Here is a 100,868-nt window from a genome sequence, read left to right on the forward strand (position 1 = left end):
CCGGGGCGGCGGGAGTGCCCGGCTCGGGCGCCCGGGGGCGGCGGGAGTGCCCGGCTCGGGTGCCGGGGGGCGGGGGCGGGGGGCGGCGGTGCCAGGCTCAAGGGCCGGGGCGGCGGGAGTGCCCGGCTCAGAGCCCGGGGTGGCGAGGGTCTGCGTCCCCTCGCGCCGGGGCGCGGGCGACTCCCGTCGTGGGGTGGGCGGCGGGCAACGGGCGATTGTGGCGCCCGATGGGCGACGTTCGAGTCTGGCGTCGTGGCTCAGGCAGCGCGCTTCCCCGGGGCAGTGGGCAGGCACCGGGCTTCACCAGGACCGTGGGCGGGCGCCAGGCGAGTCCGACGCCATGGCGTGGGCGGCGGGCGAGGCTGCCGCGATGAACCGCATCGCGCTTCCCCAGGTCTGTGAGGCGGGCGCCACGCACCCCCGTCAGGGCCACTCGCAGGCGCGGGATACCCATGCACAAGCCCCGCAACGATCTCCGCTTCAGAGCGGCCCGCGGGCCAGCGCCGCCGCTCCGCCCCGGATGTGCTCAGCGATCGCCGCGGTGACGGCCGTTCGGGGACTCGCCGTTGCGACTGTGACCGTTCACGGTGCGACGTTCGTCCGAGCCCTGGTTCCCCAGCCGCTTCACTAGGGCCGCCGCGCTCGAGGTGCCTGCCTGGTGCTCCGCCAGCGCGCGGGCGAGCAGGTCGGCGAGTCCGGCGTCCTCGGGGAGGTCGTCGTCCGGGAGCGGTGATCCGTTGTACTCGCTGCGGAAAGGCTCCCCGAGCCCGTCGTCCTCGAAGGCCGGGGTGCTCGTGAAGTGCGTCGAGGTGGAGGCCATGTCGTCGCCGAAGTCCTCGAACGGTTCCAGCGACGGCGGCAGCTTCAACCTCGGCAGCCACGGGTCGTTGACCACGACGGAGCGGTCCTCGACCTCCGGCTCCGCCGAAACCGGTGCCCCGGCATCGTCGGCGGAAGATCCGCGAGTCGAGTCTTCAGAAGCCTCAAGACGCGGCTCGTCCGGACGCTCGTGTCCCTCGTCCTCGGCGGCACCGTGACCGGAGTCCTCGGCCGTCCCGTGGCGCGGACGGTCGCTTGCACCGTGACGCGCGCTGCCCGAGGACTCTTCCTGAACATCCGGGGCGCCGGCGTGGCGAGCGTTCCCGTCCGTCGTGGATTTCCGCCCGTTCACGCCGAGCGCGACGTCCAGCTTGCTCTCCTGGGAGTCGTCTTCCCGTGCGGCCTCGGCAAGCTTCGACGCGGACGCAGATTCGTCGTCCTCGTTCGCCGCCCGTCGACGGCCGCCTCCGGACCCCGCGGAGATGCCGAGCCGGTCCAGTACCGACCGGGCGGCGACCGAACCGTGCTCGGCGTCGTGCCGGGTCGTCGCCTTGCGCTGCTCGTCGTCCACGACCTGGGCCGAAGCCGGTTCGGGCTCCTCGCGGAAGTCGGCGTCCGCGGCAGCCGTGGGCCGGTCGTCGGCGACGTCCTGTGCCGCACGGCTTTCCGATTCACGGTCGAGCACGAGCGACACCCGTGGCGTCGCGGGCTCGTCGGCAGGTGGCGGCGCGAGTGGCAGATCAGGAACGTCCGCCGAGTCGGCCGGGACCGGGGCGAGCCTGATCTCGGGGCGAGCGGCACGGCGCGCTTTGTCGTCCTCGGAACGGCTTTCGTCCGCCCGGCGGCGCTTCGGCAGCGCCTGCGTGCCACCCGCGGACTCGGTCACTGGCCGCGGTTCACCGATGCCAGCAGGATCAACACCGGCCAGCCGCTCAGCCGACGCTCCCTCAGCCGCCCGACGGCGCCCGCCCGTCGACTCGACGTCCACGCGCCGCTCTCCCGGAGCTCCCGTCGCGGCGCGCCGCCCGCTCTTCGGCTCAGCGTCCAGCTGTCGTTCTCCGACCGCGCCCGTGGCGGCCCGCCTGCCGGTGCCGCTCGACGAGAGCTCCTCGGCACGCCGCTTCCCGCCCGCTTCGGGCGCACGTGTGTCGCTTTCACTGCCGGCCGGAGTCAGATGCCGGGTCTCCGCCTGCTTTTCGTGCACCGGAGCGACGATGCGCGGGATGATCACCGTGTGCTCGGCGGCATCGGGCTCAGGTCGCGTATGCCCGCCCTGCCGCCGACCCTGGTCGACGGCAGGATGAGCCACGACCTGCCCGTTCCGCCCGGCCCCGCCGTGCTCCACGTTCCGCCCCGTCCCGGCATTCTCCGCGTTCCGCCCCGGCGCGGCGTGCTCCGCGTCGGCGACCGCGTGCATGTCCACGGTGGGGCGCGTGTCGACGTCGCTTCCGGAGATCACGCGCAGCACGTCGTCGAGGTCCAGGGTCGCGTGCCCGCCGTTGCCGAACTCGCCGGCGAGCATCCCCATCGCCTGCCGCCGGGCACGCGCGTGCACGTGTTCGGCCGCCCGGCTGTGGTGCAGGCACTCGATCGCCTCGGACGCACGGCCCAGCCGTTCTTCGACGTGCGCCAGCTCCGCCCACAGCCGTGCGGTCAGCGCGGGCAGCCCGTGCCGGTCGGTGCTGTGCACGGCGTCGCGCAGCATGACGGCCGCCGCCTCCACCGAGCCCGCCGGCAGCAGCACGCGGGTCGCCACCGCCATCCGGAGCCAGCCCAGCGGCGCGACAGAGGCCGCCCGCTCGGGTTCCACGAGCACCGATTCCGCGATCTCGGCGGCGTTTTCCGTGTCACCACGGTCGAGCAGCGAGCAAACCAGTTGCAGGATCAACCGCACCCGCACGACACCGCCGTCGCAGCCCGGATCTTCGAGCTGCTCGAGCAACCCGAGCCCGGTGCGCGCCGCGTCGGCGGCCCCCATGATGTCCGCGTGCCGCCGCCGGTGCGCCGACATCGCGACGCGAACCAGCGCGCGGGCCAGCAACCGGTCGTCGCCGTCCAGGTCGTCGTCCGCGCCACAGAGCCGATCCGCCTCGGCGAGCGTCCGGTCCAGCTCGGGCTTGCGCCCGAACTGCGACAGGCAGCCGACCAACTGGCACAAAGCCGCCGCTTTGCTGACGCCGCCGACCTCCGCCATGTCCAGCACGGGTCGCAGCGCGGCCAGCCCGGTCAGGGGGACGCCGACGCTGCGAGCACAGAGCGCCAAGTCCGTGCGCAGGCCCGCGGCGAGCGCCGCCTCACCGGCGTCCTCCGCTGCCCGGAGCACGGCGACCGCGCGTCCGACGGTCCCGGCCCGCCAGCCGAGCCGCACCCTCGCCGACACGACGGAGCTTTCGGCTCGCACCCACAGCTCGTCCGATCCAGCGGTTTCGGCGAGCGACGCGGCTCGCTCGCCGAACACCACGGTCAGCTCCGGGGCTCGCAGACCGAGAACAGCAGCCTGCCGCAGCAGGTTCTCGATCGCTGGGTGCTCACCCGTACCGGCCGTGGTCCACCCCGCTGTCGCGGGCGGGCTGGATCGGATGTGCTTGATGGCTACCAATGGGGACTCCGCTTCAGTTCCGGCTCAAGCGTGCTCGCGGGCGCGCGTCAGTCGCGCGTCAACTTGCGGTGAGTCACCCGGTGGGGCCGGGCCGCCTCCGCTCCCATGCGGTCGATCTTGTTCTTCTCGTAGCCCTCGAAGTTGCCCTCGAACCAGAACCACTTCGCCGGGTTCGTGTCGTCGCCCTCCCAGGCCAGGATGTGCGTGGCCACGCGGTCCAGGAACCACCGGTCGTGCGAGATCACCACGGCGCAGCCCGGGAACTGCTCGAGCGCGTTCTCCAGCGAGCCCAGGGTCTCGACGTCCAGGTCGTTCGTCGGCTCGTCCAGCAGGATCAGGTTCCCGCCCTGCTTGAGGGTGAGCGCGAGGTTCAGCCGGTTGCGCTCACCACCGGAGAGCACCCCCGCCGGCTTCTGCTGGTCCGGCCCCTTGAACCCGAAGGCGGAGACGTACGCCCGCGACGGCATCTCGGTCTGCCCGACGTTGATGTAGTCGAGCCCGTCGGACACGACCTCCCACACCGTGCGGTCCGGGTCGATCCCGGCCCTGTTCTGGTCCACATAGGACAGCTTGACCGTCTCGCCGATCCTGACCTCGCCCGAATCCGGCTTCTCCAGCCCGACGATGGTCTTGAACAGTGTCGTCTTGCCGACACCGTTCGGGCCGATGACACCGACGATCCCGTTGCGCGGCAACGTGAACGACAGGTCGTCGATCAACAGCCGGTCGTCGAAGCCCTTGTGCAGGTGCTCGACCTCGACCACCACACTGCCCAGCCGGGGCCCCGGCGGGATCTGGATCTCTTCGAAGTCGAGCTTCCGGGTGCGCTCGGCCTCGGCGGCCATCTCCTCGTAGCGGTCCAGACGGGCGCGGGACTTGGTCTGACGCGCCTTCGCGTTGGAGCGAACCCACTCGAGCTCGGTCTTGAGCCGCTTGGCGAGCTTCGCGTCCTTCTTGCCCTGCACCTCCAATCGTTCCCGCTTCTTTTCCAGGTAGGTCGAGTAGTTGCCCTCATAGCCCACGACCCGGCCGCGGTCGAGTTCCATGATCCACTCGGCGACGTTGTCCAGGAAGTACCGGTCGTGGGTGACCGCCAGTACCGCTCCCGGGTACGTCGAGAGGAACTGCTCCAGCCACAGCACGCTCTCGGCGTCCAGGTGGTTGGTGGGCTCGTCGAGCAGCAGCAGGTCGGGCTTGGACAGCAACAGCTTGCACAGCGCGACCCGGCGCCGCTCACCACCGGACAGGTGCGTGACCGGCTCGTCCGGCGGCGGGCAACGCAGCGCGTCCATCGCCTGCTCGAGCTGCGAGTCCAGTTCCCAGGCGTCGGCGTGGTCGAGTTCTTCCTGGAGCCGGCCCATCTCCTCCATCAGCTCGTCGCTGTAGTCGGTGGCCATCTGCTCGGCGATCTCGTTGAAGCGGTCGAGCTTCACTTTGATGTCGCCGAGGCCCTCCTCGACGTTGCCGCGCACCGTCTTGTCCTCGTTCAGCGGCGGCTCCTGCAGGAGGATGCCGACCGAGGCGCCGGGCTGGAGGAAGGCCTCCCCGTTGCTCGGCTGATCGAGTCCGGCCATGATCTTCAGCACGGTGGACTTGCCGGCACCGTTCGGACCCACGACGCCGATCTTGGCGCCCGGGTAGAACGCGGTGCTGACGTCGTCGAGGATGACCTTGTCCCCGACGGTCTTGCGCACCTTTTTCATGGTGTAGATGAACTCGGCCATGACGTCGATCGTAGAGCCGCGCGTTACCCGGCCGAACGGCGGTCACCATCCAGCGACCCAGCGTCACCCCCCGTTCACGGCACGAACACTTCTCGTCGCGGTGCGCTGACCACCACCGCTCCAGCACGCGGAAGCGATCCCGCCGCCGTGCCCGCATCGCTCCACTCGCCGCCGCCCAGGTCCGATACGGGCTGCCCGTTCAGCTCCACTGCAGCGCCGGACGGTCACCCCTCAACCTCAAGTACAGAGCGAGACTCCCGAGGACGGGCCACCCCCGGACCGTCACGACATCCCCACACACACTCCTGCATCTCGTCCCCCCTGCCGTGTCCCGGTTTTCCTGCCGTGACACCAGCCTGCCCGGGCGAGCGAGCGGTGAAAAGACCCAGTTGACGAAGCTGTGGACAACTGGGGGTATGTGGACAACTCGCGGCTCAGCCGCGCGGTTCGCCCTGATCCGCGAGCTGCTTCAGCATCGCGTTGTACGCCGCGAGATCCGCGTCGCCGGTTTGGTCGGCGCGCCGGTCCTTGCGCTTGGCTTCCCGCTCGTCCGCCCGCGCCCACTGGACCAGCAGCGCGATGAGCACAAGCAGCACCGGCAGCTCACCCGACGCCCACGCGATCCCCCCGCCGAGCCGCTGGTCCGCGAGCAGGTCCGACACCCACGGCAGGTTCAGCTGCCGGTAGAACGTCTCGCCGATCACCGTCTGCTTGGACATCAGGATCACGCCGAAGAACGCGTGGAACGGCATCGCGGCGAACATCATGCCCAACCGCCCGAGGTGCGGCAGGCGCCGCGGCGACGGGTCCACACCGATCACCGGCCAGTAGAAGACGTAACCCGACAGCAGGAAATGGGCATTCATCAGAAGGTGTGCCCAGTGGTAGTCGAGCGCGTTGTCGAACAGACCGGAGAAATACAGAACGTAGAACGAGCCGACGAAAAGCAGGAGCGCCGCAACCGGATGAGTGAGCACGCGTGCCACCGGGGAGTGGACGAACGCCAGCAGCCACTCCCGTGGCCCGGGCGGAGCGTCCTTCCCCGCCGCCGGCAGTGCGCGCAGCGCGAGCGTCACCGGTCCGCCGAGCACGAACAGCACCGGCGCCACCATGGACAGCAGCATGTGCACGCCCATGTGGGTGCTGAACATCGCCGGCGAGTACCGCCCCAGCCCGGAGGACGTGGCGAGCAGCAGCACCGCGCACCCGGCCACCCAGGCCACCGTGCGACCGACCGGCCACTCGTCACCTCGGCGGCGCAGCCTGCGCACCCCGGCGAGGTAGAGCCCCGCGAGCACGAGCGCGGCCGTGCCGTAGACCAGGTCGAAGCGCCAGTCGAACAGCAGGCGCAGCACCGTCGGAGCGCCCGGCAGGTCGTAACCGATGAGCACTTCCGTTGTCGAAGGCTGCGTCACGGCGTCCGCGGGTGGTGGCGTGCGGGCGAGGGCGGTCGCGATGCCGATCGTGACGAACATGATCAGCAGCTCCACGGCGGCCAGCCGCAGCAGCTGCGCGCCACCCTGGCCGTCCACCAGCGCCTTGACCCCGCGGCTGCGCTGCTGCTGGCCGAACACGCCGAGCACGAGCAGCGCCACGATCTTCGCCAGCACCAGCAGGCCGTAGTCGCTGGTGAACAGGTCGGCGAACGAGATCCGGACCAGCGCGTTGATCACGCCGGAAAGCGCCATCACGATCCAGCAGACCAGCGCCAGCTTCGAGAACCGCGTCGCGGCGAGCTTGAGGTGCTCGCCGCGGCGCCAGCCGAGGGCGAGCACCGCGAACAACCCGCCGACCCACAGCGACGCGGCGATGAGGTGGTAGAGGAGGCTGTTGGTCGCCATGTCGTGCGAACCACCGCTGGCGGAGTGACCTGTCAGCGCGACCGGCACGAGTCCGGCGACGGAGACGAAGAACAGCACCGCGGTCCAGCCCCACGACAGCACGATGCGGCAGCCCACCGCGAGCACGAGCGCGATCGCCGCGGTGAACAACCACGCCTTGGGCTGCTCGATCGCGTCGATGAGGTCGACGAGCACCACGGGCGAGAAGATCTCCGTCACGGGCTTGCCCGCGCCGTCCGCCGCGGTGAAGAAGACGGACGCCATCGCAGACGCGAACCACACCCAGGCCGAGACCTCCGCCGTCCTCAACCCCGCGTAGCCGTCACGGGCGACCGTGCCCGATGGCTGGGGAGGCACGAGGAACGCGGCCAGCAGCAGCGAGCCGACGCACACCACGGACGCGGCGTCGGCGATCACCCGCACGACCGCGATGCCGTAGTGCGTCACGACCCCCGGATCGGGCAGGCCCGCGATGACGTAGGTGGCACCGCCGGTGACCGCGATGAGTGCGACCGCGAGGACCGCCGCGAGGATCACGCTCACCGCGAGCAGCGGCACCACGCTCACCTTGCGACGGGAGGGGGCTTCAGACTCCACGCTACGAGGGTAGGCCCGGCTCAGGACGTGACGCCCGCCGCGGTGAGTTCACGGTGACGTGCGCGACCTGCGCCGACGGCGGCGGGAGCGATGAGCGCGGCGAGCAGTCCGACCACGACGAACGAAACGGACAGCGAGGTCACCTGCGCGAGCCCTCCGACAACCGGCGGCCCGGCGAGGAAGCCGCTGTAGGCGATCGTGGTGACGAAGGCGATCTCGCGTTCGCCGCCGCTGTCGTCGTCCCGCTTGCCGGCGGCACCGGCGAGGCTGAGCGCGATCGGGAAGGAAGCGGCCAGCCCGGCGCCCGCGAGCCCGAAGCCGGCGAACGCGAGCCAGGCCACCGGCACGACGGCGGCGACGACGAGCCCGCAGCCGGCGAGGAGCGCGCCGACGGCGAGCGTGCGGGTCGGCCCGAACCTGTTCTGCACCCACGCACCGCCGAGCCTGGTGAGGGCCATGGTGAGGGAGAACCCGGCGAACGCGAGCGCGGCGGCCGCCTGGTCGAGGTGCTGCACTGTGACCAGCAGCAACGCCGACCAGTCCGAACTCGCGCCTTCCGCGAGCGCCGAGCACAGGGCTATCGCCGCGAGCAGCCACAGCACCGGGCGCCGGATGGGGGCGACACGGGTGGCGGCGTGGGGGTGCTCTGTCCGCGGCGCGGCCTTCGGCAGCCCTCGCAGGACGAGCAGGAGCGCGACCAGCACGACGACGGCGGCCACCAGGAAATGGCGCAGCGGGGACCAGTGGTGCGCCGCCGCGAGGCCGGCCGCCGCCGAAGCGAGGAGACCGCCGAAGCTGAAGCCCGCGTGGAAGACCGGCATGATCGCGCGCCCCACCCGGCGCTCGACGCCGACCGCGCCGATGTTCATCGACACGTCGAGCGCGCCGACGGAGACGCCGACACCGAACATGACGAAGCCGAGCGCGAGCACCGAGTCAGCGGCTCCGACGAACGGCAGGACCACGCACGAGAGGAGTGTCGAGGCGACGATCGCTGCCCTGGCGCCGAAGCGTTCGACGAGCCTGCCCGACATCGAGGCGGCGAACACCATCCCGATGCTCGACCCGAGCAGCGCCAGCCCGAGCGAGCCCGGCGCGGCGTGCAGCCGTTCGGCCAGCGCGGGCACCCTGGGCGCCCAGGAACCGTAGACCGCCCCGTTGAGCCCGAACACGACGAAGACCGCGACCCGGTCGCCCACCATGTGACACCTCCTTACCCCACAGTGACTTAAGCGCTTCAGAAAGTCCAGCGCTTTATACTGTCCCGATGACAGGCCGGCGACGCCCCACGCTGGACGACGTCGCGGACGCCGTCGGTGTCTCCCGGGCGACCGTGTCCAACGCCTACAACCGCCCGGACCAGCTTTCCGCGCACTTGCGCGAGGAAGTGCTGCGTGCCGCGAAGCGCCTCGGCTACGCCGGACCGAACCCGATCGCGCGCAGCCTGGCGACCAACCGCACGGGCGCCATCGCCTTCATGCTGGACGCCGGACTTTCCGCGGCCTTCTCCGATCCGGCGCTGTCGATCACGCTGGACGCGCTCGCCGCGACCGTTGACCCCGAGGGGCACGCACTGCTCCTGCTGCCCGGTGGCGACGACGGCGGGCCACGGGCGGACCGCGTGCTCGCCGCGCAGGCGGACCTGGCTGTCGCCTACTCCCTCGCCGACGGCGCGCCCGCACTCCGCGCGGTGAAGCAGCGCGGTCTGCCACTGGTCGTGATCGACCAGCCTTTCGTCCCCGGCGCCGCCCGCGTGAGCACGGACGACCGGGGTGGAGCGGCCGCGGCCGCCCGCCACCTGTTGGAACTAGGGCATCGTCGGTTCGGAATCCTTTCGGCGCAATGTCTTTCCGCCCCGAGAGGCGGTCCGCTGAGCGCCTCGGAAGCGGCGCGTTCGCGGTTCCGCGACAACCGGGAGCGGCTGGGCGGTTATCTCGACACCTTGGCCGAAGCCGGGATTTCTCCGGACTCGGTGCCGATCTGGGAGGCGTCCGGTCTTTCGCGGCAGGACGCGAAAGCGGGTGCACTCGGTTTGCTGGGCCTCGCCGAGCCGCCGACGGCGCTGCTGTGCATGTCGGACGAACTGGCGATGGCGGCGATGACGGCGGCTCGGGAGCGGGGGCTTTCGGTGCCGGCCGATCTGTCCATTGTGGGCTTTGACGACACACCCGCCGCGCAGTGGGCGGAGCCGTCGCTGACCACGGTACACCAGGATCTGGTCGGCAAGGGAAGACTTGCCGGAGAACTCGCCCTGCACCTGCTCGCGGGGAACCGGCCACCGAAACCGACCACTTTGGACGTCAAGCTCGTCGTCCGCGGTTCGACCGCACGCGTGCGATAGCAGAGCGACGGCACGCGTGCCACGGATTTCGGCGAACTGTGGACAACCATGACCCGATCGAGCGAGCGAATTCTACTTATCCACAGAAGTGGAATTGCCTGCTGACAATCCCCTCGTGATGCGCCATTCTGAAGTGCATCAGCGGCACGAAGCCGCACACCATTTCCAGGGGGAGTCTGAAACATGAAACTGCGTGCACATCTGTCGGGCGCTCTGGTGTTCGCCGCGCTCAGCCTGCTCTGCGGAGCCGGAGCCGCGCAGGCGGATCCCGGCAAGCCAGGAAACGCTTGCGAGGCAGGAGAATTCTGCGCCTGGACGGGCGAGTCGTACACCGACGCCGGGCAGCGGCTCGACCTGCGCACGGCGAATCCCGGGGAATGCCTGCTCCTGCCAGGCGGGATCGAGGCGCGCTCGTTCATCAACCAGCTGGACCGTGACGTGACGGTCTACCAGGACGCGAAGTGCAGCACGGAAGGCGATTTCACCACCTATCCGGGCAAGGGCACCTTCGTGCCTCGAGCGCCGTTCGTGGTCCGGGCGATACAGATCTGGGACATGGTTTAGCCCATCGATGTGGCGGCCGGCCGCGCTCCTGGGGACGTCGAGTCCGTGGCCGCGCCGTCCGGGGCCTTGCCTGCGGGCGGCCCCACCCCGCGGGTGCACCCTTCCGCCCCGATACCGGTGCACCCGCGGGTCTCCTCCGGCGGCTTTTTCAGGGGGTGCCGCCGGAGGAGACCTTCCCCCACTGCGGCAGAAAGGAGAGCTTCACGGGTGTTGTAGGCGTCTAGGGGTGCCTCCTCTTGGAGACCCTGTGATCACTTTGTCAACGGCACTCGTCCGCGCTGCTGGGCGAGCACGGCCTCCCGTTCAAGTGCGATGTCCCGCAGAAGGGCGGTGTCCTGGTAGAACGAACGCTTCTTGGTGATCTTGCCGTCGACGACGTCGACCAGTTCGAGGACGGTCATCGTCCAGGGGGTTCCGTGGACGTCGGTGCCACTGTTGGTGGCCACCACCACGACACGGGTCGGACCTTCGGCGATCAGCTCGTCGATGCTGATCGCTCCGACGTCCAGTCCGGTCAGCTCGTGCATCCGCTCGCGGGCCGGTCCGATGGCTGCTCCCTTGTGGACACCGCTGTCGGGGTGACCCCAGTTGAGTTCGACTTCGTGCTCGTCGCTCAGCTCCTTGATGGTGGCGAAGTCCGGGCCACCGGACGCGCGGAGGACGGCCTCGTAAAAGCGGCGGACCACGTCCTTGTTCAGCTCGGCCTGAGTGGGACGTTCTCTCGACATGACAGGGATTCCTTTTCTGTGCAGGCAACAACGTTCGGTCAAGTAGGCAGGAGGTGGTGAGTCGAGGAGGTCCTGTCAGGAGGCAGGTTCGCCGAACCAGCGGTGCGCCGCACGCGTGAGGGCTTCGGGGTCGGGGGTGTGGTCACCGGTCCAGGCGACAACACCGTCGGGCCGGATCAGCAGGGCGCCGAACCTGAGGTCGTTGCTCACCGGTCCTGCCGCGTAGCGCAAGCCCTTCCAAGCCGTGGTCGTGTCGCGGAGGCGGTGGTCGTTGGTGAAGTCGAGCACGACGCCCTGTCCGTCCCGCAGCAGGTCGCCGAGGCGGGTGTCGTCGCGGAACCGGAAATCCGGTGCGGTACGCCCCACCAGCGGGTCGTCACTGCCCAGGTCGTAGCGATGGGAAAGTCCGGAGGTGTTGCGGAAGACGTGCGTTGTGCCGTCGCGGGTGCCGAGGACGTCGTGGATCAATCGCCGCAAGGCCGGCGCGTTGGGGCCCGGGTTCATCGTGGCCACCTGGGCGCGTGACCAGTCCAGGACCGCCGCGCCGACGGGGTGCCGCTCGGCCGTGTAGGTGTCGAGCAAGCCCTCGGGCGCGGTCGCGTGCACAGTCGCAGCGAGCTTCCAGCCGAGGTTCATGGCGTCACCGATGCCGAGGTTGAGCCCCTGGCCACCGAGCGGCGAGTGGATGTGGGCCGCATCGCCAGCGAGCAGGACGCGGCCGTTGCGGTAGCTCGTGGTCTGCATCGCGCGATCGGTGAAGCTGGAGGCGAGGTGGAGCTCGCTGATCGTCACATCGGTACCGGAAACCCGGCGAAGAACAGTTTGGAGGTGTTCACGCGTCAGCGGCTGCGAGCGGTCGAAGGCGCCCCCGTCGAAGTCCATCATGCCCACGTGGCCTTCGAAGGGCGTCCGCAGGTACATGCCTGTGGGCGTCAGGTTGAAGCCCAGCTTCAACTGCTGCGGATCATCGAAGGTGACGCGCGCGGTGTAGCCCGTGAACAGCGGCTCGGTGCCGACGAAGTCGAAGCCGGCGAGCCGGCGCACGGAGCTGCGTCCGCCGTCACATCCCACGAGCCAGCGCGCTTCGTAGTCACGCCCGCCGGCCTGAACGGTGACCGTGTCGTCGTCCTGGGTCATGGCTTCGACGGGAGCACCTCGCAGGATCTGCGCGCCGAGGTTGGCCGCGCGCTCCTCCAGCACCGTGCTCACCGCGTCGAGGCTGGTCATGATGCCTTCCATCGCGGGCCCGGGCAGCCGGTACTCGACAGCGGAGGGGGCGATGTTGGCGGGGTTGAGGCGCATTCCGGCGAAGTGGCTCACGTCCCGCGGAGCGGGTGGCTCGTCCGCGTCGGACGAAGTGCCGACCTGCTCCTTGTCGGCGCCGGATGCCTTCAGCAACGCGTCCAGCATTCCCCGGCGGTAGAACGCCTCGACGGACCCGGCGTTCAGACCCCGCAAACCCAACGGCAGCGCCTTGAACGGCGAAGTCGCCTCTTGATCCCGCTCCACCACCAGCACCGAGCAATCCGCCAGCGCGAGTTCGCCGGCCAGGAACAGGCCCACGGGACCCGCCCCCACGATGACGACGTCGAACATCTTCCAACCGCCTTTCAGGCAGGGGCCCCGTTAGTGCCAGGGCGCTTCAAATCAAGACCTCGGTCGCGAGATCGTGAGGAGGTTTGGTGCATCGCTCCAAGTTGGAACAGTACTCCAACTTGGAGCATCGTTCCAATTCTGGCAGGATGCAGGCATGGCCACACAGCTACGTCAGTCCCAGCGGCGCAGGCAGGTACTGTCCCGCGAGCGCATCGTCGCCGCGGCCATCGAGCTGCTGGACGCGGCCGGGGAGGGCGCGCTGACGGTCCGGGCGCTGAGCGAGCGCCTCGCCACCGGTTCCGGCGCGATCTACCACCACGTCGGCAACATGAACGAGCTGCTCCAGGTCGCGATCGACCGCGTCATCGCCGACGCCTTGGCCGCGCTGCCCGCCGATGGCTCCGGGGCTACGCGCACGCCAGAAGAGGAGATTCGCGCGGTTGCTCTCGGCCTGTTCGACGCGGTCACCAAGCACCCCTGGCTCGCCGCCCAGCTCGCCGTGCAGCTCACGCGCAGCCCTTGGGGGCCGGTCACGGTAAGGGTTTTCGAGAGCATCGGCCGGCCAGTGCGTTCGCTCGGCGTGCCGCAACCCGACTGGTTCGCCGCGACGTCGGCGCTGGTCCACTACATCCTCGGTGCCACGACCCAGAACGCCCAGACCCCGCACGACGGCGAGACGCCGCGAAACGAAGTCGATCGTGCCGAGTTCCTCGCTGCCGCGTCCAAGGCATGGCAGGACCTCGATCCCGATGACTACCCGTTCGTCACGGCCATCGCCGAGCAGATGCGCAACCACGACGACCGTCGGCAGTTCCTCACCGGCATCGGCTTGGTCCTGAGGGGCATCACTACTTCGTATTCATCGGCAGAAGCGCGCGGTACGGGACGAACCATCTGACGTGGCGGCGATCCGCAGGATCCCGCCAGCGAGGGCTCGTATGCGCCGAGATGGCAGCCGCGGCTCAGCGCGGCTCGCCCGAAGGTCAGCGGTGGCCGGTCGGCGGAGGCGTGGCGCGAGCCGCGCGCAGGTCGGCGGTGGCTCATCGCGACCCGTGCGAGGTCGGTGGGGGCTCATCGCGACCCGCGCGGAAGCCAGCGGCCATCGCAGCGCCCCGCGCGGAAGCCAGTGGCCACTGCAGCGCCCCACGCGGAAGCCAGTGGCCACTGCAGCGCCCGCACGGAAATCAGCGGCCGCCCGCACGGGTCCAGGCGGAGATCAGCGTCCGCTCGGCGCGACCCACGCTGAGGTCTGCGGCCGCCCGCAGCGAGCCGCGCGAAGGCCCGCACAGGCGGCAAACCCCAACCCCGCTACCCCGCAACCCCCCAACCCCACTACCCCGCCGGATTCTCCCGGAGGTGCCGGAGTTCGTCATCCGCCAATGCCTTTGTCGGTTTCCTCAGCACCGCCCGGATCCGGGCCGGGTCGGCCTTTGGCGTTCGGTCCGCGGTGAGCAGGCCGTTGCGTTCCTGCTCCGTGTCGGTAAGCTGCGTGTAGCAAAAACCCGCCAGCGCGGGGGAATCGAGCACAGCGCTCACCAGATCGTCGAGCTTGTGGACGAGGTCTTCGCCGTCGGCGACCGTTGAATAGCCGAACCAGTTCTCACCTTCAGCGTAGGTCAGGCCACCGAACTCGGTCAGCATGACGGGACGGTCCGGATCGGGCTCGCCGAGGACGAGCCTGCGTGCGCCGGGGCGTCCGGCCCGAAGGCTCTCCGACACTGTCGCCTTGTCTCCGTAACGACTACGCAGGGAGGAACCCGTGGGCACGTAGTCGTGCACCCCGTACACATCGGCCTCCGGGCATTCCCAGCCGTCGTTGCCGATGACGGGGCGGCTCGGATCGACGGCCTTCGTCAGGTGGTACAGCGAACGCGCGAAATGCTCCTGGGACGGCGACGACGCGATGTCCGGCACTCCCCAGCTCTCGTTGATCGGCACCCACGTCACGATGCACGGGTGGCTGCGGTCCCTCCTCAGGATCTCCAGCCATTCCCGCGTCAGCCGCTCGACGGCGGTGGGCCCGAACTCGTACGCGTTCGCCGTTTCACCCCAGACGAGCAATCCCAGCCGATCGCACCAGTAGAGGAACCGCGGGTCCTCGACCTTCTGGTGCACCCGCACGCCGTTGAAGCCGAGTTCCTTCACCAACTCGACTTCCCTGCGGAGCGCCTTCGCGTCCGGAGCGGTCAGATGGGACTGCGGCCAGTACCCCTGTTCGAGCACCATGCGCGGGTAGTACGGCAGGTGGTTGAGCAGAAACCGGCCATCGGCGGTACCCACGTCGCGCAGGCCGAGGTAGCTCGCGACCTCGTCCACCTGCCCGTCCCCGGACTCCACCGTCACGGTCGCGTCGACGAGCGCCGGGTGCTCGGGCGACCACAGCAGACGGTTGCGGTCCTGCCCGTGACGCAGCGCGGGAATCGCGATGTCGAACCGGAAAGCGCTGTCCTCGACCCGGACGGACTGGTCCGCCAGCACCTCGTCGTCGTGCCTGAGGACGACCCGCACAGTGGCCGCCGGGCCGGAAAGTTCGCCTTCACACGTGACCGAGGCCCGCAGGAGGTCCGGCGTCCAGTGCAGCTCACGCAGGTGCACTTCCGGCACCACCTCCGCCCACACGGGCTGCCAGATGCCGGTCGTGCGGTGGTACCAGATGTCGTGCGGCTCGGCGCGCCAGTCCTGCTTTCCGCGCGGCTGCGCCACATCCGCGGGCCGGTCCTCCGCGCGGACCACAATGGACTGTGCTCCAGCGCCGAGAACTCCCGTGATGTCAAAGGAAAACGGGGTCTGTCCACCCTCGTGCGTACCGACCAGCGCGCCGTTGACCCACACGGACGCGCGGTAGTCGACAGCACCGAAGTGCAGCAGCAACCGCTGCCCGGGCGCCGGCCGAGGAGCCTCGAACTCGCGCCGGTACCAGACCACGGCGTGCGGTTCGGGCTCGTGCACCCCGGACAGCTCCGACTCCGGCGGGTACGGCACGACGATCGTGCGGTCGAACGCGTCCGCGCCGTGCTGCCAGCCTTCGGCGAGGCCACGGTCACCGTCATCGAACGCGAAACCCCACGGGCCGCAGAGGGTGATCCAGTCCTGCCGGACCAGTTGCGGGCGGGGGCAGACTTCTTCGGGCTCGGCGTCGATCACGCTCGGCACCCTACAACCGGAGAAGCCCGCGCGACTCGTTGACGCCGCAGTGGCGCGCTGCTATCTTGGGCGCGTGACTGCCGGGTCGGCGACAAGCCGCGAGCGGACAGGTTTCCCGGCCGCTCCGTGATCCTCCGGCGGGCCAGGGGCCCGCCGCCCTCCTTCGCGTTCCTCGATGTTTCTTCGGGACAGCGGAAGGAGGTGAAAGATGTCCCAGTCCACGACGTGGCACGAGTTCGTCGCGAACAGCAGTGAAGGCGGAGCCGTCGAAGCGACCGTGACCAAGGTGCTGCCTTTCGGCGCGCTCCTCGAGGTCGCACCAGGCGTGCACGGCCTGCTGCCGTCCGACGAGTGGCCCGCGGAGCCGGCACCCGGTTCGACCGTGCGGGTCCGGGTGGCCGAGATCGACGTCCTGCGGCGCAGGATGAGGTTCGCCGCCGCCTGATCGGTGCCCGAGGGTGTGGGGGCAGGTTGAGGCTGCCCCCACACCCGCCGAGTCTAGCTACGGACAGGTCAGCTGACGTCGGCGACGACGCAGGTGATGTTGTCCGGACCGCCGCCGGCGTTGGCCAGCTCGACGAGCTTCTGCACCGTGGCGTCCGGGTCGGTGACCGTGGTCAGCGTTTCCGCGATCAGCTCCGGCGGGACGACGTCGGACAGCCCGTCCGAACAGATGAGATACCGGTCGCCGGGCTGGGCCTCGACCACGAACACGTCCGGGTCCGCCTGGCCGCCGCTCTGCAGCGCCCGCGTCAGCACCGAACGGCTCGGGTGGGTCATGGCCGCCTCCGGCGTGATCCGGCCCTGGTCGACCAGCTCCTGCACCACCGTGTGGTCGCGGGTGATCTGCTCCAGTTCACCGCTCCGCAGCCGGTAGGCCCGCGAATCACCGACGTGCGCGACCACGAACTCCTTGCCGCGCCACAGCAGGGCGGTCAACGTGGTGCCCATGCCCTGCAGCGCCGGGTCCTCCTCCGCCAGCGCCGTCAGCCGCCGCACAGCGTCGGTCACCGTCTCCTCGAGTGCCTCGGCCGGGTCCGCGTCCTCCTCGGCGAGCCGCCCGTCCAGGTCGGTGACCGCCGCGATCGCCGCCGAGCTGGCGACCTCACCGGCGACGTGCCCGCCCATCCCGTCGGCGACCGCGAGCAGCCGCGAGCTGGTGAAGACCGAGTCCTCGTTCGCATCCCGCCGCTGGCCGACATCGGTCGCGACGGCATACCGGAGCGTCAGTGACCCACTGGGTTCCATAGGTGAAGTAAAGCAGTGGGCGTTCGGCGAATACGGCCCACCTACGCGTTGTTCCTCTCCCGTTGTCACGTCGTCGCCACCCCTCCCGGCTCTCCGGCGAGACATTATCGACCCGGGCGACGGCCGTCACGGCACTGGACGGACGTACGCGTAGGCACGGTCGGTCACCTCGAAACCGACACGCTGGTAGACGCCCAAGGCGTTGTGGGCGTTGCTCTCGTCGACCCCCAGCGTCGCGCGCTCGTAACCCTGCTCCCGGGCGACGGTGACCGTGTGCGTCAGCAGAGCCGTCGCGATGCCGCGTCCACGCAGCTCGCCGCGCGTCCCGACGTACGACACCAGCAGCTCGCGGACACCCGTCGCCGCGGCGTCGGACTCGTAGAACGCCGACAACACGAACGCCGCGACCTCGCCATGTTCACCCAGAAGCAGGAACGACGTCTCCGGCCGGAACGCCGGACTGCCCGTCACGCGGTGCCGGAACAGCTCCGGCGAGTACGCCGTCATGCCCCAGTGCCCGGCGAAGGTGTCGTTCAGCGCATCCCTGATCGCCTCGTCGTGTTCCGGCGCGTAGCCCGCCAGGCGCAGCTCCCCGGGCAGCGGACGCGGGACGGGCTGCTCCCCCAGGTCCATCCGCATGGTCGCGAACGAACGCAGCCTGGCGAACCCGTTCGCTTCCAGCAGCCGGGCGTACCACCGTTGGTTCTCGTGAGCACGCCCGTGCAGCTCCAGGTCCGCGTCGGGGAACGTCTGCGCGTGCAGCTGAGGACCGGTGCGCAGCAGCCAGCCGACCAGCCGCTCCCCCAGCCCGGACTCGCGGTGGTCCGGGTGCAGCTGCAGTTCGACGCGCATCCGGTGCTCCGGGTTCGCCTCCACCCGTGGCACGGCCATCGCGTACCCGAGCAGCCGCTCCCCGCTCCACACGGAGGTGCTCCCATCCCGCAGCCGCACGTTGGGGGCGGTCAGCTCCTCGCGCACGTCCTCGACGCTGTGGTGCTCGTGCGTCGGCTCGACCGCCTCCGCCGCCCGCAGCAGCCCGGCCACCGGTTCCGCGTCACCGGCCGTCAACGGCCGCCAAATCTCGTCCACCGGACGAGCCTATGGGGAGCCGGACACCCGTCCCATCGATTTTCCGGCAACCGTTAACCTGCTGGTCGTGCTCGTGCTGCTGCCCCCTTCCGAAACCAAGGCCCCCGGTGGGGACGGACCGCCGCTGCAGCTCGACGAACTGTCCTACCCCGAGCTGAACCCGGTCCGCCGCAAGCTCGCCGACGCCCTCGTCGACCTCGCGGCCGACGTCCCGGCGAGCCTCGACGCCCTCGGGCTTTCGCCGCGGCAGGAGGACGAGGTCGCGCGCAACGCCGCCCTGTGGTCGTCGCCGACGCTTCCCGCGCTGGAGCGCTACACCGGCGTGCTCTACGACGCGCTGGACATCGGCGGGTTCACCAAGGCGCAGCTCGCCAAGGCACAGCGCCGCCTCGCCGTCGCGTCCGCGCTCTTCGGCATCGCGCGCGGCGACGACCGGATCCCCGCCTACCGCCTCTCCGGCGGCACGTCGCTGCCCTCGCTCGGTGCCCTGCGCACGCTTTGGCGTCCAGCGCTGGAACCCGTGCTGGCCGGTCTGGACGAACTGGTCGTCGACCTCCGCTCCGGCGCTTACGCCGCGCTCGCGCGCATCCCCGGCGCGGTGAGCGTGCGCGTGATGACGTCGAGCGGCAAGACGATCAGCCACTTCAACAAGGCCTACAAGGGCAGGCTCGCGGCCGCGCTCGCGAAGGCTCCCCGTGAACCATCCACTGTGGAGGGTCTGCTGCGCGTGGCGGCCAAGGCCGGGTTCGACGTGCGGCGAACCGGGGAGCACGAGCTCGACCTCGTCATCGAGCCCTGAACCGGTCCGGCGCGTACGGCGCCAGGTCGAGCGCGGGTTCCTCGCCCAGGGCCAGTGACGCGACGAGCGCACCCGCGAACGGCGCCAGTGTCAGGCCGCCCGCGCCGAACCCCGTCGCCACCAGGACGTCCGGCGTCCCGGGAAGCGTGCCGAGCAGCGGCAGCCCGTCCTCCGACGCCGGGCGGAAGCCCACGCGCGTCTCCAGCAGGGTCGCGTCCGCGAGGCCCGGCGCGACGGCGAGCGCGTTGTCCAGCACCTCACGCTGCCCTGCCGCCGTCACGCGGTAGTCGAAGCCCGAACCGGTTTCGCGCGTCGCACCGGCGACCACCCGCGAACCGGGGAACGCCAGCAGGTAGTGGCTCGACACCGGCAGCACGACCGGCCACGGCCCCGTCTCCACGCCGGGCAGCTCGAAGTGGCTGATCTGCCCACGCTGCGGCTCCACACCCAGCCGCACGCCGAGCGGGGCGACGAGCTCACCGCTCCACGCGCCCGCCGCGACCACCACCTTGTCCGCCGCCAGCGGCTCGCCGTCCACGAGCACCGCGCCCTCGGACGACAGCTCCGCCTGTCCCGACACGCTGGACGCGCCACGCCGGGCGGCCGCCGCGAGCAGCGCCTCCCGCAGGCGACGGCCGTCGACCCGGCCACCGCCCTCCACGTGCACCGCGCCGAGGTCCGGGGCGAGCGCCGGGAACAGCTCCCGCGCCTGCCCGGGGTCCAGCCGCCGCACCGCGCCCGCCTCCGGTACCGCCGCCGCTCGCCGGCTCACCCGCTCGAAGGCCTCGGACAGCTCACCCTCGTCGGCCGACACCACCATGGCGCCGACCACCTCGAACGACGAGCCCGCCTCGCCGTCCTCGGCCAGCTCCGCCACCAGCGTGCGGTAGTACACGGCCGCCGCCGACGCCGCGCGGAAGTGCTCCTCCTCCGCCCGCGACGTCCACGGGCTCACGATGCCCGCTCCGGCCGCCGTCGCGACCCCCGTCCGCGCCGCGTCCACGACGACGACCTCCGCGCCCCGGCGCGCCAGCTGGTACGCGGTGCTCGCGCCCGCGATCCCCGATCCGATGACCACTACCCGCATGGTCACGAGTCTGCCGGTAATTCGGTTGCCCCCGCACCCGCGCCCGGCCAGAATCCGAGGCTCCGACGGAAGGAAGGAGGCACACGATGGCTGTCCCCGTGCTGAACCGTGCCCTTTTCCGTCCGCCCCGCGGCTGACCGCAGCCGGTGGGGCACCTTCCCGAGGAGAACCCACCGATGGCCAACCGTCGCCGTTTCGACGACGAAACCCCGTACGCCCGCCGCGGCCGCCTCACCGAGCACGAACGTGCCCGCCTGGCCGCACTGCGCGAGGACGCCTACGAACCCGAGATACCCGGTGACCGCTACTCGACGTGGGACACCGGTGAACGCGGCCCGCGGCCGTACCCGGACTGGCTGGTGACCGAGCTGGCCGCCGTCGACACCGAGCTGGGTGTGCTCAAGGCGGGCAAGGAGGCCGACGTCCACCTGCTGCGCCGCGGTCTGCCCGACGGTTCCCGCGCGTGCCTGCTCGCCGCGAAGCGGTACCGCTCGAACGAGCACCGGCAGTTCCACCGTGACGCGAGTTACCTCGAAGGGCGCCGGATGCGCCGGTCACGCGAGACCCGCGCGATGGCCAACCGGACGTCCTTCGGCCGCAACCTGATCGCCGAGCAGTGGGCGGTCGCCGAGTTCGGGTACCTGTGTCGCTTGTGGACGGTCGGGCTCCCGGTGCCGTACCCGGTGCAGCGCAACGGGACGGAACTGCTGCTGGAGTTCCTCGGCGAAGAGGACGGTACCGCCGCGCCACGCCTCGAACAGCTGCGCCCGGACCCGGACGAGCTGGAGTCACTGTGGTTCCAGGCGCGCCGGGCGCTCGAACTGCTCGCCGGCGAGGGGCTCGCGCACGGCGACCTCTCGCCGTACAACGTCCTGGTGCACCGCGGCAGGCTCGTGCTCATCGACCTGCCGCAGGTGGTGGACCTGTTCGCCAACCCCGCGGGCCCCGAGTTCCTGGCGCGCGACGCGGCGAACCTGGCCCGCTGGTTCACCGCCCGCGGCCTGGACGTCGACGTGCCTTCGCTCACTTCGGAGCTGTCCGAACGGGCCGGGCTCCGGTGATCGCGGATGTTCGGGTAGACTCATCACAGACCGCAACCGGCGGCGTGGACAAGTGTTGTTCTTCGCGGCCAAGCCGACTGACACGGCTCGCGGTAATCCACCCACCAACGGCGCACGGAATGCGCCGGGTCCGTCCTTGTGAACGCCCAGGACAACACTGCGCCCTGCGCCAAGCGGGCAGTTGGGCCTCCTTGCGACGTGCCACGTCCGAGAGGCAGTTAGTGAGCATCACCCTCGAGTCCACTTCGGTGACCTCGTTCGAAGATTTCAACCTTCCGCAGCCGCTGCTGACGGCGCTGCGCGACCAGGGCATCGACGCCCCCTTCCCGATCCAGTCGGCCACCCTGCCCGACGCGCTCGCCGGGCGTGACGTGCTGGGCCGCGCCCAGACCGGTTCCGGCAAGACGCTGGCCTTCGGCCTGGCGCTGCTGGGCAGGCTGGGCGGCGGCAAGGCCCGTCCGAAGCGGCCGCGCGCCCTCGTGCTCGTGCCGACCCGTGAGCTGGCGATGCAGGTCGCCGACTCGCTCAGCCCGCTCGCCAAGGCGATGGGCCTGTGGTGCCGCGTCGCCGTCGGCGGCATGGCCTTCACCCGCCAGGCCGACGTCCTCAACCGGGGCGTGGACCTGCTGATCGCCACCCCCGGCCGGCTGTCCGACCACGTCCGCCAGGGCACCTGCGTGCTCTCCGACGTGAACTTCGTCGCCCTCGACGAGGCCGACCAGATGGCCGACATGGGCTTCCTGCCGCAGGTCCGCGAGATCCTGGACCTGACCCCGCCCGGCGGCCAGCGCCTGCTGTTCTCGGCCACCCTCGACGGTGACGTGAAGAAGCTGGTGGACCGCTACCTGACCGACCCGGTCGAGCACTCGGTCGCGCCCGCCACGGCGAGCGTGGACACGATGGACCACTACGTGTTCCAGGTGACCCACCAGGACAAGCAGGCCATCGTGACCGAGATCGGCGCCCGCGAGGGCCGCACGATCATGTTCGTGCGCACCAAGCACCACGTCGACCGGCTCGCCGAGCGGCTGCGTGCGAAGGGTGTGGCGGCCGGTGCACTGCACGGCGGCAAGACGCAGGGCCAGCGCAACCGCGTGCTGTCGGACTTCAAGGACGGCCACACCCCGGTGCTGGTCGCCACCGACGTCGCCGCGCGCGGCATCCACGTCGACGACGTCAGCCTCGTGCTGCACGTCGACCCGGCGGCCGACCACAAGGACTACCTGCACCGGGCGGGCCGCACGGCCCGTGCGGGCGCCTCGGGCACCGTGGTCACGCTGGTCACGCACGACCAGCGCCGCACCGTGCGCCGCATGACGGAGAAGGCCGGCGTGCGCGCCCAGTCCGCCACCGTGCGGCCGGGTGACGCCGATCTCGCCCGCATCACCGGGGCCCGCGAGCCGAGCGGTGAGCCGGTCGTCGAGCGCCGCCGTGAGCCGCAGCCGCGGCGCGCCGGCGGTCCCCGTGGTGACCGGCAGGGCCGGGCCCGCGGCTTCGGCAGCGGCCACCGCCAGGGCGGCTACCGCGAAGGCGGCGCTCGTCCGCCGCGGCGTGACGGCCGCGGTCCCTCGCGACGCGCGCGGGACTGATCGCAGCAGTTCAGGGAGGCCATCGTCCGTTGTGACGGTGGCCTCCACTGCGTTCCGGGTCCGGCCTGAGAGACTGCCGGGGTGGATGCAGCGCAGAAGCCCGCGGCCGTGCCGCCCGAGCAGGTTTTCGACTGGCTGGACGCGGAAGCCGAACGCAGGGCGGACGCCGGGCTGACCCGCAGGCTGCGGCCCCGGCCCGCGACGAGCACGGAACTGGACCTCGCCGGCAACGACTACCTCGGCCTGGCGCGGGACAAGCGCGTCGCCGGTGCCGCTGCCGCCGCCGCACTGCGGTGGGGTGCCGGTTCGACGGGTTCCCGGCTGGTGACGGGCTCGACGGAGCTGCACGCCGAGCTGGAGCACGAGCTGGCGCGGTTCTGCGGGTTCCAGGCCGCGCTGGTGTTCTCGTCGGGCTTCACCGCGAACCTGGGCGCCGTGACAGCGCTTTCCGGCAAGGACTCGGCCATCGTGACCGACAAGTACATCCACGCGTCGCTCATCGAGGGCTGCCGCCTGTCCCGTGCGGGCATCGCCGCGATCGGCCACAACGACGTCGCCGCGATCAAGCACGCGCTGGCGACACGCCGGACACAGCGCGCCCTCGTGGTGACGGACTCGGTGTTCTCGGTGGACGGTGATCTCGCGCCGCTGCCCGAGTTGTCCGCCGCGTGCCGGGAGCACGGCGCGGCGCTGCTCGTGGACGACGCGCACGGCTTCGGCGTGCTCGGCGACGGCGGCCGTGGCGCGGTGCACGCCGCCGGGCTCGCCGGCGAGCCGGACGTCGTGATGACGGTGACGCTGTCGAAGTCCCTCGGCGCTCAGGGCGGCGCTGTGCTCGGGTCCCGGCGGGTCATCCGGCACCTCGTCGAGACCTCGCGCAGCTTCATCTTCGACACCGGCCTCGCACCGGCCAGCGCCGCCGCCGCGCTGGCCGCGCTGGGCGTGCTCAAGTCCGAACCGGAGCTGCCGGGGAAGGTGCTGGCCAACGCGACGCGGCTGGCGGAGCAGCTGACCGACGCGGGTTTCCGCGTCAGCAGGCCGGATGCGGCCGTCGTCTCGGTGCAGGCGCCGTCGCCGGAGGACGCGGTGACGTGGGCGGCCCGCTGCGCCGAGAACGGCGTGCGGGTCGGCTGCTTCCGGCCGCCCTCGGTGCCCGACGGGATCTCCCGGCTGCGGCTGACCGCCCGCGCCGACCTCAGCGAGTCCGATGTGGACACCGCGGTGAAGGTGGTCAGCGCGTCCGCGCCGCCACGCGCCGCCACATCGTGATGTGCATGATGCCGTCCTCGTCGAACTCGTCGCCCTCGGGCACGTAGCCGAACTTCGCGTAGAAACCCTGCGCGTAGGTCTGCGCGTCGAGGACGCTGTCGGCGTCACCGACGATCTCGAGCGCTTCGGTCATCAGCCGGGCGGCGAGCCCCTGCCCGCGGGCGTGGCGAGCGGTCACGACCCGGCCGATCCGGTAGTGGCCGGGTTCGGTCAGCACGCGCAGGTAGGACGAGATGCCCCGGTCGTCGGTCAGCCACAGGTGCCGGGTGTCCGGCAGCAGGTCACGGCCGTCGATGTCGAGGTAGGGGCAGTCCTGCTCGACGACGAACACGTCGGCGCGCAGGTGGAGGATGTCGTACAGCTGGCTCGGGGTCAGCTCGGTTCCGGCGACGTTCACCGGTCCTTGCTACCAGAGCAGGGATCGCTGCTGGGACTGCGCCCTGATGTCGTCGGCGTAGGTGCTCACGCGCGTGTACACACCGGGCTTGCCGGGCTTCGCGCAGCCGTCACCCCAGGACACGATGCCGATGAGGGTGTCCCCGACCACGAGCGGGCCGCCGGAGTCACCCTGGCAGGCGTCGATCCCGCCGTCCGGGTAGCCGGCGCACACCATGCTGGTGGAGTTGTAGTTGCCGTAGCTGGACGAGCAGCTGGCGTCACTGATCACGGGGACGACCGCGCTGCGCAGCGAGGTCGCGCGGGCGCCGCCGTCGGCGGTGCGGCCCCAGCCGAGGACCGTGGCGTTGGTGCCCTCCGCGTACAGCGACGAGTCGGACTTCTTGGGCAGCGAGGCCGGGCGGTAGGACACCTGGCGGTCGAGGTTCAGCACCGCCACGTCGTCCCCCTTGCCGGGGTCGCTGAAGTTCGGGTCCTTCCAGACCCGCCGGACGTTCGCGACCACGCCGTCGGTGCCCGTCTTCTGCTGCCGGCCGATGACCACGCGCAGGTCGGACTGCGACACGGCGGCCGCGCAGTGCGCCGCGGTGACCACGGCGGACGACGTCACGAGCGTGCCGCCGCAGAACTGGTTGCCGTTCGCGTCGGTGAGGAACACCGCGTACGGGTAGTCACGGACGGACGCCTCACCGCCGCCCACGATCCGCGGCTGGGCCTCCGGGACGGACCCGCTGGTGGCGGCGATGGCCGCGACGGGCAGCGAGGTGGCCAGGGCAGCGGCCGCCGCGAGCAGGAAGCGGACCTTGCGGTTGCGGCGGGCGTGCTTAGCCATGGGTGTGCCCTTCTCTCCCCCGGAATTCAGCCACGTGATGTCACGCGCCGCGTTCGACGGACTCCAGCGCGTAAGAGTGCACAGGCCACCCTAGTGGACATCGACCTCCCATGGTGTCACTTGATCGGGTGGTCTCGTCCGTCTGTCAAGCTGGCAGACGTGCGCATGTCCCGTCTCGCCGCGCTGACGGCCCTCCTCGGGCTGGTCGCGTGCGGCACGCCGGAACAGCAACCGCCTCCCGTCCCGGCACCCGCCACCAGCACCACCACGAGCGCCCCAGCCGCGCCGACGTGGGTCGTCGGCGCGCACCCGTTGCCGCTGCGCCCCGACGGCTACGGCCGCATCGAACCGACCCCGCCCGTCCTGCGGGACCGCAGCCTGCCCACCCGGGACCTCCTGCCGCCACCCGCCGATGGCCGCTACGCCTCGACCGTCGCACCGGTGCCCGCCGACGTCCTCGCCGGCAGCACGTGGCAGCCCGCGTGCCCGGTCAAGGCGAGCGACCTGCGGTACCTGACGATGTCGTTCTGGGGTTTCGACGGCCGGGCGCACACCGGCGAGATGCTGGTGAACGCCTCGGTCGCGGAGGACGTGACACGGGTGTTCGGGCAGCTGTACGCCGCGAAGTTCCCCATCGAGGAGATGCGGGTCACCGCTCCCGCCGAACTCGACGCCCCGCCGACCGGCGACGGGAACAACACGAGCGCGTTCGTATGCCGTCCCGTGCGCGGGCAGCAGAACTGGTCGGCGCACGCGTACGGGCTGGCGATCGACCTGAACCCGTTCTGCAACCCCTACACCAAGGACGACCTGGTGCTGCCCGAACTCGCCTCGGCGTACCTGGACCGGTCGTGGCGGCGGCCCGGCATGGTGGAAGCGGGAGACGCCACGGTGCGGGACTTCGCGGCGATCGGGTGGAGCTGGGGCGGGGCGTGGCACAGCCCGACCGACCGCATGCACTTCACCGCGACCGGCGGCTGAGGGAACAACTCCCGCGAAAATCGGGTTCTCGCAGGGAGAACCCCACACGGCGAAGGAAGACACAGTGCCCCACTACGACCTGGTGATCGTCGGTACCGGCTCCGGGAACTCGATACTGGACCCGCGCTTCGCCGACTGGAAGACGGCGATCGTCGAAAAGGGCGTGTTCGGCGGCACGTGCCTCAACGTGGGCTGCATCCCGACGAAGATGTTCGTGCACACCGCCGACCTCGCCGCGACGCCGTCGATCAGCGGCCGGTTCGGGGTGGACGAGGAGCTGCTGAACGTCCGGTGGCGTGACGTGCGCGACCGCATCTTCGGGCGCATCGACCCGATCGCCGAGGGCGGCCGCGAGTACCGCACCAGCCACGCCGACAACGCGAACGTGACGGTGTATGAGGGCGAAGGCCGCTTCACGGGGCACAAGGAGCTGACCGTCTCGCTGCCCGACCGGACCGAGACGATCACCGCGGACCGCTTCGTGCTCGCCGCGGGCGGCCGTCCGGTCGTCCCGGACATCGAAGGTCTGGACCAGGTGCCGTACCACACCTCGGACTCGATCATGCGGCTCGACGAGCTGCCCCGGCGGCTCGTGATCGTCGGCAGCGGGTTCGTCGCCGCGGAGTTCGCGCACGTGTTCTCGTCGTTCGGCGTCGAGGTCACGGTGATCGCGCGGTCCGGCGCCCTGCTGCGCAGCGAGGACGAGGACATCAGCGCCCGGTACACGGAGCTGGCCGCGCAGCGCTACGACGTCCGCCTCAACCGGAAGGTGCTGCGGGCGCGGCGGACCGAGACCGGCCTCGCGCTGGACCTCGCCGAGGGGGAGACCGTCGAAGCCGACCAGCTGCTCATCGCCGTGGGGCGCCGGCCGAACTCGGACCTGCTCGACGTCGCCGCCACCGGGGTGACCACTTTGGACAGTGGGCACGTCAAGGTGGACTCCTATCAGCAGACCTCGGTCGAGGGCATCTACGCGCTCGGTGACCTGTCGTCGCCGTACGAGCTGAAGCACGTCGCGAACCACGAAGCCCGTGTCGTGCAGCACAACCTGCTGCACCCGGACGAGCGCATCCAGGCCGACCACCGGTTCGTGCCGCACGCCGTGTTCGGCTCGCCGCAGATCGCGTCCGTCGGGGTCACCGAACAGCAGGCGCGCCAACGGGGTCTCAAGTACACGACGTCCAAACAGGACTACGCCGCGATCGCTTACGGCTGGGCGATGGAGGACACCACCGGCTTCGCGAAGCTGCTGGCCGACCCGGAAACCGGGCAGCTGCTGGGCGCGCACATCATCGGCCCGCAGGCGCCCACGGTGATCCAGCCGCTGGTCCAGGCGATGAGCTTCGGCCTCGACGCGCACACCATGGCGCGCGGCCAGTACTGGATCCACCCGGCGATGCCGGAGCTGGTCGAGAACGCGCTGCTGAACCTAAACGTACCTGGGGCGTCCCGCTAGGAACCCGAACACCATCTGCACGGCGACCAGGACCAGCAACATCAGGAACGGCACGGTCCAGGCACCGGTCAGGTCGTGCAGCAGGCCGAACAGGAACGGCACGAGCGCGGCCAGCAGGTACCCGAAGCCCTGCGCCATGCCCGACAACCGCGCGGTGTCCCCGCCGGTGCGGGCCCGCAGGGCGATCGTGGTGAGCGCGAGCGAGAACACGCTCATGCCCAGCCCGATGAGCACCGCCCACAGCACCGGCGCCGCCGCGGGCGCGACCATCACGCCGACCACCCCGGCGAAGCCGAACGCCGCCAGCCCGACGATCCACCAGCTCTGGCTGCCGCCGCGGCCGGCCAGCGGCGGCACGACGAGGCTCACCGGCAGCCCGATGATGGAGATCAGCCCGAGCAGCAGGCCCGCGTCGCCGCGGCTGACGCCCGCGTCGATGAACACCTCCGGCAGCCAGCCCATCACGACGTAGGCCAGGCACGCCTGCAGCCCGAAGAACAGGGTGACGATCCAGGCGAGCGGGCTGCGCAACAGCGACCGCCCGGTGCTCTGAGGCGAACCCGCACCCGTCGGCGCACCCGGTCGCGACCGGACCGACACCAGCCACACGACCAGCGCCAGCCCCGACAACACCGCCCAGCTCGCCAGGCCGGGGCGCCAGCCACCGAAGGCGCCGTCGAGCTGCGGCGTCACCGCCGACCCCAGCGCACCTCCCGCCTGCAGCGCACCGGTGTACAGCCCGGTGATCAACCCGATCCGCGTGGTGAAGGACTCCTTGACCACGACGGGGATCAGCACGTTGGCCAGCGCGATACCGGCGGTCGCGACGAGGGTGCCGCCGAGCACGACGAGCTGTCCGTCCAGCACCCTGATGACGAGCCCGGCGGTCAGCAAGGCCAGGGCGGCCGCGACGGCACCGCCGATCCCGATCTTCTTGGCGACCCACGGCGCGGTCGAACCGGCGAGGGCGAAACACAGGCCCGGCATGGTGGTCAGCGCGCCCGCCCAGGTGGAGGTCGCGCCGAGCGTCTCGCGCATCTCGTCGAGCACCGAACCGGCCGCGGTGACCGCGGGCCGCAGGTTCAGGGCGGCGAGGACGACGGCGAAGCCCAGCAGGCCGCCGCCGACGAGGACACGCGAAGTTTGTTTCACCGGTGTTTCAACCACGCCCGCTACTATCGCAGACGTCGGATGATTGGGTGAAGGGACATTTGTTGTGCCATTAGCCACCACGCGCCGCACCGGGCTCGTCGACCAGGTGATCGGTCAGCTGCGCGAAGCCATCAGCCAGGGCGAATGGGCCGTGGGCCAGCGGATCCCGACCGAGGGGGCGCTGGCGGAGACGCTGGGTGTGGGCCGCAACACCGTGCGGGAAGCGGTGCGCGCGCTCGCACACAGCGGTCTGCTGGAGGTCCGGCAGGGCGACGGCACCTACGTGCGCGCGACGAGCGAGGTGTCCGGCGCGATCCGGCGGCTGTGCGGCTCGGAGCTGCGGGAGGTGCTGCAGGTGCGGCGCGGCCTGGAGGTCGAGGGCGCACGGCTGGCGGCGACCGAGCGCACGGAGGAGGACCTGGCGCGGCTGCGTGAGCTGCTCGACGAGCGGGACCGGGCGCAGCACGAACGCTCACTGGCGGATTTCGTCCGCGCCGACACGGAGTTCCACCTCACGGTCGTCCGATGTGGACGGAACGAGCTGCTGACCGAGCTGTACCGCGGGCTGACGGAGGCGATCACGGCGAGCGTGGCCGCGACGTCGGAGGACCACCTCACCGAACACGTGCCGATCGGGCACCACGGCCTGCTGGAGGCGATCGCCGACCGCGACCCCGCGCGTGCGGTGGCCGAGGCCGGCGGCTTCCTGGACCAGCTGCTGCTCAGGGAAGGGTCAGGATCTCCGAACCCGTCGGCGTGACGAGGATCGTGTGCTCGAACTGGGCGGTCCAGCTCTTGTCCTTCGTCGTGACCGTCCAGTCGTCGTCCCAGATGTCGTAGTCGATCGAGCCGAGCGTGATCATCGGCTCGATCGTGAACGTCATGCCCTCCACGATCTCCGTGGTGACGGACGGGTCCTCGTAGTGCAGGACGGTCGGGAACGTGTGGAAGCCGGGGCCGACGCCGTGGCCGGTGAAGTCGCGGACCACGCCGTAGCCGAAGCGCTTGGCGTAGGACTCGATGACGCGGCCGATGACGTTGAGCTGACGGCCGGGCCGCACCGCCTTGATCGCGCGCATCGTCGCCTCGTGCGTGCGCTCGACCAGCAGCCGCGCCTCCTCCGACACGTCGCCGGCGAGGAACGTGGCGTTGGTGTCGCCGTGCACGCCACCGATGTACGCGGTCACGTCGATGTTGCAGATGTCACCGTCCTCGATGACCGTCGAGTCCGGGATGCCGTGGCAGATCACCTCGTTCAGCGAGGTGCAGCACGACTTCGGGAAGTGCCGGTAGCCCAGCGTCGACGGGTACGCCTTGTGGTCCAGGAGGAACTCGTGCACGACCTTGTCAACGTCGTCGGTGGTGTTGCCCGGTTTGACGGCTTTGCCGCCCTCCTCCAGCGCCTGCGCGGCGATGCGGCACGCGACGCGCATCGCCTCGATCTGCTCCGGTGTGCGCACCCCGTTGCCGGTGTCCCGCTTCGGCGCCGGCTTGTCCACGTACTCGGGACGGGGAATGCTGGCCGGAACGGGACGACGTGGCGTCTGCACGCCGGGCTTCAGTGGAGCACGCAAGGACATGCGTCCAGCCTACGACTCAGAACAGAACCGTGGCGTAGCGGCCGACCTGGTGGAACCCGACGCGCCGGTACGCGGCCAGCGCGGGGCTGTTGAAGGAGTTCACGTAGAGGCTCGCCGTGCGGCCCATCCCGTGCACGAGCCGGTTCACCACCGCCGCCGTGCCCGCCGTGCCGAGGCCCTGTCCGCGCCGGTCGGGGTGCACCCACACACCCTGGATCTGCCCGACGCTGCGGGACAACGCCCCGATTTCGGCCTTGAACACGACTTCGCGCCCCTCGAAGCGGGCGAACGCGCGGCCGCCCGCGATCAGCTCGGCCACGCGGGCGCGGTAGCTGGCACCGCCGTCACCGGCACGCGGGTCGACGCCGACCTCCTCGATGAACATGGAGATCGCGGCGGGCAGGTACCGGTCCAGCTCGTCCGGCCGCACGGGCCGCACGAGCGGGTCCGCGGTGATGGCCGGCGGGCCGTCCATCGCCATCAACGGCTGGTCCGGCCGGATCTCGCGGGCCGGTCCCCACTCGGGGGCCAGCTCGTCCCACAGTGCCAGCACCTGTTCGGCCGGGCCGACGAGCGAGGAGCAGATGCGCTGCCTGCGCAGGGCCCGGTCGGCGAAGGAGCGCATCGCGGAAGCGTTGCCGCGCAAGGGGATCAGGTTCGGACCGGAGAAGCAGAGACCCGGCAGGCGGCTGGAGCGGGTGCCCCGGTAGTCGGCGGCCCACAGCTCGCCGCCGAGCCGCCAGGGGTCCAGACCGGCAACCTCGACCCGGGCGCTGACCATGCAGCTGGCCACCGGATCGGCATCCAGGACGGCACGCACCGCCGGGTAGTCCCGATCACCGAGCAGCCGTGCACCGGCAAGCCGCAACACGTGGTCCAGATTGCCAGATGAACCCCGGTTACGGGAAACCGAGGGCGTGATCAGAACCGCGCCGTGTCGAGGACGACGTCGAAGGGGGCACCGATCGTGATCGGCTCGCCGAACGGGACCCGGTGGAACCGGCTGTAGACGCCCTTGACCGGGTGGCTGAACAGGGAGACCGCCGGGCCGTCTTCGTCGAGCGGGTCGATGAGCAGGTACAGCGGGATCGGGCCGTGGGCGTAGGCCCACTTCTTCTTGGAGCGGTCGTGCCGGGCCGTGCTCCTGGACGTGATCTCGACGGCCAGCAGCACGTGCTCCGCCGGCACCGGGTCCGAGCCGTGCGGGATCGCCTCGCGGGGCGCTACGCAGAAGTCGGGCACGTAGATGCCCCCGATCTGCCTGATGCCCACGCCCTGCGTCTGGAAGATCCCGCACCCTTCCGGCCGCTTGGCGATCAAAGCCTCATGGACCAGGTCGGCGATGAGGTTGTGGGTTCCCCCAGGTGGCGGCGTCATGTGGATCCCCTCGACGGTCAGCTCCGGCCGCCATCCCTCGGGGACCTCCAGCTCCCGCCAGGTGTCCAGCAGGTAGTCCCAGCTCAGCGCGGAATCCACGACTGCGGTGCTCATGACCCACCCCGTTCCTGCGCTCGGCTCCTACCAGGATAGCGGCTCAAGGCGCCGGAAACGCCTCAACGGAACCACGCTAAACCGCCCGCGACCAGGCCCTGGCCGCGGTCCGCCACCCCACTCCGCGTCAGCCGACGCTGACGACCGGCGAGCCCTCGCCCTGCTCCCCCGCCTCCTCGGCGATGCGCATCGCCTCTTCGATCAGGGTCTCGACGATCTGGTGCTCCGGCACGGTCTTGATGACCTCGCCCTTGACGAAGATCTGGCCCTTGCCGTTGCCGCTCGCCACGCCGAGGTCGGCCTCGCGCGCCTCACCGGGACCGTTCACGACGCAGCCCATCACCGCGACCCGCAGCGGCACCTCCATGCCCTCGAGCCCGGCGGTGACCTCCTCGGCCAGCTTGTACACGTCGACCTGGGCACGCCCGCACGACGGGCATGACACGATCTCCAGCTTCCGCGGCCGCAGGTTCAGCGACTGCAGGATCTGCGTGCCGACCTTGACCTCCTCGACCGGCGGCGCCGACAGGGACACGCGGATCGTGTCCCCGATGCCCTGCCGCAGCAGCGCACCGAACGCCACGGCCGACTTGATCGTGCCCTGGAACGCCGGGCCCGCCTCGGTCACGCCGAGGTGCAGCGGGTAGTCGCACTGCTCGGCGAGGATCTCGTACGCCCGCACCATGACCACGGGGTCGTTGTGCTTGACCGAGATCTTGATGTCGTGGAAGTCGTGCTCGGCGAACAGCGAGGCCTCCCACAGCGCCGACTCCGCGAGCGCCTCCGGCGTGGCCTTGCCGTACTTCTTGAGCAGCCGCGGGTCGAGCGAGCCCGCGTTGACCCCGATGCGGATCGGCGTGCCGTGGTCCTTCGCGGCCTGCGCGATCTCCTTGACCTTGTCGTCGAACTTCTTGATGTTGCCCGGGTTGACGCGGACCGCCGCGCACCCGGCCTCGATCGCGGCGAACACGTACTTCGGCTGGAAGTGGATGTCGGCGATCACCGGGATCTGCGACTTCTTCGCGATGGCGGGCAGCGCGGCGGCGTCATCCGCCGACGGGCACGCGACGCGCACGATGTCGCAGCCCGCGGCGGTCAGCTCCGCGATCTGCTGCAGCGTCGCGTTGACGTCCGCCGTCAACGTGGTGGTCATCGACTGGACGGAGATCGGGTAGTCGCTGCCGACCCCGACGGAGCCGACCATCAGCTGCCGGGTGGGCCGGCGCTCGGCGAGAACGGGGGGCGGGAGGGCAGGCATGCCAAGCGCGACGCTCATCGAATCCTCTACGGCTGCGAAGGAATGCGTACGCGACCAGCCTACCTACTGCAGACGGATGGGGTTGACGATGTCAGCCGTCACGGTGAGCAACGTTACCGCTCCGCCGATGAACACCAGGACCATCGTGATCGCGGACAACTTTGTGTAGTCCACCGGGCCTCCGGCGGCCTTCCCTGCCAACTTCCGGACCCAGTCCCTGACCCGTTCGTACCAAGTGACCGCGATGTGTCCACCGTCGAGCGGCAGCAGCGGCAGCAGGTTGAAGACGCCGACGAAGAAGTTCAGGCTCGCCAGCAACAGCAGGAACAACGGCCACAGGCCCTGCTCGACGGCCTCACCACCGATCCGGCTCGCGCCGACGACGCTCACCGGCGTGTTCGGGTCGCGCTCGCCGCCGAAGATCGAGTGCACGACGGCGGGGATCCGCTCGGGGAACTCCAGCAGCCGGCCCCAGGTCTGGACGAACATGTCCGCGGTGAACGAACCGGCACCGGCGAACCCGGTGACCGGGTTGTAGGTGAAGTTGTTGGCGAAGGTCACCCCGAGCGAGCCGACCTTGACGATCTTCTCGGTGCCCTGCGCGTCCTGGACGGGGCGGTCGACCTGCACCACGTCGATCGTCAGCGGGACCGTCCTGCCGTCCCGCTCGACCTCGAACGTCGCGGGCCCGGACAGCTGCTGGATCGCGGCGGTCACGTCGATGTAGGTGGGGGTGCTCTTGCCGTTGACGGCGCGCACCACGTCGCCGGGCAGCAGGCCGCCCTGCTTGGCGGGCGCGGGGTCGCCGGGCTGGCAGTTCGGGTGCGCGAACTCCTCGTCGGTCTGCGCGTTGCGCACGCACTCCGAGACCGTGGAGATCTGCGGTTTCCCGGTCGCGTTCGGCAGGCCCATCGTGACGGCCATCAGGTAGAGCACGACGAACCCGAGGATGAAGTGCGTCACGGAGCCCGCGGCGAGCACCACGGTCCGCTTCCAGGTCTTGAACCGCCACATCGCGCGCGGCGCCTCGTCCGGGGTGACCTCGTCGAGCGCGGTCATGCCCGCGATGTCGCAGAACCCGCCGAGCGGGATCCACTTCAGGCCGTACTCGGTCTCGCCGCGGCGGAACGAGAACACCTTGGGCCCGAACCCGATGAAGTAGCGCCGGACCTTCATCCCGAAGGCCTTCGCGGTGACCATGTGCCCCGCCTCGTGCAGCGCGACCGACACGCAGATGCCCAGCGCGAACAGCACGACTCCGAAAATGTAGGCGAGCACGCCCTACTTCCTCCCGGTCGAGTTCAGCTCGGCGGCGCGCGTGCGCGCCCACCGCTCCGCGGCGAATACGTCCTCCAGGTCGCGCGGTTCCCGGCGCCACTCGTCCGCCTCCCGAACCACCCTCTCCACAGTGTCCACGATGGACGTGAAGCGGGCGTCTTGCGCCAGGAAGGCTTCCACCATGACCTCGTTCGCGGCGTTGAAGACCGCCGGGAGGCAGCCGCCGACGGTGCCGGCGTGCCGCGCCAGCTCGACGGCGGGGAACGCGGTGGTGTCCAGCGGCTCGAAGGTCCAGGCGGTGGCCTCGTCCCAGCGGCAGGCGCGGGCGGCGTCCGCGACGCGGTTCGGCCAGTTCAGCGCCAGTGCGATCGGCAGGCGCATGTCGGGCGGGCTGGCCTGGGCGAGCGTCGAGCCGTCGACGAAGGTGACCATCGAGTGCACGATCGACTGCGGGTGTACGACCACGTCGATCCGGTCGCACGGCACGTCGAACAGCAGGCTCGCCTCGATCAGCTCCAGCCCCTTGTTGACCAGGGTCGCCGAGTTGATGGTGATGAGCCTCCCCATGGACCAGGTGGGGTGGGCCAGCGCGTCGGCGACCGTGACGTCCGCCATCTGCTCGCGCGTGCGGCCGCGGAAGGGGCCACCGGAGGCGGTGAGCACGAGCCGGTCCACCTCCTCGGCCCGGCCGCCACGCAGGGCCTGCGCCATCGCGGAGTGCTCGGAGTCGACGGGGACGAGCTGCCCCGGCTTCGCGGCCTTCAGCACGAGCGGGCCGCCCGCGATGAGCGACTCCTTGTTGGCCAGCGCCAGCGTCGCTCCGGTTTCGAGCGCGCGCAGGGTCGGCGCCAGCCCCTGGGACCCCGGCAGCCCGTTGAGCACGATGTCCACCGGTACGGCGCCGATCAGCTCGACGACGGCGTCGGCGCCCGCGAAGATCCTCGGCAGCTTGAACTCGCCGCGGGAGTAGCCGCGTTTCTGCGCCTCGGCGTACAGCGCGAGCTGCAGGTCCTCGGCGGCGGTGGCCTTGGTGATGGCCACGGCGTCGACCTCGTGGGCGAGCGCCTGCGCCGCGAGCGCCGCCGGGTCGGAGCCGCCCGCGGCGATGCCGGCGACGCGGAAGAGGTCGGGGTTGCGGCCGGTGACGTCGAGGGCCTGGGTGCCGATCGAACCGGTCGAACCGAGCACGAGGACTGAGCGGGTCGTGTTCATCACGCCCATTGTCGCGAACCGCCCGGCGCGCGTCTCGAGCGCATGTGGGATTATCACTGTCGCAGGTGAACGCAGGCGTTGAGGAGTTGATCGTGGCTACCAAGGCGGTCGTCAAGCGGCAGCAGTCCGAGGTCAAGAAGGTGGACCCGCGGGACGAGCCGTCGGCCGAGTGGGGCTGGCACGGCGGCTTCCCCAAGGGCTCGCGCATCGCGGGCTGGCTCAGCGCCGCGATCCTGCTGATCATGATCTACAACAACCACGAGAACAACACGGAGAACGTGTGGCTCGTGGGCATCGCGGCGGGCATCGTCATCGCCCTGCTGATCGACCTGAAGAAGCGCCGTACCGCCTGGCGCCGGTAGGCACGCCGTGCCGGGGCCGGACAAGCCGCCGGAACGGCCTGGCGAGCAGCCGCCGTTCCCCCGCAGGCGCAAGCCCCGAGGGCGCGCCTGACCAGTACCCGCACGAGTCGCCCACGCCCTATCCCGGCGAAGGACCGCGGATCGAGGGGCTGCCGGAGCCGCCGGAGCGCTGAGGGAAGCGCTTCCACGCGAAGTTCCCGTGCCAGGTCGAGCCCCCGGTGCTCCAGTCGACGAGCGCCTCGCCGACCTTGGCCCGGGAAACGGTCAGCGTCTGGAAGTGCTCGCCCGGAGTTCCCGCGCGGTACTCCAGCTGGTAGGTGCCCTCAGGGCGCAGCCACACCTGCATGTACTCGTCGGCCTCACGATCGAGGATCAGGTGGCCGCCCCGTGGCAGCGATTCGAGCACCGCGAGGATGTTGCTCGCCGACGGTCCGCGCACGACCGTTCCCCGTGACGTCCGCAGCACCAGCAACGAAAAGCACCTCCAGCGGGATCAGTCCGCGTTCTTCCAGTACGCGGAGAAAGTGCCCGCCACACCGTAGTGGTCGCCGAGCTCCAGCTGCTTCCAGAAGTCCGGGCGCTCGTCGAGTTTCGGATCCCCACCTGCGAAGGGTTTTTCCTCGCGCTTGCGGCGACTTCGAGCCAACGGGCGAGGTTTTTGTTCTCGCACGAACACCGCGGCGAGCGCGATCGCCTTCGCAAAGGTCATGCTCGCGCCCGAAGCGGTCTTCGGCCCTTCGTGCAAGAGCCAATCCGCCGCTCCACAGATTCGCAAGAAATCGTCATCGGCACATGATGAAGCCCAATCAGCGATGGGCTCCTCCCCGTACTCGACGAGGGAGACGGCAATCAATCGCCTCGTAGTGGACAACACAACCCGCTCCTCGCGATCAGCGAACCCCTCCGGACCGTACCGCCGTGCTGACAGCTGGCACAGTGGCGCCATGAGTTATGACCTCGCGGTCTGGGAGGGCGCGCGCACCGAAAGCGACGTCGAGGCCGACGCCACCTTCCACCTGCTGTACCAGCGGTACGTGGAGAGCAGCGTGGCGAGCCCGGTCTCGGCGGGTATCCGGGAGTTCGTCGCCGCCATGCTGGAACGCTGGCCGGACCTGACCGAGCAGAACGTCGAAACCTGCCCATGGGTGACGAGCTCCTTCGCGGACAACGCGAACGGTCCGTTCTGCTACTTCGGGATCAACTGGACCGTGGCGCCCGAAGTGTCGGCCGAAGCCGCCGAGATCGCCGCGGCGTCCGGCCTGGTGTGCTTCGACCCCCAAACCCGAAGCCTGCGGTGATGAGTTCGTCAGCTCTGGGCGAACCAGTCGCCGATCCACTTCCACTCGAACCTGTCCCGCCAGGACCAGTCGCCTTTGCTCCAGCCGAAGAGCGCGTCCACGACATCGGCGGGCGCGGCCAGGTGGGTCTGGTAGTGCTCCTGCGGGCTGCCCGCCCGGTACTCCAGCTGGTAGTCGTCCTCCGCCTGGCGCATGACCTGGATGTAGTGCACGTTCGGGCCGGTGTCCCCATCCGCAGGTTCGACGATCAGGTGCTTCCCCACCTCGAGGCGATCAACCAGCATCTCGACGATCAGACGGCCCGGATCGCTGATCGTGAGCCCACGAGCAGTGCGGAGCACGACCTCGACACCATCCACCAACCCTCCAACGGGCACGATACTGAAGTCGAAGAGACCGTATCACGGCGTGATCCTCACCTCTTCGACATCAATTATCTGAAATCCCGAAGCCTGACCGAAGCCTTCGGCAACATTTCTGCCCTGCGTTCATCGAACGTAGATTCGAACCCGCATATCCCGACCGCGGACGTAAATCGGCTTTCGGACGACCGTGAACCCATCAGCGGCCAGCTTGTCCCAGGCAGCAATTTCCGCGTCGGCCCCGACGCGCGCACCGGTTGTTCCCGCCCACCTGCTATCGGAGGGGGATACCGGAAACACAGCGGTGCGCCGGGACACGTTCCAAACCCACCGCTGTTGTGTCTCAAGCCCTCTTCGCCGATCGGAACGTTGACAGGCCCCGCTCCGGTCAGCCCTCCGCGGCGAGCTGCCCGCAGGCGGCCGCGATCTCCTGGCCTCGCGTGTCCCGCACCGTGCACGCCACTCCCCCGGCGTTGACGCGCCGCACGAACTCGCGTTCCACCGGCTTCGGCGACGCGTCCCACTTCGATCCCGGCGTGGGGTTCAGCGGGATGACGTTGACGTGCACCAGCTGCCCGAGGTGCTTGCGCAGCCGCTTCGCCAGCAGGTCCGCGCGCCACGGCTGGTCATTGATGTCCCGGATCAGCGCGTACTCGATCGACACGCGCCGCCCCGAGGTGTCGGCGTAGTACCGCGCCGCCTCCAGCACCTCGTCCACCGACCAGCGGTTGTTGACCGGCACCAGCGTGTCGCGCAGCTCGTCGTCCGGCGTGTGCAGCGACACCGCCAGCCTGACCTGCATCTTCTCGTCCGCGAGCTTGCGGATCGCCGGCGCGAGCCCGACCGTCGAGACCGTCACCGACCGCTGCGAAATCCCCAGCCCCGAGGGCGCGGGCTCGGTGATCCGGCGGACCGCCGCGACCACGCGCTTGTAGTTCGCCAGCGGCTCGCCCATGCCCATGAACACGATGTTCGACAGCCGCCCCGGACCGCCGGGCATCAGCCCGTCCCGCATCACGGCGGCCGCCGACCGCACCTGGTCGACGATCTCCGCGGTCGACAGGTTGCGGTCGAGCCCACCCTGCCCGGTCGCGCAGAACGGGCACGCCATCCCGCACCCCGCCTGGCTGGAGATGCACAGCGTGGCGCGGTCGGGGTAGCGCATGAGCACGCTCTCCAGCAGGGTGCCGTCGTGCGCGCGCCACAGCGTCTTGCGGGTCGCGCCGCCGTCGGCCTCCAGCGCCCTGACCTCGGTGAGCAACGGCGGCATCAGCTCGGTGACCAGGCGCTCGCGCGAGGCGGCCGGGATGTCGGTCATCGCCTCGGGGTCCACGGTCAGCCGCGAGAAGTAGTGGTTCGACAGCTGCTTGGCGCGGAACGGCTTCTCACCGAGCTCCGCGACGGCTTCGGCGCGCTCGGCCACGGAGAGGTCGGCGAGGTGGCGCGGCGGCAGGCCGCGCTTGGGCGCTTCGAAGACCAGGGGAAGGGCAGTCATAACCGTTCCAGTGTGCCACGACCAGGGCGGTTGCGTTCCGACTGTTTCCGATATATCGTGAGCATGTCGGAACACAACGAAAGGAGGCCGACATGAGAAACCGTCCACCCTTCCCCCCTGGTCGAGAAGCACGAGGCGCGTTCGGGCCCTGGTCCCGCGGCGGCTTCGGCGAGTTCCCCCCTGGCTGGGGCCCCGGCGGCCCGCACCGTGGACGCGGACGCGGTCACGGTGGTCCGCACCAGCGCGGCGGTCGTCGCGGCCGGCGTGGTGACGTCCGCGCGGCGATCCTGGCCCTGCTCGCGGAGCAGCCGCGGCACGGTTACGAGATCATCAGCGAGATCGGCGAACGCAGTGGCGGCTTCTGGCGCCCGAGCCCCGGCTCGGTGTACCCGACGCTGCAGCTGCTGGCCGACGAAGGCCTGGTGGTCAGCCGTGACGAAGGCGGCAAGAAGTTGTTCGAGCTGACCGACGAGGGCCGCGCCGCCGCCGAGCGGCTCGACAGCAGCCCGCCGTGGGAGCAGATCGCGCACGACGTCGACCCGGTCGAGATCGACCTGCGCAAGGCCGGCGCGACGCTGGCCGCGGCGGCGATCCAGGTGTCACAGGCCGGCACGCCGGAGCAGAAGAAGCGCGCTGTGACCGTCCTCAACGAGGCGCGGCGTGCGCTCTACGGCATCCTCGGCGAGATCGACGAGGAAGACGCCGAGTGACCAGGCAGCACGAGGCCGGTGGGCTTTTCGCGGACATGCACGCGATAGCCCACCGGCACCGTGTACCCGTCGTCGTTCCCGTTGTGGCGTAACACATCCCCGATCGCGCGCTGGGCGACCGCGGGGCTGAACTCGATCTTGAGCACCGCTTCCAGCTCCGCGCGGCTTTCGAAGCGCCACCGCGTCGCCACGCGGTGACACCGGAAACCGTTGCGCTCGAAGAAATCCTCCACGGCCCGCGGGTCGTAGTGCGGCAGGTCCTCCCGCATCCAGCGCCCGTAAGGTTCGGCCGCCGCGTCCAGGTCCACGATCGCCAGCACCCCGCCCGGCCGCAGAACCCGGTCGGTTTCCCGCAAACCGGGCTCGCAGCCGGGCCCGAAGAAGTACGCCGTCCGCGCGTGCACGACGTCGACGCTCGCGTCCGGCAACGGAACGCGTTGCGCGGAACCGGTCAGGACGCGGACGTTGCCGGATCCGGAAACTCTCCGTCGCGCCTTGTGCACCAACGGTTCATGCGGCTCGACGCCGATCACCGATCGTGCCGTCCCGGCGAACTTCGGCAGGTGAAAACCGTCCCCACACCCGAGATCGAGGACATCCCTGCCCGCCCAAGGGGATTCGCGGTCGAGGACACGCCAGATCTCGCCGTCGACGTCCTGCGCGCGGTTCTCCAGCTCGTACGTGTCGGGGTAGTACCAGATGTTCGGGCTGGGCACGACACCGCCGTCGCGGGAGAGCGCTTTCAGCCCGCGCCGGGCGGCTTGCCACATAATCGCAGGATACGGGATCGAACGACGAAAAATTCTTGCGACAGCCGTAGACTCGAAGCCTCCCCGGGACAGGAGGCACCCCATGGCACTCGGCCCGCTGCCCACCCAGGCGATACTCCCCTCGGGTATCCCCTGCTGGGTGGAACTGGCGACCCTGGACGAGGGCATCGCGCAGCAGTTCTACAACGGACTCTTCGGCTGGACCTTCCACCTCAGCCGCGACCCCGCCGCTCCCAGCGGCCGCTACCTCATCGCCGCGCTCGGCAACCGCGACGTGGCGGGCATCTACCTCGGCGGCGCCAGGCAACCGAGCCTGTGGACCATCAACATCTCCGTGCAGAGCACCGCGAACGCGGCGGAATGGACGCAGCACCTCGGCGGCACGGTCACCCTCGGGCCGGTCGCGATCCCGGGCCGGGGCAGCATCGTGCACGTGGTGGACCCGTCCGGCGCGCCGACGGTGTTCTGGCAGCCGTCGGCGGCGTGGGACTTCCTGACCGGAGTGCCGAACACCTTCGTCAGCGCCGACCTGAACACGCACAACGGCGAAGCCGCGGACGGGTTCTTCTGCCGCTTGTTCAACTACAACGCCCGCCAGATCGGCGACGACCGCGGGATCGACTACTCGGAATGGCTGATCGACCAGCAGCCCGTGCTCTACCGGTACGTCATGGGGCCCGAGTACCCCCCGGAGACGCTGCCGCACTGGATGGTGTACTTCGAGGTCGATCCCGCTCGCGGCACGGACGCCACGGCGGGGCACGCGATCATGCTGGGCGGGCGCGTGGTCGTCGAACCGTACGACACGCCGTGGGGCCGGATCGCCGTGCTCGCCGACCCGTGCGGCGCGGTGTTCTCGGTGATCGACCGCAGCCTGGTCCTGGTCGACGAATCAGGCCGCGCCGAGGTGGACGACCCGTACGACGATTAGCCCACAAAGGCCGTCAACAGCACCCACGAAACCACGGCCGACGGGAGCAGCGAGTCGAGCCGGTCCATCAGCCCGCCGTGCCCCGGCAGCATCGTGCCCATGTCCTTGATCCCCAGGTCGCGCTTGATGAGCGACTCGACGAGGTCCCCGAGCGTCGCGGTGAGCACGATCGCGGCGCCGAACAGCACGCCCTGCCACACGTGCCCGTCCAGCAGGAAGTGCACCGACAGCGCACCGCCGACGATGCCCGCGACGAGTGAGCCGGTGAAGCCCTCCCACGTCTTCTTCGGGCTGATCGTCGGCGCCATCGGGTGCTTGCCCTTCAACACCCCGGCCGCGTAACCACCGGTGTCGGAGGCGACCACGCCGATCATGAACGTCAGCACGCGGCCCACCCCGTCCGCGGGCGGCACGAGCATCGCCGCGAACGACGCGAACATCGGCAGGTAGGCCGCCGCGAACACCGAGGTCGCGATGTCGCGCAGGTAGCCGTCCGCGCCGCCGGGCAACCGCCACAGCAGGCAGGCGAGCACGGTGAGCGCGAACGCGATCACCGCACCCTTCAGCCCGAACGGCCAGGTCAGCCACACCATCGCCTGGCCGCCGACCAGCAGCGGGACCAGCGCGAGCCGGATACCGGCCGCCCGGCGCACGGCCTGGGCGAACTCGATCGTGCCGACCGCGACGGCGACCGCGATGATCCCGATGAACAGGTACCGCACGGTGAGCAGCGAGACGAGGATCGCCGCCCCCAGCACCAGCCCGACCGCGATCGCCGCGGGCAGGTTGCGCCCCGCCCGCGACGCCTTCTTGGCCGGCGGGGCGGGTTCCCCCGGCTCGGGAGAAGGTGTCGGCACCTTCTCCTGTTCTTCGCTCACCTGGGCCATCAGACCTCGAGTAGCTCGGCTTCCTTGTGTTTGACGAGTTCGTCGATCTGCGAGACGTAGCTGTCCGTGAGGTTCTGCAGCTCCTTCTCCGCACGGGCGACGTCGTCCTCGCCGGCTTCGCCGTCCTTGGCGATGCGGTCGAGCTCCTCCTTGGCCTTGCGGCGCACGCCGCGGATGTGGACCTTGGCGTCCTCACCCTTGGACTTGGCCATCTTCACCATCTCGCGGCGACGCTCCTCGGTCAGCTGCGGGATGACGATCCGGATGATCTGGCCGTCGTTGCTCGGGTTCACCCCGAGGTCGGACTCCCGGATGGCCTTCTCGATCGCGTTGAGCTGGCTCTGGTCGTAGGGCTTCACGATCGCCATCCGCGCCTCGGGGATGTTCACGCTCGCCACCTGGTTCAGCGGCATCGTGGAACCGTAGGCCTCGACCACCACGCGGGAGAACATCGACGGGTTGGCCCGGCCGGTGCGCACCGACGACAGATCCTCCTTCGCGAAGGACACCGCTTTTTCCATCTTCTCCTCGGCATCGAGGAGGGTCTCGTCGATCACGGCTACTCCCGTTGTCTTCTCTGTTGTCTCCGCCAGGTCCCAGCAGTACTGGTCGGTCAGCCCGCGGCGGGGGTGCTGACCAGTGTCCCGATCCTCTCACCACGCACCGCGCGCGCGATGTTCCCCTCCGTGAGGAGGTTGAACACGATGATCGGCATGTTGTTGTCCATGCAGAGGCTGAACGCGGTCGCGTCGGCGACCTTCAGCCCGCGCTCCAGCACCTCGCGGTGCGTGATCTCCTCGAACATCTTCGCGCCCGGGTCGGTCTTCGGGTCCGCGGTGAACACGCCGTCGACCGCCTTGGCCATCAGCACCGCCTCGCACCCGATCTCGAGCGCACGCTGGGCCGCGGCCGTGTCGGTGGAGAAGTACGGCATGCCGACACCGGCGGCGAAGATGACCACACGGCCCTTCTCCAGGTGCCGCTCCGCGCGCCGGGGGATGTAGGGCTCGGCCACCTGGCCCATCGTGATGGCGCTCTGCACGCGCGTCGGCACGCCTTCCTTCTCCAGGAAGTCCTGCAGCGCGAGGCAGTTCATCACGGTGCCGAGCATGGCCATGTAGTCGGCGCGGTCGCGGTCCATGCCGCGCTGCGACAGTTCCGCGCCGCGGAAGTAGTTGCCACCGCCGATGACGACGGCCATCTGCACCCCGGTGCGCACGACGGCGGCGATCTGCACGGCCACCGAGTGCACCACGTCCGGGTCGACGCCCAGCGATCCGCCGCCAAGCATCTCACCACCGAGTTTCAGCAGTACCCGCCGATAGCCCTGATCGGCTCGTTGCTCCGTCATGCCCGCCCTCACCTCCGTGGGTACCGCTCTGCCTTCAGTGCTCGTTCGGCATCGTGCCCCGTCCCCGAGATCACCGGGAGACGGGGCACGATACGCGTCAGCCTGCAGGCCCTTACTGCTGGCCCACCTCGAACCGGGCGAACCGGGTGACCGTCACGCCGGCGGCGTCGAGCAGCTGCTTCACGGTCTTCTTGTTGTCGGTCACCGACGGCTGCTCCAGCAGCACGGTGTCCTTGTAGAAGGCGTTGACCTTGCCCTCGATGATCTTCGGCAGCGCCTGCTCCGGCTTGCCCTCGGCCCGCGCGGTCTCCTCGGCGATGCGGCGCTCGTTCTCGACGATCTCGGCGGGCACCTCCTCGCGGGTCAGGTACTTCGGCTTGAGCGCGGCGATCTGCAGCGCCGCACCGCGGGCCGCCTCGGCGCTGTCACCGGTGTACTCGACCAGCACGCCGACGGCGGGCGGGAGGCCCGCGCCACGGCGGTGCAGGTAGGTCTCGACGGTGCCGTCGAACGCGACGACCCGGCGCAGGACGAGCTTCTCGCCGATCTTGGCGGCCAGCTCCTGCACGGCGTCGTTGACGGTCTTGCCGCCCTCGATCTCCGCCGCGGCCAGCTTCTCGACGTCGTCGGTGCGCACGGTCTTCGCCGTCGCCACGATCTTCTCGGCCAGCTGCTGGAACTGCTCGTTCTTCGCGACGAAGTCCGTCTCGGAGTTGAGCTCGATCAGCACGCCGCCGTCACCGGCGACCAGGCCCTCGGCGGTCGCGCGCTCGGCGCGCTTGCCGACGTCCTTGGCACCCTTGATGCGGAGGTACTCGACGGCCTTGTCGAAGTCGCCGCCGCTCTCCTCGAGGGCCTTCTTGCAGTCCATCATGCCGGAGCCGGTGAGCTCGCGGAGACGCTTCACGTCCGCCGCGGTGTAGTTCGCCATCGTGTTTCCTTCGGAGGTTCTCGGTCCCGTCCGGCCGCCGGCGAGCGGCCGGACGGGGAAGCGTGGGTCAGGAAGAGGTGGTCTGCTCGGCGGGCTGCTGCTGCTCGCCGCCCTCGTTACCGGCCAGCAGCTCCTTCTCCCACTCGGCCAGCGGCTCGTCGGAGGCCACACCGGGCTCCGGCTTGTCCTGGCCCTCCGGCGCCGAGCCGTTGCGGCCCGAGCGGGCCAGCAGACCGGCGGCGGCCGCCTCGGCCACGACCTTGGTCAGCAGCGCGGCCGACCGGATCGCGTCGTCGTTGCCCGGGATCGGGTAGTCCACCTCGTCGGGGTCGCAGTTGGTGTCGAGCACCGCGACCACGGGGATGTTGAGCTTGCGCGCCTCGCCGACGGCGATGTGCTCCTTCTTGGTGTCCACGATCCACACGGCGGAGGGAACCTTCGCCATGTCGCGGATACCGCCGAGGGTCTTCTCCAGCTTGTCCTTCTCGCGGGTCAGCGTCAGGATCTCGCGCTTGGTCAGGCCCTGGAAGCCGCCGGTCTGCTCCTGCGCCTCGAGCTCCTTGAGGCGCTGCAGCCGCTTGTGCACGGTCTGGAAGTTGGTGAGCATGCCGCCGAGCCAGCGCTGGTTCACGTAGGGCATGCCCACGCGCTGCGCCTCGCTGGCGATCGCTTCCTGCGCCTGCTTCTTCGTGCCGACGAACATGATGGTGCCGCCGTGCGCGACGGTTTCCTTGATGAACTCGAAGGCACGGTCGATGTAGGTCAGCGTCTGCTGCAGGTCGATGATGTAGATGCCGTTGCGCTCGGTGAGGATGTAGCGCTTCATCTTCGGGTTCCAGCGCCGCGTCTGGTGCCCGAAGTGCACACCGGAGTCGAGCAGCTGCTTCATGGTGACGACGGCCATGGCCGGATTCGCACCTCTTCTTGTCCTGGCGGGCCGCTTTCCGGCGGGCCCGCGTTCGGTTGTCGCCACCGGCCGGGTGGCCGGGAGCCCTGGTGCCGTGCCGGTGCCCGGACCCCGTGTTCCCACGGGGACCGCCCGGGCGCCACGCGCCCCGCCTGCTCATCGAAAGAAGTCGGGACATGCACGTGCACGCGAAGTCGGCCCATCGCAGGACAGGCCGCGCAAACAGTGTACGCCCAGGCGGACGCGGGGCCACCGCGGGCAAGGCGAAGGCGGCAACCTGTCCACATCACCCTCGGTTATCCACAGAATCACATTCTGTTCCCCATTTCCCCGCCGCCCCGGCCACCCTGGACCCATGCCCGCCATATCGCCCGTGACACCGCTGCTCCTGCTCCTGGCAGGGCTGCTGGTGGTGCCTGCCGCGTGGGCAGCGGCGGGTGATCAGCCGGGGGCTCGGCAGGCGGCGGTCGCGGATCAGCAGGTCCCGAACGACGTTCCCCGCATGCGGGAGGTCGGCCAAGAGCCGAGGTTCTCGTGGCCCCTCTCGCCGACACCGGAGGTGACCAGACCGTTCCAGCAACCGCAGACGGAGTACGGCCCAGGCCACCGAGGCGTCGACCTCGCGGCGACGCCAGGCCAGCCGGTGCTCGCGGCCGGTCCAGGCGTCGTGGTCTTCGCGGGCCAGGTCGCAGCCCAAGGCGTGGTCTCCATCGACCACGACGGCGGCCTCCGCACGACGTACGAACCCGTGGTGCCGACCGTGCCCGCCGGTACTCAGGTCCACACAGGGCAGGAGATCGGCGTGGTGGTGCCCGGTCACCCCGGGTGCCCGGTCGCCGCGTGCCTGCACTGGGGCGTCCGGCGCGGTGAGGAGTACCTGAACCCGCTGGCCCTCATCCAGACCAAGTCCGCCATCCGCCTGAAGCCCTGGGAACCGCCTTAGCGCGATTCCGGCTGGCGTCCAGGTTTTGCGCGCCTGCGCGCCGCAGGAGCAGCGATCCCTGCGGCACCTGCGACTGAGGTCACCCGGCTGCGATCACCCAGGCTGCAGCCACTGGAGTCCGCGGTCACTTGAGGGCCGCAGGCATTCGGGGTCGCAAGCACCTCCGGACCACAGGCACTGGAACCCGCAGGCAGCCAGACCAGAGGCACCCTCGAGCTGCGGCACTCCGCGCTGCAGGCCCCTCCGAGCTGCAGGCACTCCAGACCGCAGGCTCTCGGGGGCTGAGACCAGCCACGCCTCCAGTCACCCAGGCCGCAGTCATCCCGGTCCGCAGACGACCGAGTTCGCCAACACGGAGTGCTGAAGTCACCGGGACTGCGATCACCGAAACTGCGGTCACCGGGGCCGCGCCAACCCGCCCGCAGCCCACGGCAGGAGCCCCACGCGGTCAACGGCCACCAGCTCCGTTCCCGCTGGCGGCGAGCTGGGCTCGAGTGCGGGGAGGGCTCGTCAGACGCCGGCTTGCTCGGTCAGGCGGGCACGCAACCGGAGGACCGCGCGGGTGTGCAGCTGGCTGACCCGCGATTCGGTCACGCCGAGGACCTTGCCGATCTCGGCCAGGGTCAGGCTCTCGAAGTAGTAGAGGCTGACCACGATCCGGTCGCGTTCGGTGAGTTGGGCGATGGCTTCCGCGAGCTGGCGTCGGTTGTCGCGGTCGACCAGGACCGCGACGGGGTCGACGGCGTCCTCGTCCTGCAGGGTGTCGACGAGGGAGCCGCTGTCCTTGCCCGCGGCGATGAGGTCCTCGAGCGCGACGACGCTCGTCAGCCGCAGCTGTCCGTACAGGTCGCGCAGCTCGTCGAGTCCGATGCCGAGTTCCTCGGCCAGCTCGGTGTCGGTCGGCGTGCGGTGCAGGCGCGCGCCGAGGCGTTCGAGGGCGCGCTCGGCCTCCCGGAGCCGACTGCGCACGACACGGGGTACCCAATCCTGAGAACGGAGGTCGTCGAGGATCGCACCACGGATCCGCTGCATCGCGTAGGTCTCGAACCGCCAGCCGCGGTCGGGATCGAACTTCTCGATCGCGTCGATCAGCCCGAAGATCCCTGACTGCACGAGGTCACCGACGTCGACGTGTGTGGGCAGCCCGGTACCCACTCGCCCGGCGACGTACTTGACCAGCGGGGCGTAATGCAGCACGAGCCGCTCACGCAGCCGCTGGTTCGGCCGCTCCCGGAACTCGCGCCACAGGGCGTTGATAGCGGCGTCGACCTCGTTCGGCGCGTCACCGTTGGTGCCCCCGCCACGGGAAGCGGGCTGCTGTCCGCTTGCGCCGTTGCCGGTGTGGGCATGGCCTTCACCGTTGACGCGAGCCTCGCCGGAACCATTGACAAAAGCCTCGCCGGAACGATCGGCGACTGTGGAGGATCCGTGCCCTGCGACGGGATTCGCGTCAGGTTGCCCGACGGTCTCGGGCGCCGTCGGGGCAGTGGCAGGCGGGTCCGCGCGAGGAGTTGCAAGCTCCGCCGACTTCGCCGAGGCATCACTGGCGGCCTTCGCCAGGGCATCAGCGGCGCCTTCCGAGGCACCACAGGCAACCTCCGCTGAGGCATCGCCGGCGCCTTCCGAGGCAACATCGGCGGCGTGCGCCGGGGCACGATCGGCAGCCTTCGCCGAGGCGCCACCGGCGCCTGTCGAGGCATCATCGGCGGCGTTCGTCGAGGTACCACCGGCGCCTTCCGAGGCAACATCAGCGGCGTGCGCCGAGGCGTCGCCGCCGCCTTTCGAGGCGCCACCGGCCGCGTTCGCCGAATCGTCACCCGCTGCCTTCGCCGGGGCCTTGCCGATGGCTTTTGCCGGGGTGTCACCGGTGGCTGGAGTCAGCTGCTCGCGCTCCTTGGCGGCGTCGGCCGACCGAGTTGCAGGGGCTGCCGCCGCGGGTACGCCGAGGTCGCCGTTCGGGTGGGTGTCCGAACGGTCTGCGTCGGTGAGTCGCAGGTCGGCGGTCATGTGGCGGCCGCCCTCGGCAACGGGCTCAGTTCGGTCTCCGGGCTCAGGTCTGGTCGGGGTTGGTGAAGACTCCCCCGCCGCCCCGTCCTCAGCGCGTTCCGGGGTCATCGCGCGCGAGGGTGGGCACGGTCGTGGATCGCCTTCAGCCGCTCGACTGTCACGTGAGTGTAGAGCTGCGTCGTGGCAAGCGTAGCGTGACCGAGCAGTTCCTGAACGCTGCGGAGATCGGCGCCACCTTCCAGCAAGTGCGTCGCCGCGGTGTGCCGCAGCCCGTGCGGCCCCATATCCGCAGCACCAGGCACAGATCCGACCGCATCGTGCACTACCCGCCGCACAGCCCGCGGGTCCAGCCGACCCCCTCGAACACCCAGGAACAACGCGGCAGGATCGGCCTTCGACGCGGCCGCGGCCATCGCCGGGCGCCCGGTCTCCAACCAGGACCGCAAGGCACGCTCCGCCGGCACCCCGAACGGCACCACGCGTTCCTTGCTCCCCTTGCCCAGGACCCGCACGACGCGACCGCCGAAGTCCACGTCGTCGACGTCGAGTCCACAAAGCTCCGAAACCCGAACGCCCGTCGCGTAAAGGAGTTCGAGGACGGCGCGGTCACGCAAGCCCTGCGGATCCAGTTCCGCCGCGCCGGACTCGGCGCTTTGCAGCACCTCGCCGGCCTCGTCTGGGCGCAGTACCGCGGGCAAAGTCCGATGCGTTCGCGGTGATACCAGGCGAGCACCCGGGTCCCCCTCGATCGCTCCCTGCCGACGCGCCCAGGCCGTGAATGTGCGCGCCGCCGCCGAGCGTCGAGCCAATGTCGTACGGCTCGCACCGTCACCGCGCTGATGAGCCAGCCACGCCCGGAGCACTGCCACGTCGAGTCCGTCCAACGCGCGCCGTTCGTCGTCGGCGCCGTGGTCCCGGTGCAGAAACCCGAGCAGGGACACCACATCACCCACGTACGCCCGCACCGTGTGCTCCGAGAGCCCGCGTTCCAGGCTCAGGTGCCGCTCGTACTCGGTGATCAGCTCCCGTGCTGCCGACGGCAACGCCGCACGGATCGCGTGCAGGTCGACGCGTGCCGCTTCCCTGTCCTTGGCGGTCACGACAGCCCACATCCGTCCGGCCGCTCGAGCCGCTCTGCCGGTCGCAGTTCACCGAGAGCGGGCGTGCGCATGGCGTACACGCGTTCGTCCCTTGTCCACTCCGGAAAAGACGGCGACATAGGTACTCACGCTCGGTGAAATCACCGCTCTGGTCAAGCATCGCCACACCGCGTTACCGGTCTATCGCGTCACCTCCTTCCTTCGACTCGGAACACCTGTTCCATTCACGCACCCTCGCTGATCTCCCGCGGCCGGCGGTGCTGCCGCCACCCGCTCTCGTGGCGCTCGGCGAGGCCTTCCATCTCCAGGGCCGGCAGCATGGCGCGAACTCGTTGCAGCGGAACCCCGGACTCGGCCGCGATCTCGTCGGCGGACTTCCCCTCCCGCCGTTCAAGGGCGTCGTGCACGCGGAGGGCTTCTTTGCCCAGCCCGTCGGTCGGACGTCTGGGCCTGAGGCGTTCCGGGATGTGGGTGCCGAGCCTGCCCACGATCTCGATCACGTCCTCGACGGAGCCGACCAGCGTGGCGTCGGAATTGCGGATGAGGTCGTGGCATCCCATGGATGTGGCCGAACCGATCGGGCCCGGTACCGCCATCACGATCTTGCCTAGAATCCCCGCGGTGTTCGCCGTGTTGCGCGCCCCGCTGCGCCGGCCTGCTTCGACCACCACGGTGCCCTCACTCAGCGCCGCGATGAGCCGGTTGCGAACGAGGAAACGGTGCCGCGCCGGCGGGGTGCCCGGCGGGTACTCGCTGACCACGAGACCGCCGCGTTCGGCGATCATGTTCAGCAAGGTCACATGCCCGGCCGGGTAGCCGGCGTCAAGCGCGCAGCCCAGCAGCGCGACTGTCGTTCCTCTCGCGGCGAGGGCACCGCGATGTGCGGCGCCGTCGATGCCGAGCGCCGCGCCTGAGAAGATCGCGATGTCTCGCTGGACCAGGCCGTAGGCGAACTCTCCCGCGACGCTCTCGCCGTAGCCGCTCGACGCACGAGCGCCCACGATCGCCACCGCTCCCTCAGTGGCATCACCCAGGTGCGCTTCGCCGCGCGCCCACAGGGCGAGCGGTGGGACCGCGCTCGGGATGCCCCGCTGGCCGGCGATGTCGAGGCACAGGAGGGACCAGGCAGGCCACTCGTCGTCCTCCGGGATGATCAGGCGCGCCCCGGTTTTGCCTGCGGCTTCCAGGTCGGCCTCGGCTCGGTCCCGGTCACGGCGTGCGATGGTCTCGTCGATCACGTCCTGGGGGCAGTCCCCTTTGCGCACCGCTTCGGCCGCATCGACCGGCCCTACCCTGGCCACGAAGGCGGCCAGAGCCTTGGCGGGAGGCTCGGCGACTCGCGCCAAGTAGGCCCGGGCGAGACGCACGTCATCCAGCGACATGCCGGGACCTGCCCTTCGTGTCGCTCGTGGCCGTTTCGGTCTTCATGCCGCACCCCGGTCTCGGAACTCGAGGGCGGCGGCAACGTGGTCCGCGGTGGGTTGCTCGTCCTTGGCCAAGTCGGCGAGAGTCCACGAGAGCCGGAGGCAACGATCGGCACCCCGCGCGGTGAGGAAGCCTCTGTCGAGCGCACGGTCGAGCAGCGCGGTGGTCTCGCTCGGTAAGGCGAACTCCCGGCGCAGCACCGAACCAGGCACCTCCGCATTGGTGCGCCAGCCGTGCGACGACCAGCGTTTCGCGGCGCGTGCACGGGCCGACAGGACGCGTTCGCGGACCACGGCTGTGGGCTCGGGCTCGTCGGAGTGCGTGTTCATCGCGGTGATGGGCCGCATCCGCACATGCAGGTCGACGCGGTCGAGCAGCGGCCCCGAGAGCCGGTTGAGGTAGCGGCGCCGCGCTGCCGGAGTGCAGGTGCAGTCCGTCTCGCGGGGCGGAGCGCACGGACACGGGTTGGTGGCGAGGACGAGCTGGAACCGGGCGGGGTAGCGGACGGAACCCTTCGAGCGGGAGATCCGCACCTCTCCGTCTTCCAGCGCGGTGCGCAGGGATTCCAGCGCCGGTGCCGCGAATTCGCAAGCTTCGTCGAGCAGGAGCACTCCGCGGTGGGCCTGGCTGATCAACCCGGGCGCGGCGAGCCCGCTGCCCCCTCCCACCAAGGCCGCGACGGACACGCTGTGGTGTGGCGCGACGAACGGTGGCGTCTTGACCAGGGGCGAGGTGCGCGACAGGGAACCGTGCACGGAGTGCACTGCCGTCACTTCGAGCGCCTCGTCCACGGACAGGGGCGGCAACAGGCCCGGCAATCGCTTCGCGAGCATCGTCTTGCCGATCCCCGGCGGGCCCTTGAAGAGGAGGTGGTGACCACCCGCCGCGGCGACCTCCAACGCCCAGCGGCCTTCCGGCTGCCCCAGGACGTCCGCCAGGTCGAGCACCGGCTGGGTTTCCGTCTCGACGGGTGCCTCCGGCTCGACCAGCGTGCCCTCGCCCTGGAGCCAGGCGATCACGTCGGCGAGACGGACGGCACCCAGGACCTCCACACCCTCGACGAGCGCCGCCTCGAACAGTGAGTGCGCCGGAACCACAGCCCGTTTCACCCCTGCCCGCCGGGCGGCGAGCAGCCCTGGCAGGACGCCCCGGACTTCGCGCACCCGCCCGTCGAGGGAGAGCTCGCCGAGCAGGACTGTGCCGGGAAGGCGGGTGGCGGGCACCTTGCCGGACGCGGCGAGAACGGCGACGGCGATCGCGAGGTCGTAGCCGGAGCCGAGTTTGGGCAGGTTGGCCGGGGACAGGCCGAGGGTGAGCTTCTCCCCGGGCCACTGCTGGCCGGAGTTGCGGACGGCGGAGCGCACCCTGTCCTTCGCCTCGCGGAGCCCCGCGTCCGGCAGGCCGACGAGCTTGGTCATGGGCAGGCCGCCGCCGAGATCGGCCTCGACCTCGATGACCCGGCCGTCGATACCGAGCACGGCGACCGACCAGGAGTGTCCGATGGGCATCAGAACGCTCCGGGGAAGTGTTCGAGCCGCAGCTCACCGCCGGGCGACACGAGCACGCCGATCACGTCGAACCGGATCGGGCACCAGCCCACGCTGACCGTGCGGAGCCACTGGCCGGTGATGCGCCGGATGCGGGCGATCTTGTCGTCGGTCACCGCCTCGGCCGGGTCACCGAAGTTCTGCCCCGCCCTCGTCTTCACCTCGCACACGACGAGGATCCGGCCATTGGTGGCCACGATGTCCAGCTCGCCTTCGCGGCAACGCCAATTCCTCGACAGCACCACGAAACCGAGTTTCTGCAGGTGCTGCGCGGCCAGGTCCTCCCCCTTGCGGCCGAGGTCGAGATGGGGCGCGGTTCCTTGCCCTGCCACAGCGCTCATCAGTACTTCCCCCAGAGATCGTTCTTCGCGTTGCCGAAAACGCTGCCAGGTTCGGCAAGCGGGCACCAGAACGAATCGGGGTACCTGTGGATAACCCACCCCTTGTGGATAACTCGGGGCGGGCGGCGGGGCGGGGAGCGGGTGGGTGGGGCGGCGGTGGGTGGTGGATTGGAGGGGCGCAGGGCGGGGAGAGGCAGGGCCGGGAGGAGGTGGGTTATTGGGCAGGAGGCGTTGGATTACTCGCCGGGAGGCGGTGGGCTAGGGGGTGCGGGCCGGAGGCAGTGGGCCAGGGGGCGCAGGCCGGAGGCGGGTGGGGGCGCGGCGTAGCGAGTGTTGGAGGGCGGGCGGCGGCGCTGCGGCGCCCGGTCGGGCGGGGGCGCCGGTGGAGCGGGAAGGGGCAGGGCAGGACGGCGGGCAGGGACACCGGGGCGGGAACGGGACGGGACCGAGCACAGCCGCAGCAGGCGAGCGGGCCGCCACAGGGGCGCTGAGCGAGGGCTGAAGCTGCGCCGGTGGAGCGAGAAGGGCGGATTGAGGACCGAATTGGCGGCGGTAGGGCGGGAAGAGGCCGAGCAGCGGCAGGGCGGGAAGGGATTGACCGCGGCGGTAGAGCCAAGAGGGCGGGAGCATGGACGCAGGCGGGAGGGGTAGAGCAAGAGGGCAGCGTCAGGGGCTGTCGGGGCAGCGCTCCCCAGAGCCGAGCCGGGACGGGAGGCTGGAGCCAGGACGCAGCGGCTCGGGCGGAAATCAGCCCGAGAACGGGCCGTCTTCGGGGAGGCGTAGGTCTGGCTTCTCCAGCTCCTCCACGTTGACGTCCTTGAAGGTGATCACGCGGACGTTCTTCACGAACCTGGCCGGCCGGTACATGTCCCACACCCAGGCGTCGGACATGCGCACCTCGAAGTAGACCTCACCCCCACCGTCGCGGACCTGGACGTCCACGGCGTTCGCCAGGTAGAACCGCCGCTCGGTCTCCACCACGTACGAGAACTGGCTGACGATGTCGCGGTACTCCCGGTACAGCGACAACTCCATCTCGGTCTCGTACTTCTCGAGATCCTCTGCGCTCATGGAATCCGCGCCCCTCCTCGCGAGCTAAACCGACAATCCGGCGGCGGAACCCTCATTCTGACTCACGTCGCCGTCCAGGGCACGCACCGGCGCCTCCCGCTGCCCCAGCGCCGCCGCCGTCAGCATCACCTTGTGCGGTGGCCGCCTCCCGTGCGCGGCCGCCGCCATCGCCACGTTGGTGTACGACCACCGATGTACCGCACTCGGCCCGTGTTCGGCGAGCGCCGCGCCGTGCTCGGTCGTCGTGTAACCCTTGTGCACGTCGAAGCCGTACACCGGGTGCTCGCCGTGCAGGTCCGCCATGATGCGGTCCCTCGTCACCTTCGCCAGCACCGACGCCGCCGCCACGCACGCGACCGCCCGGTCCCCCTTCACCACCGCCAGGCTCGGCGCGGGCAGCCCCGGCACCTTGAACCCGTCGGTCAGCACGTAACCCGGGCACGTCCGCAGCCCGGCGACCGCCCGCCGCATGCCCTCGATGTTCATCACGTGGATGCCGAGGCGGTCCACCTCCGCCGCCGGAATCACCACGATGGAGTAGTCCAGCGCGCGCTTCAGCACCCGTTCGTACACCCGCTCACGCGCCAGCGCGGTGAGCAGCTTCGAGTCCGTCAGCTCCTCCAGCCGCGCCGCGTCACCCGGCTTGAGCACACAGGCCGCCACCACCAGCGGGCCGGCGCAGGCACCACGCCCCGCCTCGTCGACCCCGGCGACCGGCCCCAGACCACGCCGGTCGAGTGCGGACAACAGGCCCCACGGGGTCTCCCCGCGGACCACCGCCCGGGGAGGCTTCACCGGGGCCGCGAGCGCCGAAGAGCTACCCACTGGCTACCGCTTTCGCTTGACCGCCCTGCGCACACCGGCACCGACCCTGCGGCTCAACGCGACCGCCGGCCACGCCCCGACCGCGCCCACCGCGAGCGGCACACCCTGCTGCCAGCTCGCGGCACTCAGGCTCAGCGCCGCCGGCTGCGCGTTCTCCTGCGGGTTCGTGTCGCTCACGCCACCCCAGCGGCTCGGCGGCAGCACGATGATCCGCGCCTTGCCGATGATGTTCTCCACCGGCACGACACCGTTGAGCCCACCGCCGCCCTGGCAGCGCGAGTCACACGAGTCGTTGCGGTTGTCCCCCATCACCCAGACGTCACCCTGCGGCACCTTGACCGGCGGGAACTCGTCCTGGCGCGGGTTGTCCGGATCCACCCAGTGGATGTACGGCTCGTTCAGCGCCTTGCCGTCGACCACGACGCGGTTCTGCGCGTCGCAGCACTGCACGGTCTGCCCGCCGGTGGCGATGATCCGCTTCACGAAGTCACGCTCGTCCGGCGGGGCGAGCCCGAACACCGAACCGATGTCCTGGAAGAACCGCACGACCGGGTTGTCCGACCGCTGGGTCGGCACGTCGTTCTCCAGCCACGGCGCCGGGCCCTTGAACACCACGACGTCACCAGGACCGGGGTCGGTGAAGTCGTAGGTGATCTTGTCGACCAGCACCTTGTCGCCGTAGCAGCCCGTGCACCCGTGCAGCGTGGATTCCATCGAAGCCGACGGAATCGTGTAGACGCGCGCGAAGAATTGCTGGAAAACGAAGGCCAGCACGAGCGCGACCACGATCAGGATCGGCAGTTCGACCCAGAACGACCGCTGTTTCTTGGCCTTGCGGTTACGGCGCTTCCGATTTGCGCGCGTTTCCGCGTTTTCGCCGTTTTCGGCACGTTCCGGTTCGTCCTCGGCAGCACTCGAGGGCACAGGCTCAACCACGTCGCCAGGCTACTAGGACCCCGATCAGGAGGCAGTGGGGGCTTCGCGCCGCTCCTTGATCTTGGCCGCCTTGCCGCGCAGCTCGCGCAGGTAGTACAGCTTGGCGCGCCGCACGTCACCGCGCTTGAAGACCTCGATCTTGGCGATGTTCGGCGAGTGCACCGGGAAGGTGCGCTCCACGCCGACGCCGAACGAAACCTTGCGCACGGTGAAGGTCTCGCGGATGCCACCACCCTGCCGGCGGATGACCACGCCCTGGAAGATCTGGTTGCGCTCGCGGTTTCCCTCGATGACGCGAACGTGCACCTTCAGCGTGTCACCCGGGCGGAAGTTCGGAATGTCGGAACGCAGCGACTGAGCGTCCAGGGCGTCCAGGGTGTTCATCGGGATTCCGTCCTCGTCCTTCGTCAGTTCTCCGTGTTTCCGGGCGCGCACCTGCTCGGCAGCGATCGACCCGGGGGCTCATGGGGCACACCGGGAAACGGCGTGCCAAACGTCAAGTATTCCAGACGCCGCCGCGACCGGGTCACCCGGCCTGCCGCTGCTCCCCGCGCACGCGGTCGAGCACGGCGAGGTCGCGCGCATCAAGGCTACCTTCCGGCAGCCGGTCGAGGAGATCGGGCCGCCGCCGCGCCGTCCGCTCCAGCGCCTGGTCGCGCCGCCAGCGGTCGATCAGCGCGTGGTTGCCCGAGCGCAGCACCTCCGGCACCGCCAGGTCGCGCCACACCTCGGGGCGCGTGTAGCTGGGGCCTTCGAGCAGGCCGTCGGAGAACGAGTCCTGCTCGGCCGACACCGGGTTGCCCAGCACGCCGGGCAGCAGCCGGACCGCCGCCTCGACCATCACCAGCACCGCGGCCTCGCCGCCGACCAGCACGTAGTCGCCGATCGACACCTCGTCCACCGGCATGCGGCGCGCCGCGTCGTCGATCACGCGCTGGTCGATGCCCTCGTAGCGGCCGCAGGCGAACACCAGGTGCTCCTCCCGCGCGTACGCGTGGGCCATCTCCTGCGTGAACGGGCGGCCGGCGGGGGTGGGCACGACGAGGCGCGTGGCCTCGCCGCACACCTCGTCCAGCGCGTCGCCCCAGACCTGGGGCTTCATGACCATGCCGGGACCGCCGCCGTACGGCGCGTCGTCCACGGCGCGGTGCACGTCGTGCGTCCAGTTCCGCAGGTCGTGCACGCCGATCTCGATGAGGCCGCGCTCGATGGCGCGGCCCAGCAACGCCGCCCGCAGCGGGTCCAGGTACTCGGGGAAGATCGTGATGACGTCGATCCGCATGGCGGTCCCCACTCAGTCGGTGTCGTCGAGCAGGCCCTCGGGCGGGTCGAGCACGACCCGGCCCCCGGCCACGTCGACGACGGGCACGATCTCCCGCACGAAAGGCACCAGCACCGTCCGGCCCTCGCGGTCCAGCGACAGCAGCTCGCCGCCGGGCGCGTGCACGATCTCCCGCACCGCGCCGACGACCGTGCCGTCCGCAAGCTCGGCTCGCAGCCCTTCGAGCTCGTGGTCGTAGAACTCGTCGGGGTCGTCCGTGGGCGGCAGGTCGGCGGTGTCGGCGAGCAGCAGCACGCCGCGCACGGCGTCGGCCTCCTCGCGGGACCGGATCTGCTCGAACGTCACCAGCAGCCGCCCGCTGTGGGGGCGGGCGGCCGCGATGGTGAGCTCACGGGTGCGGCCGTCGCGGTGCCGCGCGGTCAGCACGGCACCCGCGGCGAACCGCTCCTCGGGCGAATCGGTGCGCACGTCCACGGCGAGTTCGCCGCGGACCCCGTGCGACTTCGCGACCCGCCCGACCACGACCTCCACGGCCGCGCGGTCAGCGATCGGTGTCGACGACGTCCACGCGGACGCCGCGGCCACCGATGCCGCCCATCACCGTGCGCAGCGCGGTCGCGGTGCGGCCACCCCGGCCGATGACCTTGCCCAGGTCGTCGGGGTGGACATGCACCTCGAGCGTGCGGCCGCGCCGGGTGGTGATCAGTTCGACCCGGACGTCGTCCGGGTTGTCGACGATCCCGCGCACCAGGTGTTCGAGGGAGTCGGCGAGGAAGCTCACGCCTCTTCCTTGCCCGCCTCGTCGTCGGCCTTCTTCGGGGCCTTCTTCTTCGGCGTGGTCGCGTCGGTCGACGGCTCCTCGCCGGCGGCCGCGAGCGCGGCGTTGAACAGCTCCTGCTTCGACGGCTTCGGCTCACGCACCTTCAGCGTGCCCTCGGCACCCGGCAGGCCCTTGAACTTCTGCCAGTCACCGGTGATCTCGAGGATGCGCTGCACCGGCTCGGTCGGCTGCGCGCCGACACCCAGCCAGTACTGGGCGCGCTCGGAGTCGACCTCGATGAAGCTCGGCTCCTCCTTCGGGTGGTACTTGCCGATCGTCTCGATGGCCTTGCCATCCCGGCGGGTGCGCGCGTCGGCGACGATGATGCGGTAGTACGGCGCACGGATCTTGCCGAGGCGCTGCAGCTTGATCTTGACGGCCACGGGTGTGGGTACTCCTTGGTGTTCTCGGTGCTCGCTGGTGCCGGGTCACGATCCGAGTGGGGAAACGGACACGAATACCCGAAGCTTTGGGGTCGCCACGGCACGGTGAGAGGGACCGGCCGGAGCGGGCAAGCGTCAATTCTGCCAGACGCCTCCCGGCCGGTGCACTAGAGGGTCGGCACGCCCAGTGTGGTGAGCAGGAGGGCCAGCGCCGGGAGGAAGTTGTTCATCTGGTGCGCCACGATCGCGGCGGGCAGCCTGCCGGTGAACAGCCTGGCCAGGCCGATCGGGACCGCGATCACCAGCAGCAGCGTCGTGCGCAGCGGTTCGAGGTGGCTCACGGCGAACACCGCCGTGGACAGCAGGAAGGCCGCGAGCCTGCCCCACTTCTCCGCACCCCACTGCAGCCGCTCGACCGCGCCCCACAGCAGGCCGCGGTAGATGACCTCCTCGCAGATGGGGCCGAGCAGCCAGAGGTAGCAGAACATGATGATCGCCGAGGTCACCGACATCGGCTGGTCCTCGACCAGCGCGGTGATCGCGGACGTGGCGTTGTGCTCGCCCACGGCCCTGGTCCAGACGAACGCGCTGACGGTGGTCAGCACCAGGCCGAGCACCCCGAGCTTGAGGCCGAGCCGGACGTCGGCCCAGCGCCAGTCCAGCCGCAGGTCGAGGCGCGGCCCGTTGCCCCGCCAGACGGTGAACAGCACCGCGACGAGCGCCGCGAGGACGGTCGGGGTGATCGTGCCGATCAGGACGTCACGCGGCGGCGTCGGCCGTCCCGGCGGGGCCGGGCCGAGCAGCACGCTGACGAACGCGGCCGAGGCGAGCAGCACCGCCTCGACGACGAGGAAGGCCCCGAACCCCCAGCGGTGCTTCGGCGCCGGCGGGGTTTCCGGCAGGTCGACGGAGTCCAGCGGTTCGTCCGGTTGCGTCGCCGTCACCCGTTTCCTCCGTCCCGTCCGTCCGAACCACCTGCCGAGCCTAGTCCCCATCGCCATACCGGTCAGGAGCCCGTGAACAGCAGCAACGCCGGAGGCAGGTTGTTGACCGCGTGGGCGACCAGGCTCGCCCCCACCCGGCCGGTGCGCAGCCGCGCCCAGCCGATCGCGACCCCCTGCGCGACGAGCGCGACGGTGCGCGTCGGCTCGCCGTGCAGGTACGCGAAGACCAGCGCGGTCAGCACCAGCACCACCCACGGCGGGAGGCCGTGCCGGTCCAGCGCTCGCCAGAGCGCGCCCCTGACCAGCAGTTCCTCCGCCAGTGGAGTCGCGACCACGACCACGAGCGCCGCCAGCGCGAGCCAGAGCGTGGCGTCGCCGTCGCTCCGCGCGAGGTCCGAGAGCGGGCCGTCGGACACCCGGTCGGTGCCGTACAGCCCGAGCAGCAGGAGGTTGAGCAGGTAGCCGATGCCGACCGCCGCCGCGCCGCACGCGAGGCCGACCTTGACGTCCCGCGGGGTGGGCACGAGGCCGAAGCTCTCGCCGTGCCGGCGGGCGGCGAGCACCGGGGGCAGGCCGAGCAGCACCGTCGGCAGGAACGCCAGCAGGAGCACGGGACCCACGTCCAGCAGCTCCAGCGGGTCCGCCGTGGGCCGTCCCGAGCGCAGCGCGGTGATACCGAGCGTGACCAGGTAGTACAGGCCGAGGCCGGTGAAGAACGCCGGGAAACCCCAGTGGGCTCGGGTGCGGCTGCGCTGGTTCACCCCGGTGCCCCCTTCCACGGCGCCCAGGCTAGGTGGCGCCCCGCGACCAATCGAACCCGGGGCGTGAGCGATCGTCAACGCGGGGAGAACTCGCCTCTTTCCACCGGGGACCTCCCGCACGCGATGGTGGACGGGTTCACCCAAGGGAGGGCCGCCATGCCACTGGACATCGTCACCTGGGCAGAAAGCCTCATCGCCGAGGAGCACACGGAGCTGACCATCGGCCACGACGGCCGCCCCACGCGCATCCACGGCGCGCCCGACGCCAGCGGGCAGGCGCTCGTGACCAACGGTGCGGTCGGCGCGGACCTGCTGCGCCTGCCCGGCGGGTCCGGTTTCGTGCCGCACACCCACCCCGGGCACCACGTGCTCGTGGTGGTGGCGGGCATCGGCACGATCACCTACGCGGGGCGGATCCACGAAACCCGCGCGGGACAGGTGTACCTGGTGGAAGGCGCGGTGCCGCACGCCGTCGGGGCGATCACCGACCACGTGATCCTCGCGGTCGGCTCCCCGCACAAGCAGATCGACGCCGAGGACCGGATGGCGCCCGTGCCGTACGAGGAGGTCATCTCGCTCGACGGCGAGATGACGTGCCTGCTGTGCGCGGTCACCACGACGGCGCCGGAGCGGCCGCATTCGCTCGGGTGCCCGCACTGCCCCTGCCCGGAGTGCGTCGGCCGCTCCCCGGCCGACTCCTCACCGCGCAGCGGCGTCCTCGCCTGACAGGCGCACCGTGACCGTGACGCGGTTCTTCTCGTCGGCCCGGGCGGTCGCGTGGCCGGTGCGCTGGATCCCGTCCAGTTCGAGCGAGATCGGGCCGCCCTCGCCGGTGAAGTTGCGCCACCACTTCTTGCGCTCCGGCAGCTGCACGCTGATCGTCACGACGTCACCGGTCCGCCGGTACGCCACCGGGGTGCTGAAGGTGCCGCCCGAGCGGCGGCCGGTGTACGTGATCACCGTGAAACGCCTGTTCATCAGGTTGCCCCAGCGGGGCGAGGAACGCAGCCGCAGGACACCTGTGTTGACGCAGCTGACGAAACGGGCCGGGACCGGCTTCTGGTATCGCACGGGCCGAAGGTAACTCCCGCGGCCGGATCCTGATCGGAAATGAGAAGGATCGGCGACCGGCCTTACCGGATGAGGGCTCCGCGCAGGACGATGTGGCGGGGATGGCGCAGGACGGACAGGTCCTCGCGCGGGTCGCGGTCGTAGACGAGGAGATCGGCGGGGGCGCCCTCGGTCAGCGACGGGTGGCCCAGCCACTCCCGCGCCGCCCACGACGCCGCGGCGAGCGCCTCCGTGCTTGACATGCCCGCCCGCCACAGGGCTTCGATCTCGTCGACGAGACGCCCGTGCTTGACCATGCCACCGGCGTCGCTGCCTGCGTAGACGGGAACGCCCGCCGACAGCGCGGCCGCGACCATGTCGCCCACTCCCGCGTGCAGCGCACGCATGTGTGCCGCGTACACCGGGTACTTGCCCGCCTTGTCCGCGATACCGGGGAAGTTCTCGATGTTGATCAGCGTCGGCACGAGCGCGGTGCCCCGGCGGGCCATCTCGGCCAGCAGGTCCGGGGTGAGGCCGGTGCCGTGCTCCAGACAGTCGATCCCGGCGGCGAGCAGACCGGGCAACGCGTCCTCGCCGAAGACGTGGGCCGTGACGCGGGCACCCGCCTCGTGCGCGACCTTGACCGCCTCGGCGAGGACGTCGTCGGGCCACAGCGGGGCGAGGTCACCGGCGGAGCGGTCGATCCAGTCCCCCACCAGCTTGACCCAGCCATCACCGTCAGCGGCCTGTGCCGCCACCGCTGAGGGCAGGTCGTCCGGCGAGGCCAGTTCCAGACCGAGGCCGGGGATGTAGCGCTTGGGCAGCGCGAGGTGCTTGCCCGCGCGGATGATGCGGGGCAGGTCGGCACGCTGCTGCAGGGGCCGGGTGTCGATGGGCTGCCCGCAGTCCCGGATCAGCAGCGTGCCGGCGTCCCTGTCCACGACGGCGTTCGCGATCGCTTCGTCCACAGTGGCCGGTCCGTGCACGCCGATCGCCGGGTGGCAGTGCGCGTCGACCAGACCCGGCACGAGGAAACCGCCGGACACCAGGGTCGGCGCGTCGGCCACCGGCTCGAACCTCAGCCTGCCGTCGTTGATCCAGACGTCCCGCTCCTCGTCGGAGGGCAGGACGACACCCCGGAGGTGCATTACTTGTTCTTCGGCAGCTTGAACTTCGACGGGTCGAACCCCGGCACGTCGTTCATGCCGCCACCGAGCTGGGACAGGTCCGGCATCCCGCCGCCACCGGGCGGCAGCATCGGCATGCCGCCGGGGAACCCGCCCCGCACCTTGGGCTGCGTCGGGCCCTTGCCCTTGCCCTTCTTGCCCTTCTTGTTCTTGCGCTTGGTGGCACTGCCGCCGCCGAAGCCGAACCGGCCAGCCATCTGCTGCATCATCTTGCGGGCATCGAAGAACCGGTTGACCAGGTCGTTGACCTCGCGCACCGTCACGCCCGAACCGACCGCGATGCGCTGCCGCCGCGAGCCGTTGATGATCTTCGGGTCGGCGCGCTCCGCCGGGGTCATGCCGCGGATGATCGCCTGCACCCGGTCCAGCTGCTTGTCGTCGACCTGCGCCAGCTGCTCCTTCATCTGGCCGGCGCCCGGCAGCATGCCGAGCAGGTTGCCGATCGGGCCCATCTTGCGGACCGCGAGCATCTGCTCCAGGAAGTCCTCCAGCGTCAGCTGGCCGGTGCCCAGCTTCGCCGCCGCCTTCTCCGCCTGCTCCTGGTCGAAGGCCTGCTCGGCCTGCTCGATCAGGGTGAGCAGGTCACCCATGCCCAGGATGCGGCTGGCCATCCGGTCCGGGTGGAAGGTGTCGAAGTCCTCGAGCTTCTCCCCGTTGGAGGCGAACAGGATCGGCTGGCCGGTGACCTGCCGGACGGACAGCGCCGCACCACCACGCGCGTCACCGTCGAGCTTGGTGAGGACCACGCCGGTGAACCCGACGCCGTCGCGGAACGCCTCGGCGGTGGTGACCGCGTCCTGACCGATCATCGCGTCGACGACGAACAGCGTCTCGTCGGGCTCGACCGCGTCACGGATGTCGGCGGCCTGCCGCATCAGCTCCTCGTCGACACCGAGGCGGCCCGCGGTGTCGACGATGACGACGTCGTGCTGCGCGTGTTTGGCCTCGGCGACACCGCGGCGCGCGACGTCGACCGGGTCACCGACGCCGTTGCCCGGCTCGGGCGCGAAGGTCGGCACGCCGGCCCGCTCACCGACCACCTGGAGCTGGGTGACCGCGTTCGGGCGCTGGAGGTCACACGCGACGAGCAGCGGCGCGTGCCCCTGCTTCTTCAGCCACAGGGCGAGCTTGCCCGCGAGCGTCGTCTTACCGGAACCCTGCAGACCGGCGAGCATGATCACCGTCGGCGGGTTCTTGGCGAGGTTGAGCCGCCGCGTCTCGCCGCCGAGGATCGCGATGAGCTCCTCGTTGACGATCTTGACGACCTGCTGGGCCGGGTTGAGCGCGCCCGAGACCTCGGCGCCCTTCGCGCGCTGTTTGACCTGCGCGATGAACTCCCGTACCACGGGCAGCGCGACGTCGGCCTCCAGCAGCGCGATGCGGATCTCGCGCGCGGTGGCGTCGATGTCGGCGTCGGTCAGCCTCCCCTTGCCCCGCAGGTTCTGCAGGGCGGAGGTGAGCCGGTCGGAGAGGGTGTCGAACACGGGTGTGCACGCTCCAGCTGGTCGTGGTTGCTCCGCGACCAGGGTAGCCGCCCGCCGGGCCCGACCTGCGGGTGCCGCGAACCGTCACCAGGTCGATAAGACGCATATGCGTAGTTATCCACGTGAGCTCTTGGCTGGGTTGGGCAAACGGTTTGCCGCGATTAATACGCTCATGTGTATGACTTCACTCGCCGAGGATGCGGAACACCGCGTCCCGCTGCACCGGATCGTCGCCCTGTTCCGGCCCTACCGGTGGGCGATGGCCGGGCTGCTGGGGCTGATCGCGGTGCAGGCCGCGCTGGGGGTGGCCGCACCGTTCTTCCTGCGCGAGATCCTCGACACGGCGCTCCCCCACCGCGACACCGTCCTGCTCACGCTGCTCGCGGCCGGGATGATCGCCTCGTCCGTGGGCAGCGGCGCGATGAGCGTGACGACCACCGGCGTCGCGAACACCATCGGCCAGCGGGTGATGAACGACCTGCGGGTCGGCGTCTACGAGCACCTCCAGCGCATGTCGCTGGCCTTCTACACCCGCACGCGCACCGGCGAGGTGCTGTCGCGGGTCTTCAACGACATCGGCGGCGTGGACAACGTCGTCAACACGACCGCGGCGACCATCGCCCAGAACGGGATCACGACGCTCGCGATCGCCATCGCGCTGCTGGTGATGAACTGGCAGCTGGCGCTGCTCGGACTGGTCGCGGTGCCGGTGTTCCTGCTGTTCACGCTGCGGCTGGGCACCAAGCGCCGAGCACTGGCCCGCGGGCGGCAGACCCGGCTCGCGCGGTTGACCACGATGGTCGAGGAGTCGCTGTCGGTCGCCGGGGTGCTCCTGGCGAAGACCATGGGCGGCGAGCGGGAGCTGCGCGAGCGGTTCGCCAGGGAGTCGGCGGAGATCTCGCGGCTGGAACGGGAGTCGGCGCTGGCGGGGCGCTGGCAGCTGGCGTCACGGCGGATCTGCCTGACGTGCGTGCCGGCGATCGTCTACTGGATCACCGGGATGGCACTGGCACACGGCGCGAGCCCGGCCTCGCTCGGCACGGTCGTGGCGTTCACCAGCATGCTCAACCGGCTGGTCGCCCCGGCGAGCGCGCTGCAGTCGGTGGGGCAGAACGTGTCGGCCGCGACCGCGTTGTTCGGCCGGATCTTCGAGGTGCTGGACCTGCCCGCCGAGATCGCGGACCGGCCGGGTGCCGGGGAGCTGACCGTCCGGGAGGGCGCGGTGAGCCTGCGCGGGGTCTCGTTCCGGTACGGGGACGACTGGACCCTGCGGGACATCGACCTGGAGATCCCCGCCGGCTCGACCACGGCGCTCGTGGGCGCGACGGGCTCGGGCAAGACGACGCTGGCGTACCTGGTGGCGCGCCTGTACGAGCCGAGCGAGGGCTCGGTGCTGATCGACGGCGTCGACGTCCGGGACGTGACACTGGCCTCGCTGGCCGGGGCGGTCGGGCTGGTCTCGCAGGAGACCTACCTGTTCCACGCGAGCGTGCGGGACAACCTGCGGTTCGCGAAACCGGACGCGACCGACGAGGAGATCGAACGGGCCGCCCGCGCGGCGCACATCCACGACACGCTCGCGGCGCTGCCCGACGGGTACGACACGGTGGTGGGCCAGCGCGGCTACCGGTTCTCCGGTGGGGAGAAGCAGCGGATGGCGATCGCGCGGATCCTGTTGCGCAACCCGCCCATCCTCGTCCTCGACGAGGCCACGAGCGCGCTGGACAACCGCACCGAACGGGCGGTGCAGGCGGAGCTGGACCGCCTGGCGGCGCAGCGCACGACGATCGCCATCGCCCACCGGCTGTCCACAGTGGAGCACGCGGACCAGATCGTGGTGCTCGACCGCGGGCGGATCGTGGAACGGGGCAAGCACGCGGAACTGCTGGCACTGGGTGGGCGCTACGCCCGATTGGTCCGGGGTTCCTCGTAGGGTGTGTGCATGGCGGATCCGGACCCCGACCTCGCCCGCGTCGTGCGGGAGGGGGTCGGCAGGCTGAACTGGCGGATGCGCGCCGAACGGGATCGCAGTGGGCAGAGCACGCTGGTGCTCGCCGTGCTCAGCCGGCTGCACCGGGCGGGCACGCAGACGCCCAAGGAGGTGTCGGACGGGGAGAAGATCCAGCCGCAGTCGCTCACGCGCGTGCTGGCGGCGATGGAGCGTGACGGGCTCGTGTCGCGGCGGCCCGACCCGGCGGACCGGCGGCGGTCGCTGCTGGACATCACCGAGCAGGGGCTGACGGCGTTGCGGAACTACAGCGAAGAGCGCGAACGGTGGCTCGCCGCGGCGATGGCGGAGACGCTGACGGAGACGGAGCGGGAACTGCTCCGCCTGGCGGCGAAGGTGATGATGCGGCTCGCGGACAGTTGACGGTGGGGACGGCGGTCCGGGGTTGCTGACCGGCGACGGGTGAAGGCTGCGGTGGGCCCGGAGCCCGGCGGCGGCGAGCCGAAGCCCCTGCCAGGCGGTGGTCGGGAACGAGACGGCACGAAGCCACGGCCCGGACCACCGCCCGAAAAACTCCCGGAAATACTCATGCGGGTGGCTCGCCCCCTCGCCGAGCCACCCGCATGGTCGCGTCGAAAGCGGGTCGGCTTCCGCTCGCCGGACCCCCAGTAACCTGGCGAGATGGCCTTCGCCGTCTCCGACGCGATGGCCTTAGCCTGCCCGGTCCCGGGGTGCGCCCGGCAGCGTGAAGACCCCCAAGTAGCGCTGCGTAGATCTACTCAGGTTTCCCGCGGCTTCGTTCGCACGCGCAGGGGTGACGCGGCACGAGAACCCCCGTGACGCGACTTCTCCAGAATTTTTTTCAGCGCTTCGACTTCGGCGCGGAGCGGGCCTTCGACGCCGCCTTCTTGGCGCCCTCCTTGGCCTCCGCCGCCTTCTTCGCCGCGGCCTTCGCCCTGCGAACGGCCGGCGACGTGGCCTGGTCGGTGTCCGTGCGCTCCTGCGCCGTCTCCTGCAACGCGTCCAGCAGCGCCTCGACACCCGCGTCCTGGATCGCCGCCGTCGGGCGCAGCACCTCGCGGTCCTCGACCTTCGCCTGGATCAGCTCCTGCAGCGCGGCCGAATACCTGTCCGCGTAGCGCGCCGGTTCGAAATTGCCGGACAGGTTCTCGATGATGTTGGCCGCGGCCCGCACCTGTGCGGTGTGGATGTCCATGTCCTCGTGCAGGAACGGGAAATCCGGGGCCCGCACCTCGTCCGGCCAGTGCAGCGTGTCGAGCATCAGCACCTGCCCGCGCACCCGCAGCGCGCCCAGCGTTTCCTTCTGCCGCAACGCCACCCGCACGAGCGCGAGCCGGTCGGCCTGCTGCAGCGCCTCGCTCAGCAGCACGTACGGCTTGGTGCCGGCCACCTCGGGCTCGAGGTAGTAGCTCTTCAGGAAGTACAGCGGATCCAGCTGGCCCGGCGGGACGAACCCGCAGATCTCGATCGAATGCGCCGTGGGCAACGGCAGGTCGGCCAGCTCGTCCTCGGACAGCACGACGACGTCACCGCCCGGCAGCACGTAGCCCCGGCCGACCTCCTCCTGCGGGATCTCGGCGCCGTCCACCTCGCACACGCGCTTGAGGCGGATGCGTCCGCCGTCCACCGCGTGCAACTGGTGCAGCCCGGTGCTGTGGTCCTCGGTGGCGCTGTAGGCCTTCACCGGGATCGCCGAGCTGCCGAAGCCGATGGTGCCTTTCCACACGGTCCGCATTCGAACAGCGTAGCGAACACCAGCTCGCAATTCTTGCTACAAACGGGTGTTCGGCCCGGCGAATTCGGCCGCGAGCTGGGCGAACGGCTGGCTCTCCGCCAACGCGTCCGCCGAATAGCCGAACGCGCCCGCCGCCGCCTGGAGCACCTGCGACAACGCGCCGACCTCCGGTGAGGGCGCCGCCGCGAGCACGCCCGAGCGCCCGTCCTCGACCCGCTCCGCGAGCCGGGCCAGCGCGCTCGACAGCAGCCGCTGCCCGTTCACCAGATCGCTGATCACCGTGGCCAGTTCACCCAGCTCCACCTCGTCGGCGTTGTCGAGTTCGGCGGCGCAGGCGCGGAGGTGGGAAGCGGCCACGGTGGACGGCAGGACCGTCGGCTCGATCTCCGGCATGGCGGTCATCCTGCCATCGCGATCACCGAACGCACGTGCGACACCCCGGCCGCTCCCCGAATCCGTCAGGACGCCGCCGCCAGCACCGCCCGCTCGACCCGCCGCCGCCACGTCTGGTCCAGCGGCGCACCCCTCGGCGCGACGGCGAACGAGTCCACCACCGCCCCGCCGAGCGTCGCGACCTTCGCCCAGCGCACCTCCGCGTCGCACGCCTGCAACGCGGCCGCGACCCGGTGCAGCAGGCCGATCCGGTCCTGCGCCCGCAGTTCCAGCACGACCGTGCTGGCACCGGAGGTCTCGTCGTCGAACCACAGCACCTTCGGCTTCGCCACGATCCGCACCGGCGACGAGTAGTCCCGCTCCTTCGCGGCCAGCTTCTGCTCCAGCGCGAGCCCGCCCGACACCGCCCGCGAGAACTGCTCCCGCAGCAACGCCGGATCCGGCAGCGAACCGAACTTCGGCGACGCCGTGAAGATCCCCGCGCGGCCGTTGCCGGAGGTGCGCAGCACCGCCGTGTGCACCTCCAGCGAGTGCAGCGCGAGCACCCCGGCGGCCGGCGCGAGCAGCTCGACGCGTTCGGGCACGGCGAGCACGACCTTCGCCAGGTTGCCCTCCGAGCTGATCGACACCTCCCCGCGACCGGTGCGCACGGCAGTGGCGACGAGCTCCCGCTGCTCGGCGTCGAGCGGCTCCGGCGGCGCGAAACCCTTGCCCTGCACCACGTGCCGGCAGCGGTTCACCAGGTTCGCGACCAGTCCCGCCTTCCAGTCGGTCCACACGCCCGGCCCGGTGGCCCGCGAGTCGGCCTCCGTGAGCGCGTGCAGCAGCTCCAGCAGGACGACGTCGTTGTCCAGCGTCTTGGCGACCCGCGCTACCGTGCCCGGCTCCTCGATGTCCCGCCGGGTGGCGGTGTGCGCCAGCAGCAGGTGGTGCCGCACCATCGCCGACACCGTCGAGGCGTCGGGCTCGGACAGGCCGATCCGCCGGGCCACCTGCGCCGAGATCGCCGCACCCAGCTCCGAGTGGTCGGCCTCGCGGCCCTTGCCGATGTCGTGCAGCAGGGCACCGAGCAGCAGCAGGTCCGGCCGCGACACCGTGGTGGTCAGCTTCGCCGCCTCCACGCACGTCTGTACGAGGTGCCGGTCCACGGTCCACGCGTGCACCGGCTCGCGCGGCGGCAGGTCACGCACCGCGCCCCACTCCGGGAACAACCGCGCCCACAGCCCCGTGCGGTCCAGCGCCTCGACCGCGTCGACGAGCCCTTCGCCCGCGCCGAGCAGCTCGGTGAGGGCGTCACGGGCGTCGGGCGGCCACGGGGTGCGCAGTTCCGGGGCGGAGTCGGCGAGCGTGCGCAGCGTGCCGTGCGCGATCGGCGCTCCGGTCCGCGCCGAGGCGGCCGCGACCCGCAGCAGCAGGCCGGGATCCTTGGCGGGCACGGCGTCGCGGGCCAGCGACACCTCGCTGCCGTGCAGCACCACGCCCTCGTCGAGCGGGGTGCGGTTGGGGCGCCGCCCGAACCTGCCCTTCGGCTGGTCCACAGTGGACCGAAGGGCGACCTCGACGGCGTAGCCGACCGTGCGGCCGGCACCGGCGAGCTTGCGGGCGAGCGTGAAGCGGTCACCGAAACCGAGTTCGGCGGCCACCAGCTCGGCGTCCACCGCGCCAAGGACGTCCCGGTCGCGCCGGAGTTCACGCCGCATCTCGGTGCGCACGTCGAGCAGCAGCTCCTTCGCCGCGCGCAGCTCCTCGCCGGGGCGGTCGGTCAGCTGGGCCGCGGCGAGCGCGTCCAGCACGCCGAGGTCCCGCAGCCCGCCCTTGCCGTACTTGAGGTCCGGCTCGGCGGACTGGGCGATCTCCCCGCTGCGCTGCCAGCGTTTGCGGGTCGACTCCGCCAGGTCCGGCAGGCGTTTGCGGGCCGTGCGGCGCCACTGGTCGCGCGCCGCGGTGATGAGCCGGTCCGCGAGCTGCTCGTCACCGGCGAGGTGGCGGGCGTCGAGCAGGCCCATCGCGGTCCGCAGGTCCTCCGACGCCACCTGCAGCGCTTCGGCCGGGGTGCGCACGGAGTGGTCGAGGCCGATGCGCGCGTCCCACAGCGGGTACCACAGCGCGTCGGCGATTTCGGCGACACCGGGGTTCTGGTTGTGCACCAGCACCAGGTCGAGGTCGGAGAACGGCACCAGTTCGCGCCGTCCGAGGCCGCCGACGGCGACCAGCGCGACACCGGGTTCAGCGGTGTCGACGCCGGCCGCCGCCGCGGCCTTGCTGAGCCAGAACTCGTACAGGTCCACCAGCGCGGCCCGCAGTGCGGCGGCGCCGAGCCGGCCGTGGCGACCTTCCAGCAGCCGGTTCGCGGCCTGCGCGAGTTCCCCCCCGAGAACCATCCGCGCCTACAGCGCGTCCGTGCCGCGCTCGCCGGTGCGAACCCGGACCACGGTCTCGACCGGCGTCACCCACACCTTGCCGTCACCGATCTTGCCGGTGTGCGCGGCGTTGACGATCGCCTCGATGACCTTCTCCACGTTCGCGTCGTCCGTGACGACCTCGACGCGGAGCTTGGCCACGAAGTCCACGGCGTACTCGGCGCCGCGGTAGACCTCGGTGTGGCCCTTCTGCCTGCCGTAGCCCTGGACCTCGCTGACGGTCATGCCCAGCGCGCCCAGCTGCTCCAGCGCGGCCCTGATGTCGTCGAGCGTGAACGGCTTGACGATGGCGGTGATCAGCTTCATGCCTTGCTCCCTTCCAGTGCCGCGCCGTCCTTGGCCGAGGCGACCGCCGCCGGGGTGGCACCGCTGTGGCCACCGAGGACGGACCCGCCGAAGTCGTAGGCGCTCTCCGCGTGCTGCGCCTCGTCGATACCGCTGACCTCGTCCTCCGTGCTGACGCGGAAGCCGCCCGCGGCCTTGATGAGGAAGCCGAGGATGAGCGTGATCACGAACGAGTAGACCATCACCGTGACGGCCGCGGCCGCCTGCTTGCCCAGCAGCCCGAGGCCACCGCCGTAGAACAGGCCGTCCGCGCCGAGCGAGTTGACCTTGGTGGTGCCGAAGAAGCCGATCAGCAGGGTGCCGACGAGACCGCCGACCAGGTGCACGCCCACGACGTCGAGCGAGTCGTCGAAGCCGAGCTTGTACTTCAGGCTGATCGCCAGCGCGCACAGGGCACCGGCGATGACCCCGATCGCGATCGCGCCGAGCGGGGTGACGAAACCACACGCCGGGGTGATCGCGACGAGACCGGCGACGGCACCGGACGCGGCACCCAGCGTGGTCGGCTTGCCGAAGCGGAGCTGCTCGACGAGCAGCCAGCCCAGTACCGCGGCCGCGGTGGCGACGGTGGTGTTGGTGAAGGCGACGCCGGCGAGGTCACCGGCGGACAGGGCCGAGCCCGCGTTGAAGCCGTACCAGCCGAACCACAGCAACGCGGCGCCCAGGAGGACGAACGGCACGTTGTGCGGGCGTCCGGTGTCCTTCGGCCAGCCCTTGCGCTTGCCCAGCACGATCGCGAGCGCGAGACCCGCGGCACCGGCGTTGATGTGCACCGCCGTCCCGCCCGCGAAGTCGAGCGCCTTGAGCTTGTTGGCGATCCAGCCACCGGCCGAGTCGGGGCCGATGAAGCCGTCGAACGAGAACACCCAGTGCGCGACCGGGAAGTAGACGATCGTCACCCACAGGACCACGAACAGGGCCCAGCCCCAGAACTTGGCGCGGTCGGCGATCGCACCGGAGATCAGCGCGGGGGTGATGATCGCGAACATCAGCTGGAACATGGCGAACGCGAGCACCGGCAGCGCGTCGGCGCCCGGCCACGCGACCGCGGGGCTCGTGCTGGTGGCCGCCGTGGCGAACCCGGCGAGCTGGCCCCACGTGTCCGCGAAACCGGCGTGGTGGAAGTTGCCGATCAGGCCGCTGAACGCGTCGGTCGAGAACGTCTCCCCGAACCCGTAGAGGACCCACAGCACGGACACGATCGCCAAGCAGATGAAGTTCATCATGAGCATGTTCAGGACGCTCTTCACGCGAACCATGCCGCCATAGAAGAACGCCAGCCCTGGTGTCATGAGCATGACCAGCGCGGCGCTGGCCAACACCCATGCGGTGTCTCCTGCGTTCAGCACATCTTCCTCCCGGCTCGAGATATTGCCCGGGAGTTTTGAATTCGGGTGTTTCACCGGACCGCATCGGACGTTTCACCGACGTGAACTGTCCGGGCGCGAGTGTTACGACCAGGTTTCCCGCCGCCGAGGTCGTGGTGTCCATTCACGAAACGTCGTCGTCAGATACCGTGCGTGACGGGCGGCGGGCGCGTGCTGAGATGGAGCAATGACGCTTCCGGCTCCCGTCGTCGCCGCGCTGCGGTGCTCGGTGTGCGGCGATCCCGTCGAGCTGACCGGCCGCGCCCTGCGCTGCGCCCGTGCGCACGCCTTCGACCTGGCGAAACAGGGGTACGTGAACCTCCTGCACGCGAAGGTCCCGTCGGGCACGGCCGACACCGCGGAGATGGTCGCGGCGCGGGTCGAGTTCCTCGGCGCGGGGCACTACGCCGGGCTCGCGGACGCGCTGGCGCGCCGCGCGGCGGAGCTGCGGCCGGAACTCGTGGTGGACGCGGGCGCGGGCACCGGTTACCACCTCGCGCGGGTGCTGGACGAGGTCTCCGGGGCACACGGGCTGGCCCTGGACGTGTCCGCGCTCGCGTTGCGGCGCGCGGCACGGGCGCACGAGCGCATCGGCGCCGCGGTGTGGAACCTGTGGGAGCCGTGGCCGGTCGCGAGCGGTTCGGCGGAGCTGGTGCTGAACGTGTTCGCACCCCGCAACGGGGCGGAGTTCGCCCGCGTGCTGCGGCCCGGCGGGCGCCTGCTCGTGGTGTCGCCGCAGCCGGCGCACCTGCGGGAGCTGGCGTCGGTGGCAGACCTGCTGGAGGTGGACGGGCGCAAGGAGGAGCGGCTCGACGCGGCGCTGGCCGGGCACTTCGCACCGGTGTCCCGCACCGAGCACACCGAGCGGCTCACACTGTCCCCTGTGGACGTCCGGCGCGCGGTGCTGATGGGCCCCAACGCCCACCACCCCGAACGGCTGACGCGGCTCGGCGACGTGACCGAGCCGCTCGACGTGACCGCGTCCTTCCTGCTGTCCGAATACCGGCGGCTGCCGTGATCGCCGTCCCGGCGGCACGCATCGAAGACCGGGCGTGGCTGCGCGCGCAGATCGGCCTCGCCGCCCGGCGCTACGGCTGCGCGGCGCCGGACGTGCTCGGCACGATCTGGTGGTACTCGGCGTCGTCCGTGCTGGTCGCCCCGACGCTGGAAACGCTGGCGAGGGCCGAACCGCTCCTCGACCCGGCGCTCGACGCGCTCAGCCTGGACCTGCTCGAAGACGGCAGCCTCGTCGCCGCGCACTCCGCACGGCGGCTCACCGGTGACGTCGCGACGGCGTTCGCCGGGATGATCGAGTCCGTCGTCGCGGCACTCGCCGACGTGACCGGCGCCCGCGCCCCGGCACTGCGCGCGATCGCGACGGACTCGATCGCCAACCGTCTACTGTGGAACGGCGCGCCCGCGCTCGCGGAACCGCTCGCCACCGCCATCGGCCTGCCGAAGCCGCGTTACACCGACGTGGACGGCACGACGGTCGTCCGGCGCGCGTCGTGCTGCCTCATCTACCTCGCCACCCGGCAGGACAAGTGCCTGAGCTGCCCGCGGCAGACCCCCGCCGAGCGCGAGCGGCGCCTGCGGTCAGCCTTCGCCCAGCGCGGACAGTGACGCGAACTCCTCGTCGGTCAACTCCACGTCCGCGGCGCCGACGTTCTCCTCCAGGTGCGCCACCGAACGCGTGCCCGGGATCGGCAGCATGACCGGGGACCGCCGCAGCAGCCACGCCAGCGCCAGCTGCGCGGGCGTCGCGTCGTGCTCCTTGGCCGCCTGCTCCAGCACACCGCCGGGCTGGGCGAGCTGACCGGTCGCGATCGGGAACCACGGGATGAAGGCGATGCCCTCGGCCTCCCCGTGCTCCAGCACGGCCTCGTTGTGCCGGTCCGCCAGGTTGAACAGGTTCTGCACGCTGACGATCTCGACCACCTCGCGCGCCTGTTCCAGCTGGTCGACGTTCACCTCGGACAGTCCGATGTGCCGGATCTTGCCCTCGTCCCGCAGCAGTTTGAGCTCACCGACCTGGTCCGCCAGCGGGACCTCGGGGTCGACGCGGTGCAGCTGGAACAGGTCGATGCGGTCCCGCCCGAGCCGGCGCAGGCTCATTTCGAGCTGCTGCCGCAGGTACGCCGGGCGGCCGCACGGCACCCACTCGTCGGGACCGGTCCGCAGCAGCCCCGCCTTGGTGGCGATGACCAGGTCGTCCGGGTACGGGTACAGCGCCTCCCGGATCAGCTCCTCGGCCACCGACGGCCCGTAGGAATCGGCCGTGTCGATGAGGTTCACGCCGAGTTCGACGGCCCGGTGCAGCACGGCGACGGCGCCTTCGGAGTCCGCCGGCGGGCCCCAGACGCCGGGGCCGGTGAGCTGCATCGCGCCGTAGCCGAGCCGGTGCACGGGCAGGTCGCCGCCGAGCGGGAAAGTGCCTCCTGGAGCGGACTGGAAGTTCGTCATGGCAGGGCAACTACCCACTTCCAACGGCCGGGAACCTTGGCCTGCCGGGGAAATCCTGGGTAACGTCCCAGGGGTGAGTGAGCGCAGCTGGGGTTTCCGCACCCGTGCCCTGCACGCCGGGGGCACCCCCGACCCGGCGACGGGGGCCAGGGCGGTCCCGATCTACCAGACGACGAGCTTCGTGTTCGAAGACGCGGCCGACGCGGCCAACCTGTTCGCGTTGCAGAAGTACGGCAACATCTACAGCCGCATCGGCAACCCGACGGTGGCCGCCTTCGAGGAGCGGCTCGCGAGCCTGGAAGGCGGTATCGGCGGGGTCGCGACGAGCAGCGGGCAGGCGGCCGAGTTCCTCACGTTCGCCGCGCTCGCCGAGGCCGGGGACCACATCGTGTCGGCCAGCGGGCTCTACGGCGGCACGGTCACCCAGCTCGACGGCACGCTGCGCCGGTTCGGCGTGGACACGACGTTCGTACCGGGGGACGACCTCGACGCGTACGCGGCGGCGATCACCGACCGCACGAAACTGATCTACACCGAGGTCATCGGCAACCCGAGCGGCGGCATAGCGGACATTTCCGGCCTGGCCGACCTCGCGCACGCCCACGGCATCCCGCTGGTGGTCGACGCCACACTCGCGACGCCGTACCTGTGCCGGCCGATCGAGTACGGGGCGGACATCGTGCTGCACTCGGCGACGAAGTTCCTCGGCGGGCACGGCACCACGCTCGGCGGCGTCGTCGTCGAGTCGGGGAAGTTCGACTGGGGCAACGGCAAGTTCCCGCGGATGACGGAGGTCGTGCCCTCCTACGGCGGCCTGAAGTACTGGGAGAACTTCGGCGAGTACGCGTTCTGCACGCGGCTGCGCGCCGAGCAGCTGCGTGACATCGGCGCGGTGCTCTCGCCGCATTCGGCGTTCCTGCTGCTGCAGGGCGTGGAGACGCTGCCGCAGCGGATGGACGCGCACGTGCGCAACGCGCAGGCGGTGGCGGAGTTCCTGGCCGCCGACGAGCGCGTGGCGTGGGTGAGCTACGCGGGCCTGCCCGACCACCCGCACCACGAGCGCGCGAAGAAGTACCTGCCGCTCGGGCCGGGCGCGGTGTTCTCGTTCGGCGTCAAGGGCGGCCGGGCGGCGGGCGAGAAGTTCGTCGAGTCGGTGGAGCTGCTGTCCCACCTGGCGAACGTCGGCGACGCCCGCACGCTGGTGATCCACCCGGCGTCGACGACGCACCAGCAGTTGTCCGACGAGCAGCTGGAGGCCGGTGGCGTGGGGCCGGACCTGATCCGCCTGTCGATCGGTCTGGAGGACGTCGAGGACATCTGCTGGGACATCGACCAGGCTTTGGCTGCGGCGGTGAAGGCATGAGGACTGCTTGCAGGTCCGAATCATCGAACACCATGCTGGCAAAGGACACTGCCGCGGCTTGCCGCGTCCGACGGGAGGCCGCATGAGTCTGGAGACGAGTGTTCCGGCCGGGGCGGTGCGGTCGGAGGGTGCGGTGTCGTGGACGGCGCCGACCGCGCGGGAACGGCAGGCGATCCTGCGCCGGACGAAGTCGGTGACGATCATCGGCGCGTCGGACAACCCGGCGCGGCCGAGCTTCTTCGTCGCGACGTACCTGCTGTCGTCCAGCCGGTACCGGGTGAACTTCGTCAACCCGCGGCTGAAGACGCTGCTCGGGCAGCCGGTGTACGCGTCGCTGGCGGACGTGCCGGACGTGGACCTGGTGAGCGTGTTCCGCAAGCACTCCGACCTGCCGGACGTCGCGGAAGAGGTGATCAAGGCCGGGGCGCGCACGTTGTGGCTGCAGCTGGGCCTGTGGCACGAGCCGGTGGCCGGACGCGCCACCGAGGCCGGACTGGACGTGGTGATGAACCGGTGCGTGAAGATCGAGCACGCGCGGTTCGCCGGTGGCCTGCACCTCGCGGGCTTCAACACCGGGGTCGTCAGCTCGCGGCGCCAGTCGGCGCCGTGAGGGGAAGGATCGCCATGCCGAAACGGTTGTTCCTGTCATGACCGGAGAGCTGCGGGTGACGTTCGTCGGTGGGCCGACCGCGTTGCTGGAGATCGCCGACCGGCGGCTGCTCACCGACCCCACGTTCAGCCCCGCCGGGGAGTACGAGACCGGGCCGGGACGCACGCTGACGAAGACCGAGGGGCCCGCGGTGCCGCTCGAGTCGCTGGAGCCGGTCGACGCCGTGCTGCTGTCGCACGACCAGCACGCGGACAACCTCGACCCGGCGGGGCGTGACCTCGTCGGGCGGATCCTGCTGACGCTCACCACGGTGAGCGGCGCGCGCCGGCTCGGCGGGACCGCGCAGGGCCTGCCGCCGTGGGCCGCGATCAACCTGGGTTCGCTGCAGGTGATCGCCGTGCCCGCGCAACACGGCCCGGCCGGGGCCGAGGGCGTGACGGGCGAGGTGATCGGGTTCGTGCTGCGCGGGCGGGACGTGCCGTCGGTGTACGTGTCGGGTGACAACGCTTCGCTGGACCAGGTGCGGGCGATCGCGCGCCGGGTCGGTCCGGTGGACGTGGCGCTGCTGTTCGCGGGCGCGGCACGCACCTCGTTGTTCGACGGCGCGCCACTGACGCTCACGAGCGAACTCGCCGCCGAGGCGACGCGCATCCTGAACGCGAAGATCGTGATCCCGCTGCACACCCGCGGCTGGGGCCACTTCACGGAAGGCCCCGACGCTGTGCGCAAGGCGTTCGCGAACGCGGGGTTGAGCGAGCGGTTGCGCGTGCTCGAACCCGGCGAGTCGATCACGCTGGTCTCCCGCCGCGGCGAGTGAGCGGCGTAAGGCTGCTGCCCCTCGGCGAAGTCGCGATCCGCGCCCTCGCCGAGGGGGATTTCGCTGGGGCAGCCCGCTCGGTTCCGGTGCCGCTGCCGCCGTTCTTCGGGCGGCCGGAGTGGGTGCCGGGCTGGGGGCGGGCACGGGCCCGCCTGGACGCCGACCCACGCGCCGCCGCGTGGCTGGCACACGTGATCTGGGACGAGCACCGGCAGCTGGTCGTGGGCCGGGCAGGCTTTCACGACCTGCCCGACCCCGCGGGCCGCGTCGAGGTGACCTACGGGGTCGAGCCCGAGTACCGCCGCCAGGGCTACGCACGTGCCGCGCTGAAGCAGCTGCTCGCGCGGTCGGTCAGGGCGCCGGAGGTGGTGACCGTACGGGCGGTGATCCGCCCGGACAACGTCCCCTCGCGCCGCCTCGTCGCGCAGTGCGGCTTCGTCGAGGTGCCCGCGCATGACGAGCCCGGCGGCCCCTGGGTGGTGTACGAGTTCGACGCCCGCTAACCCCTACTCCGCCCCCTCCAGCACGAAGCGGCTCCGCGAGCGGAGGAACTCCACCACCTCCGCCGGGGCCTTCGCCGGGCTGCCCGCGTCGTGGGGTGGCTGGGGGTCGTACTCGATGCCCAGTTGCACGGCCTGCGACAGGAAATCCCCGCCCAAGCGGTTCGCCAGCGTCAGCGCCATGTCGATGCCCGACGACACGCCCGCCGCGGTCACGTACTTGCCGTCGAAGACCACGCGCTCGCTCACCGGCGTCGCGCCCAGCGCGGGCAGCTGCTCCAGCGCCAGCCAGTGCGACGTGGCGCGCTTCCCCTTCAGCAACCCCGCCGCGCCGAGGATCAGGGAGCCCGTGCACACCGAGGTCGTCCACGTGCTCGTCGCGTCCACCGCCCGCAGCCACTCGTGCACCGGGCCGTCGGCCATGAGCGCCGTCTGGCCCGGTCCGCCCGGCACCACCACGATGTCCGGCCGCGTCACCTCCTCCAGCGGCGCGTCCACCACCAGCCCGAGGCTGCCGATGTCAGTGCGCACGGGACCGGTGCGCTCACCCGTGAAGACGACCTGCGCCTCCGGGATCCGGCTGAACACCTCGTACGGTCCGACGGCGTCGAGCGCCGTGAGGCGGTCATACAGCAGGATGGCGATCTGCATCTCTTTCCCTCCGTAGGCCGGACTGGAACCGGCGGCGGTATTCGGCGGGGCCGACGCCGAGCGTGCGCAGGAACGCGCGCCGCATCGCTTCCGGTGTGCCGAAACCACACCGGTGCGCGATGTGCATGACCCCGTCCGTCGTGTCTTCGAGCTGCCGTCGCGCGGCCTCCAGCCGCACGCGGTCGACGTACCGGCCCGGCGACATCCCGACCTCCGCGGTGAACGCGCGCGCGAAGTGCCGCGGCGACAGGTTCACCCGCCGCGCCAGCGCGTCCACCGTCAGGTCGTCGCCAGGGTGTTCGGTGATCCACTGCTGGATCCCCTGCAGCGGCTCGCTGCTCGCGGTCTGCGTCGCGAGCTGGACGCTGAACTGCGCCTGCCCGCCCGGACGGCGCAGGAACACCACGAGCTGCCGTGCCACGCGCAGCGCCAGCTCCCGGCCGAAGTCCTCCTCGACCAGCGCGAGCGCGAGGTCGATGCCCGCGGTCACCCCGGCCGACGTCGCGACCCGCCCGTCCCGCACGAAGATCGGCTCCGCGTCCACCTCCACGTCCGGGTAGCGGCCGGCGAGCGTGCCGCAGTAGGCCCAGTGCGTCGTCGCCCGGTGCCCGTTCAGCAGCCCGGCTTCGGCGAGCAGGAACGCACCCGTGCACACGGACACCACCTGCCGCGCCTCCCCCGCGTGCCGCCGCAGCCAGCCGACGACGTCAGGATCCGGATCGCGCGTGCCCTCGCCGCCGGGCACGAGCAGCAGGTCCGTCACCCTGGCCCGGCCGAGGTCCTCGTCGGGCGTGACCAGCAGGCCGCTCGACGTGTGCACGGGACGGCCACCGGGGGCCGCCGTCGTGACGGCGTACCCCCGCTCCCCTCGCAACCGGTTGGCGGTGCTGAACACCTCCAGCGGCCCGGTCAGGTCGAGGCTCTGCACGCCCTCGAACAGGACGATCAGCACCGTGCGGGTTCCCATGCCACCCATGCTGGCGGGAGCCGCCCGATGACCACAACGTCGAGGAACCCACCTTTTCGGCCATCAGCCGGACTGCGCCGCCCGGAACCGCTCGGTGAACTCCGACCGGCCGCGCTCGGTCAGCCCGCCGTACAACCGCAGGCGCGCCATGCCGCCGTCGGGGTAGATGTCCAGGCGCAGGTGCGAAAGCTCGCGGGGCTGCTCCAGCGGGAAGCGGTGCCGGGTGTCCGGCTGCAGCCGGGTGCGGGGCAGCACCTCGAACCACGTCTCACCGTCCAGCGAACCCGACAGCGACGCCCAGCCGGGCGCGTTGCCCTTGAAATGGCTGGTGTCCAGCTCCGCCAGCCGCGGCACGCCCTCGCCGGCGAGCGCGATCTCGACCCAGTCGTTGCCGTCGTCGCGGCGGCGGGCGGTCTCCCAGCCCTCCCCCATCACGCTCGCGAAGCCGGGCGAGATCAGGTTGTTCGGCGAGGAGTAGAACATGTTGCTCGCACCCGTCACGCGTGCGCCGTGCTCCAGCGCGGCGAGGTCGAACGAGCCGAGGTCGAGCAGCCGCGGGTCCGCGACCGGCCTGCCGTGCACCCGGAACCGCGCCACCCCGCCGTCCGGGTGGATGCTCAGCCGCACGTGCGTCCACCGACGCGACGAGGAAACCTGGAACGGGTTCTCGCTGTCCCCCTTCAGGGCGGACTTCGGCACGAGCGTCGTCCAGTCCAAAGCGGACAGTTCCCCGGGGCTGGGGTAACCGTCCACCGCGACCGCCTCGACGGACGCGAACGGCGGGTAGTTGCCGGTGAAGAACGCGGTGTCCACGACGACACCGGTCACCACACCCGGCAGTCCGAGGCGGACGATCGCCTGGTCGATACCGGGTTCGCGGCGCCGCCGGGTTTCCCAGCCGTCGTAGATCTGCCCCTTGTGCCCGAAGCTCCACGGCCGGAACTCCGGCTGTTCGGGCTTGATCAGGTTCTCCCGCTCGGCGAACAGCTCGTCGTTCGCCCACACCACGCTGCCCCCGACCCGGCGCGAAGCCAGATCCGGGTCGGCGGTCCACTCCGGACGGTCCACTACTTCCTCCCCCGCACCAGCAACCGGCCCCGCGGCTCTCCGGTGATCTCCTTGCCCCGCAACCACGTCGAGCGCACCGCGCCGGTCAGCGACCGGCCGTGGTAGGCGCTCACCGGGTTGCGGTGCCGCAGGTTCGCCACGTCCACCACGAACTCCTCGTCCGGCGCGAACACGCAGAAGTCCGCGTCGGCACCCGCCGCGATCCGGCCCTTGTGGGTCAGCCCGACCTGCGCGGCGGGGCGCTCCGCCATCCACCGCACCACGTCGGCGAGGCCGAAACCACGCGCACGAGCGCCCGTCCAGACCGCGGGCAGGCCGACCTGCAGGCTGGAGATCCCGCCCCACGCCTCGCCGAAGTCCCCGCTGTCGAAGCGTTTCAGCTCGGGCGTGCACGGCGAGTGGTCGCTGACCACGAAGTCGATCAGCCCGTCGGCGAGCCCCTGCCACAGCTGTTCGCGGTTGCCGGCTTCGCGGATCGGCGGGCAGCACTTGAACTGCGTGGCCCCGTCGGCGATCTCCTCGGCGGTGAACGTCAGGTAGTGCGGACAGGTCTCGACGGTCAGCGACACCCCGTCCTCTCGCGCGGCGGCGATCAGCGGCAGTGCGTCCGAAGAGGACAGGTGCAGGATGTGCACGCGGGCGCCGGTCCGCCGGGCGAGCTCGATAACACGGGCGATCGCGCGGTTCTCGGCCTCACGCGGGCGGGAGCCGAGGAAGTCGCCGTAGTGGCGGCCGTGGGGCTGGGGCGCGTGCTCGATCGTCTCCGAGTCCTCGGCGTGGATGATCATCAGGGCGCCGAGGTCACGCAGCAGGCGCAGGTCGCCTTCCAGCTCCTCGTCGCCGAGCGGCGGGAACTCGTCGACGCCGGAGTGCAGCAGGAAGCACTTGAAGCCGAACACGCCCTCCGCGTGCAGTGCCCGCAGCTCACCGGCGTTGCCGGGGATCGCGCCGCCCCAGAAGCCGACGTCCACGTGCACGCGCCCGGCCGCCGTCTTGCGCTTGAGGTCCAGCGCGGCGACGTCCACAGTCGGCGGCAGGCTGTTGAGCGGCATGTCGACGATGGTCGTGACACCGCCGGCCGCCGCCGCGCGGGTGGCCGTCTCGAAGCCCTCCCACTCGCTGCGCCCGGGGTCGTTGACGTGCACGTGGGTGTCGACGAGACCGGGCAGCAGGACGACGTCCTCGCCCAGCTCCACCGCCCGGTCACCACGCAACGTGCCGTACGGCTCGACCGCGGTCACGGTCTCGCCGTCCACCCCCACGTCGAAGGCCCCTTCACCCGCGGCGGTCACCGCTCGCCGCGCCCGGAACACCAGCCGCATCAGACCTCCTCCCGCCCGGACAACTGGGCTACGAGTTTCAGCAGGGCGCCGTGGTCGAGACCGCCGTGGCCCTGGGCGTTCAGCGCGGCCATCAACTGCGCCACCGCCGCACCCAGCGGGATCGCCACCCCGGCCTCACGCGCGGCGGCCTGCACGATGCCGAGATCCTTGTGGTGCAGCTCGACCCGGAACCCCGGCGTGAACTCGCGCCGGACCATCGCGGCGGCCTTGCGGTCGAGGACGCGGTTTCCCGCCAGCCCGCCCGAGAGCACCTTGATGGCGGCTTCGGTGTCCACGCCGTGGGCTTCGAGGAAGACCAGCGACTCGGCGACGAGCTCGATCGTGCCCGCGACGATCAGCTGGTTGGCGGCCTTGACCGTCTGCCCGGCGCCCGCCTCGCCCACGTGCACGACCGTGCTGCCCACCGCGTCGAGCACCGGGCGCGCGGCGGCGAAGTCCTCGGCGCCGCCGCCGACCATGATCGACAGGCTGCCCTCGATCGCCCCTTGCTCACCACCGGACACGGGCGCGTCGAGCGCCCGCATCCGCTCCGCGATCGCGCGGGACACATCCGGCCGGATGGTGCTGCAGTCGACGAGGAGCGTGCCCGGTTTCGCGTGGGCGAGCACGCCGTCCTCGCCGAGGACGACCGCCTCCACGTCCGGCGAGTCGGGCAGCATCGTGACCACCACGTCCGCGTCGCGCACCGCGTCGGCGACGCTGTCCGCATCCCGCCCGCCGGCCTCGACGAGCCTGTCCACCTTGGCGCGGCTGCGGTTGTAGCCCGTCACGTCGAACCCGGCCTTGACCAGGTTCGCCGCCATCGGACCGCCCATGATGCCCAGGCCGATGAAGCCGATCTTCGTCATCGCCGCCCTCCCAGCCAGCCGAACGAGTCCTCGGTGCGCCCGCTCGGCACGTATTCGAGCCCGACATACCCGTCGTAGCCCGCCTCGGCGAGTTTCGCCAGGTAGCCGGGGATGTCCAGGGCACCGGTGCCGGGCTCGTGGCGGCCGGGCACGTCGGCGACCTGGACGTGCCCGATCCGCGCGGCGTGGTGCGAGATCACCGCGTCGAGGTCGTCGCCGTTGGTGCCGAGGTGGTACAGGTCGAACAGCAGCGCGACGTTGTCCCGGCCCAGCTTGTCGCACACCGCGAGCGCGTCCGCGGCGGCCTTGAGCGGGTAGTTCTCGATTCCCGACAGCGGTTCGAGCACGAGCCGGGCGCCGATGCGGGCGGCGGCCGCCGCCGCTTGGTCCAGTATGGACAGTGCGTGCTCGTCCTGCGCGGTCGGGTCGAGGCCGTCGATGCGGTTGCCGTACAAGGCGTTGAACGTGCGGCAGCCCAGCCGCTCGGCGATGCCGACCGCGATCGCGACGCTGTCGGCCAGCTCCTGCTCCCGGCCGATCCACGACACCAGCCCGCGCTCCCCGGAAGCCATGTCCCCCGCGAAGAAGTTGAGGCTCACCAGGCGCACGCCCGCGTCGGACACCGAGCGCACGAACGCGTCCACCTCGCGGTCACCCGGGTGCGCGGTGTCGAACGGCCACCAGTACTCCACCGCGGTGAACCCCGCCGCGCGGGCGGCCTCGGCGCGTTCCAGCAGGGGAAGCTCGGTGAAGAGGAGCGAGAGGTTCACGTCGTACCGCATGCCGCCTTCTTCCAGATAGCGGAAAGTCAATTCCGTATGTTGAGAATACCGGGATGGTCTTCCCCTGGTCAACGGGCTACCGTGCCAGGAGTGGAGCTGAGAGCCGAGTTCACCACTGAACCCTTCCGCGGCGAAGGCGAGCCTCCCGAACACGCCGTCCGCGCTCGCGAAGCGGCGGTGAAGGCCGGGCTCACGGTGGATTTCGGCCCGCTCGGCACCACCGCGTCCGGCGACTCCGACGCGCTGCTCGACGCCCTGCCCGCCATCGCCCGTGCGGCGCTCGACGGCGGTGCCACGCGCTTCACGCTGCAACTGTCCGCAGGGGACGGTCCGCCCGTCGTCGAACCGGCGCCACAGCTGGCCCGGCTCATCCGCGAGGTCGAAGCGCAGCTGGGCAGCCCGCTCGCCGACCTCGACCGCGCGGGGAAGCAGCGGGCCGTGCGCCTGCTGGAGGAACGCGGCGCGTTCGCCCTGCGGAAAGCCGTCGTCACCATCGCCTCCGCTCTCGGGGTCACCAGGTTCACGGTCTACAACTACCTGAACCGCGAGCATTGACTTCAACAAATTGTTGACGGACTATCAAGCGGTGCCCCTCGACCTGACCGGGTTCAACTCCGCACCTGCCGCCGAACTCCGGCCGGTGCTCAGCGCGTGCCTGGACGTGCCGCGCTGGGTGGAGGCGGTGCTCGCCGGGCGGCCGTACAGCGACGTTGACGCGCTCCAGGCCGCCGCGGACCTCACGTTGACGCCGGACGAGATCCACCGCGCGATGGCCGCACATCCGAGGATCGGCGAGCGGGCGAGTGGCGCGTCGAAGACCGAGCAGTCTGGAGTGGACAGTGCCGCGGCCGAGAAGTTCCGCAGCGCCAACGCCGAGTACGAGGCCCGCTTCGGGCACGTGTTCCTCGTGTGCGCCAGCGGCCGCAGCGGGGACGAACTGCTGGCGAACCTGCGTGAGCGCATGGCCAACGACCCCGACACCGAACTGGCCGTCGCAGGCCGGGAGCTCGTCAAGATCGCCCAGCTGCGGCTGGCGAAGGAGGTGCACGGGTGAGCCTCGTGACCACGCACGTGCTCGACGCCGCGAAAGGCCGTCCCGCCGCGGGTATCGCGGTGCGCCTGGAATCCGGCGGAAAGGTCCTGGCCGAAGGGGTCACGGACGACGACGGGCGCGTCCGCAACCTCGGGCCGGACGAGCTGGCGCCGGGCGTGTACCGCCTGGTCTTCGACACCGGCGAGTACCTCGGGCCGGACGGCTTCTTCCCCGAGATCACCGTGACCTTCCGGATCGCCGACGCGCAGGCGCACCACCACGTCCCGATCCTGCTCAGCCCGCACTCGTACACCACCTACCGAGGGAGCTGACCCGTGGCGATCACCCTGGGGCCCAACCAGTACGGCAAGGCCGAGGTCCGGCTGGTGACGGTGGACCGCAGCACGCCGGTGCACGAGATCAGGGACCTCACGGTGTCGACCTCGCTCCGGGGTGACCTCGCCGCGACGCACCTGCACGGCGACAACGCCGGCGTCCTGGCGACGGACACGCAGAAGAACACGGTGTACGCGTTCGCCAAGGAAAGCCCGGTCGGCGAGATCGAGGACTTCGCGCTGCGGCTGGGGCGGCGCTTCGTGCGCGGCAACATCACCGGCGCCCGCATCCTGATCGACGAACACGCCTGGCAGCGGATCCCCGTGGACGGCAAGCCGCACGAGCACTCGTTCTCCCGCGCGGGAGACGAGAAGCGCACGACGGCGGTGACGGTGGACGGCGACCGCGCGTGGGTCGTCTCGGGGCTGCGTGACCTGGTGGTGCTCAAGTCCACCGGTTCGGAGTTCCACGGCTTCCCGCGCGACGAGTACACGACGCTGCCGGAGACCGACGACCGCATCCTGGCGACCGCGGTCACCGCGCGCTGGCGCTACCAGGGCTCCGGGATCGACTGGGCGAACAGCTTCGGCGAGATCCGGCGCCTGATGTTGGAGACGTTCGCCACGTTGCACAGCTACTCGCTGCAGCAGACCCTGTACGCGATGGGCGAGGCGGTGCTGCGTGAGCGGCCGGAGGTGGCCGAGATCCGGCTCTCCCTGCCCAACAAGCACCACTTCCTGGTCGACCTCACCCCGTTCGGCCTGACCAACGACAACGAGGTCTTCTACGCGGCCGATCGCCCGTACGGACTCATCGAAGGTACGGTGATCCGCGACGACGCCGAAGACGCCGGACTCGCCTGGCACACGCTTCCCGCATTCTGAGGAGTCGCATGACCGCGACGGCGTCCACTGTGGACACCCACCCCGTCGACCGTAAACCCCCCGCCGCACAGCTGGTCGTCGGTGGCGTCCAGCACGTCGCCGCGATGTACGCCGGGGTCGTCGCGCCGCCGTTGATCATCGGCGGCGCCGTGGGGCTCTCGCCGGGGCAGCTGAGCCTGCTGATCAGCGCGAGCCTGTTCACCGCGGGGCTCGCGACGTTGCTGCAGACGCTCGGCGTGTGGCGCTTCGGCGCGCGCCTGCCGCTGGTCAACGGCGTCACGTTCGCCAACGTCGCCCCGGTGCTGGCGATCGTGCAGCAGCACGGGCCGCGGAACGCGCTCGGGCTCGTCTACGGGGCGACGCTCGTCGGTGCCGCGCTGATGGTGCTCGCCGCGCCGTTCTTCTCCCGGCTGACGCGGTTCTTCCCGCCGCTGGTGACCGGCACGGTGATCACGCTGATCGGGGTGTCGCTGCTGCCGGTGGCGGTCGGCTGGATCTCGGACCAGCAGGACAGCGTGCAGCCGCGTGGTCTCCTGCTGGCCGGGATCACGCTGCTCGCGGTGCTGGCGTTCAACCGCTTCCTGTCCGGGTTCCTCAGCCGGATCGCGTTGCTGCTCGGGCTGGTGGTCGGCACGCTCGTGGCGTGGCCGCTGGGGCAGGTCGACACGTCGACACTGCGGGACGCGCCCGCGTTCGGCGTCGCGAGCCCGTTCCACTTCGGCGCGCCGGCGTTCGACGTCGCGGCCATCGTGTCGATGGCGATCGTGATGCTCGTGATCATGGCGGAGAGCACGGCGGACATGCTCGCACTCGGCGAGGTCGTCGGCAGGCCCACGACGCAGCGCACGCTCGCCGACGGGCTGCGCGCGGACGGGCTCGCCACCGCGGTGAGCACGGTCTTCGGCGGGTTCGCGTGCACGGCGTTCGCGCAGAACATCGGGCTCGTCGCGCTGACCCGCATGGTCAGCCGGTACGTGGTGGCGGCGAGCGGGGCGATCCTGGTGCTGCTGGGGCTGTTCCCGGTGGCGGGCGGGATCGTGGCGCTCGTGCCGCAGCCGGTGCTCGGCGGGGCGGGGCTCGTGTTGTTCGGCAGCGTCGCGGTCAGCGGGGTGCGGACGCTCGCCCAGGCGTCGTTCGACAGCCCGGCGAACGTCACGATCGTCGCGGCGGCGCTGGGTGTCGGCGTCATCCCGATCGCCGCGCCGCACTTCTACGCGCACTTCCCGTCGGCCGTCCAGACGGTGCTGAACTCGGGGATCAGCGCGGGCTGCGTCGTCGCCGTGGTGCTCAACCTGGTGTTCGGGAAACGGGAACGAAGGTCCGCAGCTGCTCGCTGAGCACGGGCCGGTCGAACGTCTTCAGCCGGTCAGCCCAGGCGAGCAGGGTTTCCCATGGTGGCACGGAAAGCCCGTACTTCCGGATGTCACGCCGGAACGCCGGGAACCGCAACAGTTTCACGGCCGCCGCGAGACCACCGGGGATGCGGGCGGCGAGCGTGATCAACTTGCCCGGCAGGCCCGGCGGGTAGTTGTCGAAGGCCTCGCACGCGACGAGCACCAGCCGCCCGATGCGCTCGGCGCGGCCCTCGGAGATCAGGAACTGCGCGCCGCCCCAGTCGTTGAGGACGAGCGTCACGGGCGGGGACGGCCGCGCCACCGCCACCGCCACGGTCCTGAACCCCTCACACGCCGGTGATGTGCTCCGGCCGCACGGGAACCCTCGTCAGTGCCCGTCCCGTCGCCGCGCGGATCGCCGCCACGATGGCCGGGGTGGACGAGATCGTGGGTGGCTCGCCGACTCCCCGCAGGCCGTACGGCGCGTGCGGGTCGGCCCGTTCCAGCACGTCGATCGACATCGGGGGCATGTCGAGCACCGTCGGGATCAGGTAGTCGGTGAAGGACGGGTTGCGCACCTTGCCGTCCCGTACCTGGATCTCCTCCATCACCGCCAGCCCGAGCCCCTGCGCGGACCCGCCCTGGATCTGGCCCAGCACCGCCTGCGGGTTGAGCGCCTTCCCGACGTCCTGCGCGCAGTCCAGCGCGACCACCTTCACCAGGCCCAGCTCCACGTCCACGTCCACGACGGCCCGGTGCGCCGCGAACCCGTACTGCACGTGGGCGTTGCCCGCACCGGTCTCCGGGTCGAGCGTCTCCGTGGGCCGGTGCCGCCACTCGACATTCTCGTCGAGGACCGCTTCGCCCAGCACGTCCACCAGATCCGCCAGCACACCATCCCTTGTGGACACCAGCTTGCCGCCGACCAGGTCGAGATCGGCGGACGCGTGCTCAACACGGTCGAACAGCGCCTTGCGCACCGCCAGGCACGCCGCCCGCACCGCACCGCCCGTCACGTAGGTCTGCCGCGACGCCGACGTCGAACCCGCGTTGCCGATCGAGGTGTCCATCGGCAGGATCGTCACCTGCTCGACGCCCAGCTCCGTGCGCACGATCTGCTGCAGCACCGTGACCAGCCCCTGCCCCACCTCGCACGCCGCGGTCTGCACGGTCGCGGCGGGCTCACCGCCCACCACCTCCAGCCGCACGCGCGCCGTCGAGTAGTCGTCGAAGCCCTCGGAGAAGCAGATGTTCTTGATGCCCACCGCGTAGCCGACCCCGCGCACGACCCCCTCGCCGTGGGTCGTGTTCGACACTCCGCCCGGCAGCGTCCGCAGGTCCGGCTCCCCCTCGGGTTCGGGCGGCAGCGGCTTGGCGACCAGGCGTTCGAGCAGCTCCTCGACCGGCGCCGGTGAGTCCACGACCTGCCCGGTCGGCATGACCGAACCCTCGCTCATCGCGTTCCTGACCCGGATCTCCACCGGATCGAGCCCGCACGCCTCCGCCAGTCTGTCCATTTGCGACTCGTACGCGAAAGCCGCCTGTACGGCGCCGAAGCCACGCATAGCGCCACACGGCGGGTTGTTCGTGTACGCGCCCCAGCAGTCGATGCTCACGTTGGGCACGTCGTACGGCCCGACGCCCAGCGTCGCCGCGTTCGCCACCACCGCCGGGGTCGAGGACGCGTACGCACCACCGTCGAGGTAGATGCGCGCCTTGACGTACACCAGTTTCCCGTCCGCGTCGGCGCCGTGCTCGTAGTGCAACGTCGCGGGGTGGCGGTGGACGTGGCCGTAGAACGACTCCTCGCGGTTGTAGACCATCTTCACCGGCTTGCCGGTGTGCAACGCGAGCAGGCACGCGTGAACCTGCATCGACAAGTCCTCCCGGCCGCCGAACGCGCCGCCGACCCCGCCGAGCGTCAGCCGCACCTTCTCCTCGGGCAGCCCGAGCGCGGCGACGATCTGCCGCTGGTCGACGTGCAGCCACTGGGTCGCGACGTACAGGTCGATCCCGCCGTCCTCCGCCGGCACGGCGAGCCCGGACTCCGGCCCGAGGAACGCCTGGTCCTGCATGCCGACCTCGTACGACCCGGTGACCACGATCTCCGCGCGCGCCTCCGGGTCGCCCCGGCGGATCGGCACGTGCCGCACGACGTTCCGCTCCTCGGCCACCGCCTCCTCGGCGTCGGTGACGGGTTCGAGGACGTCGTAGGCGACCTTGATCCGCTTCATCGCGCGGCGCGCGGTCTCCGGGTGGTCGGCGGCGACGAGTGCGACGGGCTCCCCTTGGTACCGCACGACGTTCTCCGCGAGCACGGGCTGATCCGGGTGCTCCAGCCCGTAGCGGTTCACGCCGGGCACGTCCTCGTGCGTGAGTACGGCGTAAACCCCGGGCACCGCAAGCGCTTCCGCGATGTCGACCGCTGTGATGCGGGCGTGCGGGTGCGGGCTGCGCAGCGTCGCGCCCCACAGCATGTCCTCGTGCCACAGGTCCGAGGAGTAGGCGAACTCGCCCCGCACCTTGCCGATCCCGTCCGGGCGGCGCGGGCTGCTGCCGATGCCGCTCGCGGTGCCGGTGGCCTGCTCGGTCGTCGTCATCGCAACCTCCTCGCGGCCGCGGTCAGCTCCCCGGCCAGCGCGTCCTCGTCGGCGGTGCGCAGCTCCCCGTCGGCCACGACGGTTTCGCCGCCGACCATCAGCAGCTTCACGTCCGGCGTGGCGCCCAGCACGAGTGCCGCGACCGGGTCCTCGATGCCCGCGTAGCGCAGCCCGGTCAGGTCCCACACCACGAGGTCGGCGAGCTTGCCGGGTTCGAGCGAGCCGAGTTCGTGCTCACGGCCCAGACAGCGGGCACCGCCCATCGTGCCCAGCACCAGCGCGTCCCGGACGGTCAGCGCCGTCGGGCCGCCCCGCTGCCGGGCCTGCAACAACGCCTGGTGCAGCTCCTCCCCCAGCCCGCCGGACTCGTTGGAGGCCGCGCCGTCCACGCCGAGCCCCACCGGGGCGCCCGCGTCGAGCAGGTCCCGCACCGGCGCGATGCCGGTGCCCAGCCGGCCGTTGGACGTCGGGCAGTGCGCCGAACCGGTGCGCGTGGCGCCGAACCGGCGGATCGCCGTCGGGGCCAGGTGCACGCTGTGCGCGAGCCACACGTCGCCGCCGAGCCAGCCGAGTTTGTCGGCGTACTCGGCCGGGGTGCAGCCGAACTCGGCGAGGCACTGGGCCTCCTCGTCGAGCGTCTCGGCGAGGTGCGTGTGCAGCCGGACTCCCTTGCGGCGCGCCAATTCCGCCGCGCCGAGCATCAGCTGCTCGCTGACGGAGAACGGCGAGCACGGCCCGACCGCGACGCGGATCCGCGCGTTCGGCGACGCATCGTGGTGGGCGTCGATCGCCACCTCGGTGCCGAGCAACGCGGCTTCGGTGTCCTCGACCAGGTTGTCCGGTGGCAAACCGCCCTGCGACACCCCGCGGTCCATCGAGCCACGCACGAGGTGCGCGCGCACCCCGATCCGCCGCGTCGCGTCGACGAGGGCGTGCATCTGGTCGCCGGCGTCCGCCGGGAAGACGTAGTGGTGGTCGGCGACGGTCGTGCAGCCGGTCAGCGCGAGCCGCGCGAGACCGGCGCTGGCCGCGGCGTGCGTGATCTCCGCGTCGAGCCGCCCCCACACCGGGTACAGCTCGACGAGCCACTGGAACAGCGTCGAGTCCGCGGCCAGACCGCGCGTGGCCCACTGGTACAGGTGGTGGTGGGTGTTGACCAGGCCCGGCGTGATGAGGCAGCCGGTCGCGTCGACCACGACGTCACCTTCGCCGGGGCCTTCGCCCACCGCGACGATCCGGTCGTCCTCCACCACGACGTGCCCGGAGCGGTACTCAGTGCCTTGGGCGTCGACCGTCGCGATCGCCGCGTTCCGCAGGACCGTCCTCATCGCTTCGCCGCCATCCGGACCGCGTCCAGGATCTTCTCGTACCCCGTGCAGCGGCACAGGTTCCCCGCCAGCGCCTCGCGGATCTCCTCGTCGGTCGGGTCCGGCACGCGGTTCAGCAGGTCGTGTGCCGCGACGACGAGCCCCGGCGTGCAGAACCCGCACTGCACGGCGCCCGCGTCGACGAACGACTGCTGCACCGGGTCGAGCCGCTCACCCTCGGCGAGCCCCTCGACCGTGCGCACCTCGCGGCCCTCCGCCTGCCCCGCCGCGACGAGGCAGGAGCACACCGGAACGTCGTCGAGGTACACCGTGCACGACCCGCATTCGCCCTGCTCACAGGCGTTCTTCGAGCCCGGGAGGCCGAGCCGCTCACGCAGCACGTACAGCAGGCTTTCGCCCTCCCACACGTCGTCGGCCTGCCGGGCCTCGCCGTTCACCGTCACGTTCAGGCGCATGCCTGGCCCTCCTCGGAGTTTTCGCGCCAAGCCCAGCCCAGCGTCCGCCGGGCCAGCACGGACAGGGCGTGCCTGCGGTAGGCGGCGGTGCCGCGCACGTCGTCGATCGGCTGCGCCGCCGCGGCGACCAGCTCTCCGAACCGGCGCTTGAGCGAGTCCGGCAGCGGCGCGCCCCACTCCAGCTCGGCGGCCAGGAACTCCTCCGCCTCGGGCACCCGGCGCGGGGTGGGCGCGGCGGAGCCGATGGCCGCCCGCACCTGTCCGCGGTCGAGCGCGAGCGCGAACGAGCAGACCGCGATGACCATCGCGTTGCGCGTGCCGACCTTCGCGAACTGCTGGGAGCCGGAGCGCGGCGGCAGGTGCACCGCGGTGATCAGCTCGTCCTCGGCGAGCGCGTTGCGCTTCACGCCGACGTAGAACTCCTCGGCCGGGATCCGCCGGGTGCCGCGCACGGAGGCCGCCTCGATCTCCGCGCCCGTCACGAGCAGCACCGGATGCGTGTCCCCGGCCGGTGAGGCCGCCCCGAGGTTGCCGCCGACCGTGCCGCGGTTGCGGATCTGCGGCGAGCCGACCGTCCGCGAAGCCATCGCCAGCCCCGGCAGCCGCTCGCCCAGCTCGGTGATGACGCGGGTGTAGGGCACCCCGGCGCCCAGCCGGACACCGGAGTCCGAAGTGGACCATTCCGTGAGCTCGCGGACGCGGGTGAGGTCGAGCAGCGCGGCGGGACGGCGGTGGTCGAAGTTCAGCTCGACCATGACGTCGGTGCCGCCGGCGATCGGTACCGCGTCGGGCCGCTCGGCCTTGAGGGCCAGCGCCTCGGCCAGCGTCTGGGGTCGCAGGAAGTCCACCCGGTCAGTACAACGCCGTGACCCACGCCACGGCAACGGCGCGGAAGTACGAACCCACGCCCTGGTCAGGGCCGGTCGTTCGTACTTTCCCCCAGTCCGTGTTAACGCGAAGGTGTGTACGCGGCCAAAGTGCGTTCCGCGGCGGCCGCGGCCACATTCGGCGCCGCTCCCGCCGCCTCGTACGCCCCGCGCCACGCGTCGTTGCTCGCGGCGAGGTACTTGTAGTACTCGTCCGAGCTCTCCCAGCCCGCCGGCTGCTTGAAACCGGCGAGGTGGACGCCGAGCCCGAGCACGACCAGGTCCCAGCCGATGCCCACCGCACCCGGGCCGAACTGGTCCCACTGCTGCTCGTCGTCGAGCCCCGAATGCTCCAGCTCGAACATCGTGCCGCCCTTGACCGGTTTCAGCCGCACCTCGACCGTCGACGGCGGCGCCTGCCCGAACTCCCAGGTCACCTGCAGCAGCCGCGGCGCCTGGCACCGCAGGATCTCGCCGTGCGCGTTGTCCTCCAGCTGGTAGCGGCCGCCCACCGTCAGGTCGCCGCTGACCGGCAGGAACCAGCTGTTCAGCCGCTCCCGCTCGGTGCAGGCACCCCACACGTCCTCCGGTTCGGCGACGTAGCCGCGCCGCAGCACCACCGACCGGTCGCCCACCTGCCGCTTGACGGCGCCGATCTGCGCGGCGATGTCCATCCCCTGCTCCTCTCCGAACTCCGCGCCCCCGGTTCACTGTCCCCGGCCCCGCGCGCTCGCGCATCTCCAGCGGACGGCCCGTCACTAGGATCGGCTCGTCATGACCCTGGTGAAGACGCTGCTGGAGATCCCCGAACTGCGCCTGCGGCTGCGCACGGGATCGGCGCTGCTCGACCGCGCGGTCAGCCGGATCTACGTGACCGAGCTGCCCGACCCGAGCCGGTACGTGTCCGCGGGCGAGGTCGTGCTCACGGGCCTGCTCTGGTGGCGGCGGCCGGGGGACGCCGAACCGTTCGTGGCGGCGCTGGCGCGGGCCGGCGTCGCGGCGCTGGCGGCGTCGGGCGCGGACACCGAGGGCATCCCCGACGACGTCGTGCGCGCGTGTGCCCGGCACCGGATCCCGCTGCTGGAGGTGCCCGCCGACCTGTCGTTCGCGGTGATCACCGAACGCGTCGTGCTGGCGCTCGCCGCCGACCGCGGCCGCGAGCCGAGCGGGGCGCGCAAACGCTTGCTGTCCTCGGCCGACGCACCCCTGCCGGTCCTGCTGAGGCAGGGCGCGCAGGAACTGGGGGCGCCGTGCTGGGTGCTGTCCGCCACGGGGCGGGTCGTGGGCGGCACCGCCCCGGAGGCGCCGCCCGTCGAGTGGTACACCCCCGGCCGCGAGCGCGTGGTCGCCGACCGGTACACGCTCCTGCCGGTGGGTGGGCGGTTCGCCGTGCCGTGGGTCCTCGCCGTCGGCTCGCCCGAAACCGGTGAGCTCGCCGACGAACTGGCCGGGCTGCTCAGCCTTGCGCGGGCACGCGCCGAGCAGGTGCGCCGCACCGCCGACCGGGCCGCGGAACCGCTGTTCGGCGCGCTCGGGAGCGGCGCGGGCGACCTCGCGGCCGCCTTCGCCGCCACCGGCCGGGCCGAACCGGTGCGGGTCGTGGTGCTCCGCACCCCGGACGACGAACCGGCGCTCGCCGCGGAACTGCTGGCCGAGCTGGTCGCGGACGTCCCCGCCTCGCTGGGCTCACTCGGCGACGACGCGTGTGCCGTCATCGAGGCGGACGAGCAGTGGCCGGACACGGCACGCACCCGGTTGTCCACTGTGGACCTTTTCGTCGAGGTTTCCCGTGTCTACGCCGGGATCAGCGGGCCCGCGACGGTGGACGGCCTGCGTGGCGCGGCACAGGAAGCGCTGCACGCCGCGGAGGTGGCGGCCCGCCGCTCGCAGCGGCTGGCCGTCGTCGCGGGCGAGGACGTCGCGGTGCACCGGCTGCTCGTCGCCGGTGCACCCGACGAGCTGCGGCGGTCGGTGCGGGAGCGGGTGCTCGGCGGCCTGCTCGCCTACGACGCGGCGCAGGGCACCGATCTCGTGCACACCGTCAGGGTGTTCCTCGAATGCTCCAGCTCCCCCACCGCCGCCGCCAAGGCCCTGCACGTCCACGTCAACACCCTGCGCTACCGCATCGCCCGCGCGTCCGAGCTGCTCGGCCTCGACCTCAACGACTTCCGCACGCAGGTGGACGTCTACCTGGCGCTTCAGGCCGGGTAGTCCGGCAGGACGAGCCCGTTGTAGACGTCGTCCCGCTCTTCGGGCGTGCCGAGGGCGCCCGCGCGCAACGCCTCGTTGCGGGCGGCCAATGCCTCCTCCGTCCGCGGGGACAGCGCCCCGCTGCCGCCGAGGGCGAGCGCCTGGTTCCGGTTCACGAAGTCCCGCGCGGCCTCCTCGTAGGCGGTGAACGCCTTGGCGTGGTCGTCACGGGAGGCCAGCTCCCCCGCCAGCAGGTACGCACCCACGAGCGCGATGCTCGACCCCTGGCCGGAGAAGAAGGACGGGGCGTACGCGGCGTCGCCGACCAGCGCGACCCGCCCGGAGGACCAGCGCGGCAGGTGGATCTGGCTGACCACGTCGAAGAACAGGTCGTCGGCGGTCCGCATCCTGGCGACCAGGTTCGGCAGCTGCCAGACCTGCTCGGGGAACATCGAAGCGACGAGGTCCCGCTGCGCGGCGGGGTCCGCAAAGGCGTCGAACGGCGGGTCCTCCCGCAGGAACGTGAGGAAGCCGTGCACGTCGCCCTGCTCGCGCGGGGCGTAGAGGACGGCCGTGCGCCCGGCGGCGTTCCAGGCGACGCCCTCCTGCGAGAGTCCCAGCTCGTTGGGCACCGTGAACCCGGCGAAGCAGTATTCGAGGTAGCGGTGGAACGGCGCCTCGGGCCCGAACAGCAGCTCGCGCGTGCGCGAGTGCAGGCCGTCCGCGCCGACGACCAGGTCGAAGCGACGGCGGGTCCCGCTGCGGAAGGTGACGTCCACGCGGTCGTCGTGCTGGTCGAAGGTGTCGATCGAGTCGCCGAAGAGGTACTCGACGCTGTCGCGGGTGATGTCGAACAGCGCGTTCGCCAGGTCGCCGCGGGGAATCTCGATGTCGTGTTCCTTGTCCCCGCCAGCGAGTTCCTGCGGGGAAACGCTGGTGATCGGCTCGCCCGCCGGGTCCAGGAAGGTGAGCTTGCGGACGTCGACACGGGCTTCCCGCAGGCGCGGCAGGATGCCCATGCGGTCGGCGACCTCGACGGCGGTGCCGCGGAGGTCGATCGGGTAGCCGCCACCGCGCAGGGCCTGTGCCCGCTCGACGATGGTGACCTCGAAGCCGTAGCGGTGGAGCCAGTAGCCGAGCGCGGGGCCGGCGATGCTGGCACCGGAGATCAGGACGGTGGTCATGGTGGAGTCCCCCTGGTCGATTAGGTAACTTAGGTAGCTTTCTGAGCCCGAACATATACCTAAGTTAGGTATCTATCAAGGAGGTGGTCATGGCCGAGCCCACGCTGCTCACGCTGCTGCCCCACCTGATGCGGCTGAGCCGGGTGATCGGCCGCGGCCAGCTGGTGGAGCGCGCGATGGCCGCCACGAACTCGGGACTGGACCGGCCGGCCATGTCGGTGTTGTTCCAGCTGCGCATGGCCGAGGAGCCGCTGCGCATCGGCGAGATCGCCGCGCGGATGGAAGTCGCGGGGCCCCACGTCACGCGGCTGGTGCAGGGCATCGAACGGCGGAAGCTGGTGCGGCGGGTGGTCGACCCGCAGGACCAGCGCGCCCGGTTGATCGACCTGACGCCCGAGGGCAGGCAGGTGACGGACCGGTACCTGGAGACGATCCTGGGCTGGTTCGAGGAGGCGCTGGCAGCCTGGCCCGCCGACGACCGCGACCGGTTCGCCACGCTGACGAAGCGCTTCGCCGACGACCTGGCGAACCGCCTGGCGCGCTTGGACGAGGAGGATTAGGCGGGGCGCGGTCCCGCTTCCCGGCGGGCGTAGGCGTCCAGCCGCGCCCGGGGCAACGGCATCTCCGCCTCGTCAAGAGCGCCGCAGTCCAAACCCCGGCACAGGAACATTGCGAGCGCCTGTGCCGTCGCCGGTTCGTCCAGCACGCCGCTGTCGGCCTGGGCCGCGTAGTCACGAAGGCGCGTCGCAGCTGACGGGAGGCCCTCGCGGAAGAACGTGTACGTCGCGGCGAAGCGGGTCGGCAGCTGGTGCGGGTGCAGGTCCCAGCCCTGGTAGAACCCGCGCTCCAGCGAGCGCCGCACGAGGCGCAGGTGCTCCCGCCAGCCCTCCAGCAACCGCTCCCCCACCGGCAGCCGGTTCGTCGAGCCGTCCGACAGCCGCACCCCCGTCCCGGCGACGCTGACCTGCATGAACGCCTTCGCGAAGTCCGCCGCCGGGTGCTCCATGCTCTGGTACGCCGCCGCGATGCCCAGGCCCGCGCTGTAGTCGTACGTGCCGTAGTGCAGCCCGCTGCACCGCCCCTGCGCGGCCTCGATGATCCGCGGCACGGCGACGGCCCCGGAAGCGTCCACAATGGACTGCGAAGTCTCGATCTGCACCTCGAAGCGCAGCGTCCGCTCCGCGAGCCCGTACGCCTTCTCCAGCTCGCCCAGCACGTCCGCCGCGACCGCGACCTGCTCGACGGCCGTCACCTTCGGCAGCGTCACCACGAACCCCCGCGGCAGCTCACCGCCCTCCAGCACCGCGCCGAGGAACAGGTCCAGCGTGCGGATCCCCCGGCGCCGCGTGGCCCGCTCGAAGCTCTTGAACCGGATGCCCACGAACGGCGGTGACTCCCCGCCGGCGAGAACCCGGCCGCAGGAAACCGCCGCGGCGTCCTCGGCCTCGTCGCCCGGGTGGCCGTAACCGTCCTCGAAGTCGATCCGCAGGTCCTCGATCGGCTCGGTCGCCAGTTTGCGCTCCACGCGCGTGACGATCCCGGGGTCCAGCCCCAGTTCCTCGCCGCGCTCGACGAAAACCGCCCGCGCCCGCTCACCCCACTCGGCGAGCAGGCCGGGCGCGTACCGGTGCGCCGGCACGTACACCGTGTGCACCGGCTGACGGCCGGCCGGCTCACCGGGGTACCGCGCCGCCACCCTCGCGTCCACTTCGGACAGACGGGCGTCGGCGGCGTCGTACACCGCGTCGGTGAGCCGGCCCGTCACGTCAGGAGATCCGCTCGTAGGCCGACAGGGTCAGGAAGTCGACGTACTGCTCGGCGAGCGCGACCTCCTCGAACAGCTCGACGGCCGGCGTGAGCAGCTCGGCCGGGATCTGCCCGTCCAGCTCCTTGCGCACGTCGTCGAGGACCGAGCGCACCAGCTCACGCGTGACCTTCTCGCCGTTGTCGAGCGTGATGCCGTTCTGCACCCACTGCCACACCTGCGAACGGGAGATCTCGGCGGTGGCCGCGTCCTCCATCAGGTTGTGGATGCCCGCCGCGCCGTTCCCGCCCAGCCACGACGCGATGTAGCGGACGCCGACGTCGACGGCGCCCCGCAGCCCGGCCTCGGTCGCCGCGCCCTCGGTCGCCGCCACGTTGAGCAGGTCGTCCGCCGTGACGTGCACGTCCTCGCGCTTGCGGTCCAGCTGGTTGGGCTTGTCACCGAGGACCTTGTCGAACTCCTCGCGGCACAGGTCCACCATGCCGGGGTGCGCGACCCACGAACCGTCGAAGCCGTCGTTGGCCTCGCGAGCCTTGTCGGCGTGGACCTTCTTGGAGGCGTTCTCGTTGACCGCGGGGTCCTTGCTCGGGATGAACGCCGCCATCCCGCCGATCGCGAACGCGCCGCGCTTGTGGCAGGTGCGCACGAGCAGCTCGGTGTAGGCCCGCATGAACGGCGCCGTCATGGTCACGCTGTTGCGGTCCGGCAGCACGAACTTCTCACCGGCGTCGCGGAAGTACTTGATGATGCTGAACAGGTAGTCCCAGCGGCCCGCGTTGAGGCCCGACGCGTGCTCACGCAGCTCGTAGAGGATCTCCTCCATCTCGAACGCCGCGGGGATGGTCTCGATCAGCACCGTCGCGCGGATCGTGCCGTGCTCGATGCCCAGCTCCTTCTCGGCGTGGGTGAACACGTCGTTCCACAGCCGCGCCTCGAGGTGGCTCTCCATCTTCGGCAGGTAGAAGTACGGGCCCTTGTCGCCGGCCAGCAGCGCACGGACGTTGTGGAAGAAGTACAGCCCGAAGTCGACGAGCGCGCCGACGCCCTTGCGGCCGCCGAAGGTCAGGTTGCGCTCGTCGAGGTGCCAGCCGCGCGGGCGGACGACGATCGTGGCGAGCGGAGCGTCTTTCCGCAGCTCGTAGTGCTTGCCGTTACTGTCGAGGCTGATGTCGCCCCGGATCGCGTCACGCAGGTTGACCTGGCCGCCGACGACGTTGCGCCAGTGCGGCGTGTTCGCGTCCTCGAAGTCCGCCAGCCACACCTTCGCGCCCGAGTTCAGCGCGTTGATGGTCATCTTGCGGTCGGTGGGGCCCGTGATCTCCACGCGCCGGTCCCGCAGCGCGGGCGGCGCGGCCGCGACCTGCCAGTCACCCTCGCGGATGTGCTGGGTCTCGGGGAGGAAGTCGAGCCTGCCGGTCCGCTTCGCCTCCTCGCGGCGCTTCGCGCGGGCGGCGAGCAGCTCGTCGCGCCGGGCCGCGAAGTTGTCGTGCAAGCCGGCCAGGAAATCCAGCGCCTCCGGCGTCAGGATCTCGTCGCCTCGCTCGACCTGTCCGCCGAGCACCTGGACCTCAGACATGCGGCAACACTCCAAAAGACAGACATACGGTTTCTACATGACGGACTATAGTTTCTGCATAGCGGAAGCTCAACGTGAGGAGAGCGGGTGGCCGAGGAGAAGAGCGGGCGCGACGGCAGCGTCCAGTCGCTGCGTCGGGCCTTCGAGCTGCTGGAGCGGCTGGCGGACACCGGGGGCGAGGCGAGCCTGTCCGAGCTGGCGGCGACGTCCGGGCTGCCGATGCCGACCATCCACCGGCTGATCCGCACCCTCGTCGCACTGGGGTACGTGCGGCAGAACACCAACCGCCGGTACGCGCTGGGCGCGCGGCTCATCCGCCTCGGCGAGAACGCGAGCATGCAGTTCGGCACGTGGGCGCGGCCGCTGCTGGCGGAACTGGTCGACGAGGTCGGCGAGACGGCGAACCTGGCCGTGCTGGAGCGCGACGAGGTGGTGTACGTGGCGCAGGTGCCGTCGAAGCACTCGATGCGCATGTTCACCGAGGTCGGCCGGCGCGTCCTGCCGCACGGGACGGGCGTCGGCAAGGCGATCCTGTCGCAGCTGCCGCCGGAGGAGGTGCGCGCGCTGCTGCGGCGGACCGGGATGCCGTCGTACACCGAGCACACGATCACCGACCCGGAGGAGATGCTCCGTCACCTCGCGGCGATCGCGCGGCAGGGCTACGCCGTGGACGAGAGCGAGCAGGAGCTGGGCGTGCGCTGCGTCGCCGCGCCGCTGACCGGCACGCCCGCCCCCGCGGCGGTTTCGGTGTCAGGGCCGGAGGGGCGGCTGACGAAGGAGGCCGTGTCGCGCATCGCCCCGGCGGTGCAGCGCGTGGCGGAGACGCTGTCGGCCCACCTGGCGAACGAGGACCTGAGCGCCTAGGCGGCGAAGGGGTCGGTGTCGTCTTCGGGAACGCGGTTCCTCACAACCTTTTCGTGGATGGCCCGGAGCTCGGGCCGCGCGACGTAGTGACGGCCCCGCTTCTCCCCGGCGGCTTCGAGCAGACCGGCCGTCACCAGCGCCCTGAGGTCGCGGCTCGCCGTGGCATCGGTGATCTCCTCGGGGGTGTCCTGGAAGTAGGCGCGGTAGGTGGCGTTGCGCACCCGGAGGCCGACCATCGCGTCGAAGAGCGCCATGATGCTCCGCTCCGGCAGCCTGTGCTTCTCCACCAGCAGTTCCAGCTCGGACCACATCCGGCTGCTCTCCCGGATCCGGCGGAGCATCGTTCTGGCCTGGCGGACGTGGGCTGTCATCGTGAACCGGATCCACGGCCGCGCGTCACGACCGGGCTGCCACGTCCCGCCGCCCACCATCGCCAGCACGTCGTAGTACGCCTGCGTGTTACGTCCGAGGTACTCCTCGATGCTCATGAACACCGGGTTGAGGACTCCACTGCGGGCGAGCACGAGGCTCTGGAGGCAGCGCGCCATCCGCCCATTGCCGTCGCGAAACGGGTGCACCATGACCAGGTTCAGGTGGGCCATCGCCGCCCGGACGATGTCCGGGCAGTCCGCCTTCTCGTTCAACTCGGTCGCGAGTTCCCTCATGAGGGCGGGCACCTGCTCGATCTCGGCGCCTTCGTGCACGATCTCGCCGGTCGCGTCGTTGCGCACGTAGATCGGACCGGCTCGCCACCGGCCCGGCCGGTTCTTGAGTGCGTAGCTGGTCATCATGTAGTGCAGGCTTTTGAAGAGCTGGTCGCTGTAGGTGAAGTCGTCGTCCTCGGCCACCTGCAGCACGTACGTCATAGCCTCGCGATAGCCGCGCAGCGCGAGTCGTGTCTCCTCGTCAGCGTCTAGACGAGTAATGCGTAACTCGGTCAGTGGTCGTAGGCGGTGAGGGATCGGGTGACG

At 70.9% G+C, this 100,868-nt stretch carries 102 protein-coding genes; 33 read left to right on the plus strand and 69 right to left on the minus strand.

Annotated features, from left to right (window positions below):
* Positions 1-526: 526 nt before the first annotated feature.
* The 4 genes from ABFX51_RS31390 to ABFX51_RS31405 all read right to left on the minus strand — a co-directional run bounded on the left by ABFX51_RS31390 (position 527) and on the right by ABFX51_RS31405 (position 8,779).
* Entirely contained in the window at positions 527-3,418 is a 2,892-nt protein-coding gene (locus tag ABFX51_RS31390) for a hypothetical protein (protein ID WP_346055869.1), read from the minus strand.
* Positions 3,419-3,465: 47 nt separating this feature from the next.
* Positions 3,466-5,142 (minus strand): energy-dependent translational throttle protein EttA, encoded by a 1,677-nt coding sequence (ettA, locus tag ABFX51_RS31395; RefSeq protein ID WP_091513350.1) that lies wholly within the window; start codon positions 5,140-5,142, stop codon positions 3,466-3,468.
* A 434-nt stretch (positions 5,143-5,576) separates the two neighbouring features.
* Entirely contained in the window at positions 5,577-7,580 is a 2,004-nt protein-coding gene (locus ABFX51_RS31400) for a bifunctional copper resistance protein CopD/cytochrome c oxidase assembly protein (protein ID WP_245783284.1), read from the minus strand.
* Positions 7,581-7,600: 20 nt separating this feature from the next.
* Entirely contained in the window at positions 7,601-8,779 is a 1,179-nt protein-coding gene (locus ABFX51_RS31405; RefSeq protein WP_177228898.1) for an MFS transporter, read from the minus strand.
* Positions 8,780-8,847: 68 nt separating this feature from the next.
* Between ABFX51_RS31405 and ABFX51_RS31410 the strand changes: the two genes are divergently transcribed.
* Together ABFX51_RS31410 and ABFX51_RS31415 are read left to right on the plus strand one after the other, a co-directional pair.
* Positions 8,848-9,921: a LacI family DNA-binding transcriptional regulator gene (locus ABFX51_RS31410; RefSeq protein WP_091513357.1), complete on the plus strand. Its 1,074-nt coding sequence runs from the start codon at positions 8,848-8,850 to the stop codon at positions 9,919-9,921.
* A gap of 183 nt (positions 9,922-10,104) precedes the next feature.
* Positions 10,105-10,485: a peptidase inhibitor family I36 protein gene (locus ABFX51_RS31415; RefSeq protein WP_091513360.1), complete on the plus strand. Its 381-nt coding sequence runs from the start codon at positions 10,105-10,107 to the stop codon at positions 10,483-10,485.
* A 251-nt stretch (positions 10,486-10,736) separates the two neighbouring features.
* On the opposite strand, the gene ABFX51_RS31420 is transcribed toward ABFX51_RS31415, so the two are convergent.
* Together ABFX51_RS31420 and ABFX51_RS31425 are read right to left on the minus strand one after the other, a co-directional pair.
* Entirely contained in the window at positions 10,737-11,213 is a 477-nt protein-coding gene (locus ABFX51_RS31420) for a nuclear transport factor 2 family protein (RefSeq protein ID WP_091513362.1), read from the minus strand.
* 75 nt (positions 11,214-11,288) lie between these two features.
* Positions 11,289-12,809 carry an FAD-dependent monooxygenase gene (locus ABFX51_RS31425; protein WP_346055870.1) on the minus strand — a complete coding sequence of 507 codons (1,521 nt, stop codon included), beginning with the start codon at positions 12,807-12,809 and terminating at the stop codon, positions 11,289-11,291.
* A gap of 154 nt (positions 12,810-12,963) precedes the next feature.
* Between ABFX51_RS31425 and ABFX51_RS31430 the strand changes: the two genes are divergently transcribed.
* Positions 12,964-13,707, plus strand: a complete 744-nt coding sequence (locus tag ABFX51_RS31430) for a TetR/AcrR family transcriptional regulator (protein ID WP_346055871.1) — start codon at positions 12,964-12,966, stop codon at positions 13,705-13,707.
* Between the two features lie 434 nt (positions 13,708-14,141).
* On the opposite strand, the gene ABFX51_RS31435 is transcribed toward ABFX51_RS31430, so the two are convergent.
* Positions 14,142-15,953 carry a glycoside hydrolase family 2 protein gene (locus ABFX51_RS31435; protein ID WP_346055872.1) on the minus strand — a complete coding sequence of 604 codons (1,812 nt, stop codon included), beginning with the start codon at positions 15,951-15,953 and terminating at the stop codon, positions 14,142-14,144.
* A gap of 208 nt (positions 15,954-16,161) precedes the next feature.
* Here ABFX51_RS31435 and ABFX51_RS31440 point away from each other — a divergent pair, with 208 nt between their 5' ends.
* Positions 16,162-16,398, plus strand: coding sequence for a S1 RNA-binding domain-containing protein (locus ABFX51_RS31440; RefSeq protein ID WP_091513370.1), 237 nt, complete (start codon positions 16,162-16,164; stop codon positions 16,396-16,398).
* A 68-nt stretch (positions 16,399-16,466) separates the two neighbouring features.
* Here ABFX51_RS31440 and ABFX51_RS31445 read toward each other — a convergent pair whose 3' ends face one another.
* Complete coding sequence (locus ABFX51_RS31445) at positions 16,467-17,201, minus strand: Stp1/IreP family PP2C-type Ser/Thr phosphatase (protein ID WP_346055873.1); 735 nt, start codon at positions 17,199-17,201, stop codon at positions 16,467-16,469.
* A 126-nt stretch (positions 17,202-17,327) separates the two neighbouring features.
* Positions 17,328-18,290, minus strand: a complete 963-nt coding sequence (locus tag ABFX51_RS31450) for a GNAT family N-acetyltransferase (protein ID WP_346055874.1) — start codon at positions 18,288-18,290, stop codon at positions 17,328-17,330.
* A 67-nt stretch (positions 18,291-18,357) separates the two neighbouring features.
* Between ABFX51_RS31450 and yaaA the strand changes: the two genes are divergently transcribed.
* On the plus strand, positions 18,358-19,089 hold the full coding sequence (gene yaaA, locus ABFX51_RS31455) for a peroxide stress protein YaaA (RefSeq protein WP_346055875.1): 732 nt from the start codon (positions 18,358-18,360) through the stop codon (positions 19,087-19,089).
* On the opposite strand, the gene ABFX51_RS31460 is transcribed toward yaaA, so the two are convergent.
* A complete protein-coding gene (locus ABFX51_RS31460) occupies positions 19,076-20,176 on the minus strand; it encodes an NAD(P)/FAD-dependent oxidoreductase (protein WP_346055876.1) in 1,101 nt (366 codons plus the stop codon). The two genes, yaaA and ABFX51_RS31460, sit on opposite strands and share 14 nt — an antisense overlap.
* A 176-nt stretch (positions 20,177-20,352) precedes the next feature.
* Between ABFX51_RS31460 and ABFX51_RS31465 the strand changes: the two genes are divergently transcribed.
* The 3 genes from ABFX51_RS31465 (at position 20,353) to ABFX51_RS31475 (ending at position 24,095) form a co-directional block, all read left to right on the plus strand.
* A complete protein-coding gene (locus ABFX51_RS31465) occupies positions 20,353-21,237 on the plus strand; it encodes a serine protein kinase RIO (protein ID WP_346055877.1) in 885 nt (294 codons plus the stop codon).
* 221 nt (positions 21,238-21,458) lie between these two features.
* Positions 21,459-22,826 carry a DEAD/DEAH box helicase gene (locus ABFX51_RS31470; protein ID WP_245783285.1) on the plus strand — a complete coding sequence of 456 codons (1,368 nt, stop codon included), beginning with the start codon at positions 21,459-21,461 and terminating at the stop codon, positions 22,824-22,826.
* Positions 22,827-22,907: 81 nt separating this feature from the next.
* A complete protein-coding gene (locus ABFX51_RS31475) occupies positions 22,908-24,095 on the plus strand; it encodes an 8-amino-7-oxononanoate synthase (protein WP_346055878.1) in 1,188 nt (395 codons plus the stop codon).
* Here the strand turns inward: ABFX51_RS31475 and ABFX51_RS31480 are convergent.
* Together ABFX51_RS31480 and ABFX51_RS31485 are read right to left on the minus strand one after the other, a co-directional pair.
* Complete coding sequence (locus ABFX51_RS31480) at positions 24,058-24,492, minus strand: GNAT family N-acetyltransferase (protein ID WP_346055879.1); 435 nt, start codon at positions 24,490-24,492, stop codon at positions 24,058-24,060. The genes ABFX51_RS31475 and ABFX51_RS31480 overlap by 38 nt on opposite strands.
* A 9-nt stretch (positions 24,493-24,501) precedes the next feature.
* A complete protein-coding gene (locus ABFX51_RS31485; protein ID WP_346055880.1) occupies positions 24,502-25,323 on the minus strand; it encodes a S1 family peptidase in 822 nt (273 codons plus the stop codon).
* Between the two features lie 165 nt (positions 25,324-25,488).
* Here ABFX51_RS31485 and ABFX51_RS31490 point away from each other — a divergent pair, with 165 nt between their 5' ends.
* Both ABFX51_RS31490 and ABFX51_RS31495 read left to right on the plus strand, forming a co-directional pair.
* Positions 25,489-26,304 carry a M15 family metallopeptidase gene (locus tag ABFX51_RS31490; protein WP_346055916.1) on the plus strand — a complete coding sequence of 272 codons (816 nt, stop codon included), beginning with the start codon at positions 25,489-25,491 and terminating at the stop codon, positions 26,302-26,304.
* A 64-nt stretch (positions 26,305-26,368) separates the two neighbouring features.
* Positions 26,369-27,760, plus strand: coding sequence for a mycothione reductase (locus ABFX51_RS31495; protein WP_346055881.1), 1,392 nt, complete (start codon positions 26,369-26,371; stop codon positions 27,758-27,760).
* On the opposite strand, the gene ABFX51_RS31500 is transcribed toward ABFX51_RS31495, so the two are convergent.
* Complete coding sequence (locus tag ABFX51_RS31500) at positions 27,734-28,927, minus strand: CynX/NimT family MFS transporter (protein ID WP_346055882.1); 1,194 nt, start codon at positions 28,925-28,927, stop codon at positions 27,734-27,736. The genes ABFX51_RS31495 and ABFX51_RS31500 overlap by 27 nt on opposite strands.
* A gap of 49 nt (positions 28,928-28,976) precedes the next feature.
* Here ABFX51_RS31500 and ABFX51_RS31505 point away from each other — a divergent pair, with 49 nt between their 5' ends.
* Positions 28,977-29,672 (plus strand): FadR/GntR family transcriptional regulator, encoded by a 696-nt coding sequence (locus tag ABFX51_RS31505; RefSeq protein WP_091513398.1) that lies wholly within the window; start codon positions 28,977-28,979, stop codon positions 29,670-29,672.
* Here the strand turns inward: ABFX51_RS31505 and map are convergent.
* From map to dxr, 6 genes are all read right to left on the minus strand, one after another.
* Entirely contained in the window at positions 29,635-30,492 is an 858-nt protein-coding gene (gene map, locus ABFX51_RS31510) for a type I methionyl aminopeptidase (RefSeq protein WP_091513401.1), read from the minus strand. The two genes, ABFX51_RS31505 and map, sit on opposite strands and share 38 nt — an antisense overlap.
* Before the next feature lie 16 nt (positions 30,493-30,508).
* Positions 30,509-31,363, minus strand: a complete 855-nt coding sequence (locus ABFX51_RS31515; protein WP_346055883.1) for a GNAT family N-acetyltransferase — start codon at positions 31,361-31,363, stop codon at positions 30,509-30,511.
* 50 nt (positions 31,364-31,413) lie between these two features.
* The gene (locus ABFX51_RS31520; protein WP_346055884.1) at positions 31,414-31,983 is read right to left on the minus strand and encodes a Uma2 family endonuclease; all 570 of its coding nucleotides are present in this window, start codon (positions 31,981-31,983) and stop codon (positions 31,414-31,416) included.
* Positions 31,984-32,110: 127 nt separating this feature from the next.
* Positions 32,111-33,259, minus strand: coding sequence for a flavodoxin-dependent (E)-4-hydroxy-3-methylbut-2-enyl-diphosphate synthase (gene ispG / locus ABFX51_RS31525; protein ID WP_091513405.1), 1,149 nt, complete (start codon positions 33,257-33,259; stop codon positions 32,111-32,113).
* 45 nt (positions 33,260-33,304) lie between these two features.
* Positions 33,305-34,519, minus strand: a complete 1,215-nt coding sequence (locus tag ABFX51_RS31530; protein WP_346055885.1) for a M50 family metallopeptidase — start codon at positions 34,517-34,519, stop codon at positions 33,305-33,307.
* A gap of 3 nt (positions 34,520-34,522) precedes the next feature.
* Positions 34,523-35,731 (minus strand): 1-deoxy-D-xylulose-5-phosphate reductoisomerase, encoded by a 1,209-nt coding sequence (gene dxr, locus ABFX51_RS31535; RefSeq protein WP_346055886.1) that lies wholly within the window; start codon positions 35,729-35,731, stop codon positions 34,523-34,525.
* Positions 35,732-35,823: 92 nt separating this feature from the next.
* Here dxr and ABFX51_RS31540 point away from each other — a divergent pair, with 92 nt between their 5' ends.
* On the plus strand, positions 35,824-36,093 hold the full coding sequence (locus tag ABFX51_RS31540) for a DUF2631 domain-containing protein (protein ID WP_177228891.1): 270 nt from the start codon (positions 35,824-35,826) through the stop codon (positions 36,091-36,093).
* 118 nt (positions 36,094-36,211) lie between these two features.
* On the opposite strand, the gene ABFX51_RS31545 is transcribed toward ABFX51_RS31540, so the two are convergent.
* Together ABFX51_RS31545 and ABFX51_RS31550 are read right to left on the minus strand one after the other, a co-directional pair.
* Positions 36,212-36,565, minus strand: coding sequence for a hypothetical protein (locus ABFX51_RS31545; protein ID WP_346055888.1), 354 nt, complete (start codon positions 36,563-36,565; stop codon positions 36,212-36,214).
* A 21-nt stretch (positions 36,566-36,586) separates the two neighbouring features.
* Positions 36,587-36,967: a hypothetical protein gene (locus ABFX51_RS31550; protein ID WP_346055889.1), complete on the minus strand. Its 381-nt coding sequence runs from the start codon at positions 36,965-36,967 to the stop codon at positions 36,587-36,589.
* Between the two features lie 70 nt (positions 36,968-37,037).
* Here ABFX51_RS31550 and ABFX51_RS31555 point away from each other — a divergent pair, with 70 nt between their 5' ends.
* A complete protein-coding gene (locus tag ABFX51_RS31555; RefSeq protein ID WP_346055890.1) occupies positions 37,038-37,391 on the plus strand; it encodes a hypothetical protein in 354 nt (117 codons plus the stop codon).
* Positions 37,392-37,399: 8 nt separating this feature from the next.
* Here ABFX51_RS31555 and ABFX51_RS31560 read toward each other — a convergent pair whose 3' ends face one another.
* The gene (locus ABFX51_RS31560) at positions 37,400-37,750 is read right to left on the minus strand and encodes a hypothetical protein (RefSeq protein WP_346055891.1); all 351 of its coding nucleotides are present in this window, start codon (positions 37,748-37,750) and stop codon (positions 37,400-37,402) included.
* A 391-nt stretch (positions 37,751-38,141) separates the two neighbouring features.
* A complete protein-coding gene (rlmN, locus tag ABFX51_RS31565) occupies positions 38,142-39,248 on the minus strand; it encodes a dual-specificity RNA methyltransferase RlmN (RefSeq protein ID WP_091513422.1) in 1,107 nt (368 codons plus the stop codon).
* A gap of 92 nt (positions 39,249-39,340) precedes the next feature.
* Here rlmN and ABFX51_RS31570 point away from each other — a divergent pair, with 92 nt between their 5' ends.
* Positions 39,341-39,958, plus strand: a complete 618-nt coding sequence (locus tag ABFX51_RS31570; RefSeq protein ID WP_091513424.1) for a PadR family transcriptional regulator — start codon at positions 39,341-39,343, stop codon at positions 39,956-39,958.
* Here ABFX51_RS31570 and ABFX51_RS31575 read toward each other — a convergent pair.
* Complete coding sequence (locus tag ABFX51_RS31575; protein WP_346055892.1) at positions 39,916-40,728, minus strand: class I SAM-dependent methyltransferase; 813 nt, start codon at positions 40,726-40,728, stop codon at positions 39,916-39,918. The genes ABFX51_RS31570 and ABFX51_RS31575 overlap by 43 nt on opposite strands.
* Positions 40,729-40,810: 82 nt before the next feature.
* On the opposite strand from ABFX51_RS31575, the gene ABFX51_RS31580 reads away from it, so the two are divergent.
* On the plus strand, positions 40,811-41,659 hold the full coding sequence (locus ABFX51_RS31580; protein WP_091513433.1) for a VOC family protein: 849 nt from the start codon (positions 40,811-40,813) through the stop codon (positions 41,657-41,659).
* On the opposite strand, the gene ABFX51_RS31585 is transcribed toward ABFX51_RS31580, so the two are convergent.
* The 5 genes from ABFX51_RS31585 to rpsB form a co-directional block, all read right to left on the minus strand.
* Complete coding sequence (locus tag ABFX51_RS31585; protein WP_091513436.1) at positions 41,656-42,546, minus strand: phosphatidate cytidylyltransferase; 891 nt, start codon at positions 42,544-42,546, stop codon at positions 41,656-41,658. The two genes, ABFX51_RS31580 and ABFX51_RS31585, sit on opposite strands and share 4 nt — an antisense overlap.
* Positions 42,546-43,103, minus strand: coding sequence for a ribosome recycling factor (gene frr, locus ABFX51_RS31590; protein ID WP_091513440.1), 558 nt, complete (start codon positions 43,101-43,103; stop codon positions 42,546-42,548). The genes ABFX51_RS31585 and frr overlap by 1 nt, the downstream gene beginning before the upstream one ends.
* A gap of 56 nt (positions 43,104-43,159) precedes the next feature.
* Positions 43,160-43,897 carry a UMP kinase gene (gene pyrH, locus ABFX51_RS31595; RefSeq protein ID WP_091513442.1) on the minus strand — a complete coding sequence of 246 codons (738 nt, stop codon included), beginning with the start codon at positions 43,895-43,897 and terminating at the stop codon, positions 43,160-43,162.
* 112 nt (positions 43,898-44,009) lie between these two features.
* Positions 44,010-44,828, minus strand: a complete 819-nt coding sequence (tsf, locus tag ABFX51_RS31600) for a translation elongation factor Ts (protein WP_091513446.1) — start codon at positions 44,826-44,828, stop codon at positions 44,010-44,012.
* A gap of 67 nt (positions 44,829-44,895) precedes the next feature.
* On the minus strand, positions 44,896-45,732 hold the full coding sequence (gene rpsB / locus ABFX51_RS31605; RefSeq protein WP_145937515.1) for a 30S ribosomal protein S2: 837 nt from the start codon (positions 45,730-45,732) through the stop codon (positions 44,896-44,898).
* 358 nt (positions 45,733-46,090) lie between these two features.
* On the opposite strand from rpsB, the gene ABFX51_RS31610 reads away from it, so the two are divergent.
* Positions 46,091-46,678 carry a M23 family metallopeptidase gene (locus ABFX51_RS31610; RefSeq protein ID WP_428832520.1) on the plus strand — a complete coding sequence of 196 codons (588 nt, stop codon included), beginning with the start codon at positions 46,091-46,093 and terminating at the stop codon, positions 46,676-46,678.
* A gap of 510 nt (positions 46,679-47,188) precedes the next feature.
* Here ABFX51_RS31610 and ABFX51_RS31615 read toward each other — a convergent pair.
* The 15 genes from ABFX51_RS31615 to ABFX51_RS31685 all read right to left on the minus strand — a co-directional run bounded on the left by ABFX51_RS31615 (position 47,189) and on the right by ABFX51_RS31685 (position 60,138).
* A complete protein-coding gene (locus ABFX51_RS31615; RefSeq protein WP_346055918.1) occupies positions 47,189-48,238 on the minus strand; it encodes a FliA/WhiG family RNA polymerase sigma factor in 1,050 nt (349 codons plus the stop codon).
* A gap of 551 nt (positions 48,239-48,789) precedes the next feature.
* Entirely contained in the window at positions 48,790-49,797 is a 1,008-nt protein-coding gene (locus ABFX51_RS31620) for a tyrosine recombinase XerC (protein WP_428832521.1), read from the minus strand.
* Between the two features lie 212 nt (positions 49,798-50,009).
* Positions 50,010-51,167, minus strand: coding sequence for a DNA-processing protein DprA (gene dprA, locus ABFX51_RS31625; protein WP_346055893.1), 1,158 nt, complete (start codon positions 51,165-51,167; stop codon positions 50,010-50,012).
* Positions 51,168-51,209: 42 nt separating this feature from the next.
* Positions 51,210-52,718, minus strand: a complete 1,509-nt coding sequence (locus ABFX51_RS31630) for a YifB family Mg chelatase-like AAA ATPase (RefSeq protein WP_346055894.1) — start codon at positions 52,716-52,718, stop codon at positions 51,210-51,212.
* Positions 52,718-53,098, minus strand: a complete 381-nt coding sequence (locus tag ABFX51_RS31635; RefSeq protein ID WP_091513460.1) for a YraN family protein — start codon at positions 53,096-53,098, stop codon at positions 52,718-52,720. Before ABFX51_RS31635 ends, ABFX51_RS31630 begins: the two co-directional genes overlap by 1 nt.
* Positions 53,099-53,845: 747 nt before the next feature.
* Positions 53,846-54,169, minus strand: coding sequence for a DUF2469 domain-containing protein (locus ABFX51_RS31640; protein WP_027946358.1), 324 nt, complete (start codon positions 54,167-54,169; stop codon positions 53,846-53,848).
* A gap of 24 nt (positions 54,170-54,193) precedes the next feature.
* Positions 54,194-54,994: a ribonuclease HII gene (locus ABFX51_RS31645; protein WP_091513462.1), complete on the minus strand. Its 801-nt coding sequence runs from the start codon at positions 54,992-54,994 to the stop codon at positions 54,194-54,196.
* Between the two features lie 3 nt (positions 54,995-54,997).
* Complete coding sequence (gene lepB / locus ABFX51_RS31650) at positions 54,998-55,930, minus strand: signal peptidase I (RefSeq protein WP_346055895.1); 933 nt, start codon at positions 55,928-55,930, stop codon at positions 54,998-55,000.
* 24 nt (positions 55,931-55,954) lie between these two features.
* Positions 55,955-56,314 (minus strand): 50S ribosomal protein L19, encoded by a 360-nt coding sequence (rplS, locus tag ABFX51_RS31655; protein ID WP_091513469.1) that lies wholly within the window; start codon positions 56,312-56,314, stop codon positions 55,955-55,957.
* A gap of 142 nt (positions 56,315-56,456) precedes the next feature.
* Complete coding sequence (gene trmD / locus ABFX51_RS31660) at positions 56,457-57,212, minus strand: tRNA (guanosine(37)-N1)-methyltransferase TrmD (protein WP_091513583.1); 756 nt, start codon at positions 57,210-57,212, stop codon at positions 56,457-56,459.
* A gap of 12 nt (positions 57,213-57,224) precedes the next feature.
* Positions 57,225-57,743, minus strand: a complete 519-nt coding sequence (gene rimM, locus ABFX51_RS31665; protein WP_346055896.1) for a ribosome maturation factor RimM — start codon at positions 57,741-57,743, stop codon at positions 57,225-57,227.
* Positions 57,744-57,753: 10 nt separating this feature from the next.
* Positions 57,754-57,993: an RNA-binding protein gene (locus tag ABFX51_RS31670; RefSeq protein ID WP_020671256.1), complete on the minus strand. Its 240-nt coding sequence runs from the start codon at positions 57,991-57,993 to the stop codon at positions 57,754-57,756.
* Positions 57,990-58,415: a 30S ribosomal protein S16 gene (gene rpsP / locus ABFX51_RS31675; RefSeq protein ID WP_091513470.1), complete on the minus strand. Its 426-nt coding sequence runs from the start codon at positions 58,413-58,415 to the stop codon at positions 57,990-57,992. The genes ABFX51_RS31670 and rpsP overlap by 4 nt, the downstream gene beginning before the upstream one ends.
* 167 nt (positions 58,416-58,582) lie before the next feature.
* Positions 58,583-59,359 (minus strand): CPBP family intramembrane glutamic endopeptidase, encoded by a 777-nt coding sequence (locus tag ABFX51_RS31680; RefSeq protein WP_245783290.1) that lies wholly within the window; start codon positions 59,357-59,359, stop codon positions 58,583-58,585.
* A 62-nt stretch (positions 59,360-59,421) separates the two neighbouring features.
* Positions 59,422-60,138, minus strand: coding sequence for a CPBP family intramembrane glutamic endopeptidase (locus ABFX51_RS31685; RefSeq protein ID WP_245783291.1), 717 nt, complete (start codon positions 60,136-60,138; stop codon positions 59,422-59,424).
* Between the two features lie 138 nt (positions 60,139-60,276).
* Here ABFX51_RS31685 and ABFX51_RS31690 point away from each other — a divergent pair, with 138 nt between their 5' ends.
* Positions 60,277-60,846, plus strand: a complete 570-nt coding sequence (locus ABFX51_RS31690; RefSeq protein ID WP_091513478.1) for a cupin domain-containing protein — start codon at positions 60,277-60,279, stop codon at positions 60,844-60,846.
* Here ABFX51_RS31690 and ABFX51_RS31695 read toward each other — a convergent pair.
* From ABFX51_RS31695 to ffh, 3 genes are all read right to left on the minus strand, one after another.
* Entirely contained in the window at positions 60,820-61,191 is a 372-nt protein-coding gene (locus ABFX51_RS31695) for a nitroreductase/quinone reductase family protein (RefSeq protein WP_091513480.1), read from the minus strand. The genes ABFX51_RS31690 and ABFX51_RS31695 overlap by 27 nt on opposite strands.
* Positions 61,192-61,253: 62 nt before the next feature.
* The gene (locus ABFX51_RS31700; protein WP_346055898.1) at positions 61,254-62,318 is read right to left on the minus strand and encodes an amidohydrolase family protein; all 1,065 of its coding nucleotides are present in this window, start codon (positions 62,316-62,318) and stop codon (positions 61,254-61,256) included.
* The gene (gene ffh, locus ABFX51_RS31705; protein ID WP_346055899.1) at positions 62,318-63,841 is read right to left on the minus strand and encodes a signal recognition particle protein; all 1,524 of its coding nucleotides are present in this window, start codon (positions 63,839-63,841) and stop codon (positions 62,318-62,320) included. Before ffh ends, ABFX51_RS31700 begins: the two co-directional genes overlap by 1 nt.
* A gap of 178 nt (positions 63,842-64,019) precedes the next feature.
* Between ffh and ABFX51_RS31710 the strand changes: the two genes are divergently transcribed.
* Together ABFX51_RS31710 and ABFX51_RS31715 are read left to right on the plus strand one after the other, a co-directional pair.
* Positions 64,020-65,774 carry an ABC transporter ATP-binding protein gene (locus tag ABFX51_RS31710; protein ID WP_346055900.1) on the plus strand — a complete coding sequence of 585 codons (1,755 nt, stop codon included), beginning with the start codon at positions 64,020-64,022 and terminating at the stop codon, positions 65,772-65,774.
* A gap of 9 nt (positions 65,775-65,783) precedes the next feature.
* A complete protein-coding gene (locus ABFX51_RS31715) occupies positions 65,784-66,212 on the plus strand; it encodes a MarR family winged helix-turn-helix transcriptional regulator (protein ID WP_346055901.1) in 429 nt (142 codons plus the stop codon).
* Between the two features lie 439 nt (positions 66,213-66,651).
* Here ABFX51_RS31715 and ku read toward each other — a convergent pair whose 3' ends face one another.
* The 5 genes from ku to ABFX51_RS31740 form a co-directional block, all read right to left on the minus strand.
* Entirely contained in the window at positions 66,652-67,545 is an 894-nt protein-coding gene (ku, locus tag ABFX51_RS31720) for a non-homologous end joining protein Ku (RefSeq protein ID WP_346055902.1), read from the minus strand.
* 36 nt (positions 67,546-67,581) lie between these two features.
* Positions 67,582-67,938, minus strand: coding sequence for a hypothetical protein (locus tag ABFX51_RS31725; protein WP_091513494.1), 357 nt, complete (start codon positions 67,936-67,938; stop codon positions 67,582-67,584).
* Positions 67,939-68,003: 65 nt separating this feature from the next.
* Entirely contained in the window at positions 68,004-70,319 is a 2,316-nt protein-coding gene (locus ABFX51_RS31730; protein ID WP_346055903.1) for a [protein-PII] uridylyltransferase, read from the minus strand.
* A 6-nt stretch (positions 70,320-70,325) separates the two neighbouring features.
* Positions 70,326-70,664 (minus strand): P-II family nitrogen regulator, encoded by a 339-nt coding sequence (locus ABFX51_RS31735; RefSeq protein WP_091513500.1) that lies wholly within the window; start codon positions 70,662-70,664, stop codon positions 70,326-70,328.
* Complete coding sequence (locus ABFX51_RS31740) at positions 70,661-72,052, minus strand: ammonium transporter (RefSeq protein WP_177228895.1); 1,392 nt, start codon at positions 72,050-72,052, stop codon at positions 70,661-70,663. The genes ABFX51_RS31735 and ABFX51_RS31740 overlap by 4 nt, the downstream gene beginning before the upstream one ends.
* A gap of 205 nt (positions 72,053-72,257) precedes the next feature.
* Here ABFX51_RS31740 and ABFX51_RS31745 point away from each other — a divergent pair, with 205 nt between their 5' ends.
* The gene (locus tag ABFX51_RS31745; RefSeq protein WP_091513502.1) at positions 72,258-73,088 is read left to right on the plus strand and encodes a putative RNA methyltransferase; all 831 of its coding nucleotides are present in this window, start codon (positions 72,258-72,260) and stop codon (positions 73,086-73,088) included.
* Positions 73,088-73,693, plus strand: coding sequence for a (2Fe-2S)-binding protein (locus ABFX51_RS31750; RefSeq protein WP_091513590.1), 606 nt, complete (start codon positions 73,088-73,090; stop codon positions 73,691-73,693). The genes ABFX51_RS31745 and ABFX51_RS31750 overlap by 1 nt, the downstream gene beginning before the upstream one ends.
* On the opposite strand, the gene ABFX51_RS31755 is transcribed toward ABFX51_RS31750, so the two are convergent.
* Entirely contained in the window at positions 73,667-74,533 is an 867-nt protein-coding gene (locus ABFX51_RS31755) for an aldo/keto reductase (RefSeq protein ID WP_091513504.1), read from the minus strand. The two genes, ABFX51_RS31750 and ABFX51_RS31755, sit on opposite strands and share 27 nt — an antisense overlap.
* 73 nt (positions 74,534-74,606) lie before the next feature.
* Here ABFX51_RS31755 and ABFX51_RS31760 point away from each other — a divergent pair, with 73 nt between their 5' ends.
* The 4 genes from ABFX51_RS31760 to ABFX51_RS31775 all read left to right on the plus strand — a co-directional run bounded on the left by ABFX51_RS31760 (position 74,607) and on the right by ABFX51_RS31775 (position 77,826).
* Entirely contained in the window at positions 74,607-75,896 is a 1,290-nt protein-coding gene (locus ABFX51_RS31760) for an O-acetylhomoserine aminocarboxypropyltransferase/cysteine synthase family protein (RefSeq protein ID WP_091513506.1), read from the plus strand.
* 82 nt (positions 75,897-75,978) lie between these two features.
* Positions 75,979-76,506 carry a CoA-binding protein gene (locus ABFX51_RS31765; RefSeq protein WP_091513508.1) on the plus strand — a complete coding sequence of 176 codons (528 nt, stop codon included), beginning with the start codon at positions 75,979-75,981 and terminating at the stop codon, positions 76,504-76,506.
* A gap of 37 nt (positions 76,507-76,543) precedes the next feature.
* Entirely contained in the window at positions 76,544-77,323 is a 780-nt protein-coding gene (locus ABFX51_RS31770; RefSeq protein ID WP_091513511.1) for an MBL fold metallo-hydrolase, read from the plus strand.
* Positions 77,320-77,826, plus strand: a complete 507-nt coding sequence (locus ABFX51_RS31775) for a GNAT family N-acetyltransferase (protein WP_091513513.1) — start codon at positions 77,320-77,322, stop codon at positions 77,824-77,826. Before ABFX51_RS31770 ends, ABFX51_RS31775 begins: the two co-directional genes overlap by 4 nt.
* A gap of 3 nt (positions 77,827-77,829) precedes the next feature.
* Here the strand turns inward: ABFX51_RS31775 and ABFX51_RS31780 are convergent, their stop codons facing one another.
* The 6 genes from ABFX51_RS31780 to ABFX51_RS31805 all read right to left on the minus strand — a co-directional run bounded on the left by ABFX51_RS31780 (position 77,830) and on the right by ABFX51_RS31805 (position 83,482).
* On the minus strand, positions 77,830-78,474 hold the full coding sequence (locus ABFX51_RS31780) for a DJ-1/PfpI family protein (protein WP_091513516.1): 645 nt from the start codon (positions 78,472-78,474) through the stop codon (positions 77,830-77,832).
* Positions 78,449-79,441: a GlxA family transcriptional regulator gene (locus ABFX51_RS31785; protein ID WP_091513517.1), complete on the minus strand. Its 993-nt coding sequence runs from the start codon at positions 79,439-79,441 to the stop codon at positions 78,449-78,451. Before ABFX51_RS31785 ends, ABFX51_RS31780 begins: the two co-directional genes overlap by 26 nt.
* Positions 79,442-79,504: 63 nt before the next feature.
* The gene (gene alc / locus ABFX51_RS31790; RefSeq protein ID WP_091513520.1) at positions 79,505-80,509 is read right to left on the minus strand and encodes an allantoicase; all 1,005 of its coding nucleotides are present in this window, start codon (positions 80,507-80,509) and stop codon (positions 79,505-79,507) included.
* Positions 80,509-81,831 carry an allantoinase AllB gene (gene allB, locus ABFX51_RS31795; RefSeq protein WP_091513523.1) on the minus strand — a complete coding sequence of 441 codons (1,323 nt, stop codon included), beginning with the start codon at positions 81,829-81,831 and terminating at the stop codon, positions 80,509-80,511. The genes alc and allB overlap by 1 nt, the downstream gene beginning before the upstream one ends.
* On the minus strand, positions 81,831-82,700 hold the full coding sequence (locus ABFX51_RS31800) for a 2-hydroxy-3-oxopropionate reductase (RefSeq protein ID WP_091513525.1): 870 nt from the start codon (positions 82,698-82,700) through the stop codon (positions 81,831-81,833). The genes allB and ABFX51_RS31800 overlap by 1 nt, the downstream gene beginning before the upstream one ends.
* Entirely contained in the window at positions 82,697-83,482 is a 786-nt protein-coding gene (locus ABFX51_RS31805; protein ID WP_091513528.1) for a hydroxypyruvate isomerase family protein, read from the minus strand. Before ABFX51_RS31805 ends, ABFX51_RS31800 begins: the two co-directional genes overlap by 4 nt.
* Positions 83,483-83,572: 90 nt before the next feature.
* Between ABFX51_RS31805 and ABFX51_RS31810 the strand changes: the two genes are divergently transcribed.
* The 5 genes from ABFX51_RS31810 to ABFX51_RS31830 are packed head-to-tail and all read left to right on the plus strand — an operon-like array spanning position 83,573 to position 87,072.
* Positions 83,573-84,037 (plus strand): helix-turn-helix domain-containing protein, encoded by a 465-nt coding sequence (locus tag ABFX51_RS31810; protein WP_091513531.1) that lies wholly within the window; start codon positions 83,573-83,575, stop codon positions 84,035-84,037.
* A 31-nt stretch (positions 84,038-84,068) separates the two neighbouring features.
* Positions 84,069-84,536, plus strand: coding sequence for a 2-oxo-4-hydroxy-4-carboxy-5-ureidoimidazoline decarboxylase (gene uraD, locus ABFX51_RS31815; protein WP_091513533.1), 468 nt, complete (start codon positions 84,069-84,071; stop codon positions 84,534-84,536).
* Positions 84,533-84,847 (plus strand): hydroxyisourate hydrolase, encoded by a 315-nt coding sequence (gene uraH / locus ABFX51_RS31820; RefSeq protein WP_091513535.1) that lies wholly within the window; start codon positions 84,533-84,535, stop codon positions 84,845-84,847. Before uraD ends, uraH begins: the two co-directional genes overlap by 4 nt.
* Positions 84,848-84,850: 3 nt before the next feature.
* Positions 84,851-85,735 carry a factor-independent urate hydroxylase gene (pucL, locus tag ABFX51_RS31825; RefSeq protein WP_091513537.1) on the plus strand — a complete coding sequence of 295 codons (885 nt, stop codon included), beginning with the start codon at positions 84,851-84,853 and terminating at the stop codon, positions 85,733-85,735.
* Between the two features lie 8 nt (positions 85,736-85,743).
* Entirely contained in the window at positions 85,744-87,072 is a 1,329-nt protein-coding gene (locus ABFX51_RS31830; RefSeq protein ID WP_091513540.1) for a nucleobase:cation symporter-2 family protein, read from the plus strand.
* Here ABFX51_RS31830 and ABFX51_RS31835 read toward each other — a convergent pair.
* From ABFX51_RS31835 to ABFX51_RS31860, 6 genes are all read right to left on the minus strand, one after another.
* Entirely contained in the window at positions 87,023-87,403 is a 381-nt protein-coding gene (locus ABFX51_RS31835; protein WP_091513541.1) for a hypothetical protein, read from the minus strand. The genes ABFX51_RS31830 and ABFX51_RS31835 overlap by 50 nt on opposite strands.
* Before the next feature lie 13 nt (positions 87,404-87,416).
* A complete protein-coding gene (gene pucD, locus ABFX51_RS31840; RefSeq protein WP_346055904.1) occupies positions 87,417-89,669 on the minus strand; it encodes a xanthine dehydrogenase subunit D in 2,253 nt (750 codons plus the stop codon).
* Positions 89,666-90,997, minus strand: coding sequence for an 8-oxoguanine deaminase (locus ABFX51_RS31845; RefSeq protein ID WP_346055905.1), 1,332 nt, complete (start codon positions 90,995-90,997; stop codon positions 89,666-89,668). Before ABFX51_RS31845 ends, pucD begins: the two co-directional genes overlap by 4 nt.
* A complete protein-coding gene (locus ABFX51_RS31850; RefSeq protein ID WP_346055907.1) occupies positions 90,994-91,452 on the minus strand; it encodes a (2Fe-2S)-binding protein in 459 nt (152 codons plus the stop codon). The genes ABFX51_RS31845 and ABFX51_RS31850 overlap by 4 nt, the downstream gene beginning before the upstream one ends.
* Positions 91,443-92,300 (minus strand): FAD binding domain-containing protein, encoded by an 858-nt coding sequence (locus ABFX51_RS31855; protein ID WP_346055908.1) that lies wholly within the window; start codon positions 92,298-92,300, stop codon positions 91,443-91,445. Before ABFX51_RS31855 ends, ABFX51_RS31850 begins: the two co-directional genes overlap by 10 nt.
* Before the next feature lie 101 nt (positions 92,301-92,401).
* Positions 92,402-92,992: an SRPBCC family protein gene (locus ABFX51_RS31860; RefSeq protein WP_346055909.1), complete on the minus strand. Its 591-nt coding sequence runs from the start codon at positions 92,990-92,992 to the stop codon at positions 92,402-92,404.
* A 100-nt stretch (positions 92,993-93,092) separates the two neighbouring features.
* Between ABFX51_RS31860 and ABFX51_RS31865 the strand changes: the two genes are divergently transcribed.
* Positions 93,093-94,529 carry a PucR family transcriptional regulator gene (locus tag ABFX51_RS31865; RefSeq protein ID WP_346055910.1) on the plus strand — a complete coding sequence of 479 codons (1,437 nt, stop codon included), beginning with the start codon at positions 93,093-93,095 and terminating at the stop codon, positions 94,527-94,529.
* Here ABFX51_RS31865 and ABFX51_RS31870 read toward each other — a convergent pair.
* Positions 94,517-95,692, minus strand: coding sequence for an FAD-dependent monooxygenase (locus ABFX51_RS31870; RefSeq protein ID WP_346055911.1), 1,176 nt, complete (start codon positions 95,690-95,692; stop codon positions 94,517-94,519). The genes ABFX51_RS31865 and ABFX51_RS31870 overlap by 13 nt on opposite strands.
* Positions 95,693-95,781: 89 nt before the next feature.
* Here ABFX51_RS31870 and ABFX51_RS31875 point away from each other — a divergent pair, with 89 nt between their 5' ends.
* Positions 95,782-96,252: a MarR family winged helix-turn-helix transcriptional regulator gene (locus ABFX51_RS31875; RefSeq protein ID WP_346055912.1), complete on the plus strand. Its 471-nt coding sequence runs from the start codon at positions 95,782-95,784 to the stop codon at positions 96,250-96,252.
* Here the strand turns inward: ABFX51_RS31875 and ABFX51_RS31880 are convergent.
* Positions 96,249-97,457 carry a DUF6986 family protein gene (locus ABFX51_RS31880; protein WP_346055913.1) on the minus strand — a complete coding sequence of 403 codons (1,209 nt, stop codon included), beginning with the start codon at positions 97,455-97,457 and terminating at the stop codon, positions 96,249-96,251. The genes ABFX51_RS31875 and ABFX51_RS31880 overlap by 4 nt on opposite strands.
* 1 nt (position 97,458) lies before the next feature.
* The gene (gene aceB / locus ABFX51_RS31885; protein ID WP_346055914.1) at positions 97,459-99,033 is read right to left on the minus strand and encodes a malate synthase A; all 1,575 of its coding nucleotides are present in this window, start codon (positions 99,031-99,033) and stop codon (positions 97,459-97,461) included.
* Between the two features lie 87 nt (positions 99,034-99,120).
* Here aceB and ABFX51_RS31890 point away from each other — a divergent pair, with 87 nt between their 5' ends.
* Positions 99,121-99,897, plus strand: coding sequence for an IclR family transcriptional regulator (locus ABFX51_RS31890; RefSeq protein WP_346055915.1), 777 nt, complete (start codon positions 99,121-99,123; stop codon positions 99,895-99,897).
* On the opposite strand, the gene ABFX51_RS31895 is transcribed toward ABFX51_RS31890, so the two are convergent.
* Positions 99,894-100,763 carry a Fic family protein gene (locus ABFX51_RS31895; RefSeq protein WP_091513565.1) on the minus strand — a complete coding sequence of 290 codons (870 nt, stop codon included), beginning with the start codon at positions 100,761-100,763 and terminating at the stop codon, positions 99,894-99,896. The two genes, ABFX51_RS31890 and ABFX51_RS31895, sit on opposite strands and share 4 nt — an antisense overlap.
* Between the last annotated feature and the right edge of the window lie 105 nt (positions 100,764-100,868).

The organism is Amycolatopsis dongchuanensis, assembly GCF_039542405.1.
GTDB lineage: Bacteria > Actinomycetota > Actinomycetes > Mycobacteriales > Pseudonocardiaceae > Amycolatopsis_E > Amycolatopsis_E sacchari.

What these genes read in the sequence shown, in the direction of transcription:
- ABFX51_RS31770 (WP_091513511.1), top strand. Translation starts at nt 76,544, where the DNA reads ATGACCGGAGAGCTGCGGGTGACGTTCGTCGGTGGGCCGACCGCGTTG.
- ku (WP_346055902.1), bottom strand. Translation starts at nt 67,545, where the DNA reads ATGCGGACCGTGTGGAAAGGCACCATCGGCTTCGGCAGCTCGGCGATC.
- ABFX51_RS31520 (WP_346055884.1), bottom strand. Translation starts at nt 31,983, where the DNA reads ATGAGCACCGCAGTCGTGGATTCCGCGCTGAGCTGGGACTACCTGCTG.
- ABFX51_RS31610 (WP_428832520.1), top strand. Translation starts at nt 46,091, where the DNA reads ATGCCCGCCATATCGCCCGTGACACCGCTGCTCCTGCTCCTGGCAGGG.
- ABFX51_RS31620 (WP_428832521.1), bottom strand. Translation starts at nt 49,797, where the DNA reads ATGTGGGCTGTCGTGACCGCCAAGGACAGGGAAGCGGCACGCGTCGAC.
- rpsB (WP_145937515.1), bottom strand. Translation starts at nt 45,732, where the DNA reads ATGGCCGTCGTCACCATGAAGCAGCTGCTCGACTCCGGTGTGCACTTC.
- ABFX51_RS31630 (WP_346055894.1), bottom strand. Translation starts at nt 52,718, where the DNA reads ATGCCCATCGGACACTCCTGGTCGGTCGCCGTGCTCGGTATCGACGGC.
- ABFX51_RS31430 (WP_346055871.1), top strand. Translation starts at nt 12,964, where the DNA reads ATGGCCACACAGCTACGTCAGTCCCAGCGGCGCAGGCAGGTACTGTCC.
- ABFX51_RS31850 (WP_346055907.1), bottom strand. Translation starts at nt 91,452, where the DNA reads ATGCGCCTGAACGTGACGGTGAACGGCGAGGCCCGGCAGGCCGACGAC.
- ABFX51_RS31485 (WP_346055880.1), bottom strand. Translation starts at nt 25,323, where the DNA reads ATGGCTAAGCACGCCCGCCGCAACCGCAAGGTCCGCTTCCTGCTCGCG.
- ABFX51_RS31555 (WP_346055890.1), top strand. Translation starts at nt 37,038, where the DNA reads ATGAGTTATGACCTCGCGGTCTGGGAGGGCGCGCGCACCGAAAGCGAC.
- ABFX51_RS31875 (WP_346055912.1), top strand. Translation starts at nt 95,782, where the DNA reads ATGGCCGAGCCCACGCTGCTCACGCTGCTGCCCCACCTGATGCGGCTG.
- ABFX51_RS31490 (WP_346055916.1), top strand. Translation starts at nt 25,489, where the DNA reads ATGTCCCGTCTCGCCGCGCTGACGGCCCTCCTCGGGCTGGTCGCGTGC.
- ABFX51_RS31730 (WP_346055903.1), bottom strand. Translation starts at nt 70,319, where the DNA reads ATGGTTCTCGGGGGGGAACTCGCGCAGGCCGCGAACCGGCTGCTGGAA.
- ABFX51_RS31415 (WP_091513360.1), top strand. Translation starts at nt 10,105, where the DNA reads ATGAAACTGCGTGCACATCTGTCGGGCGCTCTGGTGTTCGCCGCGCTC.
- ABFX51_RS31895 (WP_091513565.1), bottom strand. Translation starts at nt 100,763, where the DNA reads ATGACGTACGTGCTGCAGGTGGCCGAGGACGACGACTTCACCTACAGC.
- pucD (WP_346055904.1), bottom strand. Translation starts at nt 89,669, where the DNA reads ATGACGACGACCGAGCAGGCCACCGGCACCGCGAGCGGCATCGGCAGC.
- ABFX51_RS31870 (WP_346055911.1), bottom strand. Translation starts at nt 95,692, where the DNA reads ATGACCACCGTCCTGATCTCCGGTGCCAGCATCGCCGGCCCCGCGCTC.
- ABFX51_RS31735 (WP_091513500.1), bottom strand. Translation starts at nt 70,664, where the DNA reads ATGAAGCTGATCACCGCCATCGTCAAGCCGTTCACGCTCGACGACATC.
- ABFX51_RS31845 (WP_346055905.1), bottom strand. Translation starts at nt 90,997, where the DNA reads ATGAGGACGGTCCTGCGGAACGCGGCGATCGCGACGGTCGACGCCCAA.
- trmD (WP_091513583.1), bottom strand. Translation starts at nt 57,212, where the DNA reads ATGCGGATCGACGTCATCACGATCTTCCCCGAGTACCTGGACCCGCTG.
- tsf (WP_091513446.1), bottom strand. Translation starts at nt 44,828, where the DNA reads ATGGCGAACTACACCGCGGCGGACGTGAAGCGTCTCCGCGAGCTCACC.
- ettA (WP_091513350.1), bottom strand. Translation starts at nt 5,142, where the DNA reads ATGGCCGAGTTCATCTACACCATGAAAAAGGTGCGCAAGACCGTCGGG.
- ABFX51_RS31755 (WP_091513504.1), bottom strand. Translation starts at nt 74,533, where the DNA reads ATGACGAACTTCCAGTCCGCTCCAGGAGGCACTTTCCCGCTCGGCGGC.
- dprA (WP_346055893.1), bottom strand. Translation starts at nt 51,167, where the DNA reads ATGTCGCTGGATGACGTGCGTCTCGCCCGGGCCTACTTGGCGCGAGTC.
- pyrH (WP_091513442.1), bottom strand. Translation starts at nt 43,897, where the DNA reads ATGACGGAGCAACGAGCCGATCAGGGCTATCGGCGGGTACTGCTGAAA.
- ispG (WP_091513405.1), bottom strand. Translation starts at nt 33,259, where the DNA reads ATGAGCGTCGCGCTTGGCATGCCTGCCCTCCCGCCCCCCGTTCTCGCC.
- ABFX51_RS31700 (WP_346055898.1), bottom strand. Translation starts at nt 62,318, where the DNA reads ATGCACCTCCGGGGTGTCGTCCTGCCCTCCGACGAGGAGCGGGACGTC.
- ABFX51_RS31575 (WP_346055892.1), bottom strand. Translation starts at nt 40,728, where the DNA reads ATGTGGCAAGCCGCCCGGCGCGGGCTGAAAGCGCTCTCCCGCGACGGC.
- ABFX51_RS31440 (WP_091513370.1), top strand. Translation starts at nt 16,162, where the DNA reads ATGTCCCAGTCCACGACGTGGCACGAGTTCGTCGCGAACAGCAGTGAA.
- ABFX51_RS31460 (WP_346055876.1), bottom strand. Translation starts at nt 20,176, where the DNA reads ATGCGGGTAGTGGTCATCGGATCGGGGATCGCGGGCGCGAGCACCGCG.
- ABFX51_RS31570 (WP_091513424.1), top strand. Translation starts at nt 39,341, where the DNA reads ATGAGAAACCGTCCACCCTTCCCCCCTGGTCGAGAAGCACGAGGCGCG.
- ABFX51_RS31425 (WP_346055870.1), bottom strand. Translation starts at nt 12,809, where the DNA reads ATGTTCGACGTCGTCATCGTGGGGGCGGGTCCCGTGGGCCTGTTCCTG.
- ABFX51_RS31865 (WP_346055910.1), top strand. Translation starts at nt 93,093, where the DNA reads ATGACCCTGGTGAAGACGCTGCTGGAGATCCCCGAACTGCGCCTGCGG.
- ABFX51_RS31715 (WP_346055901.1), top strand. Translation starts at nt 65,784, where the DNA reads ATGGCGGATCCGGACCCCGACCTCGCCCGCGTCGTGCGGGAGGGGGTC.
- ABFX51_RS31445 (WP_346055873.1), bottom strand. Translation starts at nt 17,201, where the DNA reads ATGGAACCCAGTGGGTCACTGACGCTCCGGTATGCCGTCGCGACCGAT.
- ABFX51_RS31830 (WP_091513540.1), top strand. Translation starts at nt 85,744, where the DNA reads ATGACCGCGACGGCGTCCACTGTGGACACCCACCCCGTCGACCGTAAA.
- ABFX51_RS31580 (WP_091513433.1), top strand. Translation starts at nt 40,811, where the DNA reads ATGGCACTCGGCCCGCTGCCCACCCAGGCGATACTCCCCTCGGGTATC.
- ABFX51_RS31410 (WP_091513357.1), top strand. Translation starts at nt 8,848, where the DNA reads ATGACAGGCCGGCGACGCCCCACGCTGGACGACGTCGCGGACGCCGTC.
- dxr (WP_346055886.1), bottom strand. Translation starts at nt 35,731, where the DNA reads ATGAACACGACCCGCTCAGTCCTCGTGCTCGGTTCGACCGGTTCGATC.
- ABFX51_RS31765 (WP_091513508.1), top strand. Translation starts at nt 75,979, where the DNA reads ATGAGTCTGGAGACGAGTGTTCCGGCCGGGGCGGTGCGGTCGGAGGGT.
- ABFX51_RS31690 (WP_091513478.1), top strand. Translation starts at nt 60,277, where the DNA reads ATGCCACTGGACATCGTCACCTGGGCAGAAAGCCTCATCGCCGAGGAG.
- ABFX51_RS31785 (WP_091513517.1), bottom strand. Translation starts at nt 79,441, where the DNA reads ATGGGAACCCGCACGGTGCTGATCGTCCTGTTCGAGGGCGTGCAGAGC.
- ABFX51_RS31420 (WP_091513362.1), bottom strand. Translation starts at nt 11,213, where the DNA reads ATGTCGAGAGAACGTCCCACTCAGGCCGAGCTGAACAAGGACGTGGTC.
- rlmN (WP_091513422.1), bottom strand. Translation starts at nt 39,248, where the DNA reads ATGACTGCCCTTCCCCTGGTCTTCGAAGCGCCCAAGCGCGGCCTGCCG.
- ABFX51_RS31800 (WP_091513525.1), bottom strand. Translation starts at nt 82,700, where the DNA reads ATGACGAAGATCGGCTTCATCGGCCTGGGCATCATGGGCGGTCCGATG.
- aceB (WP_346055914.1), bottom strand. Translation starts at nt 99,033, where the DNA reads ATGTCTGAGGTCCAGGTGCTCGGCGGACAGGTCGAGCGAGGCGACGAG.
- ABFX51_RS31635 (WP_091513460.1), bottom strand. Translation starts at nt 53,098, where the DNA reads ATGAGCGCTGTGGCAGGGCAAGGAACCGCGCCCCATCTCGACCTCGGC.
- ABFX51_RS31860 (WP_346055909.1), bottom strand. Translation starts at nt 92,992, where the DNA reads ATGGACATCGCCGCGCAGATCGGCGCCGTCAAGCGGCAGGTGGGCGAC.
- ABFX51_RS31725 (WP_091513494.1), bottom strand. Translation starts at nt 67,938, where the DNA reads ATGCCGGAGATCGAGCCGACGGTCCTGCCGTCCACCGTGGCCGCTTCC.
- ABFX51_RS31780 (WP_091513516.1), bottom strand. Translation starts at nt 78,474, where the DNA reads ATGCAGATCGCCATCCTGCTGTATGACCGCCTCACGGCGCTCGACGCC.
- ABFX51_RS31585 (WP_091513436.1), bottom strand. Translation starts at nt 42,546, where the DNA reads ATGGCCCAGGTGAGCGAAGAACAGGAGAAGGTGCCGACACCTTCTCCC.
- ABFX51_RS31805 (WP_091513528.1), bottom strand. Translation starts at nt 83,482, where the DNA reads ATGCGGTACGACGTGAACCTCTCGCTCCTCTTCACCGAGCTTCCCCTG.
- ABFX51_RS31745 (WP_091513502.1), top strand. Translation starts at nt 72,258, where the DNA reads ATGACGCTTCCGGCTCCCGTCGTCGCCGCGCTGCGGTGCTCGGTGTGC.
- ABFX51_RS31710 (WP_346055900.1), top strand. Translation starts at nt 64,020, where the DNA reads ATGACTTCACTCGCCGAGGATGCGGAACACCGCGTCCCGCTGCACCGG.
- ABFX51_RS31640 (WP_027946358.1), bottom strand. Translation starts at nt 54,169, where the DNA reads ATGAGCGCAGAGGATCTCGAGAAGTACGAGACCGAGATGGAGTTGTCG.
- rplS (WP_091513469.1), bottom strand. Translation starts at nt 56,314, where the DNA reads ATGAACACCCTGGACGCCCTGGACGCTCAGTCGCTGCGTTCCGACATT.
- allB (WP_091513523.1), bottom strand. Translation starts at nt 81,831, where the DNA reads ATGCGGCTGGTGTTCCGGGCGCGGCGAGCGGTGACCGCCGCGGGTGAA.
- ABFX51_RS31465 (WP_346055877.1), top strand. Translation starts at nt 20,353, where the DNA reads ATGGCCAACCGTCGCCGTTTCGACGACGAAACCCCGTACGCCCGCCGC.
- map (WP_091513401.1), bottom strand. Translation starts at nt 30,492, where the DNA reads ATGTCCTTGCGTGCTCCACTGAAGCCCGGCGTGCAGACGCCACGTCGT.